This is a genomic window from Coleofasciculus sp. H7-2 (genome assembly GCF_042747725.1).
Lineage (GTDB): Bacteria > Cyanobacteriota > Cyanobacteriia > Cyanobacteriales > FACHB-T130 > FACHB-T130.
The window spans coordinates 57,672-171,802 of record NZ_JBHZGO010000048.1 but is presented as its reverse complement, the minus strand read 5'-3'; the positions used below and the strand labels follow the sequence as shown (position 1 = coordinate 171,802).

General features: G+C 47.3%; 115 protein-coding genes, 1 tRNA gene and 1 pseudogene (2 of these 117 cut by a window edge). 51 read left to right on the top strand and 66 right to left on the bottom strand.

Translation table 11 applies throughout. The features are described from left to right. Both ACFW2W_RS12080 and ACFW2W_RS12075 read right to left on the bottom strand, forming a co-directional pair. Positions 1-1,998, bottom strand: the start of a protein-coding gene (locus ACFW2W_RS12080) for an ATP-binding protein (protein WP_378177914.1). The gene continues 2,817 nt to the left of window position 1, outside the view; the window shows 1,998 of its 4,815 coding nt (coding positions 1-1,998); the start codon lies at positions 1,996-1,998; its stop codon lies off the left edge, out of view. A 51-nt stretch (positions 1,999-2,049) separates the two neighbouring features. After that, a complete protein-coding gene (locus tag ACFW2W_RS12075; protein WP_378177911.1) occupies positions 2,050-2,199 on the bottom strand; it encodes a hypothetical protein in 150 nt (49 codons plus the stop codon). Between the two features lie 188 nt (positions 2,200-2,387). On the opposite strand from ACFW2W_RS12075, the gene ACFW2W_RS12070 reads away from it, so the two are divergent. Next, the gene (locus ACFW2W_RS12070; protein WP_378177908.1) at positions 2,388-3,074 is read left to right on the top strand and encodes a ComF family protein; all 687 of its coding nucleotides are present in this window, start codon (positions 2,388-2,390) and stop codon (positions 3,072-3,074) included. A 261-nt stretch (positions 3,075-3,335) separates the two neighbouring features. Here the strand turns inward: ACFW2W_RS12070 and ACFW2W_RS12065 are convergent, their stop codons facing one another. Then, a complete protein-coding gene (locus ACFW2W_RS12065; protein ID WP_378177905.1) occupies positions 3,336-3,704 on the bottom strand; it encodes an EamA family transporter in 369 nt (122 codons plus the stop codon). A 116-nt stretch (positions 3,705-3,820) separates the two neighbouring features. On the opposite strand from ACFW2W_RS12065, the gene ACFW2W_RS12060 reads away from it, so the two are divergent. After that, positions 3,821-4,507: a Mo-dependent nitrogenase C-terminal domain-containing protein gene (locus ACFW2W_RS12060; protein WP_378177902.1), complete on the top strand. Its 687-nt coding sequence runs from the start codon at positions 3,821-3,823 to the stop codon at positions 4,505-4,507. A 103-nt stretch (positions 4,508-4,610) separates the two neighbouring features. Beyond that, positions 4,611-5,630, top strand: coding sequence for a GTPase ObgE (gene obgE, locus ACFW2W_RS12055; protein WP_378177899.1), 1,020 nt, complete (start codon positions 4,611-4,613; stop codon positions 5,628-5,630). A 175-nt stretch (positions 5,631-5,805) separates the two neighbouring features. On the opposite strand, the gene ACFW2W_RS12050 is transcribed toward obgE, so the two are convergent. The 4 genes from ACFW2W_RS12050 to ACFW2W_RS12035 form a co-directional block, all read right to left on the bottom strand. Further along, a complete protein-coding gene (locus ACFW2W_RS12050; protein WP_378177896.1) occupies positions 5,806-6,600 on the bottom strand; it encodes a class I SAM-dependent methyltransferase in 795 nt (264 codons plus the stop codon). Positions 6,601-6,694: 94 nt separating this feature from the next. Continuing rightward, on the bottom strand, positions 6,695-8,305 hold the full coding sequence (locus tag ACFW2W_RS12045) for a 2-isopropylmalate synthase (protein ID WP_378177893.1): 1,611 nt from the start codon (positions 8,303-8,305) through the stop codon (positions 6,695-6,697). A gap of 96 nt (positions 8,306-8,401) precedes the next feature. Further along, complete coding sequence (locus ACFW2W_RS12040; protein WP_378177890.1) at positions 8,402-8,923, bottom strand: NYN domain-containing protein; 522 nt, start codon at positions 8,921-8,923, stop codon at positions 8,402-8,404. A 314-nt stretch (positions 8,924-9,237) separates the two neighbouring features. Continuing rightward, positions 9,238-10,083, bottom strand: coding sequence for a sulfurtransferase (locus ACFW2W_RS12035; protein WP_378177887.1), 846 nt, complete (start codon positions 10,081-10,083; stop codon positions 9,238-9,240). A 468-nt stretch (positions 10,084-10,551) separates the two neighbouring features. Between ACFW2W_RS12035 and ACFW2W_RS12030 the strand changes: the two genes are divergently transcribed. From ACFW2W_RS12030 to ACFW2W_RS12015, 4 genes are all read left to right on the top strand, one after another. Next, the gene (locus ACFW2W_RS12030) at positions 10,552-11,439 is read left to right on the top strand and encodes a tRNA (5-methylaminomethyl-2-thiouridine)(34)-methyltransferase MnmD (RefSeq protein ID WP_378177996.1); all 888 of its coding nucleotides are present in this window, start codon (positions 10,552-10,554) and stop codon (positions 11,437-11,439) included. 365 nt (positions 11,440-11,804) lie between these two features. Continuing rightward, on the top strand, positions 11,805-12,845 hold the full coding sequence (locus tag ACFW2W_RS12025; RefSeq protein WP_378177884.1) for an HD domain-containing phosphohydrolase: 1,041 nt from the start codon (positions 11,805-11,807) through the stop codon (positions 12,843-12,845). A 197-nt stretch (positions 12,846-13,042) separates the two neighbouring features. After that, the gene (gene glmU / locus ACFW2W_RS12020) at positions 13,043-14,422 is read left to right on the top strand and encodes a bifunctional UDP-N-acetylglucosamine diphosphorylase/glucosamine-1-phosphate N-acetyltransferase GlmU (protein WP_378177881.1); all 1,380 of its coding nucleotides are present in this window, start codon (positions 13,043-13,045) and stop codon (positions 14,420-14,422) included. Positions 14,423-14,425: 3 nt separating this feature from the next. Next, positions 14,426-14,755 (top strand): YnfA family protein, encoded by a 330-nt coding sequence (locus ACFW2W_RS12015; protein WP_378177879.1) that lies wholly within the window; start codon positions 14,426-14,428, stop codon positions 14,753-14,755. Between the two features lie 158 nt (positions 14,756-14,913). On the opposite strand, the gene ACFW2W_RS12010 is transcribed toward ACFW2W_RS12015, so the two are convergent. Both ACFW2W_RS12010 and ACFW2W_RS12005 read right to left on the bottom strand, forming a co-directional pair. Continuing rightward, entirely contained in the window at positions 14,914-15,873 is a 960-nt protein-coding gene (locus ACFW2W_RS12010; protein WP_378177876.1) for an isoaspartyl peptidase/L-asparaginase, read from the bottom strand. Positions 15,874-15,980: 107 nt separating this feature from the next. Beyond that, positions 15,981-16,133 (bottom strand): DUF2256 domain-containing protein, encoded by a 153-nt coding sequence (locus tag ACFW2W_RS12005; protein ID WP_378177993.1) that lies wholly within the window; start codon positions 16,131-16,133, stop codon positions 15,981-15,983. Between the two features lie 113 nt (positions 16,134-16,246). Between ACFW2W_RS12005 and ACFW2W_RS12000 the strand changes: the two genes are divergently transcribed. Both ACFW2W_RS12000 and ACFW2W_RS11995 read left to right on the top strand, forming a co-directional pair. Then, positions 16,247-17,080: an RNA methyltransferase gene (locus tag ACFW2W_RS12000; RefSeq protein ID WP_378177873.1), complete on the top strand. Its 834-nt coding sequence runs from the start codon at positions 16,247-16,249 to the stop codon at positions 17,078-17,080. A gap of 182 nt (positions 17,081-17,262) precedes the next feature. Further along, positions 17,263-19,059: a serine hydrolase gene (locus ACFW2W_RS11995; RefSeq protein WP_378177870.1), complete on the top strand. Its 1,797-nt coding sequence runs from the start codon at positions 17,263-17,265 to the stop codon at positions 19,057-19,059. Between the two features lie 169 nt (positions 19,060-19,228). On the opposite strand, the gene ACFW2W_RS11990 is transcribed toward ACFW2W_RS11995, so the two are convergent. Beyond that, a complete protein-coding gene (locus tag ACFW2W_RS11990; protein ID WP_378177867.1) occupies positions 19,229-19,540 on the bottom strand; it encodes a Ycf66 family protein in 312 nt (103 codons plus the stop codon). 15 nt (positions 19,541-19,555) lie between these two features. After that, entirely contained in the window at positions 19,556-19,861 is a 306-nt protein-coding gene (locus tag ACFW2W_RS11985) for a Ycf66 family protein (protein ID WP_378177864.1), read from the bottom strand. 116 nt (positions 19,862-19,977) lie between these two features. Between ACFW2W_RS11985 and ACFW2W_RS11980 the strand changes: the two genes are divergently transcribed. Continuing rightward, a complete protein-coding gene (locus tag ACFW2W_RS11980) occupies positions 19,978-21,435 on the top strand; it encodes a RecQ family ATP-dependent DNA helicase (RefSeq protein ID WP_378177990.1) in 1,458 nt (485 codons plus the stop codon). 79 nt (positions 21,436-21,514) lie between these two features. After that, positions 21,515-22,060, top strand: a complete 546-nt coding sequence (locus ACFW2W_RS11975; protein ID WP_378177861.1) for a GNAT family N-acetyltransferase — start codon at positions 21,515-21,517, stop codon at positions 22,058-22,060. 140 nt (positions 22,061-22,200) lie between these two features. Here the strand turns inward: ACFW2W_RS11975 and ACFW2W_RS11970 are convergent, their stop codons facing one another. Further along, positions 22,201-22,368, bottom strand: a complete 168-nt coding sequence (locus tag ACFW2W_RS11970) for a hypothetical protein (RefSeq protein WP_378177858.1) — start codon at positions 22,366-22,368, stop codon at positions 22,201-22,203. 7 nt (positions 22,369-22,375) lie between these two features. Beyond that, positions 22,376-22,465 (bottom strand): cytochrome b6-f complex subunit PetN, encoded by a 90-nt coding sequence (petN, locus tag ACFW2W_RS11965; protein ID WP_190414712.1) that lies wholly within the window; start codon positions 22,463-22,465, stop codon positions 22,376-22,378. Positions 22,466-22,614: 149 nt separating this feature from the next. Here petN and ACFW2W_RS11960 point away from each other — a divergent pair, with 149 nt between their 5' ends. Then, positions 22,615-23,058: a hypothetical protein gene (locus tag ACFW2W_RS11960; RefSeq protein ID WP_378177855.1), complete on the top strand. Its 444-nt coding sequence runs from the start codon at positions 22,615-22,617 to the stop codon at positions 23,056-23,058. A gap of 38 nt (positions 23,059-23,096) precedes the next feature. On the opposite strand, the gene ACFW2W_RS11955 is transcribed toward ACFW2W_RS11960, so the two are convergent. Next, positions 23,097-23,726, bottom strand: a complete 630-nt coding sequence (locus tag ACFW2W_RS11955; RefSeq protein ID WP_378177851.1) for a class I SAM-dependent methyltransferase — start codon at positions 23,724-23,726, stop codon at positions 23,097-23,099. 82 nt (positions 23,727-23,808) lie between these two features. Between ACFW2W_RS11955 and ACFW2W_RS11950 the strand changes: the two genes are divergently transcribed. Beyond that, complete coding sequence (locus ACFW2W_RS11950) at positions 23,809-24,510, top strand: class I SAM-dependent methyltransferase (protein WP_378177848.1); 702 nt, start codon at positions 23,809-23,811, stop codon at positions 24,508-24,510. Between the two features lie 158 nt (positions 24,511-24,668). Here ACFW2W_RS11950 and ACFW2W_RS11945 read toward each other — a convergent pair whose 3' ends face one another. Further along, positions 24,669-25,778: an acyltransferase family protein gene (locus tag ACFW2W_RS11945; protein WP_378177845.1), complete on the bottom strand. Its 1,110-nt coding sequence runs from the start codon at positions 25,776-25,778 to the stop codon at positions 24,669-24,671. Positions 25,779-26,081: 303 nt separating this feature from the next. On the opposite strand from ACFW2W_RS11945, the gene ACFW2W_RS11940 reads away from it, so the two are divergent. Further along, a complete protein-coding gene (locus ACFW2W_RS11940) occupies positions 26,082-26,339 on the top strand; it encodes a hypothetical protein (RefSeq protein WP_378177842.1) in 258 nt (85 codons plus the stop codon). On the opposite strand, the gene ACFW2W_RS11935 is transcribed toward ACFW2W_RS11940, so the two are convergent. Next, positions 26,324-27,298, bottom strand: coding sequence for a cobalamin-binding protein (locus tag ACFW2W_RS11935; protein WP_378177839.1), 975 nt, complete (start codon positions 27,296-27,298; stop codon positions 26,324-26,326). The genes ACFW2W_RS11940 and ACFW2W_RS11935 overlap by 16 nt on opposite strands. A 169-nt stretch (positions 27,299-27,467) precedes the next feature. Here ACFW2W_RS11935 and ACFW2W_RS11930 point away from each other — a divergent pair. Both ACFW2W_RS11930 and rpsD read left to right on the top strand, forming a co-directional pair. Further along, positions 27,468-27,575, top strand: a pseudogene (locus ACFW2W_RS11930) (response regulator); the annotation flags it as partial. A gap of 107 nt (positions 27,576-27,682) precedes the next feature. Next, positions 27,683-28,291 (top strand): 30S ribosomal protein S4, encoded by a 609-nt coding sequence (rpsD, locus tag ACFW2W_RS11925; RefSeq protein ID WP_378177836.1) that lies wholly within the window; start codon positions 27,683-27,685, stop codon positions 28,289-28,291. A 54-nt stretch (positions 28,292-28,345) separates the two neighbouring features. Here rpsD and moaA read toward each other — a convergent pair whose 3' ends face one another. After that, complete coding sequence (gene moaA, locus ACFW2W_RS11920; protein ID WP_378177833.1) at positions 28,346-29,332, bottom strand: GTP 3',8-cyclase MoaA; 987 nt, start codon at positions 29,330-29,332, stop codon at positions 28,346-28,348. 45 nt (positions 29,333-29,377) lie between these two features. Beyond that, positions 29,378-30,841 carry an MFS transporter gene (locus ACFW2W_RS11915; RefSeq protein ID WP_378177830.1) on the bottom strand — a complete coding sequence of 488 codons (1,464 nt, stop codon included), beginning with the start codon at positions 30,839-30,841 and terminating at the stop codon, positions 29,378-29,380. Between the two features lie 755 nt (positions 30,842-31,596). On the opposite strand from ACFW2W_RS11915, the gene ACFW2W_RS11910 reads away from it, so the two are divergent. The 4 genes from ACFW2W_RS11910 (at position 31,597) to ACFW2W_RS11895 (ending at position 34,972) form a co-directional block, all read left to right on the top strand. After that, the gene (locus ACFW2W_RS11910; protein ID WP_378177827.1) at positions 31,597-32,802 is read left to right on the top strand and encodes a pentapeptide repeat-containing protein; all 1,206 of its coding nucleotides are present in this window, start codon (positions 31,597-31,599) and stop codon (positions 32,800-32,802) included. A gap of 44 nt (positions 32,803-32,846) precedes the next feature. Beyond that, positions 32,847-32,969, top strand: coding sequence for a hypothetical protein (locus tag ACFW2W_RS11905; protein ID WP_378177824.1), 123 nt, complete (start codon positions 32,847-32,849; stop codon positions 32,967-32,969). 137 nt (positions 32,970-33,106) lie between these two features. Beyond that, positions 33,107-33,322 carry a hypothetical protein gene (locus ACFW2W_RS11900; RefSeq protein ID WP_378177821.1) on the top strand — a complete coding sequence of 72 codons (216 nt, stop codon included), beginning with the start codon at positions 33,107-33,109 and terminating at the stop codon, positions 33,320-33,322. 435 nt (positions 33,323-33,757) lie between these two features. Next, positions 33,758-34,972, top strand: a complete 1,215-nt coding sequence (locus ACFW2W_RS11895) for a pentapeptide repeat-containing protein (protein ID WP_378177818.1) — start codon at positions 33,758-33,760, stop codon at positions 34,970-34,972. A gap of 307 nt (positions 34,973-35,279) precedes the next feature. Here ACFW2W_RS11895 and ACFW2W_RS11890 read toward each other — a convergent pair whose 3' ends face one another. The 3 genes from ACFW2W_RS11890 to ACFW2W_RS11880 all read right to left on the bottom strand — a co-directional run bounded on the left by ACFW2W_RS11890 (position 35,280) and on the right by ACFW2W_RS11880 (position 37,780). After that, entirely contained in the window at positions 35,280-35,501 is a 222-nt protein-coding gene (locus tag ACFW2W_RS11890; RefSeq protein WP_378177815.1) for a hypothetical protein, read from the bottom strand. 94 nt (positions 35,502-35,595) lie between these two features. After that, positions 35,596-37,089, bottom strand: coding sequence for a DUF4157 domain-containing protein (locus ACFW2W_RS11885; protein ID WP_378177812.1), 1,494 nt, complete (start codon positions 37,087-37,089; stop codon positions 35,596-35,598). A gap of 358 nt (positions 37,090-37,447) precedes the next feature. Then, positions 37,448-37,780: an STAS domain-containing protein gene (locus ACFW2W_RS11880; RefSeq protein WP_378177809.1), complete on the bottom strand. Its 333-nt coding sequence runs from the start codon at positions 37,778-37,780 to the stop codon at positions 37,448-37,450. Positions 37,781-37,905: 125 nt separating this feature from the next. On the opposite strand from ACFW2W_RS11880, the gene cbiD reads away from it, so the two are divergent. Continuing rightward, positions 37,906-39,066 (top strand): cobalt-precorrin-5B (C(1))-methyltransferase CbiD, encoded by a 1,161-nt coding sequence (cbiD, locus tag ACFW2W_RS11875; RefSeq protein ID WP_378177806.1) that lies wholly within the window; start codon positions 37,906-37,908, stop codon positions 39,064-39,066. Positions 39,067-39,251: 185 nt separating this feature from the next. Next, positions 39,252-40,856, top strand: a complete 1,605-nt coding sequence (gene guaA, locus ACFW2W_RS11870) for a glutamine-hydrolyzing GMP synthase (RefSeq protein WP_378177803.1) — start codon at positions 39,252-39,254, stop codon at positions 40,854-40,856. Positions 40,857-41,067: 211 nt separating this feature from the next. On the opposite strand, the gene ACFW2W_RS11865 is transcribed toward guaA, so the two are convergent. Further along, positions 41,068-42,000, bottom strand: a complete 933-nt coding sequence (locus ACFW2W_RS11865; RefSeq protein ID WP_378177800.1) for a cation diffusion facilitator family transporter — start codon at positions 41,998-42,000, stop codon at positions 41,068-41,070. Positions 42,001-42,152: 152 nt separating this feature from the next. On the opposite strand from ACFW2W_RS11865, the gene ACFW2W_RS11860 reads away from it, so the two are divergent. Continuing rightward, on the top strand, positions 42,153-42,494 hold the full coding sequence (locus ACFW2W_RS11860) for a hypothetical protein (RefSeq protein ID WP_378177797.1): 342 nt from the start codon (positions 42,153-42,155) through the stop codon (positions 42,492-42,494). A gap of 247 nt (positions 42,495-42,741) precedes the next feature. Continuing rightward, positions 42,742-43,134 carry a hypothetical protein gene (locus ACFW2W_RS11855; protein WP_378177794.1) on the top strand — a complete coding sequence of 131 codons (393 nt, stop codon included), beginning with the start codon at positions 42,742-42,744 and terminating at the stop codon, positions 43,132-43,134. A 419-nt stretch (positions 43,135-43,553) separates the two neighbouring features. On the opposite strand, the gene ACFW2W_RS11850 is transcribed toward ACFW2W_RS11855, so the two are convergent. The 4 genes from ACFW2W_RS11850 to ACFW2W_RS11835 all read right to left on the bottom strand — a co-directional run bounded on the left by ACFW2W_RS11850 (position 43,554) and on the right by ACFW2W_RS11835 (position 46,416). Beyond that, entirely contained in the window at positions 43,554-43,796 is a 243-nt protein-coding gene (locus tag ACFW2W_RS11850) for a DUF4327 family protein (protein WP_378177791.1), read from the bottom strand. A 287-nt stretch (positions 43,797-44,083) separates the two neighbouring features. Then, the gene (locus ACFW2W_RS11845; protein ID WP_378177789.1) at positions 44,084-45,763 is read right to left on the bottom strand and encodes a glycoside hydrolase family 3 N-terminal domain-containing protein; all 1,680 of its coding nucleotides are present in this window, start codon (positions 45,761-45,763) and stop codon (positions 44,084-44,086) included. Beyond that, positions 45,760-46,158 (bottom strand): 30S ribosome-binding factor RbfA, encoded by a 399-nt coding sequence (rbfA, locus tag ACFW2W_RS11840; RefSeq protein WP_378177786.1) that lies wholly within the window; start codon positions 46,156-46,158, stop codon positions 45,760-45,762. The genes ACFW2W_RS11845 and rbfA overlap by 4 nt, the downstream gene beginning before the upstream one ends. Before the next feature lie 51 nt (positions 46,159-46,209). Beyond that, positions 46,210-46,416: a DUF751 family protein gene (locus tag ACFW2W_RS11835; protein ID WP_378177986.1), complete on the bottom strand. Its 207-nt coding sequence runs from the start codon at positions 46,414-46,416 to the stop codon at positions 46,210-46,212. Between the two features lie 309 nt (positions 46,417-46,725). Here ACFW2W_RS11835 and ACFW2W_RS11830 point away from each other — a divergent pair, with 309 nt between their 5' ends. The 3 genes from ACFW2W_RS11830 (at position 46,726) to ACFW2W_RS11820 (ending at position 49,674) form a co-directional block, all read left to right on the top strand. After that, entirely contained in the window at positions 46,726-47,553 is an 828-nt protein-coding gene (locus tag ACFW2W_RS11830) for a DNA adenine methylase (RefSeq protein ID WP_378177783.1), read from the top strand. Between the two features lie 176 nt (positions 47,554-47,729). Further along, the gene (locus tag ACFW2W_RS11825) at positions 47,730-48,398 is read left to right on the top strand and encodes an SOS response-associated peptidase (protein ID WP_378177780.1); all 669 of its coding nucleotides are present in this window, start codon (positions 47,730-47,732) and stop codon (positions 48,396-48,398) included. A gap of 196 nt (positions 48,399-48,594) precedes the next feature. Further along, positions 48,595-49,674, top strand: a complete 1,080-nt coding sequence (locus tag ACFW2W_RS11820) for a DUF3616 domain-containing protein (protein WP_378177777.1) — start codon at positions 48,595-48,597, stop codon at positions 49,672-49,674. A 139-nt stretch (positions 49,675-49,813) separates the two neighbouring features. Here ACFW2W_RS11820 and ACFW2W_RS11815 read toward each other — a convergent pair whose 3' ends face one another. Beyond that, entirely contained in the window at positions 49,814-50,806 is a 993-nt protein-coding gene (locus ACFW2W_RS11815) for an SGNH/GDSL hydrolase family protein (protein WP_378177774.1), read from the bottom strand. A gap of 389 nt (positions 50,807-51,195) precedes the next feature. Here ACFW2W_RS11815 and ACFW2W_RS11810 point away from each other — a divergent pair, with 389 nt between their 5' ends. Continuing rightward, the gene (locus tag ACFW2W_RS11810) at positions 51,196-51,393 is read left to right on the top strand and encodes a hypothetical protein (protein ID WP_378177772.1); all 198 of its coding nucleotides are present in this window, start codon (positions 51,196-51,198) and stop codon (positions 51,391-51,393) included. A gap of 108 nt (positions 51,394-51,501) precedes the next feature. Here ACFW2W_RS11810 and ACFW2W_RS11805 read toward each other — a convergent pair whose 3' ends face one another. From ACFW2W_RS11805 to ACFW2W_RS11790, 4 genes are all read right to left on the bottom strand, one after another. Beyond that, positions 51,502-52,191 carry a tetratricopeptide repeat protein gene (locus ACFW2W_RS11805; protein ID WP_378177769.1) on the bottom strand — a complete coding sequence of 230 codons (690 nt, stop codon included), beginning with the start codon at positions 52,189-52,191 and terminating at the stop codon, positions 51,502-51,504. A 104-nt stretch (positions 52,192-52,295) separates the two neighbouring features. Then, positions 52,296-53,630 carry an Nramp family divalent metal transporter gene (locus ACFW2W_RS11800; protein WP_378177767.1) on the bottom strand — a complete coding sequence of 445 codons (1,335 nt, stop codon included), beginning with the start codon at positions 53,628-53,630 and terminating at the stop codon, positions 52,296-52,298. Between the two features lie 112 nt (positions 53,631-53,742). Then, positions 53,743-54,660 (bottom strand): cation diffusion facilitator family transporter, encoded by a 918-nt coding sequence (locus tag ACFW2W_RS11795; protein ID WP_378177764.1) that lies wholly within the window; start codon positions 54,658-54,660, stop codon positions 53,743-53,745. Between the two features lie 99 nt (positions 54,661-54,759). Continuing rightward, a complete protein-coding gene (locus ACFW2W_RS11790; RefSeq protein WP_378177761.1) occupies positions 54,760-56,148 on the bottom strand; it encodes a cytochrome P450 in 1,389 nt (462 codons plus the stop codon). Between the two features lie 221 nt (positions 56,149-56,369). Here ACFW2W_RS11790 and ACFW2W_RS11785 point away from each other — a divergent pair, with 221 nt between their 5' ends. Continuing rightward, on the top strand, positions 56,370-57,002 hold the full coding sequence (locus tag ACFW2W_RS11785; RefSeq protein ID WP_378177983.1) for a ParA family protein: 633 nt from the start codon (positions 56,370-56,372) through the stop codon (positions 57,000-57,002). Positions 57,003-57,007: 5 nt separating this feature from the next. Then, positions 57,008-57,676, top strand: a complete 669-nt coding sequence (locus ACFW2W_RS11780; protein ID WP_378177759.1) for a hypothetical protein — start codon at positions 57,008-57,010, stop codon at positions 57,674-57,676. A gap of 234 nt (positions 57,677-57,910) precedes the next feature. On the opposite strand, the gene ACFW2W_RS11775 is transcribed toward ACFW2W_RS11780, so the two are convergent. Next, positions 57,911-59,032 (bottom strand): site-2 protease family protein, encoded by a 1,122-nt coding sequence (locus ACFW2W_RS11775; RefSeq protein ID WP_378177756.1) that lies wholly within the window; start codon positions 59,030-59,032, stop codon positions 57,911-57,913. 271 nt (positions 59,033-59,303) lie between these two features. Between ACFW2W_RS11775 and ACFW2W_RS11770 the strand changes: the two genes are divergently transcribed. From ACFW2W_RS11770 to ACFW2W_RS11750, 5 genes are all read left to right on the top strand, one after another. Beyond that, a complete protein-coding gene (locus tag ACFW2W_RS11770) occupies positions 59,304-59,801 on the top strand; it encodes a 2TM domain-containing protein (RefSeq protein WP_378177753.1) in 498 nt (165 codons plus the stop codon). A gap of 519 nt (positions 59,802-60,320) precedes the next feature. Continuing rightward, positions 60,321-60,800, top strand: coding sequence for a hypothetical protein (locus ACFW2W_RS11765; protein WP_378177750.1), 480 nt, complete (start codon positions 60,321-60,323; stop codon positions 60,798-60,800). A gap of 130 nt (positions 60,801-60,930) precedes the next feature. Continuing rightward, entirely contained in the window at positions 60,931-61,362 is a 432-nt protein-coding gene (locus ACFW2W_RS11760; RefSeq protein WP_378177749.1) for a hypothetical protein, read from the top strand. Positions 61,363-61,630: 268 nt separating this feature from the next. Beyond that, complete coding sequence (locus ACFW2W_RS11755) at positions 61,631-62,011, top strand: hypothetical protein (RefSeq protein ID WP_378177746.1); 381 nt, start codon at positions 61,631-61,633, stop codon at positions 62,009-62,011. 24 nt (positions 62,012-62,035) lie between these two features. Beyond that, entirely contained in the window at positions 62,036-62,440 is a 405-nt protein-coding gene (locus ACFW2W_RS11750) for an HNH endonuclease (protein WP_378177743.1), read from the top strand. A gap of 137 nt (positions 62,441-62,577) precedes the next feature. Here the strand turns inward: ACFW2W_RS11750 and ACFW2W_RS11745 are convergent, their stop codons facing one another. Both ACFW2W_RS11745 and ACFW2W_RS11740 read right to left on the bottom strand, forming a co-directional pair. Continuing rightward, positions 62,578-62,979: a DoxX family protein gene (locus tag ACFW2W_RS11745; protein WP_378177741.1), complete on the bottom strand. Its 402-nt coding sequence runs from the start codon at positions 62,977-62,979 to the stop codon at positions 62,578-62,580. A 154-nt stretch (positions 62,980-63,133) separates the two neighbouring features. Then, entirely contained in the window at positions 63,134-64,342 is a 1,209-nt protein-coding gene (locus ACFW2W_RS11740) for a NupC/NupG family nucleoside CNT transporter (protein WP_378177739.1), read from the bottom strand. A 157-nt stretch (positions 64,343-64,499) separates the two neighbouring features. Between ACFW2W_RS11740 and ACFW2W_RS11735 the strand changes: the two genes are divergently transcribed. Together ACFW2W_RS11735 and ACFW2W_RS11730 are read left to right on the top strand one after the other, a co-directional pair. Continuing rightward, positions 64,500-65,330, top strand: a complete 831-nt coding sequence (locus tag ACFW2W_RS11735) for an N-acetylmuramoyl-L-alanine amidase (protein WP_378177736.1) — start codon at positions 64,500-64,502, stop codon at positions 65,328-65,330. A gap of 11 nt (positions 65,331-65,341) precedes the next feature. Continuing rightward, positions 65,342-66,031, top strand: coding sequence for a molybdenum cofactor guanylyltransferase (locus ACFW2W_RS11730; protein ID WP_378177733.1), 690 nt, complete (start codon positions 65,342-65,344; stop codon positions 66,029-66,031). Positions 66,032-66,069: 38 nt separating this feature from the next. Here ACFW2W_RS11730 and ACFW2W_RS11725 read toward each other — a convergent pair whose 3' ends face one another. After that, positions 66,070-66,705, bottom strand: a complete 636-nt coding sequence (locus ACFW2W_RS11725; protein WP_378177730.1) for a hypothetical protein — start codon at positions 66,703-66,705, stop codon at positions 66,070-66,072. Between the two features lie 76 nt (positions 66,706-66,781). Here ACFW2W_RS11725 and ACFW2W_RS11720 point away from each other — a divergent pair, with 76 nt between their 5' ends. Next, positions 66,782-66,937 (top strand): hypothetical protein, encoded by a 156-nt coding sequence (locus tag ACFW2W_RS11720; RefSeq protein WP_378177727.1) that lies wholly within the window; start codon positions 66,782-66,784, stop codon positions 66,935-66,937. Positions 66,938-66,956: 19 nt separating this feature from the next. Here the strand turns inward: ACFW2W_RS11720 and moeB are convergent, their stop codons facing one another. The 9 genes from moeB to ACFW2W_RS11675 form a co-directional block, all read right to left on the bottom strand. After that, a complete protein-coding gene (moeB, locus tag ACFW2W_RS11715) occupies positions 66,957-68,129 on the bottom strand; it encodes a molybdopterin-synthase adenylyltransferase MoeB (RefSeq protein ID WP_378177724.1) in 1,173 nt (390 codons plus the stop codon). A gap of 98 nt (positions 68,130-68,227) precedes the next feature. After that, positions 68,228-68,722 (bottom strand): Mov34/MPN/PAD-1 family protein, encoded by a 495-nt coding sequence (locus ACFW2W_RS11710; protein WP_378177721.1) that lies wholly within the window; start codon positions 68,720-68,722, stop codon positions 68,228-68,230. Between the two features lie 405 nt (positions 68,723-69,127). Continuing rightward, on the bottom strand, positions 69,128-69,856 hold the full coding sequence (locus tag ACFW2W_RS11705) for an ABC transporter ATP-binding protein (RefSeq protein ID WP_378177718.1): 729 nt from the start codon (positions 69,854-69,856) through the stop codon (positions 69,128-69,130). A 76-nt stretch (positions 69,857-69,932) separates the two neighbouring features. Next, positions 69,933-70,157 carry an indolepyruvate ferredoxin oxidoreductase subunit alpha gene (locus ACFW2W_RS11700; RefSeq protein ID WP_378177980.1) on the bottom strand — a complete coding sequence of 75 codons (225 nt, stop codon included), beginning with the start codon at positions 70,155-70,157 and terminating at the stop codon, positions 69,933-69,935. A gap of 187 nt (positions 70,158-70,344) precedes the next feature. Further along, entirely contained in the window at positions 70,345-71,568 is a 1,224-nt protein-coding gene (locus tag ACFW2W_RS11695; protein WP_378177715.1) for an ATP phosphoribosyltransferase regulatory subunit, read from the bottom strand. A 140-nt stretch (positions 71,569-71,708) separates the two neighbouring features. Further along, on the bottom strand, positions 71,709-72,680 hold the full coding sequence (locus ACFW2W_RS11690; protein WP_378177712.1) for a DnaJ domain-containing protein: 972 nt from the start codon (positions 72,678-72,680) through the stop codon (positions 71,709-71,711). 87 nt (positions 72,681-72,767) lie between these two features. Continuing rightward, positions 72,768-73,604, bottom strand: coding sequence for an inositol monophosphatase family protein (locus tag ACFW2W_RS11685; protein WP_378177709.1), 837 nt, complete (start codon positions 73,602-73,604; stop codon positions 72,768-72,770). A 60-nt stretch (positions 73,605-73,664) separates the two neighbouring features. Next, on the bottom strand, positions 73,665-74,222 hold the full coding sequence (locus tag ACFW2W_RS11680) for a thermonuclease family protein (RefSeq protein ID WP_378177706.1): 558 nt from the start codon (positions 74,220-74,222) through the stop codon (positions 73,665-73,667). Then, the gene (locus tag ACFW2W_RS11675) at positions 74,212-74,580 is read right to left on the bottom strand and encodes a 2Fe-2S iron-sulfur cluster-binding protein (protein WP_378177703.1); all 369 of its coding nucleotides are present in this window, start codon (positions 74,578-74,580) and stop codon (positions 74,212-74,214) included. The genes ACFW2W_RS11680 and ACFW2W_RS11675 overlap by 11 nt, the downstream gene beginning before the upstream one ends. A gap of 63 nt (positions 74,581-74,643) precedes the next feature. Here ACFW2W_RS11675 and ACFW2W_RS11670 point away from each other — a divergent pair. From ACFW2W_RS11670 to ACFW2W_RS11635, 8 genes are all read left to right on the top strand, one after another. Next, positions 74,644-74,730 (top strand) — tRNA-Ser (locus ACFW2W_RS11670). Then, positions 74,731-74,862, top strand: a complete 132-nt coding sequence (locus ACFW2W_RS11665) for a hypothetical protein (protein WP_378177700.1) — start codon at positions 74,731-74,733, stop codon at positions 74,860-74,862. It abuts the tRNA gene before it with no gap. Positions 74,863-74,910: 48 nt separating this feature from the next. After that, positions 74,911-75,228, top strand: a complete 318-nt coding sequence (locus ACFW2W_RS11660; protein WP_378177697.1) for a hypothetical protein — start codon at positions 74,911-74,913, stop codon at positions 75,226-75,228. Beyond that, a complete protein-coding gene (locus ACFW2W_RS11655) occupies positions 75,225-75,590 on the top strand; it encodes an aspartyl protease (RefSeq protein WP_378177694.1) in 366 nt (121 codons plus the stop codon). The genes ACFW2W_RS11660 and ACFW2W_RS11655 overlap by 4 nt, the downstream gene beginning before the upstream one ends. 108 nt (positions 75,591-75,698) lie before the next feature. After that, positions 75,699-76,016 (top strand): hypothetical protein, encoded by a 318-nt coding sequence (locus ACFW2W_RS11650; RefSeq protein WP_378177691.1) that lies wholly within the window; start codon positions 75,699-75,701, stop codon positions 76,014-76,016. Next, positions 76,013-76,381, top strand: a complete 369-nt coding sequence (locus ACFW2W_RS11645; protein ID WP_378177688.1) for an aspartyl protease — start codon at positions 76,013-76,015, stop codon at positions 76,379-76,381. Before ACFW2W_RS11650 ends, ACFW2W_RS11645 begins: the two co-directional genes overlap by 4 nt. Before the next feature lie 108 nt (positions 76,382-76,489). Next, positions 76,490-76,807, top strand: a complete 318-nt coding sequence (locus ACFW2W_RS11640; protein ID WP_378177685.1) for a hypothetical protein — start codon at positions 76,490-76,492, stop codon at positions 76,805-76,807. Continuing rightward, the gene (locus tag ACFW2W_RS11635) at positions 76,804-77,115 is read left to right on the top strand and encodes a hypothetical protein (RefSeq protein ID WP_378177683.1); all 312 of its coding nucleotides are present in this window, start codon (positions 76,804-76,806) and stop codon (positions 77,113-77,115) included. Before ACFW2W_RS11640 ends, ACFW2W_RS11635 begins: the two co-directional genes overlap by 4 nt. A 92-nt stretch (positions 77,116-77,207) precedes the next feature. On the opposite strand, the gene ACFW2W_RS11630 is transcribed toward ACFW2W_RS11635, so the two are convergent. Together ACFW2W_RS11630 and ACFW2W_RS11625 are read right to left on the bottom strand one after the other, a co-directional pair. Further along, the gene (locus tag ACFW2W_RS11630) at positions 77,208-78,959 is read right to left on the bottom strand and encodes an EamA family transporter (RefSeq protein WP_378177680.1); all 1,752 of its coding nucleotides are present in this window, start codon (positions 78,957-78,959) and stop codon (positions 77,208-77,210) included. 652 nt (positions 78,960-79,611) lie between these two features. Continuing rightward, the gene (locus tag ACFW2W_RS11625) at positions 79,612-80,955 is read right to left on the bottom strand and encodes an inorganic phosphate transporter (protein WP_378177678.1); all 1,344 of its coding nucleotides are present in this window, start codon (positions 80,953-80,955) and stop codon (positions 79,612-79,614) included. Positions 80,956-81,196: 241 nt separating this feature from the next. On the opposite strand from ACFW2W_RS11625, the gene ACFW2W_RS11620 reads away from it, so the two are divergent. From ACFW2W_RS11620 to ACFW2W_RS11610, 3 genes are read left to right on the top strand one after another with little or no spacing between them, the layout of a single operon-like run. Continuing rightward, on the top strand, positions 81,197-82,597 hold the full coding sequence (locus ACFW2W_RS11620; protein ID WP_378177675.1) for a hypothetical protein: 1,401 nt from the start codon (positions 81,197-81,199) through the stop codon (positions 82,595-82,597). Between the two features lie 15 nt (positions 82,598-82,612). Next, a complete protein-coding gene (locus ACFW2W_RS11615; RefSeq protein WP_378177672.1) occupies positions 82,613-83,017 on the top strand; it encodes a hypothetical protein in 405 nt (134 codons plus the stop codon). 54 nt (positions 83,018-83,071) lie between these two features. Continuing rightward, positions 83,072-83,713 (top strand): hypothetical protein, encoded by a 642-nt coding sequence (locus ACFW2W_RS11610; RefSeq protein WP_378177669.1) that lies wholly within the window; start codon positions 83,072-83,074, stop codon positions 83,711-83,713. A 154-nt stretch (positions 83,714-83,867) separates the two neighbouring features. Here the strand turns inward: ACFW2W_RS11610 and ACFW2W_RS11605 are convergent, their stop codons facing one another. The 11 genes from ACFW2W_RS11605 to ACFW2W_RS11555 form a co-directional block, all read right to left on the bottom strand. Further along, a complete protein-coding gene (locus ACFW2W_RS11605) occupies positions 83,868-84,341 on the bottom strand; it encodes an SMI1/KNR4 family protein (RefSeq protein WP_378177666.1) in 474 nt (157 codons plus the stop codon). A gap of 162 nt (positions 84,342-84,503) precedes the next feature. Next, the gene (locus tag ACFW2W_RS11600) at positions 84,504-84,914 is read right to left on the bottom strand and encodes a deaminase domain-containing protein (RefSeq protein ID WP_378177662.1); all 411 of its coding nucleotides are present in this window, start codon (positions 84,912-84,914) and stop codon (positions 84,504-84,506) included. A gap of 492 nt (positions 84,915-85,406) precedes the next feature. Next, positions 85,407-86,282 carry a Uma2 family endonuclease gene (locus tag ACFW2W_RS11595; RefSeq protein WP_378177659.1) on the bottom strand — a complete coding sequence of 292 codons (876 nt, stop codon included), beginning with the start codon at positions 86,280-86,282 and terminating at the stop codon, positions 85,407-85,409. Positions 86,283-86,458: 176 nt separating this feature from the next. Continuing rightward, complete coding sequence (locus ACFW2W_RS11590; RefSeq protein WP_378177656.1) at positions 86,459-87,019, bottom strand: chemotaxis protein CheW; 561 nt, start codon at positions 87,017-87,019, stop codon at positions 86,459-86,461. 108 nt (positions 87,020-87,127) lie between these two features. After that, positions 87,128-90,778, bottom strand: a complete 3,651-nt coding sequence (locus tag ACFW2W_RS11585) for a response regulator (RefSeq protein ID WP_378177653.1) — start codon at positions 90,776-90,778, stop codon at positions 87,128-87,130. A gap of 211 nt (positions 90,779-90,989) precedes the next feature. Beyond that, positions 90,990-96,416 carry a GAF domain-containing protein gene (locus ACFW2W_RS11580; protein WP_378177650.1) on the bottom strand — a complete coding sequence of 1,809 codons (5,427 nt, stop codon included), beginning with the start codon at positions 96,414-96,416 and terminating at the stop codon, positions 90,990-90,992. A 119-nt stretch (positions 96,417-96,535) separates the two neighbouring features. Next, positions 96,536-97,120, bottom strand: coding sequence for a chemotaxis protein CheW (locus ACFW2W_RS11575; RefSeq protein WP_378177647.1), 585 nt, complete (start codon positions 97,118-97,120; stop codon positions 96,536-96,538). 35 nt (positions 97,121-97,155) lie between these two features. Further along, complete coding sequence (locus ACFW2W_RS11570; protein WP_378177644.1) at positions 97,156-97,521, bottom strand: response regulator transcription factor; 366 nt, start codon at positions 97,519-97,521, stop codon at positions 97,156-97,158. 28 nt (positions 97,522-97,549) lie between these two features. Next, positions 97,550-98,767 (bottom strand): response regulator, encoded by a 1,218-nt coding sequence (locus ACFW2W_RS11565; RefSeq protein WP_378177641.1) that lies wholly within the window; start codon positions 98,765-98,767, stop codon positions 97,550-97,552. A gap of 352 nt (positions 98,768-99,119) precedes the next feature. Beyond that, the gene (speY, locus tag ACFW2W_RS11560) at positions 99,120-100,310 is read right to left on the bottom strand and encodes a deoxyhypusine synthase (RefSeq protein WP_378177638.1); all 1,191 of its coding nucleotides are present in this window, start codon (positions 100,308-100,310) and stop codon (positions 99,120-99,122) included. 272 nt (positions 100,311-100,582) lie between these two features. Continuing rightward, positions 100,583-101,101, bottom strand: a complete 519-nt coding sequence (locus ACFW2W_RS11555; RefSeq protein WP_378177635.1) for an O-acetyl-ADP-ribose deacetylase — start codon at positions 101,099-101,101, stop codon at positions 100,583-100,585. Positions 101,102-101,260: 159 nt separating this feature from the next. On the opposite strand from ACFW2W_RS11555, the gene ACFW2W_RS11550 reads away from it, so the two are divergent. Continuing rightward, a complete protein-coding gene (locus ACFW2W_RS11550; RefSeq protein WP_378177633.1) occupies positions 101,261-101,614 on the top strand; it encodes a hypothetical protein in 354 nt (117 codons plus the stop codon). 356 nt (positions 101,615-101,970) lie between these two features. Here ACFW2W_RS11550 and ACFW2W_RS11545 read toward each other — a convergent pair whose 3' ends face one another. Both ACFW2W_RS11545 and ACFW2W_RS11540 read right to left on the bottom strand, forming a co-directional pair. Further along, on the bottom strand, positions 101,971-103,062 hold the full coding sequence (locus tag ACFW2W_RS11545; RefSeq protein ID WP_378177631.1) for a response regulator: 1,092 nt from the start codon (positions 103,060-103,062) through the stop codon (positions 101,971-101,973). Between the two features lie 219 nt (positions 103,063-103,281). Continuing rightward, entirely contained in the window at positions 103,282-104,886 is a 1,605-nt protein-coding gene (locus ACFW2W_RS11540; RefSeq protein ID WP_378177629.1) for an ATP-binding protein, read from the bottom strand. A 208-nt stretch (positions 104,887-105,094) separates the two neighbouring features. On the opposite strand from ACFW2W_RS11540, the gene cobO reads away from it, so the two are divergent. After that, positions 105,095-105,769 (top strand): cob(I)yrinic acid a,c-diamide adenosyltransferase, encoded by a 675-nt coding sequence (cobO, locus tag ACFW2W_RS11535; protein WP_378177627.1) that lies wholly within the window; start codon positions 105,095-105,097, stop codon positions 105,767-105,769. A 253-nt stretch (positions 105,770-106,022) separates the two neighbouring features. On the opposite strand, the gene ACFW2W_RS11530 is transcribed toward cobO, so the two are convergent. From ACFW2W_RS11530 to ACFW2W_RS11500, 7 genes are all read right to left on the bottom strand, one after another. Further along, positions 106,023-106,493, bottom strand: a complete 471-nt coding sequence (locus ACFW2W_RS11530; protein WP_378177625.1) for a hypothetical protein — start codon at positions 106,491-106,493, stop codon at positions 106,023-106,025. A gap of 605 nt (positions 106,494-107,098) precedes the next feature. After that, positions 107,099-108,088, bottom strand: a complete 990-nt coding sequence (locus tag ACFW2W_RS11525; protein WP_378177623.1) for an RNA polymerase sigma factor, RpoD/SigA family — start codon at positions 108,086-108,088, stop codon at positions 107,099-107,101. A gap of 549 nt (positions 108,089-108,637) precedes the next feature. Beyond that, positions 108,638-110,368: a helicase HerA domain-containing protein gene (locus ACFW2W_RS11520; protein WP_378177621.1), complete on the bottom strand. Its 1,731-nt coding sequence runs from the start codon at positions 110,366-110,368 to the stop codon at positions 108,638-108,640. 146 nt (positions 110,369-110,514) lie between these two features. Beyond that, positions 110,515-111,315 carry a glutathione S-transferase family protein gene (locus ACFW2W_RS11515; protein WP_378177619.1) on the bottom strand — a complete coding sequence of 267 codons (801 nt, stop codon included), beginning with the start codon at positions 111,313-111,315 and terminating at the stop codon, positions 110,515-110,517. Positions 111,316-111,662: 347 nt separating this feature from the next. After that, on the bottom strand, positions 111,663-111,932 hold the full coding sequence (locus ACFW2W_RS11510; RefSeq protein ID WP_378177616.1) for a GlsB/YeaQ/YmgE family stress response membrane protein: 270 nt from the start codon (positions 111,930-111,932) through the stop codon (positions 111,663-111,665). A gap of 524 nt (positions 111,933-112,456) precedes the next feature. Beyond that, positions 112,457-113,545 carry an RNA-guided endonuclease InsQ/TnpB family protein gene (locus ACFW2W_RS11505; RefSeq protein ID WP_378177613.1) on the bottom strand — a complete coding sequence of 363 codons (1,089 nt, stop codon included), beginning with the start codon at positions 113,543-113,545 and terminating at the stop codon, positions 112,457-112,459. Continuing rightward, on the bottom strand, positions 113,545-114,131 hold the 3' portion of the coding sequence (locus tag ACFW2W_RS11500; protein WP_378177609.1) for an IS607 family transposase. The gene runs 55 nt beyond the window's last position; only the last 587 of its 642 coding nucleotides appear in the window; its start codon lies off the right edge, out of view — the gene reads right to left on this strand; the stop codon is at positions 113,545-113,547. Before ACFW2W_RS11500 ends, ACFW2W_RS11505 begins: the two co-directional genes overlap by 1 nt.

Genomic DNA, 114,131 nt, shown 5'->3' with positions numbered 1-114,131 from the left:
TACCTGTAGCTCGTCGTCAGCTTTAGCGGTGAGCAGAACAATTGGGATAATATCGAGTTCCCTGATGGCTCTAACTTGCCGCACTAGCTGGTCGCCGGTCATTTGAGGCATCATCACATCAGTGAGGATTAAGTCGGGACGCAGGGCGATCGCTTTATCCAATCCTTCCTGTCCATTCCGGGCGGTCACGACCCGATTCTCTGGTGCTAAGCTCTCGGTGATGAACTGATTCATTTCCGGATTGTCCTCAACTACCAGCACCAGTGGGGATTGAGAATTGGGAATTGCACATTGAGGATTTTGACAAGACTGGTCTGATTGAAAAATGGCTTTGGAGTGGTAATTAAATCCCGATTCTAAATCGTTGGGCTGATACCGCAGTTCTGCCATTACAGAAAGGGCAATTTCCTGGTAATTTGTGGATGTTTCGCTGTAGAGCGATGGCGTCGAACGGGAGTGAAGATTTGTCGGAGTCAGCTTGTCTGGAAGGTCTGTATGATCTGCCAAATGCGCGATCGCAATGGTATCCCCACCCACAGTCTGGAAAAGATCGCCATTCCTACCTGCTAAATCTGACAACCCTTCTGCATGGCTGTCAATCGGCACGGGCGAGCGACTAACGCCTGAGGGTGCTGCTTGCGGCATCCAGGTCGTGAAAACTGCCCCGCCTTTTGGAGCCTGGTTAACTTCTATGCAGCCGCCGTGCAATTCGACGAACTCCTTGACAATGGCTAGCCCTAGACCAGTACCGCCAAATCCTTGCTCTTGCACGAATTCTTCTTGGCGGTACGGCTCGAAAATGACTTCCCGGAGTTCCGGTGGCACGCCTGGGCCAGTATCTTCAATGGTGAGGGTGAAGGATGAAGACGAGAGGGAGTCAAGGGGGAAGATTTGCTCCTCTCGGTCCCTGGGTTTCTGCGACTGAGGGCTGACTTCCGAAAGGATGCAGCGGATACTACCTCCGATAGGCGTAAATTTGAAGGCGTTGGAAAGTAAGTTGAAGCAGATGCGCTGCCACTTATCCGGATCGACACTCGCCCTAAGGGATGGAGGAGTTTCGACAACGAAGGATATCTGACGGTCTTCTGCGAAGGTTTCAAAGTTGGCAGCAATGAGCCGCACCAGCTCAGCCACGTCACTGAGTGCGTAGTTCACTTCCATTTTGCCTGCCTCCAGCTTGGAGACATCCAGCAAATCGTTGACTCGCTTGAGCAGGATACGGGCGTTACGCTCCACCAATTCTATGTCGTGACGCTGCTCTTGGTTGGTCAGACTCTGGGCCAGCAGTTTCTCCGTTGGTCCCAAGATCAATGCGAGTGGCGTCCGCAGGTCGTGGCTAACGTTGGCAAAAAATTGGGTTTTTAATTGGTCGAGTTCCTTGAGCTTTTGGTAGAGCGTTTCTAACTCAACGTTTGCCGTTTCTAGTTGCAGTTTACGCTCTTCAGAGGTCTTTGCAGAGGCAATCAGCGTCAGGACTTGAGGAACTAATGGCGGTAGTGCCAAGGCTGTCGTCACAGAAGCGATCGCTGTAATTAATTTAATCGTTCCCGATAGCCAATAAACGGGCATCCACAGTGTCCACACTTCTATAAAATGGGTGGCACTACAGGCAATAATGAAGACTCCAAAGGCTATAAATACCGAATGAAAGGGAATGTCTCGACGAGCTTTGTGGACTAAATAAACTAGCGTGACTGAAATCGAAACATAAGCCAATCCGATCAACGTATCTGTGGCAACATGAAGTGACACCAGCCCTGGTTTCCACAAGTAACAATGTCCGTGCGGGATAAAACCATTCGCGGCGAAAAGATTATTTAATAATTCAGGCCATAGCCACAGCCCTAGCAAAGTACAAATAGATACTGCCAGCCCGTAGCCGAGATCGGCCCAAGGTATGATGTGCATAAATTGATTTTTCCCTCCTGATACTATTTTGAGGGTTAAATCCCGACTTGTGGGATCGCGCCGCTCTAGTTCTTTGAGCCAATTGGACAAGCAGTGCGTCGTCTAGCACAGATGCTGGCGCGATAGCGAAGCGCTGACTTGTCAGTTCGCCTGCTGGCTATCTGCCTGACTGGCATACGCGGTGAGTGCTAGTGCTGGCAGCCGTCTCACTCTTTGTGTCGAATGGTTCCTGACTTTGGCAATCAGCGAATAGCCATCCTCCACCGGCATTCCGATGTCTTTTTCTGACATGATTAGAGTCAGCCATTATCCTGGAACTTTAGCTAATTTTTCGGTGTAATTCGGTGTGGAAAAAAACTCTGATTCTTAAAGTTAGATTCCTTAATTTTTCACAAAATTAAGCTGGGCGTCACTGGCGCGATCGCTCAAAAACCTATTCGTATTTTAAAGAAATCTCCCCCAAGGAGGAGGTACTGAAGATGAGGCATTGGAGTCGGACGGTAAAAGGTTTGCTAAATCTATTTTTGAAGTCCAACTGCCCACTGTGCCAGCGCCCGACTTCTAGAGAATTTTGTGAAGACTGTCAGCGGCAACTGCAACGCTGTCAGATTTCCAATCCTAACCAATTTTGGCAAGGGCAACTACCAGTATTTGCTTGGGGCGGATATGAAGGGGCAATCAAGAGAGCGATCGCTGCCCTAAAATATGAAAACCATCCCCAACTGGCTCGTCCGTTAGGTCATTGGCTTGCTCAAGCATGGCTGAATTCTTCGGTATCCGCTGAGAGCAAATTAACCGTAGTGCCCATCCCTATGCACCCCTCCAAGCTAAGTCAGCGAGGCTACAATCAGGCAGATTTATTAGCTCAAAGCTTTTGCAATTTTACCGGCTACCCAATGCGATCGCTGGGTTTGGAACGGGTACGGGCGACGGAGGCTCAGTTTAGCTTATCTGGCACCGAGCGAGAAAAAAACTTAGCTGGAGCTTTCTCACTAGGAAAAGAATTCCTTCGTAGCCGTCCATCTACATCAGTGCTGTTATTAGATGACATTTATACCACGGGAGCGACGGCTCAATCTGCTGCTCAAACGCTTGCCCAGCATGGCATTCAAGTCTATGGTTTGGTTGCAGTCGCCACTCCTAAAAGGATGAAAGATGAGAGATGATGGTTGCTACTATAGCGGTTCTCACTTTTATACGGTACAGTGCATGACCTCTGGAGGAGGAATCGGATAGAGGCTTTGAAATTAGCCCCCTTCCCAAGTAGGGAAGGGGCTTCAAGGGTTAGGTCTGACTGTACTAAACTCAACCCTTGAAGGCCTATAACCAATTACCAATTACTAATTACTGCCATGTGCAAGTTTGTGTATTTTTCCCCCGATAAATTGGGGGCTAAGAAAAAGTGGCACATGGCGTAATCACTAAATTTAATTTTTCCAAATCACCAACACCACGCCGCTGACAATCAGACCCAAACCTACCACACGGCTCAAGGGAATCGCTTCTCGGAAAATAAAATAACCCAGCAGCACAGAGAATACATAAGTCAGACTCACCGCAGGACCAGCGATGCTGAGATTCACCCGCGTCAGTAGCAAGATGTAAACAAACGCCCCTAAACCATAGCAAGCCAGACCCGCTAGAAGTTCTGGTGTACTGAGAATGCTTAAAAGATGACTGTTCCAATTAACTGCATTGACTCTGCCTAACTTCAAAGCTCCAGCTTTGAGCAAAAATTGCCCTGCAACGCTCGCTAGGATCGAAATCAGGAATAATCCAAATTCTGGTGAATTCACAGAAATATCAATAAAGTGAGGAGATCCGTCTCTAAGTTTACAGCCATCCGAGGCAGAGCCAGAGCTAGAATCGACTCAAAGCGATCGCAACGTAAATTCAAGCAAATCAGAGTGTTATGACGAGCGTACTTAAATCTCCCTACACCAGCGAGCAAATGGCGGTTTGGATACGCGGCTTGCTAATGGTTGCCTGGGCAGACGGCAATTTTGACGCCGAAGAACAAAAATTAATTTCATCGCTGACTCAGAACGAAGTAGCGCCCAAAACAGATTTGGGATCGCTCGAACCGATTACTGCCGATGAATTAGCAGCGGCTTTTAAGCAAGACGCCAGAGGCGCAGAAGATTTCCTGCGTACCGCTGTTATGGTGGCAGTAGCAGATGGCGTTTATTCCTCCAGCGAAGATGAATTGCTATTCCAATTTTGTCAGGCATTGGGACAGCAGCCAAAGGCGCTTTTATTGCTGCGGCAAACGCTTATTCCTACCCCAGAAAGCGAGATTTCTTCTGACTCGGATAAAGGAGTAGCGGCTCGCATTCGGCAGCGGGATGTGCTGCGACCAGTACGGGTATGGCTAGATGGGTTAGAAATTCACGATCCGCGATTAGCAAGATTCTTGTGCAAAATGATTCCTTCCCAGTGCCCGTTTGAGCGCGATGTCAAGCTATTTGGTCACAAAATTGTCCACATCCCACCGCTATGTAAGCTCAATCCCATCTACGAGCAATTAGTGGGTTTGCGCTTCCGAGCTTTGTCCTATTTGGCGGATGATTGTGGTGAAGATGTGTCACCGTATTGTTAATGGAAGACTGGCTAATGGCTAATGGTTCATGATTCATGGTTCATGGTTCATGGCATCCCGGAGCAAACTATCAGTAACAATTAGCAATTAGCAAAGGAAATTTATGCAATTTATCGATCAGGTAGAAGTTGAAGTTGAGGCTGGGAAAGGCGGCGATGGAATTGTCGCTTTTCGACGGGAAAAATATGTGCCAGCTGGGGGACCATCCGGGGGAAATGGCGGTCGCGGTGGTTCGCTGATTCTAGAGGTGGTTGAGAATTTGCAAACCTTGCTGGACTTCAAGTATACCCATCGTTTCAAGGCTGAAGATGGTTCGCGCGGAGGGCCAAATAATCGCACGGGTGCAGCGGGGCGCGATCGCGTGATTCATATTCCCCGTGGCACGATGGTTTATGATGCCGAAACGGATGAGTTGTTGGGCGATTTGGTCGAGACAGGGCAAACTTTCTGTGTGGCTCAGGGTGGCAAGGGAGGGCTGGGAAATCAGCACTTCCTGAGCAACCGGAATCGAGCGCCGGATTATGCTTTAGACGGGTTGCCAGGTGAAAAACGGCAGTTGCGTTTGGAATTGAAGCTCTTAGCTGAGGTGGGGATTATTGGTTTACCCAATGCCGGTAAGTCTACGCTGATTTCGGCGATTTCAGCGGCACGACCGAAGGTAGCAGATTATCCTTTTACAACGTTGGTGCCGAATTTGGGTGTGGTACGCAAACCCAGCGGCGACGGCACTGTATTTGCTGATATTCCTGGTTTAATTGAGGGTGCCCATACGGGTGCCGGGTTGGGACACGACTTTTTGCGTCATATCGAGCGCACCCGATTACTGCTGCACTTGATTGATGCGACCAGCGAAGATCCCATCGGCGCGTATCAAACCATACAGCAAGAGTTGCACTCTTACGGTCGGGGACTGGCAGATCGTCCGCAAATTGTGGCACTGAGCAAGGTGGATGCGATCGATCCAGATAATGATGTGGAAGCGATCGCGCAACAGCTTCGTCAGTTAAGTCATGCACCAGTTTTCCTGATTTCAGCAGTTGCTCGGATTGGACTAGACCCAATGTTACAGGAAGTTTGGCAAACCCTCGCTCAACTGGATGAACTAGCAACCATTAATAATTAGAAAGTAAAAATGTCCGACGACTCGCATTCGCGGCTAAACAAACAAAGCCTGCCGAAGGCAGGCTTTGTTTGTTTAGCCCCAGGCTAGAAGCCTGTGGGCGTATATTTGCTGTCATCGGGATGCTCCCCCTACAAGATTAATTAATCCCACCTTTCGTTTACCTTAGAAGTGCAGATCATTTCGTTGCGACTACAGCAAGATTCCAGGCAAAACGCTTCATTAAAGGAATCTTTTTCAAACCTGCATCCATCTTCTCTAACCGTTGATAATTAGGTGCTAATCTTTCATGTTCAATAATAATTTTCTTCCAGTAACGCTCCTGATTTGGATCGATTTTTTCAATCAAATAGAAGCGTAAAAAAATCCACAGCGTCGCCAACCAAAACGTATCGTAAGACGTTTCTGAAAACTGGGATTTTACAAAATTTACAATATTAATATCCAGCGGCGTTTCATCTTCAGTTCGCACTTTCGTAGCAATCCGCCGGTACACATTAATGACTGGATTGTGTTTCAGGGGGTCCCAAAAACAAGCTTTTCCACCTGGTTTAAGAACCCGGTGCATTTCCCGAATTGCGAGTTTCGGGTTTGGCAAATGGTGCAACAAATTCGAGGCGTAGACGATATCGAAGCTATTATCAGGACAGTCGAGAGCGATCGCATTCATGGTTCGCCCCTCAATCTCGACGCCGTTCCTCACTGCCAGTTGCAGCGCTACTTCCACCATGCCAGGAGAGTAGTCAGATGCCACGCACAGCGCCCCTTTTTTGGCAAAGTAAACGCTATTTTCTCCAGCACCACACCCTAAATCGAGAAGCCTTTTGCCTCTGATATCTCCCAGTTTTCTGAGGATGAAACGGTTTTCAGGGGCAGTACAAGCTTCAAAATAATCTTTAACTTTGATTCCATCTACATCAATGGTGGATGCCCATTGATCGTGGAATTTTTTCTCTTTGTCAAAAATATCCATGATTAAGAATTAAACGCTCTCGGTACGCAAAGGTAAGCACTCTCGGTACGCAAAGGATAATCTCACTTTGCGTACCTCTGTTGCTGTTTGCGTTTTATACTTTTTGAGAAATTACGGCTGAGCGCGTCTCTTCTTTTTCCAAGGCAGCATACAACCGATTCAGGGCGTTGACATAGGCTTGGGCGGAGGCGACGATGATATCGGTGTTGGCAGCATGACCGGAGAATACTCGATCGTGGTGCCGTAGGCGAATCGTGACTTCTCCGATGGCGTCAATTCCAGCGGTTACAGATTGAACGGAAAATTCAATCAGTTGGTTGGGGACGTTGACGACGCGATTGATTGCTTTATAAACGGCATCTACGGGTCCCGTACCAATAGCGGCGTCTGTGAGTTCAACTCCGGCAGGAGTGCGAAGTGTTACGGTTGCGGTAGGCTGGGAGTTGCTACCGCAAGATACTTGCACCAATTCTAAGCGGAAAAGTTCTGGGGCTTGTTGGATTTCATCGTTAGCGATCGCTTCCAAATCCCAATCGGTGATTTCTTTCTTTTTATCCGCTAAGTCTTTGAACTTCAGAAAGGCTTTATTTAACTCGCTTTCTGATAGTTCAAATCCCAATTCTTTCAGTCGAGCGCTAAAGGCATGGCGACCGGAATGTTTGCCCAGTACAATCTGATTATCGGTTAAGCCGATAGATTGGGCATCCATTATTTCGTAGGTGAGCTTGTTTTTCAGCACCCCATCTTGGTGAATGCCAGACTCGTGTGCAAAGGCATTTGCGCCCACAATTGCTTTATTTGGCTGCACCAACATCCCTGTTAAGTTAGAAACTAACCGGGATGTTTTGTAAATCTGCTTTGTATCAATATTCGTGAGGGGTTCTTCTGAGTCTGCTGGGCGTCCTAAAAATGGATTGTAATACTGACGCCGGACGTGGAGTGCCATCACCAATTCTTCCAGCGACGCATTCCCCGCTCTTTCGCCAATGCCGTTGATGGTGCATTCTAGCTGTAGTGCGCCATTTTTCACGGCTTCCAAGAAGTTGGCAACCGCCAAGCCTAAGTCATTATGACCGTGTACGGAAATGATTGCTTGGTCAATATTCGGCACGTTCTCTTTAATTCCCTTAATTAAGTCACCAAACTCACTGGGAGTCATGTAACCAACTGTATCGGGAATATTGACGGTTTTGGCACCCGCTGCAATCGTCCGCTCTAAAACTTGGTAGAGGAAATCTGGATCGGAGCGAGCGGCATCCATTGGGGAGAATTCTACATCATCCATGAAGGATTTAGCGTAGGCGACCATTTCTTCTGCGATCGCTAACACTTCAGCCCTTGTCTTTCTTAGCTGATATTCTAAGTGAATATCAGATGTCGATATAAATGTGTGAATCCTACCCTTTACCGCCGGTTTTAGCGATTCTGCGGCGGCTTCAATATCTGCTTTGATCGCTCTTGCCAAACTACAGATAACGGGACCCTCTTGTGTCCCTACTGTCTTCGCAATTTTCTGAATTGCCTCGAAATCTCCTGGGCTAGCATAAGCGAAACCCGCTTCAATCACATCCACGCCCAAACGAGCCAATTGTCGCGCAATACTCAGCTTTTCGTCTACATTCAGAGTCGCGCCTGGACACTGTTCCCCATCTCGAAGGGTCGTATCGAAAATAATAATCCGGTCTTGGTTAGGTTGAACTTTCATAGGTCAAAAAAAACACATCTTTCAACTTTGATTCATTAGCCGTTAGTCATTAGTTCTTGCTAATTAGTTATAGCCAAAAAAACTAAGGTTTGAGGGCTAATATTCAGTTTTTTCAATAAATTCCCGAATTTCGTTCAGGTCTATGTAGCGGTCTGTTGCATTTCTCAGCTCTCTAGCTATCATTCCTTCAGTAGACACTACTGTAATATGTGTATTTTTAGAACGTAACAATTCGATGGCTCGTTCAAAATCCCCATCTCCACTGAATAAAATTACCCGGTCGTACTGCTCTACTGTATTAAACATATCGACAACAATTTCAATATCTAAGTTTGCCTTTTGCGAATAGCGCCCGGAAGTGTCATCGTAATATTCTTTAAGAATTTTCGTGCGGACGGTGTATCCCAGGCTAATTAGTGCGTCTCGAAATCCCCGCTGATCCTGTGGATCTTTTAGCCCGGTGTACCAGAAGGCATTGATCAGATTTGTATCTGGCTGTTCCTTTCTGAAGTACTCCAATACTCGTCTAGGATCGAAAAACCAACCATTTTTTTGTTGAGCGTAGAACATATTGTTCCCGTCTACAAAAATAGAAAGACGGTTCATTAAGCAAGCCATAGAAACTAAGACCTAAAATTTGTAGGAAAGAATTTAAGCGGAATGATTTATTCTAGCAATTTGTTACGAATAGTTATTCATAAGTACTTTAGTGCAATCCCAATTCTTTTTTATCTTTCCGTACCCAAACCACACTGGCATTCAGGGGGTTTTCAGGGCAAAATCGGCGATTAAAGTCTAAAAAGGGGAACAGCACTGATAAAGTCAAACATAACTTCTTCTTTAAACTCTACCTTAGTTGAGGACTCTGTTACTGTCCTAGTGGGCACTATCTTATAGTTAGGGCAAGCATTTAGGCACTGCCTTTATAGTATTTACAGGTAGGAACACCAATCACTCCAACTACCAGCATATAGCTTGCCAGTCTGAAGTCCGGCTATTTCCAAAGACAATAGATTAACGCAGGCGGTGACGCCAGAACCGCAGTAGACTAAAACCTCCTCAGCTTGTTCTAAGCCTACCCATCGTTCGCGTTGTTCCGTCATCGGTCGTAGGTAAGATTGGCTACTCGATACTTCCTGCCAAGAATAGTTTACGGCTCCGGGGATATGACCGGCGATCGGGTCAATGGGTTCTCGTTCGCCTCGATAGCGATCGCCTTCCCGCGAATCTACCAGTACCACCCCAGGCAAGTCTTTTCTGGCTTTGACGGTTTCAATATCTACCACCCAGTCTTGTCGCACCTGAGGCACAAACTTGCCCATCTGAGGCGTTGTACGGGTGTCTGTAACGGGATATTCCTCTCTCTGCCATCCCGAAAAGCCGCCGTCTAACAAAGCCACGCGATCGTGCCCCAGGTAGCGCAGCAGCCACCAGAGACGTGCAGCAAAGGCAAACCGGGAATCATCGTAGGCGACAACCAAGGTTTCCTGACAATTCACCCCAATCGCTGCTAACTTATTCGCTAACTCATCTGGATTGGGCAAGGGATGTCTTCCCCCATGCTGTCCTACGGGTGCAGAAAGGTCTTTGTTGAGATCCAGATAGTGGGCACCGGGAATGTGACTGGTGAGATACTGCTGGTGTCCCAATTCCGGATCGGCAAGGGAAAAGCGACAATCCACTACTACAACTTGCAAAAGCTCCGCAAGAGCCGCTGCGCTAACGTTCAGGTGTTCGGAAAGCCACTGGGCGGAAACGACAAAAGGGGTATCGGTCATTGACTTGACTCTCTGCAATCAAAAACAGTGTACAAGTCTTCAGGGAGCGATCGCATCTGTAGTTGCCGATACCGAGTGGGGCAGTATGCTCAATTTACTCTCCTTCCTGGCTAAAATATATCTTTTATGTAGTTAGACACACCTTCACTACCCTCCCCATTTTTTTTAATGAATTCATCTGTTATACCATTTTGTTTTTTGTTTGCAACGTATAAGACTTCTTAGCCCCCTTTTTAAGCCCTGTTGGGGAATCGTTTCTGTAGCGCCTCATCACCCAAATGGTATTACCCGCTCACAACAAGCATCAATTTTTCCAGAAAAACAGTATGACGATTTTTTCGGCTAAATTACGCAGGATTTCCAACAACTGGAAACGGCGCTCGGATAGAAAGTTAGAAAATTTACGCCCAATTAATCTATAAGGTAAATCTCTAAACTAGGAAACAAACTATGGGTTTTATCTGCCAAATGCAAGACATAGGTATCTTTACACCCCAACTAACCGCTGATGGCTCATTCACCTTCTTTTCAGAAGAGTTTGGCGAAACTTTTCATAGTCAGCAGGGTGCGAAGAAGGAAGCCGAACTTAAGTTTGTCGAACCCACTCAACTCAGGCAGAAAGCACAGCAACCAATATTACATTTGTTGGATATTTGTTACGGTCTTGGTTACAACACGGCAGCGGCTTTGGAAACAATTTGGGCAGTGAATCCGAATTGTCGGGTGGAGTGGGTGGGGCTAGAATTAGATGTAGCGGTGCCAAAAGCAGCGATCGCGCACCATCTCCTGAACCACTGGAGCCCAGAACACGCCCCAATTTTCCACCAGCTAGCCACTTCTGGCAAAGTTCAGACCGAACGCCTCAATGCTCAGCTAATCGTGGGAGATGCCAGAGCAACGATTCAGCAGGTATATCACTCAAACTTCCGGGCAGATGCGATTTTTCTCGATCCTTTTTCACCCCCCCGATGTCCGCAACTGTGGACGGTGGAGTTTCTTGGCTGGGTTGCCAAGTGCTTAAAACCCGATGGCAGACTTGCCACTTATTCTTGTGCGGCGGCGGTGCGGACTGCCCTGATGGCAGCAGGGTTACAAATTGGCGCAACAGTACCCGTGGGAAGGCGATCGCCTGGAACGGTCGCCAGTTTCACAACCCTAGATTTAGCGGCACTTTCAGTACAAGAACAAGAGCATTTGCATTCGCAAGCTGCCATTCCCTACCGCGATCCTCATCTGTGTGACCCCGCTGATGCGATCTTGCAGCGTCGTCAAATCGATCGACAAGCCAGTGCTTTAGAGCCAACCTCTCATTGGAAAAAGCGTTGGTTATTTCCATCCCGGCTCGGAATTCAATAGCTCCACAAGAATCGTGCTTTAGAGGAAACCTCTGCTTGCAAACAGTGCTGGCTATTTCAGTCCCCGATTGGGATTCAATGCGATCGCCCACTTTGTCGGCTTCCAAACTGCGGTGTATAATCGTAGCATTCTTTGCAACCGCTCAAGTGAAATATTATTAACTTTTTAGAAGGGCTTGACAGACCCCGGACATCCAGAAAATCCCTAAAATTTTGTAGGCGATCGGAAGATTAAATCTACACTTTCATGTTTGAAGAGTGAAGCTGCAATCAAGATTTCGCATGGGTACTGTGAATATCCGTGAAAAACCCGATTTCAGGATTAAGCTATTCGCTCATACTAAAAACAAATTTATGTTGTAAATCATGCTCAATTTATCAACCGCTGCTTCTCAAACAAGGTTTTCTTCAGTGAACTTTCTAGATTCGGAGTTGCCCAAAATTCTGGTTGTTGACGATCATCCCTCCAGCCGCATGACGGCGGTAGCACTGCTGTCGGTGGAAGGCTACGAAGTTTTGGAGGCAGAAAGTGGGCCAGATGCATTGAAGCGTGTGGTCGAGTGCAACCCAGATTTAATTCTACTGGATGTAATGATGCCGGGGATGGATGGGTTTGAGGTGTGTCGGAAGTTAAAACAAGACGAACAAACCCGCCTGACCCCGGTAGTTTTCATCACGGCGCTAAATGACAGGCGATCGCGCATTCTGGGCATTGAAGCGGGTGGAGATGATTTTCTGACCAAACCCTTCGATCGCTTAGAACTCTCTGCCAGAGTCCGATCTCTCGTCCAGCAAAAGCGCTTGAATGAAGACCTGGATCACGCCGAACAAGTCCTGTTCTCGATCGCCCGCAGCGTCGAAAGCCGCGATCCCGTGACTGGCGATCACTGCGGACGACTGGTGGACATGGGTAAAGCCTTTGGTGAATTTCTGAATCTTTCTCGCAACCAAGTTCGGGATTTGATGTGGGGAGGTTATCTCCATGACATTGGTAAAGTGGGCATTCCCGACGCCGTGCTGCTCAAGACAGGGAAACTCAACGACGAAGAATGGGTAATTATGAAGCAGCACGTCGTGATTGGTGAGAGAATTTGTAAGCCACTGCGAACCATGCGGGGCGTCATTCCAATTATTCGCCATCACCACGAACGCTGGGATGGAACGGGTTATCCCGATGGTTTGGCTAAAGAGGAGATTCCCTATCTGGCGCAGGTTTTTCAAATTATTGATATCTATGATGCCCTGAGAAGCGAACGTCCCTACAAACGGGCGTTTACATCGACAGAAGCCTTAGAAATTTTTGCAGAAGAAACGGCAAAAGGTTGGAGAAATCCTCAATTAGTAGAGAAGTTTACTGAGTTTATTCAATCGGCTCACCTCGCTGAGGCGCTGCCAGAAGCCGTGTAGGGGCGAACCGACTTGTCGGCGCGCGCGCGAACTGACTTTTTCTGCGCTTCGCTATCACCTTGACTCAAAAATTAGTCGGATGCTGGCGTCGGCTGATTGTGCCAATGTTTCACCCAGAAAGAACCACGAACGCTCTTTCCGGGTTCAAGCTTCAACCTTTATTCTTGTAGCTGGTCTGATAACGCGAAAAGCTGAATATGGTAGCAGTAGCAATTCTTGCAGCAGGACGTGGAACGCGGATGAAATCGGATCTGCCCAAGGTCTTACATTCCTTGGGAGGGCGATCGCTTGTCGAACGGGTTCTCCATAGTCTGTCTGAAGTCGAACCATCGCGGTGCCTCGTCATCGTTGGGTATCAAGGCGATCGCATCCAAGACGCCTTGGTAGAGGTGATCGATCGATTGCCCCCACTTCCCGATTTGGAGTTTGTCGAACAAACCCAGCAGTTGGGCACGGGTCATGCCGTCCAGCAATTACTCCCCCATTTAGAAGGCTTCACCGGCGATTTGCTGGTTTTAAATGGGGATGTTCCTTTGTTGCGATCGCAAACCCTCAAAAATCTGCTGGAAACTCACCAAGAGCATCAGAACGCCGCCACCCTTCTCACCGCCCAAATGCCAAATCCCAAAGGCTATGGGCGGGTTTTTTGTAATGGTCAAAATCTAGTTAAAGAGATTGTAGAAGACCGGGACTGCACGCCTGCTCAAAAGCAAAATCGCCGGATTAACGCCGGTGTTTACTGCTTCAATTGGCCGCAACTGGAAAAAGTATTGCCGCAACTGGTGGCGAACAATGACCAGCAGGAATACTATCTGACCGATGCGGTTAAATTCATGGAGCCGGTGATGGCTGTGGATGTGGAGGATTACCAGGAAATTCTGGGAATTAACGACCGCAAACAACTTAGCCATGCTTACGAGATTTTACAAGAGCGAGTCAAGGATGCTTGGATGGCGGCAGGTGTGACTCTAGTCAGTCCAGACACGATCGCAATTGATGATACGGTACAGTTGCAACCGGATGTCACGATCGAACCGCAAACTCATCTGCGGGGAAATACCGCGATCGCGTCCGGGAGTCGCATTGGCCCTGGTAGCTTGATTGAAAATAGCCAGATTGGGGAAAATGTGACGGTGCTTTATTCCGTGGTGACTGACAGTGTGGTTAAAAATGGCACCCGGATTGGTCCCTACGCCCATTTGCGCGGTCATGTAGAAGTCGGGGAATCTTGCCGCATCGGAAATTTTGTGGAACTGAAAAATAGCACCTTGGGCGATCGCACTAATGCTGCCCATCTGTCCTATTTAGGCGATGCCACTTTAGGGAATCAAGTGAACATTGGGGCGGGTACAATTACTGCCAATTATGACGGCGTGAAGAAGCATCGTACCAAAATAGGCGATCGCACGAAAACCGGCTCCAACAGCGTTCTGGTTGCGCCGGTGACACTGGGAGAAGACGTAACGGTTGCCGCCGGTTCTGTGGTCACAAGAGACGTTCCAGATGATTCTTTGGTGATTGCCCGTGCCCGTCAAATTGTCAGAAAGGGCTGGCGGTTAAAACCCCAGCAGGAGTAAATAGTGGCAATTATCAAGTCTGTATTCTATTTCGTCTTAGCCGGGTTATGCGAAATAGGTGGAGGATATCTGATATGGCTTTGGCTGCGGGAAAATCAGAGTATTTGGTTTGCTTTCTTAGGAGCGATCGCGCTGATTCTCTATGGAATCATTCCGACGCTGCAACAAGCCAATTTTGGGCGAGTTTATGCAGCTTATGGAGGTGTCTTCATTGTTCTTTCTATTCTTTGGGGATGGCAAGTTGATAAGATAGCTCCAGACAAATTTGACCTGTTAGGAGGTTGGATGGCTCTACTTGGCGTGTTGATAGTTATGTATGCACCGAGAAGTTAATCCAGAATTCAGAACACACAATTCAGGAGTCAGAATACTCCACCCATAAATTCTGGGAGTGTTTTTTTGAACCCATAAGACACCAAGATAGAGAACTTCGTGTTTCCTTGGTGTCTATAGCGAAGAGAGCGCATGGCTACGCTAGAGTGACTTGGTGGTTAAGAAATAAAGCCGGATAGGGTGTCACCCGTCCATTCCAGGGTGTCGCCCATCTGTTCGCCAGTGTGAAAAGCGGCGAGGAGGACTTCGCTAGTTTTCCCAAACGCGATCGCTCCGGTTGCATCAATCCCAATCGCCCCAAAATCCCGCTGACGCCCACGCGCTTCGGTAAAGGAGCGCTCAAACGCATCTGCAAGGGACAAACCATCCGTCACCCGCACCACAATCCGCGCCGCCAGACATTCATCAATAATGTCTTCTCCAATCCCGGTACAGCTAATCGCCGCTTCAGCGGTCGCGTAGTTCCCCGCAGGCATTGCCGAATCGCTGACTCGACCAATCCGCTCAAAACCCTTGCCTCCCGTCGAAGTGCCTGCGGCTAAATTTCCCTGAGTGTCCAGAACCACGACTCCAATCGTGCCGCGTCCAGCCTCTGGGTCATCCACCAGCTCTTTTTCAGCCACAACCCCAGCAGCTTCTTTAATAAAATTCTCGCTCCGCTCTTGCAGCCACTCCTGCAAGCGAATCTCGATCATCGGATTGTAAATCGGAACCTGCAATTCCCGCACGAGTTCTGCCGACCCGTAATCTGATAGCACGCGATCGGGAGAAGCTTGTAAAGCTTGGGCCAGATCAATGGGATGTTGGACGCGCGATACATTAATCACGCCGCTCAATCGCTGAGTTGTCCCATCCATCAACGAGGCACTCATGCGAATTTGACCATCTGATTGCAGTACCGAACCTGTTCCCGCATTAAAGCGAGGATCGTCCTCCATCAAGTGACAACCATGCACCACTGCTGCTTGGGCAGTTGCTCCTGCCAACAGCAGGGTATAAACTTCTTCCACTACTTTGTAGAGTGACTTGCGGACTGCGTCAGCCCCCTCTTGACTTTTGAGGGCGCTACCGGCACCACCGTGAATAATCACCTTGGGTTGCACCTGATTCACTGACATATTTCAATCCTTTGTAATTTTTAATAAATACCAGTACTCAGCCTTGATTTCAGATTGGCGATGTTTTCAATCCAGGCATCCAAAATCTAAACTTGGGGTGCCGAGTGCTAATTGGCTTGGGTGCGGCGACGGCGACAGCGCTCCGAACAGTATTTCACATCATCCCAACAATCTGCCCATTTTTTACGCCAGGTGAAGGGACGTTGACATACCGGGCAAATTTTGCTGGGTAAGTCGGACTTGGAGCGATCGCGCTTCATGTTAATTTGACGATACATTGCCAATATTCAATTTTACGAAATAGATCGGAAATATGGTAATTATGTCCGCCCATAGAGAGATGCGCTTTTAGACTATTTTATTAATTTCAGTCATGGATGAGATTAGATTAGCTAGGGTGCGGATTGTATTGGTAGAGCCAGCAGGTCCGCTGAATGTAGGTTCTGTGGCTCGCGCGATGAAAAATATGGGATTGCGGCAGTTGGTGCTGGTGAATCCCCAATGCGATCGCCTCTCGAAAGAAGCAACGGATATGGCAGTTCATGCCTTAGACTTACTGGAATCGGCTCAGGTAGTAGCGACGATCCCAGAGGCATTACAAGGGTGCGTGAAAGCGATCGCCACCACTACCCGCCCCCGAACGTTAGAAACGCCGCTGGAAAATCCCAGAATCGCTTTACCTTGGTTGCTGGAAGAACCGCTACCATCAGCCTTGATCTTTGGCCCAGAAGATCGAGGGTTAAGTAATGTGGAATTAAACTATGCTCAGCGATTTGTACGCATTACCACCAATCCGGAGTATCCTTCTTTAAATCTGGCTCAAGCAGTTGGCATTTGTTGTTACGAGCTTTACCAAAATTGGTCAGCACTCAGCAGTCAGCCGCAAATCACTGCCAATCAACTGTACGGGCACGGAACTGCCATGCCCGTACCAACTGACAACCCACAACTGACAATTGACCCTGCCCCATTAGAAGTCTTGGATGGATATTATCAACAGATGGAAGCCGTGTTATTAAAAATGGGTTATCTCTATCCCCACACCGCCAGCAGCCGTATGGAAAAATTCCGGCGTCTGTTCAACCGAGCCAATCCCACCAAAGCAGAAGTGGCAATGCTCCGAGGCATTTTCAGCCAGATGGACTGGGCGCTACAATTTCTGCCACATTCTGTTGCTAATGAACCAGAACAGCAAGACGCACCATAAAATAAGCAAAAGTTGGTAGGAACGGTAGCGTTAGCGGTGTTGCTATACGCAAAAGCATTCGTTCCCTGATGCAAGTGATAGACCCTGGAAAAGTAAAGCCAAGGCTGAGCCAATACAGTGGTTAGTCACTCTTTATTAACAGCTAACAATTAACAATAACCATAGTGGTGGAGGAGTTAGGAGTGACTCAGCAGTCTGAAACTCAGTCAGTTGTGTCAGCGGTATCAGGAGGAAGTACGTTTAAAGATAATGGGCAAAGCCCAAACAATTCGTCCTCACCGAACCAACACAATCGTTCTGACATCCGCGAACGTCGACGGGGGCAACAAAAAAGACAACCCGCGTCGCAGAATCGACGCGAGGCACTCAAAACTACGCCCTTGAGCGTGAGCCGTGAAGCGACTGCGACGCCGCGAGGAAAGGGTCAAAGTTCAGCAAGGACGGGTTTCGGTTTGAGAAATGCGCCCCTGAAGACAGAACAAAAGAAATCTTCCCCGTCGCTACGCACTCGAAAGTCCTCCGGTGCCAGTCTGTCGCCGCGAGTGCAGTCAAATTCCGCTCCCAATCGTTCCTTGAGATCCACCACGCCAACTAGGACACCCTCGCAGTTCGGTTCCGATGTGAATCGTGGAAGACAGCGGATAGAAGCACCACTGCCCCAAACAAGCCGTCGCGATCGCTCGCGTCAAGGCGGTTCGATACTCAATCTAAGTCTGGGCGAGGCAGCGCGCCCTTACCCAGTCCCGTCACAGGGGAATGTGAGACGCTTTCAGAAACGCCCTCCTTCCCAGCCCGCAGGCACCCATAAGGGCGGGGGAACTTCACCTCAGCGCCGGACGCGATCGCCTGGACGCCCGGTTTCTCCTTGGCTGTACGGTGCCCGTCTGCTCATCTTGGGGGTGGGAATTGGCGCGATCGCTGGAACTGTTTTATCCGCTTGGGACCCGGCTACCCGCCAGATGGCAGGCGCTGCTAACAAGGAGTCAGTCCTCCTTCAGCAGTCAGCAGTTGGGGCGATTGGTAAAGCGCCAGGACAAAAATCACCTGCCCAATCTGACACGGCGATGGGTACGGCGGCGGGTACTTCCGTCCTGACGCTGAATCAAGAAATCCCATCGTTGAAAGCACAGGTACAGGCGCTGGTGACGCAAAATTCCAAATTAAATCCAGGAGTCTTTTTAGTAGAGTTGGATACAGGTGCCTATCTCGACTGGTCTGGTAACGAAACCTTCCCAGCCGCTAGCACAATTAAGGTGCCAATTCTCGTCGCCTTTTTCCAAGATGTGGATGCTGGAAAAATTCGTCTGGATGAACCGTTAACGCTAGAGAAAAATCTGATTGGTTCTGGTTCTGGCGATTTGCAGTACAAAAAACTAGGGACGAAGTACACCGCCCTAGAGGTGGCAACCAAGATGATTGCGATCAGTGACAACACCGCTACGAATATGCTGATTCATCGTCTGGGCGGTGTTGAGGCGCTGAATCAGCGGTTCCAATCTTGGGGATTGACGACAACCGTCATCCACAACGCCCTGCCCGACTTGGAAGGAACGAACACCACCAGTCCTAAAGAGTTGGCGACGGTGATGGCAATGGTCAATCAAGGGAATGTGGTGTCGGTGCCATCGCGCGATCGCATCTTGCATATCATGCAACAAACGGTGACAGATTCGTTGCTGCCACGAGGACTGGGGAAAGGTGCTAGCATCGCCCACAAAACCGGCGATATCGGCTCTGCGATCGCTGACGTTGGTTTAATTGATATGCCCACTGGCAAGCGCTACATTGCCGCTGTGATGGTGCAACGCCCCCACAATGACGGTAGCGCCTCAGAGTTGATTCGCCAGATATCTCGTGCAGCTTACCAACACTTCAGTCAACCGGCAACACCACCCAGTTCGACGGTAGCGCCTTCAGGAATCTCCAGCCCAATTCCTAAGTCTGTTACGGCTGAAAATCCTACCACTTTTGCTAATTAGTAATTAGTAAAAATGTCCGACGACTAAAGTCGCGGCTAAACAAACAAAGCCTGCCTTCGCAGGCTAATATAAAGCCTGCGAAGGCAGGCTTCGTTCTTCTAGCCCCAGGCTTCTAGCCTGTGGGCGTATATTTGCTATTAGCACTCTTTCACCGGACGATCTCGTTAATTTATCTGCGTCGCTCTATCCGCTCAATTACCATATCTTTCATCATCATATAAAGGATTAATAGAAATAAAAGAAATTGCCCAAATTGTAAAATTGGGTCTAAACGCCAACCTTGCAAAATTAAAATTATTCCGGAAACGATCAGCGAAGGCTCTATAATTGCCGATAGAACTTTATGTAATTTTAAAGCTGAAGCACTCAAGTTATTTGTTCGTCTGGATACTGCACCTCTAATTAAAATCAGGTGGCTTATAGCCAGAATAATATAAAACAAACCTAAAAAAGATGCTGAATTTAAACCAAAGTTGATCATTTCATAAACCTTTTTCTAATTTTCAATAAGATCGCTAGAAATATCTTTGATAATCATGCAAATAATCACCACAGTTAAAAGAAATTGTTCAAATTGAAGGATTGGGTCTAAACGCCAACCTTGAAATAATAAAATAAAGCCATACAAGAACATTAATATTGGTAAAAGTACGATTTGAACAACATAAAGAATTACGAACAAAGCACTCATCTGCCTTGAACGTTTAATTATTAAAATAATAGTGATAATCGGGTAAATTAAACCGATAATCCAATACATTAAACCGAGTAACGAGCCTAAATTTAAACCGTAATTTACCATTAATCGCACTCCTTCTAAAAGAAAAGTTAAAATAGACTACGCCGTATTGTGCTAGAGCTTAACATATCTTATTGCCAAGAGCAGACACTAGAAGCGATCGCATCTACATACTAATGATGAATAATTCTGAAACAACATCCTGGCAAGAAGTCCGCGACGCCTTTAAAAAAATCTGGGGATACGATGATTTTAGACCTCCACAGGGAGAAATTATTCGCAGCTTGTTGCAAAAGAAAGATGCCCTAATTGTGATGCCAACTGGCGGGGGAAAGTCGATTTGTTTTCAACTTCCAGCGCTACTGCAAACGGGACTCACGCTAGTGATTTCGCCCCTGGTGGCGCTGATGGAAAATCAAGTGCAAGAGTTGCGCGATCGCAATTTACCCGCTGCCTTGTTGCATAGCGAAGTACCGACTCACCAGCGACGGCAAACGCTGCAAACTCTAGAACATTTGAGATTATTGTACTTATCCCCAGAAACGCTGCTGAGTGCCCAAGTTTGGGAAAAGTTGTGTCAACCAAAACTAAAAATTAACGGGTTAATTCTAGATGAAGCGCATTGCTTAGTGCAGTGGGGAGAGACATTTCGACCAACTTATCGACGACTGGGCGCGATACGACCGGCGCTGCTAAAATTAAAGCCAGCTGGGACAAAAATAGCGATCGCAGCCTTCACCGCCACCGCCGATCCCTCAGCGCAGCAAACCATCCAACAAGTCTTACAACTCCAACAGCCAGCGGTTTTCAAAAATAGCCCATATCGGCAAAATCTACACCTCAAAGTGCAAACTATTTGGACACCCAGAGGACGCCGCCAAGGGTTATTCAAGTTTATTCAGGAAAGACCAAAACAAGCAGGGTTAGTCTACGTCCGCACCAGGCGAGATAGCGAACAATTAACTCAGTTGCTTAGCGATCGCGGTTATGCAACAGCAGCTTATCACGCGGGGCTGAGTCCAGAGGAACGCCGCTCGATTGAAGCGAATTGGCTGAGTGATAAAATGCCTTTTGTTGTGTGTACCTGCGCCTTCGGCATGGGGATTAACAAGTCTAATGTCAGGTGGGTAGTTCACTTCCACTCGCCTTTGCTGCTTTCCGAGTACGTGCAGGAAGTGGGGAGAGCCGGACGAGATGGTAAATTATCTGAAGCACTAACCTTGGTGAGCGAACCGACGGGGTGGCTGAACCCGGAGGATAAGCAAAGACGGGAATTTTTTGCCGGAAAGATGCGATCGCAATACCGAGACGCCCAGCAACTTGCATCCAAACTCCCGCCACAGGGGGAAGTAGCCGCCATAGCGAAGCAGTTTCGAGACGGGGAAGTAGCTCTCGCCCTCCTCCACAGTGCCGGACAATTGGAGTGGCAAGATCCCTTCCATTATGTTCGGCGTTCGGTCGGGAAATCTCGCTCTTTTGGCGAACTCAGTACCCAGCAGCAGCAAGTGCAGTCTCAGATGGCTCAATACCTGAACACGCGACAGTGTCGCTGGCAGTTTTTGTTACAGGCTTTTGGCTTCACCCAAGAGGCAGCTGGCTGGCGATGCGGACACTGCGATAATTGCGCTCGACGCTAATCTTAGGAATCTGTATCAGTCGTTAACCCCCTGTGAGTAACGTTGAAGATGAAGTTGGTTTTAACTTCGGAATTGAGTCATGCTTGTTCAAACTCATCGTCTGCTGCTGCGCGAATTTACGGAAGCCGACTGGTCTGCCGTTTTAGCATATCAATCCACCGCAGCATATCAACGCTTTTATCCAGAGGTCGGACGCACTGAGGCAGACGCTCGTGCCTTCGTTAATCGCTTCCTCCTGTGGCAGCAGGAAAAGCCCCGATGGAGGTATCAGTGGGCAGTCGCTCTACGGAGACAGGACGGACTGATTGGTAATTGCGGTATCCGCAAAAGCGATCGCGATGCCCCAGAAGCAGAGATTGGGTGTGAATTGGCTCCCGAACACTGGGGCCGAAATTATCCCGCTGAAATGGGTCGCCTGCTACTACACTTTGGCTTTACAGAGCTTGGTCTGCATCGCATTTACGCACACTGTATCGCTGAAAATAGAGGGGCGGTATCATTGGCCCAGAAGCTTGGTATGAGCCAAGAAGGTCGGTTGCGAGAGCATGTCAGCATCCGAGGACGGTGGCATGACACGCTCGTATACGGCATCTTGAAGCAGGAATGGGAGGCGATAGTTGAATAACACCGGGCTAATATCAAATGTGTATAATTGCCCATCATAAAAGAACTTCACCCCCAACCCCTTGCCGCTTGCGGGTAGGCAGCAAAAAGCAAAAGGCAAAAGGCAAAAGAAACAATTTTTACTTTTGCCTTTTCTAGACCCTAAACTTTAGTTGAGCGACGACGAGAGGGCTTATTCTCTCGCTTCTCCCGATCTTGACGACGGCGATCGCGCCATTCTATCGCTGTCAGATAGACGATACCCCCAGAAACCACCATCAACAGGGCGAAGGTAGAAAAAGCTAGAACAGTCAGGACAGAAATTTCCACGATGCTTTTAGAAACCGTTACGACCCCAAATGACCATTGAAATCGACCAAGTAAACAGAACCAAAACTGAAACCCAACCCAGCGTCAAAATATCCATAGTTGTATGTAAAGATAAATGCCCACGCATCACTCCAGCGCCTATCATAATTCAATTTGAGGCATCTATGGCAGACCTCGGCTAATGACGAGTGTGCCAAGAAAACCTTTAACTGAACTAGGAGCGATTTTCACAGGATATTGCACGAGATGGTCGATCGGCTTGAGCGAATAGAATCTATCAAGGCAGGAACTGTTGCTGCTTTGTCTTTTTTCCTGGGTTATGGCATTGCTACTCTGAGCAATATTCTCGTGCTGTCGGAGCAGTTTGAGACACTTGCCAATCTGAAAGTCACCAATGGCGTTCACTTTCTGGTGAGTGTGGCGATCGCTGCTTTGAGTGGCTTTCTCTTTGGCGTCACTTACCGCTATATTATTCGGGAAGACCGCAACCCGCACCTCAAGACTGGCGCAGTGTTTGCCTTTGGGTTGGTGCGGGGATTAGGGCAAGTGGAGGTTGGGTTGAATTTTCCCGATGCCTTCTGGTCGTTTGGGATTCTGGGAGGAGAGAGTATTTTGCTGTTTGCGATCGCTCGTCTCCTCCTCGACTGGACAATTCAGCTAGGCTGGGTAAAACCATTTAAGTCAAGCTAAATTCCTCAAACTCTGGTTGCCCATACATCATATTTCGGTCAACCGCTGATTTGAATTTTTAATTTCTTCCTCGCCACCATCACCAGCCAAGATTGAGCTTCACAGGGCAATCCTGGGGGACGATAGTAGTGGTGGAGAATCTCAAAATCAGCTTGTTCTAGACAGGGTGCCAAAGTTTCATATTCCCACCCAGAAACAAAGCGATAGCCGGTTGGACGAACGCTATAGCCCTCGCTATCTCCACGACAAATAGAGATAATAATTGCACCGCCAGGAACCAGCGCTTGATGCAAATCCTTCAGCACCTTCACCATTTGGGCATGAGGAACGTGAAGTAGCGATGCATTCGCAAAAATCCCATCAAATGTTTCTGGCGGCAGGTCAAGATTGAAAAACGACTGCTGCCAAACCTCACAACCCCACGTTCGTGCCATTTCCACAAACGCAGGCGTTGCATCCAAGCCAATTGCAGTATGCCCCTGACGTTTGAATGCCAGCAAGTCGCGTCCGGGACCACAGCCTAGATCGAGGATTTTACCTGGATTTCTAGGCATCGCCGCTACCAAGGCATCCCGATTTTGGGAAACATCGTGATCCCAAGTTCCCTCCCGGAAAGCTTCCGCCGCCGCTTGGTACTCGGCAATTGTCAGTTGCTCGTGTTCCTGCACAATCCTTCGCCTTGCTCAAAGCTAATAGAATCTTAGTATTCTCTATTTCCTGCGTGTTCTCTGTACCTCTGTGGTTTAAATTATGTTTCCTGGAGAAGTATTCGCCAACACCGCTGATTTTGACACTGGGATTCGCCAGCTGTTGCCACGCTATGACGAAATGCTGGATGCGATCGCCCGTTGTCTACCCTCTACAACCAAAACTATCCTAGAACTCGGCTGCGGCACCGGCGAACTCAGTTTAAAGATACTCAAGCGCTGCCCTGATGCCCAACTGGTTGCCGTAGATTACTCTCCTCGGATGATCCAGTTTGCACAAAAAAAACTCCACGCAGCAGGCTATGCAGAGTGGACGGGAATTGAAGCCGACTTCGGGGACTGGGCGAATCATGCGCTGGAGCTGGGAGAAAGCTTTGATGCCTGTATCTCATCCCTGGCAATTCACCATCTCACTCACGAAATGAAGTTGAAATTATTTCAGCGGATTCGTGAAAGCCTCAACCCAGGCGGTGTCTTTTGGAACGCAGATCCCATCCTACCGGAATCACCGGCGATGCAGGAAATTTACCAAACGGCGCGAGAAGAATGGACATTGCAGCAAGGAACAACGCTGGCAGAAATTCGCGACAAAATTGGTAAGAGTAATCCTCAAGGTTACTCCGGTCAAGATCAATTAGCGACTCTAACCTCCCACCTGGAAATGCTGACAATTGCTGGGTTTGGTACAGTGGCTGTTCCTTGGAAGTATTACGGTTTAGCCGTGTTTGGCGGTTTTGTAGGATAAGCTTTCAATCCCAATACGGTTCGGTTAAAGCTAGTAGGTTGGGTTGAGGTACGAAACCCAACCTACAATTATTGTTAATTATAAGGGAAAGTTTATAGCTCCTATCCGGCGAGGGAAGAGGTTAACAATCATAAGTATCGAGGTGGGCATTGCTCATCTTACTGCTGTAATGCTTGAGTGCGTTTATATGCCAAAATTGCTGAGGATAGGGCTGAACGTTTACTCAGGGAAAATAGGTAAGGAAATTTTATCTTTTTTGTTAGTTCGTATAACAGGATTGGTAATATCAAACTGAAAAAAGTTAGCAGAATGATATGTAAAACCACATGATTGATGTGAAGACCTTTTTGTAGGAAGATTCTAGTTGCTCCCATTGCTAACATATGAGCTAAATAGATGGGCATCGATAAAAAACCTAGGTAGCGAAGAATATCTAATTTTTTTATTTCCGCCAAGTAGAAGGACATTCCTAAGATAAATATGATTCCTCCAGATGCCATGAAAAATCTAGTTCCTGGTTGTTCGCTTAAACCAAAGTGCAAAATGGTCATTTGAAAAATTACAAATATCAGCGCGATCGCGCCGATTTGCTGCTTGTTCAATTTAAGCAAGGTACTCGGAATATTTCTCAAGTCATTCTGCAACCAGCGTGCCACAATTGCCCCAATGACGAAAAACACAAACATACTCATAAATTTAGTGAGAATTTCGCTGGGCGCATAAGGATTCAGCAAGTAAATTAAAATAGAGAAAGAAAGCAAAATATATATATTGATAAATTTTTGAGCAACCACAAAGACTATATAAGCAGCAAATAAAGCATATAAAAACCAAAGGGTAATCAGAGGAATGGGGTTAAAAGCAATGTAAAATGGTAAATCTTTAAACTGCAATTTGATGGGATTATTAGTATAAGCTGACATCAAAACCAAAATACTACCTTGGATAACAGACCAAAGTAAGTAGGGATAAACAATTGTATTAAATTTATCCCACCAAAATTTTTTCTTACCTTTCAATAAGCTTTTTTCTACAAATAAACCGGAAAGAAAAAAGAAAAGTGGCATATGAAAGCTAGAAATAAAATTAAAAGAGTAATCATGAAATAAATCATGCATTCCCATTCCAGCATTTTTGAGGTTTGTTAAAACATGGACATAGACAACTAAAATGATGCCGATGCCTTTGGCATAATCAATCCAGTCAAGTCTACTGCTTGATAATTCCGGCTTAGTTGGTAAAATTTGTAATTCTTCGACAGGCTTCATAATCTTGGTAGTTCCCCTTAATTGCAGTGCTGCATGATTAATGGAACCAGCGATGCCTGTTTTATCAAGTGAAGGATATGGCTTCCGTAAAGACTACAGAAACGCGATATTTCGGCTGCTACGTGCAACTTCTTTGCAAGTTCCGCAGCGAGTCAGACAAAAAAATCAACCTTCAGCTAGATGTAGACAGACACATCTTTAGGTATCAGCACTCTTAAACTACTATCTTCCTCTGGATAGTAGACCGAGGTCAGCCCAAAGATAGATTTTTTTGTGAAGAAAGTATGACGCCTATAACGTGGAATGTGGAATGACCCAATAAGCACTCCCATCCAGTACCCTCTCAGCCCTCAGACCTCAGTCCTCAGCCCTCAGCCCTCAGCCCTCAGCCCTCAGCCCTCAGCCCTCAGTCCTCAGTCCTCACTCCTCACTCCTCACTCCTCAGTCCTCAGCCCTCACTCCTCAGTCCTCACTCCTCACTCCTCAGTCCTCAGTCCTCACTCCTCACTCCTCACTCCTCAGCCCTCAGCCCTCAGTCCTCAGTCCTATAACGGGGAATGACCCAATAAGCACTCCCAGCCAGTACCCTCGTATCCAAAGTGGAAGCTTTCGGGATGCAGAATTTCGGCTAAAATTTCCAGGGAATCTACCAAGCGGGGACCGGGACGGTTGAAGTAGGCGTTGCCATCGGTGATGTAAACTCTGCCGGTTTGTATGGCTTGCAAGCTTTGCCATTCGGGACGTTGGAGTAGCGGCATTGCTTCAGAGCGAGTGCGGTTTAAATCGAAGCCACAGGGCATGAAGATGATGACAGTGGGGTCAGAGGATGCGATCGCTTCCCACTTCAACCAAGGAGAATGTTCACCCTCAACGCCGAATAGAGATAGACCTCCAGCCATTTTGACTAATTCGGGAATCCAATTTCCCGCTGCCATCAGAGGATCGATCCACTCGATACAGGCAACAGTAGGACGATCCCCCCCTAGCCCCCCCTTAGTAAGGGGAGGATGAGAGGTAAGTGCTGGCGTCTTTTGCACGCAAGCGTCGATGCGAGACTGTAAACTAGCCAGCACGGGTGGCGCTGCGACACCCAAGGCGTCGGCGACTCGTTGAATATCTGCCCAGACATCGCTTAAAAAATTAGGCTGTAAGGAAATAATCTGCGGCTGACTGCGCGTAAGCGTAGCAACCGCTTGCTCGACTTCTGAGAGGCTGACGGCACAGACTTCACACTGAGCCTGAGTCAAAATGTGGGTGGGTTGCAGCTGTTCCAGAACGTCGGTTTTGACTTGATAAACACTGAGAGCAGATTGCAACAAATCCGTAACGCGATCGTGAATTTCCGGACTGGTGCCTTCGGGGTTAAATTTGGGCTGGGTGCAGACGGGCAAATTTTGGATTTCTTTTGGATAGTCGCATTCATGCGATCGCCCGACAATCGCATCAGTTAGCCCCAAGATCGCTAAAATTTCGGTAGCACTGGGAATTAGAGACACAATTTTTAGGTTTGAATGAGTCACTTATCCAACTCCACAACAACTTTTCTCTAGAACTCATCATCAATTCTTTCTATCAAACAGTTCCAGAACGGCACTTACGCTGTATAGAAAACAGCTTTATTGGTTAGGGCTAAACCACGAATATGCCTCAATCTCATTCTCGTCTACTTTACTTTCCTACAAATAGCGTCTCCATGCCAATTTCATCAATAAGCCGATTGACCTGGATCGGTTCCTGCGTGTGGTGCAGTCAATCGAGGACTTCTGGCTCACCATCGTCAAACTTCCCCCAAAGTAGAAAAAGCGAAAGGACAAATATTTTTCTTTTCACTTTTAATTTCTCCTAGATTGGGCTTACAATGATAGTTTTGGTTAAAGTTTGAAGGGTACACAAGAGGAAGCTATATGTCCCGATATCGAGGCCCACGCCTCAGAATTGTGCGTCGTTTGGGCGATCTGCCCGGTTTAACTCGCAAGTCAGCCCGCCGTGCATATCCACCTGGACAGCATGGTCAAGCCCGGAAGAAGCGCTCTGAGTATGCTATCCGACTAGAGGAAAAGCAGAAACTCCGCTTCAATTATGGCTTGAGTGAAAAGCAGCTGCTGCGTTACGTGCGGAAAGCACGTCGCGCCACGGGTTCCACGGGTCAAGCATTGCTGCAACAGTTGGAAATGCGTCTGGATAACACCGTTTTCCGGATGGGGATGGCTCCCACGATTCCTGGGGCGCGTCAGCTGGTGAATCACTGTCATGTGATGGTGAATGGTCGCACGGTCAATATTCCCAGCTATCAGTGCCGTCCGGGAGAGGTGATTAGTGTCCGCGATAATGAGCGATCGCGCCGGTTAGTGCAACAGAACCTAGAATATCCAGGTTTGGCAAATATGCCCAGCCATCTAGAGTTTGACAAAACCAAGATGACTGGCAAAGTCAACGGCGTGATTGAGCGCGAATGGATCGCGCTGCAAATCAACGAACTGCTGGTGGTTGAGTACTACTCACGCCAAGCTTAAGAGAATTTTGAGTTTTGAATGAGTCATTAATTATTCAAAACTCAAAATTATTTGTTAGCCTCCAATTTGCGACATGGTGCGGGTATACGCACCAGTCGTGCCAGAATCTCGCTGCTTATAGTTAATCTCTGGTTTCATTAACAGCAATTGCTGCACTTTATTCCGTAGTTCGGCTGTATCAACACCGGCGCGGAGGGCGGTTTTTAGGTCAATTTGACCCGTCTCATTCAGCAGACAAGGACGCAATATGCCATCAGCAGATAGCCGCATCCGGTTACAGCGATCGCAAAAACACTCGGACATCTGACTGATAAATCCCAGCGTCCCTTTGGCTCCGGGAATCTGGAAGACATCGGCAGGACCGTTACCACGAACATAAGATTCTGTCAAGCCAAAAGTGTCGCGGATGCGTTGTCGCAAATCGGCGGATGCCACCCATCCATTGCCGACAAATAACCGATCGTTGCCAATTGGCATAAACTCAATAAACCGGACGTGCCATTGCCGGTCAATTGTCAAGGCAGCCAGATCCAGCACTTCTTGGTCGTTGACATCGGGAATGACCACCACATTCAGCTTCAGGGGATCGAACCCGACGCGATGGGCGGCTTGAATTCCGTCCCAGACTTTCTGCCACTGAGAACGACCGCGATTGCCAATAATTTTGTCAAAGGTTTCGGGATTGAGCGAATCCAGACTGATATTTAGGCGTCGCAACCCGGCGTCGTAGAGTTGTTGCGCCATCGGGGCGAGTAAAAATCCGTTGGTGGTCATTGAGAGGTCTTGAGTTTCGGGCAGGGAAGCGATCGCCCTCACCAACTCCACCACCCCCGGACGCAGTAGCGGTTCGCCCCCAGTCAGACGAAACCGAGTAAATCCTACCGGGATAAACACCTCTTCGATCAGGGTGAGCAATTCCTCATGAGTTAACAGCTGTTGCTGCAAAATGTAGTCAAGCTCAGCACCCTCCGGCATACAGTACTGACACCGGAAATTGCAGCGGTCAATTAAGCTAATCCGAAGGTAGTCTACCTGATTCATGTTTTTTTTGGGGTTGATGAGAACACCAACCCCTAACCCTTACCCTTATTCTGATCGATTTGTCAGTGGATCTACAGAAATCGGGACTGAAAGCGGTACAAGTTGGGGTTTCGTCGGAAAGAGCGATCGCCAAACCTTCCGAATCGGATGACTGCGATGCTCCTTGACAAATACTAAAGGCAGGATAGCCACAAGTCGTAAAACAGCGGACAGAGCAAACACGGTTGGCAAGCCACCGAAATTGTCCAACTCAGCCAGAAAGCCCCCTACAGTAGTTCCCAGTGCGCCACTGACACCCGCAACCGCCGCAGCGATCGCAAAGTAGGCAGATTGATGGCGTCCCGCTGCCACTGCCATTTGCAAATTGTTGGTACACAAGTCAATCGCTGCCCAGGTGCCACCCATAAACAGGTGTAAAAGCGGGAACCAAACCCAAACTGAAACTGGGTCAGCCCCAAGTCCCAGCCAGAGTAAAGGCGTCAGTGCGACCAACACCCCCACAAATACCAGAAGCGGACGATTCCCAATTCGGTCTGCCAGCTTCCCCCATACCACCATCATCACCAAGGTAGCCGCAGCCGTTAAACTGCTATAGAGCGTTACCCAGCTAACATCGATATTTAGGTTGTCCAGCAGGTAGAGACTGAAGAAAGGAGTGCAGATATTAACAGCAAATGCCCAAAAGCTAAAGTAAAACAGAAACCTTAAAAAATTGCCATTTTTGAGGAGAGCGATCGCACTTCCCCAACCCTCAGTTTCCCCTGCGTCGTCAGCAGTGCCGTGCTGCGTCAGCGGGTTCACATCCACCATAAAGAACTGACAGCCCAAACTAATTAACCCAATGATGACTCCCAAGCACAAGACCACACCGTAACCCTGAAGCGCCCCACCAGGCCAAGCCGACACGGCTAAACCGAGCAGCGGCACAGAGAGCAGAGTGGTCAAGCTGATAGCACTATTGCGAACGCCAAAATATCGCCCCCGCAACTGCTCCGGAACCAACGCCGCCATCCAACTGAGCCAGTTAGCACTGCCCAAGCTGCCAATGACATTGGTTGCCAAGACGATGGCTAATGTCCAGATGACCAGGCTGTGCGAATCGGTTTGGTGCCAACAATTCCAACCAATTCCCGCCACTAAAATCAGCCACAGCAGCCGCGACGGGCCGTAAATCCAGACATTAAACCAGTGGCGACTGGTGGTTCGTTCTGACAGATAAGCTCCCAGTGGTTGCAGCAAATTCACCAGCATGGGAACGGACGACAGCATCCCAATCTCCATTGGACTTGCACCCAATTGGAGCAAGAAATTACTGAGCAGGACGCCACCCGTAATGCCGCCAAACATGACAGCAAAGACAGCATCCCACGTAGACGCCTTCAGGCTAGACCGAATTTCCTGTTTGGAAAGTTTGGAGGGTGGATTGGAAGAAACTACCACTGGGGAAGCGGCGGTAGTTTCTAAAACCTCCAAAACTGGAAGAGATACGGTTTCAACTGGGACTTGCAACGGTAAACTCCTCGACTGATTTAGATACGCTGGAATCGGGAACCACTGACTTTCTCTCTACTAAACAGACCTCTTGCCGACAGCACGGACGACAGTCCTGTCTGTCTTGGCTCGAAGATGGACGTTTTAGAACGATAGACTGAGAAGTCTCCGTTGGGCAGCTTCCCGCAGTCAGATAACTTTCTCAATCCTTTGAAACAAACATTCAAAATAATAAAATCTCTCTGCCGCTAGTTAATAAATGGTAACAATCGTGACTTTGACCAGTGGACGTAAAACCAATACATCTTCGGTTAACATTTCCCCTTGGAAAGGGTGATTCGGTGGTTTCCCCTGCCCTTGTAAGGAAGGGTTAGGGGGAAAGGGAGTGTCTTTTCGGGAAAAGGATTCAGCGCCAGACTTTCCTCCCTTAAACATCTCTTTCCCACTTTTTCTACCCAAAGACTGACTGGTGACAGCACTTGGAATCTCGGCTCTCGTCGTCAGAGTAGAGTCGCTATCCCTTTTAGGGTTCCCAGGAAACCTCAGTAAATATCTACAAGCCGCTTAGTGAATCGATCGAACTGCCTTTGCCCAAATCCTTTTCTTTCAGAAAACGGGGATTTCAGCAGTTTTTTGAGAATTTGCTACCAGTATCATCTCTATATCAGGGCGCAGGAGAACCGATTTGAACCGCCAAGACATCGTCGGGTACCCTTTGTGGGTGCCTAACCAACAATCATCGCATCTGCCAAAAGAGAGGGGAGCTGAAGTGCATGGCAAACAAGCAACAGTGGGCTTTACTCAAGCAAGGAGTAGAAGCCTGGAATAAGTGGCGTAAATTGAGTCCTGGAATCTCGCCAAATCTAATTGGAGCCGATTTACGCCAGGAAGATTTGGGTGGAGTCAACCTGATGGGGGCGTCTCTGTGCAGTGCTGACCTGAGTGGAGTCAATCTGATGCAGGCATCTCTGCATCAAACAGACCTTCGGGGTGCGGATTTACGGGGAGCATACCTGAGTAAAGCGGACTTGTCAGAGGCAGATATCACTGAAGCTAATCTCAGCGAAGCCTACCTCTTTGAGGCGAACCTGAGCCGGGTAAACCTCGAAGGCGCAGATATGCACTGGGTCTACCTTGGTAAAGCCGATTTGTCTGGGGCGAATTTGATGGGGGCGAACCTCACAGAGGTAGATATGCGGGGAGCCAATCTAATCGGGGCGAACCTCCGCGAGGCGGATTTGTTCAAAGCGAACCTGATTGGGGCGGATTTACAAGGAGCCGATCTGCGCGGGACGAATTTAGGTGGGGCAAACTTGATGGGGGCAAGGTTGTTCAAGACTAACTTTGAGAATGCGAACCTGGAGGGTTGCTTAGTTTATGGGATTTCGTCTTGGGGGTTAAAGCTGGAAGGAGCCAACCAGTCAAATTTGGTGATTACTCCGCCAGGGGAACCGGCGATCGCGCTGGATAATCTGGAAGTAGCGACGTTTATTTACTTGTTGCTGAATCACCAGAAAATCCGCGAGGTTTTCCCCTCGGTTGCCTCCAATATCGTGCCGATCTTGGGCAGCTTCAAAGCAGATGGGCGGAAAGATTTGCTGGAGGGGATTCGGAATGCCCTTCGCCAACATGACTATTTGCCTTTGTCGGTGGAGTTAGAAAAAGCAGCTACGCCGGAACTCATAGAGGCAATCTCCACCGTAGCTGGGATGGCGAAGTTTATGATTGTGGATTTCACGGACGCCAGCAGCATCCCCCAAGAATTACTAAAAATTCTCCAGGGTATCCCTTTGGTGCCGGTGCAACCGTTAGTGCAAGTGAATAGCAAAGAGGCGGCTGTGTCGGAGGAGTTTCAGGAATATCCCTACGCTCAATCCATTTACCAGTATCAGAGCCTTGAAGATGCGATCGCTTCTGTAGAAGAAAAAATTATCGCCCCCGCTGAGGCGAGGGCGAAAGATTTACTGGGCGGAAGTTAGCAAAACTACCCAACGCTCAGGACACAGACGAACTCAATGGACGGGTGAAACGATTTTTAGCTGAGGGAGTCACACCCGCTTGGGTTGAAGGCGTTAGGACTTCCAAAGAATCAATCGTCTTAACAACGGCTTTCGGCACGGCAATCCCGTACCTCTACAATGGCTGACGCTGATTTTTTGCTGAAATAGCCATCTTGCTTAGGGTGTCTTCTGCAACTACGGAAGCAGGATTTGTATTTTAAGCTACAAAGTTCTGTCGGAATTGGCGTGGCACACCCGGTAAATTTTTCCAGAATTCGCGGGCGTGAGTCGAGAAAAATGTGGCAAGACTCTTGACAAAGCTCTGCCGACTTCTGCGGAAACTGGCTTTCAATTTTACCGGGTGGTTTTTCTAGAATTGCGTACCGATCGCATGAGTAAGTGCGAAGCCGATAACGAAGCTATAAAACCGACGACGGTTTTTTCAACTTACCCAAAAGCGGTTGAACGGCATTTAGTTTATGCTTTTCAGGCTAAATAAAACCCTTAGCACTATCGCTATCTGGCGATCGCTTTTACCCTCTTCTTCCGGAGTGCCCCCGTAATCTCACGTAGTTCAACACAAGAGAAGGCATCTGCCCTGATACATATTATGTCATTTTTGTCTGTACTCTTAGTAACATTTCCTGCAACATTTACCTTTAAGCTCAGTAAATATACTACTTATTTAAAGATTCTGTAAATACGCACTCTTAACTGTAGCCATATTCAAATCGTATTCCTTAAGATATAGATCACCAAATTAAACTATTTACGTGCAATTACGTACTTACTTAATTTGTTGAATCCAAACTTACAAGAATTAGTTGCCTGCAAAAGCGTGAAGTCGCTAGTCGCAATAACTTGAAGTATGCTTGGATATCTGAGTTCAAGTACTGAATGTTTCTGAATTTAGAGAGGATTTATGGAAAGCTATATGGCAAAAAACAACCTAGATTTTAAAACAAACCCTACAGTAATTGAGATTGTAACCGGGTTAAAAAATAGGACAAACAAGCAACAATTAGATTTGCTCAGACAAGGAGTGGAAGCCTGGAATGAGGAAAGACAACAGAATCCTCAAATCCAACCAGACCTAAAGATGGCTAACCTCAGAGGAGCGAACCTCAGCACAGCCAATCTCAGCGGGGCTGACCTCTCCTTAGTCAACTTCAGCGGGGCTAATCTGACCTCGGCTAACCTGAGCGGAGCCAACCTCAGCAGAGCCAACCTCAGCGGGGCAGACTTGAGATGGGCAAACTTGAGCGGCGCACTCCTAGACGGGGCTGACCTCAACGGCGCATTCCTGAACGCTGCCAATCTCAGCAAGGTAAAATTCAACAAAACCAACTTAAAACGGGCAGTCCTCAGCGGCACCAACTTGAGCAATTCACAAATCAGTGAAGCCAACTTCAGTGGGGCAGACCTGAGATGGGCAAACCTGAGACGAGCCGTTGTCAGCGTGGCAGACTTCCGCAAGGCAGACCTGAGATGGGCAAACTTGAGCGAGGCTCAGGTGGTGCGGACAAATTTAGAGAAAGCCAACCTTGAGGGGTGTTCAATATATGGGATTTCCACTTTGGGATTAAAACTGAAGGGAGCCAATCAGTTGAGTTTAGTCATCACTGCTTTTGGCGAACCCGCGATCGCGGTGGACAATCTGGAAGTTGCCGAGTTTATCAGTCTGCTGCTCAACAATCAAAAAATCCCCGATTTCAATAACACTATCTGTTCTAAAGTCATACTGGTTCTGGGTCGCTGCACGCAGGAGCGCCAGCCCATCTTGGATGCGCTTCGCAAATATAATTATTTGCCGGTGGTTATAGACTGCGAGACATCGACGAGTAAAGACCTGACGCAAACCATCTCGACGCTGGCTCAGATTTCGCGGTTCATCATTGCCGACCTCACCGATCCTAGAAGTATTCCTCAAGAATTGCACGCCATTATTCCCAATCTGCAATCGGTGCCGGTGCAGCCATTGCTGCACACTTCAGCCCATAAGGAATACGCGATGTTTGAAGATTTCCAGCGCTATCCTTGGGTGTTGGAAACTTACTGGTATAACGCTTTTGAGGAAGCGATCGCCTCTCTCAAGGACAAAGTTATTGCCCCTGCTGAAGCGAAGGCAAGGGCTTTATTGGGTGGTTGATTTGGATTAGCGGCAACCTGAGATAACCATCATTTGATCGATCATCATCCCCTCTCCGATACCTGAGCAGGGGATGATGATTGTATTCCTTCTCCGTTAACTTGTCTTTAACCGCTCTGGTCAATAAAAACACTTCCTTGTCTTGCCCCACAAACAGTCGTTTGTGAGAGTAAAACCAACATCCTCTAAGTTGATTTGGATTACTTAGAATAATCAGAACGAATCTACTAGCTGCCAGTTGCGATCGCTCTAATGACCAATGACCAATTGCCTTACCCCTACACGATGAGTGAAGGGGTTTTGCTGCCTATGATGCTTGTTGACGCAGTTTTGCGACATACTGCTCAAACTCTTTCTCAGAAAGATAATCTATTTCCCCGTCTCCCAAAGTAATCTTTGAAAGATACTGCATTGCACGCTTAAACTCGCCAGTATCCCACTCGTAGGCAAGAACATCCATGCCCCCGTCTTCCGTCTCGATTGCCTTAACGGGTCGATCTCCTACAATGCAGTAGAGTGGTAAGTCCATAATATGATGATCCGCTAGTTAACTTGATTCGCTGCTTGTACCGATTCTATTGAGTGCATACTGACATTACTCTGAGTTATCCAGTCAATGTCAATCATCCACCCGCGTTAGCTAAAGCCTGATCGTAAAGTGCTTTTGCTTCTGCATTAAGCTGCTCAATTTTTGCTCTTTCTTCTGAGTTCAAAGCCCGATCGGCTGTTTGAGCTGCTGCCTCTATTTTCCGAACCTCTTCATATATTTTATGCCCTGCACCTGACTTAACCTCTAGAATTTGGGTTAGATGAAGTTGCAATTCCGCAATATGACTATTTGATAGCTGAACGTTTAGAAGAATATCGCGATAGCCAGCCGGAGTGGGTTGTGCAAAGCGATTCTTTTCTCGCACCAGCGTTAAATTTCTATTGCATATATCTAGCCCACCCATTAAGTCAGCAAATGACTTGTAAACAATAGAACCGCGTGCAATATCTACTAATTTAGAAACATCCCCTTTGTAATCAGCCATTGTTTTCTCCATCGCTCGTTCTCGCCCTTTTAAGGCTTGAGGTAGCTTTGCCACCCCAGATGTCTCATTGGCAATTTGAGTGACTTTTTCGTACAGTTCCGGTTGAGCTTCTTCTGCTTGTTTGTAGAGTTTGTCTAAATCTCCTGCCACATCTCCACTAAATCCTGCTGTTGGCTGTGCCGGACTTTGATCGCCCTGGCGCTGAATAACGGACTTTTGCTGCGGTTGCAGCGATCGCTGCACTGCACTACCATTCTGCTGAACAACGTGAGTAAGTTCATGGGCAATCAACTCTTGCCCGCCCCGGCTTCCCGGCTCATACGCTCCCTGCCGGAAGAAAATATCCTGCCCAGTCGTAAATGCCTTCGCCTGGATTGAGTGATTCAACTGGTTAGATTGAGCATCCGTATGAATCTTCACCCCGCTGAAGTCAGCCCCAAACGCCTGCTCCATCGGTTCGCGGATACTCTGCGCCAGTGGCTGTCCGCTTCCTCGTGCCTGTTGGATGGTTGCTTCAAGATCCGGTGTAGCAGACATTCCACCCTCCCCAGACTGGCGCTGGAGCGTCGGCTTCATCTGGAGTTCTTTGTCCTCTTCTGGCATCACTTCGCGTTGGAGGGCGGATACATCCAACTTTCTCATCAAATTGTTTTCACGATTCGGCATTCCCTGTTGATGAATAGAGTTGGAGTTTTGCACCATGCTAGTTTTTATTGTTTGAGCCAACTTACTTTCGGGCTGGCTAATATCCCTTCCATAACTAGGCATCGGTGCATGAAGCCGCTGCACCACTTCTGCTGCTGTCTTGTCTGCCTCCTGTTCGTACTTATCCCCTGGCTCTCCAATCGTGAGCTTCCGTTGAATCGGTGGCGGTGTTGGTATTGGTATGTCAGGACTTTGGATTGAAATATTGGCGAAATTGTGACCAAAGCGCTGGGCACTTTCCAGTTGTGCCTGTAGGTCTGGTGTTTCGTGATGGGGTTTCGCCTGAACTGCGAAAGGGCGCGGCTGAAACTGACTATTGACTGGTAGGAAAGTAGAATTCTGCGGAGCTTTTTGAGGGTCGTGCGATCGCGTTGCCATAGTCAGACATAACCTCTTCTATTCAGTTCAGTTTAAAAATAAATTGAGAGCCATCAGGCTCATAGATAAAACCTAAGCGAGAACTCACGGTATAAGTAGAGTATATTTACGGATTTTCTAGTTTGGAAGAGCTAAATATAGATAGCAGCACAATTTAATAAATCGACTGTTGAAGAAGAAATCTATACCACCCGAAAGTTGAGTCGAGAACCGTTTTTCCTAGTCAATCCGTTAAGGCGATCGCTATGACCAATGCTGACGGGGTGACAACCTCGTCAGGTTCAATACACTTCACGGTAGGTTATTACAGCTAGCTCTGTGCTAACCTACCGATGTATCTCACGCTGATTGACAACTGCTATAACGCAAAGTTGTTCCGAGCTGATTCCAGAACTGTTTGCGTCGCCACATCCAGAAATTCAATCGAAAGATTCTTGCCTAGTGCTACGGCTCGCTTCATTCCCGCCAGTAAGCACTTGACGCCGTCCCTTTTCACGGCGTTGACTGACAGCAGATCCACTACAACGGTGTCAGTTGCCCATTCCAAGGCTTGCTCTAGAGACTTGCTGAAGGCGGGGCTGGTGACACTATCTAGACAACCGCTGGGTCTTAGCACTACTGTGCTGGGACGAATTTCTTGGCAGATGAATTGAGTGCGAGGCTTGGTGACTGAGTTCATAATGGCTTTCATGGGATTTTCTAAACTGTGTCGTCAATCGAGGAACACTAACCTATCTACAGACACATTCCAATAAAATCCCGAAGCTTCTGATGTCAAATGTCACTGTTGTCAGTGTTTGCGATCGCTATTAAACAATGATCTTCTCCCAACCTCGGTCTGGATATACATTGCCCGTGTTTGCCTGTGCCGCCGCTGTTGCCGCCCTGCGCTGGTTGCGGCAAGGTGAGCCACCGCTGGACGCCGTACCAGTGGATTTAATTGAACCCGCCGAAACGGTGTTGATTCCTATTGAGCAGGTTGCCGGTATCGGTGAGGGGATGGCGTTAGCGATCGCTCGCAGCGATCCCGGCGATAACCTTGACCTTACCCGCAACACGCCAGTCTGGGCGCTGGTAGAAATTAAAAATGAAACCTTAAACATTAAAAATGAACAAAAAGAGTTTTTAGATCCTCACTCCTCAGTCCTGATCAAAGGCGGTGAAGGGATTGGGCGTTTGGTGAGTGCTGATGACCAACCTGCTATTTATAGTTATGCTCAGCGGCTGATCCGAGAAAATTTGGGGCGGATGCTGGAACCTGACGAGAAAATCCAGGTGACGATTATTTTGCCAGAAGGGCGTCAACTCGCTCAACGCACCTCAAATGAAGCCTTTGGGGTTGTGGAAGGACTCTCCTTACTCGGAACAAGCGGCATTTCCCAACCGCTGAGTGCCCCCGGACAACTGGAGGCTTTCCGCGAGGAACTGCAACAGAAGGCTAGCTGTTTCGATTGTTTGGTGTTTTGTATCGGGGAAAATGGCTTAGATTTAGCCCAGCGGTTGGGGATTAACCCTGACAGAATGATTAAGACAGCGAACTGGCTGGGGCCATTGCTTGCATCATCAGGAGTGCAAAAAGTCAAGAATATTTTATTATTTGGCTACCACGGAAAATTGATGAAACTTGCGGGTGGGATTTTTCACACCCATCATCACTTGGCAGATGGACGCCAGGAAATTTTGACCGCTCATTGTGCGAATCTAGGTTTGCCGACGCCGGTATTGCAGGCAGTTTTGAAGAGTGCCACTGCTGAAGACGCCTTGAAATACCTGCGCCAATTGGATGCAGCAGGTAGCACCGATTGGGTGGAGCGAGTTTATGGCGCGATCGCTTATCAAATTGACAAGCGATCGCACGATTACATCCGTACTCACAGCGAACAACTCGTTACGGTTGGTTCCGTCCTGTTTGACCGCGATCGCCAAATTATCGTTAAAAGTAAAACAGGTACCTCGTTACTGTATCAAGTGTGTTAATTTTATATGAATACACATCAACTTAATAAATAGCAATAAAGAAGTTTTTTATCTGCCGCTGTTGTCAGTGGCTAATGGAATCACGCAAGTATGGCTAATAGCAATAAACAATTAGCCATACTTCCAGTCTTCAATCCACTAAAGACTATCTGTACATCCATACTCTACCTACTCAGGATAAGCCGGTGATCCAGACTGAAACACCGCCTCAAATCGAGTATTTGGGGCAACTAAATCGCCAAATTATTGTGATTCTTGACTTCGGCTCTCAGTATTCTGAACTGATTGCCCGTCGAATTCGGGAAACACAAGTTTACTCGGAAGTTCTTTCCTATCGCACCACTGCCGAACAGCTACGACAGCTAAATCCCAAGGGCATTATCTTCTCCGGTGGCCCAAGTTCAGTATATGACACGGGTGCCCCCCAGTGCGATCCGGAAATATGGAACCTGGGGATTCCCGTCCTGGGAGTCTGTTACGGGATGCAGATAATGGTGCAGCAATTGGGTGGAGAAGTCACCCGTGCTGACCGGGGCGAGTATGGCAAGGCGTCTCTATTGATTGACGATCCCACGGATTTGCTCACCAATGTGGAAGATGGCACTACCATGTGGATGAGCCACGGGGACTCTGTAACCAAGATGGCGTCTGGGTTTGAAGTGCTGGCACACACGATGAATACGCCAGCAGCCGCGATCGCTCACCACGAGAAAAAGCTGTACGGAGTTCAGTTCCATCCCGAAGTCGTCCACTCGATTGGGGGGATTGCCCTGATCCGCAACTTTGTCTATCACATCTGCGACTGCGAACCCACCTGGACGACAGCGGCATTTGTTGAGGAGACGATTCGAGAGATTCGGGCAAAAGTCGGCGACAAGCGGGTGTTGCTGGCGCTTTCTGGCGGGGTTGATTCTTCCACGCTTGCCTTTTTGCTGCACAAGGCAATTGGCGATCGGCTGACGTGCGTATTTATCGACCAAGGCTTCATGCGTAAGTATGAACCAGAACGATTGGTGAAGCTGTTCCACGAGCAATTTCACATTTCTGTCGAGTATGTGCAAGCACGCGATCGCTTCCTCAATCAAATTGAAGGAATCACCGATCCTGAAGAAAAGCGCCGCCGCATCGGGCACGAATTTATCCGCGTATTTGAAGAAGAATCTCGACGCCTCGGCCCCTTTGACTACCTTGCCCAAGGCACTCTCTACCCCGACGTGATTGAATCAGCTGACACGAACGTCGATCCCAAAAGTGGCGAACGGGTGGCAGTGAAAATTAAGAGTCATCACAACGTCGGCGGCTTGCCCAAAGACTTGCGCTTCAAGTTGATCGAACCTTTGCGAAAATTGTTCAAAGATGAAGTGCGAAAAGTCGGTCGCTCAATTGGATTGCCAGAGGAAATTGTACAACGGCAACCCTTCCCCGGCCCCGGACTGGCGATTCGCATCTTGGGCGAAGTCACAGCAGAACGGTTAAATATTCTCCGGGATGCTGACTTAATTGTTCGTCAGGAAATTAATCGCCAGGGGATGTACCACGACTTCTGGCAAGCTTTTGCTGTGTTGCTGCCCATCCGCAGCGTGGGCGTGATGGGCGATCAGCGTACCTACGCTTACCCGATTGTCTTGCGTTTTGTTTCCAGCGAAGATGGCATGACTGCAGATTGGTCGCGTGTTCCCTACGATTTGTTGGAAACGATTTCCACCCGAATTGTGAATGAAGTTCGGGGTGTGAATCGCGTGGTTTACGATATTACTTCTAAGCCACCTGGAACTATCGAGTGGGAATAAAAAGTTGTAGGGTGGGCAATGCCTACCCTGGTAAATTTGTAAGGATTTTTAACGCTCTCGGTACGCAAAGTTTAAGAGATGGCGCTAAAGCTCCGTCTCTTTTTGGCGTGACAGGAGCGTTTCAAATTTATTTTTAGATAAATTATGTTTTCTTTAACTTTTGTGGAAAACTCGTAAAATTCTGTGGAAAAGTCCCCTCGTCTGTGGAAAACTACCTAGATTTTGATTCTGCTTCGTAGGTAATTTGATCGGATTGGTAAGCAGGTGGCTCGATGTGAATCAAAATTCGGACTGGGCTAAATCTTTCTTTTAGGCGGTTCTCGACTTCTTCTGTAATTTGGTGGGCAGTTTCTACATCGGTGGCGTCTACAATCAAGTGCATTTCTATAAATGCCTGACGCCCGACAACGCCTCTAGAAGCAATTTCGTGACAGTTAATGACTCCTGGTACTTGGATGACGATCTCATGGATTGCTTCTGGCGCGATCGCTATCTCATCTACTAGCCAGGGCAAATTATCTTTGATAACCTTCCAACCACTGCGAAACACCAACAAGGCAACGGGAAAGGATAGAAAGATATCCAACCACTGAAGTTGTGGCAGATTGAATACCTGTCCTTGCCAGACGCCAATCAACCCCGCCAAAACAGCGATCGTTACCCAAACATCACTCATGGTGTGCTGGGCATCTGCAATCAAAATGGGGCTGCCCACCTGCTGCCCAACATGGCGCTCGTAGAAGGTGACAAAAATATTTACGCCTAGCACAATCAGCAGCAACCACAGCTGTGAGGGCGAAATTATGACGGGTTTACCGCCGCCGCTGAGGATTCGTTCAATTGCCCCTTGCAGAATTTCAAAGCAGGCAATCCCTAAGAAGGCGGCAATTCCCAGCGCTCCCACGGCTTCAAATTTCTGGTGTCCGTAGGGATGATCCCGATCGGGTTGGGGGGAAGAAAATCGGCTAGCAATTAATCCCAAAATGTTGTTGGCGCTATCGGTGACGCTATGCAATGCATCCGCTAGCAAGCTGAGCGACCCCGTCCACGACCCCAGCACTGCCTTCAACGCCATTACGAACAGATTGAGCAGTAGGGTAATGATTAAAACCTTACGCACTGCCGAGCGGTTATCTGCTACCACAGAATTTTCCTCACTCGTCATCTATAGTTCTATGGCATTCAGTCTAAAGCTTATGGCTTCACGTTGCATCTATCCCCTTGTAAATGCTGTCAGTTCTGAGTTATGAGTGATAAGTTAATTCAAAACTCAAAATTCAAAACTATTGATTGCTCATGTCTCCTTCACAACTCATCCTTAACTTGGTTGAAGGTTCTGTTTCCTTCAGCTTCACGCCCCAGGCAGCGCGGGATTTACAAGGCGCGATCGCTCAGTTGATGCAGAGTCTCAAGGTGATTGCTGGTGGCGGCGGCAAAACCAATCCTCAAAAACCAATGGAATATCGATACACCGGGGATGTCTTTCTAGAGATTTTCTGCAATCCCAATATCTGGCCCACTCCCTTTGCCGCTAAAGTTCTGATCGTCCTCCGAGATGACCGCATTCGCCTGACCACTGAGGCAGAACTCACTCGCTTAATTGAGGATGTTAATCAGTATTTGGAACAGATGGGTTAAAACTGGGCGGGCAAATGGTTTCTTTAGGTTCTTCCTTAGGAGGGATGCTACTACCCTAATAAGTAAGCAAAATGTCCCCTTGTGTGTGCTAAATGGTAGCATTAAAATTCCAGATCCGGCGCTTGTTTACTCACTTGGCGGTCAGCCGAAAGCTAGCAACTTAAAAGTGAGTTGTGCCGATCGGTTATCTATTCTTAGCGATCGCCAAGGGCTGTCTAACCTTTATTCAATCTGACTGATTTATCTAATGAACTCTAATAATCTTCTGGAGTTAGTACAAAAAGGTTTTCGCGTTACTTTGGGTGCAACCGCTTCTCTGGTTGAGAGCGTACAAGACACTCAAAAGCGAGAACAAAATCTTGAGCTGCTAAAGTCTGACGTAAATCTGGTGGTTCAGCAGTTAGCAGAAAAAGGAGAGATTACGGAGCAAGAAGCCCGCAGTTTCCTGAATTCTCTAATGGCGCAAGCCAATGATGCAGGCAGCACACAATCTTATGGAACCCCCAGCACCCCTGCCACAACGCCGGTGACAACTGTTGTCCAGCCAGATGTGCAGCTAGAGCTAGAGGAGCTAACTGCACAAATTGCTGCGATGCGAACTGAGTTAGAAAAGCTGCGCGATCCCAACTCAGGAATTTAGTCAGGGATTGCCAGCAGCTTTATCAAAACAGTTGTCGGGCTTGCTCTTAGAGGAGATCCGAAAGTTTGTGCAAAGCAAAACGAAGAGTTGAAGCGTAGTCTAGCATCTCGGTTTGAGCAGAGATCCTGCAAAGAGATCGGCGCGATCGCAGCGCAATTGTTTATGACAGCACTTACGTTAACGCTCCACGGCGTTCCGCTCAGAATGACATTTTTACTTTTCGGATAGGTCTAAGAGACGAGCTTAATTATTCGCACTTGAAAGAATCAGAATATTCACCAAACCAGTCTAAGTAAGAATCGACAGGTGAGGGAGTAAAAGCAGTCTTTCCTTAAGCTCGGACAAGCGTAGAATCAAGCTTGTCCTGAGTTTCACTGTTTCCAGTGGAACTGTAGGATTGTCTTAAAGGTAAAAAAATATCAATCGTTTTCCCATTCTTCTTGCCCCATCAGATCGCCGATGCGATCGCGGAGTAAGATATTGCATCTTTCTAATTCACACTCAACGCAAACCCACTCCCGCGCAGGGATGTACTGACACAGAACGTAGATAGGTTGCTGACGAGTCACAATTCCCTTTCCCACCAAGTGACGGGCTTCTTCTTGAAGAACGTCGATGGAGTATTGCACAGATGATTTAGGCGGCATTGTATCAACAGTCATGGTCTCAGCCTCGAAACTAACGAGCTACGACTATAACTTAATATAATCCAATACTGCTTAGCGCGGAAATAATTTTTGAACAGTATATCAAGTTACAAATAAATTTATTCGTTTAATCACAATTGCAAAAGTCAGGAAACTTTGACATAAAAATACGTCCTTATGCTGATGAAATTGTCGAAGAACGGCTTTATTTATAATTAAGGCTAGTATTTGCAAATTTAAGACACAGTAAATAATCGGTTATGACATTGATTAACCAATGTTAATCAATGTGCTGCTGAGTGCTAAATGCTTAGGGTTGGGGAACCGAACAAAACTTCAAGGGCGATCGCCTGAGCCGCTGGCATCTGCCCGTAAGAAAATACACAGGGGATATTTGGGGGCAGATGTGGGAGAAACTGTTCTAGAAGATAAGGACTGCCGTAAATTACTAGCGCTTGAAGTTCGGCGTTTCCTAATAGTTTTTTAAACAAGTCCTGAGCCAACGGCGTCAAGCCAGCACTGCCTCGGAAAGGATTCCCACGGATGAATAGCTGGAGTAGGGTAGGTTGGACATCTAGACCTGATTTATGATAAAATACCCAGCCAGGAATTAAGGTGGTGTTGGGGTCGAGCAGTTGGAGTTGATAGCCGTGCTGTTTTGGCAGAACCACAGCCGGTGCCTGTTTATCGAGAAAATCACAATTCAGGGCGTCATCCACCACGATTAAGTTGCGTAAGTTGCCCTGACTTGGAAGCAAAGGGATTTCGCCATGAACGACTAGCGCCTCTCGTACGATGTTGGCAGCTGTGGCGAGGGCGTGTGGTTGAGCCAGTTGGAGGAGATGGGGCAAGAATGGGGAACGCCCTTGCTTTTGTACTCCAGACGCGATCGCCCTTGTCTCTACAAGCGGCTGTGCTGTGCCTTGTTGGACTCGGCGCTTGGCTGTCCAGATGCGCTCGACAGAGGCACGAATTCGCGCCTCTGAAATGCGTCCCTGTGCCACCGCATCGCACACCGCTTGGATAGCACCAGTAGGATCGACTGGCATCAGCAAAATATCCGCACCAGCTTCGACGGCTAAGACTGGGGCTTCATTGGCTCCATAGCGGTTGGCGATCGCTCCCATCACCAATGCATCGGTAACAATTAATCCTTCAAATCCCAGTTGTTGCCGCAACAGTTGAGTCAAAATCGGGTGGGAAAGCGTGGCGGGGCGTTCGGCATCCCAAGCCGGGATCAGGAGATGGGCACTCATCACGGCGTCCACACCGGAGGCAGGTCTTATCGCTTCTTGAAAGGGCAGCAACTCAATCTCAGCCAGCCGCGCCGGGGAATGGGGCAAGACAGGCAAATCTAGATGGGAATCTACCGCTGTATCGCCATGTCCGGGAAAATGCTTGGCAGTCGTTAACACCGGATAAGCTTTCGCCCCCCGGATGAAAGCAGACGCCAGTTGACTCACTTCCTCTGGGGTTTCGCCAAACGCCCGGACGTTAATCACTGGATTACTGGGATTGTTATTCACATCCACAACTGGCGCAAGCACCCAGTTGATGCCAATCGCTAGCGCTTCCGAGGCGATGATGCCTCCCATTTGTTCGGCGTATTCTAAGGCTTTACAGGCATCTTTCCGGAACACTGCCCCGATTGCCATCGGTGGCGGAAACCAAGTTGCCCCAGAAAATCGTTGCCCGACGCCTTCTTCAATATCAGCCGCGATCAGCAATGGGATTTTTGCCCAAGCTTGGAGTTGTTGCGATCGCAGCGCTAATTCTCCAGCACTGCCTCCCAACAAAATTACACCCCCGACGCCCAAATCCTGCAACCAGTGTTGCAGAACTGCCGCCGGTGGTTCCCAAGCTGGATACTGAATTTGGTGGTCGAACAGGTAGCCTGACGCCCGTACCACGACCATTTGCGCTACCTGTTCTGCCAGGGAGAGAGATTCCCACTCAGGCAGCAACCCTGCCACAGATTTCAATCTTCTGCCTCAACGATGTCTTCTTCCACACTCTCAGCCGGACGCCCTTGATTGAGCTGATTCAGCAAAGACAAAATGCGATCCCCCCTTTCCAGAGAACGATCTTCCTGAAACATTAACTCTGGCGTCCGACGCAGCCGCAACCGTTGACCGAGTTCGCTGCGGACAAAGCCAGTTGCTGCTTTTAACCCAGCCATCGTTTCTTCCCTTGCTTCCTCGGTGCCATAGATGCTGACGAAGATTTTAGCGTGTTGCAGGTCGCCTGACACATCCACATCGGTGACGCTGACCATGCCAGCACCCACCCGATCATCTTTGATTTCGGTTAGCAGCATTTGGCTGATTTCGCGTTTAATCAGTGCGGCAACGCGAGAAACGCGGCGACTTGTAGCCATAATCATCTGCTGCCTTTAAGACAGTGTGAGCAATGCTTTTACTCATCCTACCTAAATCGGACTCACTCCCAGCATCGCCCGTAGGGTTAGGGTAATAAAAGTTAAGGCTGCCACCAAAAAGCCAATCAAAGCGATCGCGCTGGTTCGATTCTTGAGCAGCGGTCTCAACCACCCAAAGGTATAAAAGAATATGCCCAGGATGATGGTGACAAAGTAGCGGGGGTAGCGAGAGATATTTTCCCAAAAGCCATCAAACATATTATTTAAAGCAGCCGACACAAAAAGCGGCTATAAGTTACTGCATCTTAACTGGTAACATTTGTCTGCGAGTTCGACAAGCTCGGTATCGCCCCTAAACGGGATTTCGTTGACAGACTGTTTGTTCACGCGTCCGGTGGTAGCAGGCTACCACCCGCTATACTTGTGCCACCCCGACATTGACCCATAAGCGCGATGTCATTTTTTTCCCCTTGCCGACCCCGTTGGAAATTTTAAATTCAATTATATCCCCCCAATTCCACAACAACTGTTACAAACACTTTTGATTTTTTAGATAGCTAGAAGGCAATGTCAACTCAGGCGACACAACAAAAAATAGCGCGTCCCTTTCTAAAATGGGCTGGTGGAAAAAATCGGCTAATTCAGCAATATATTCCCTATTTCCCCCCAGAATTTACAACTTACTATGAGCCATTTTTGGGCGGCGGCGCTCTCTTCTTTCATTTGCTGCCCAAAACATCTATTTTAACGGATATTAATGCCGAGTTAGTAAATGCTTTCCGAGAAGTGAGGGATGAAGTCGAGCCGCTAATTGCATTCTTGCACAAGCATCAAATGAATCACAGTAAGGAGTATTATTACTGCATGCGCTTGATGCATATTAGCACCCCTCTAGAAAGAGCTGCTCGATTTATTTACCTCAACAAAACTTGCTTTAACGGGTTATATCGAGAAAACTCAAAAGGGGAATTTAATGTTCCTATCGGTAAATACAAAAATCCAAAAATTTGTAATGCAGCTTTACTCAGGTCAGTTTCCGCTGCACTTCAGAGTGCCCAGATTGATGTTAGACCTTTTGAAGCTGTCTTGGAATCTGCTTGGACTTGTCAAGATTTTGTTTTCTTTGACCCACCTTATCATCCTCTAAGCCCTACCAGTAACTTTACCGCCTATAGCCGTAATTCTTTTAATGAAGCTGACCAAATTCGACTCAGGGATGTCTTTGTAGAACTTGCGCGTCGTGGAGTTAAAGTTATGCTTTCTAATTCTGACTGTCTGTTTATCAGAAACATTTACGGCGATTTCAAGATTCACGAAATATCAGCTTCTAGAATGATTAACTCTAATGCTAAAAAACGGGGCAAAATATCTGAGTTATTAATTACTTCCTACTAAAAATAACTATTTTACCCCTAAAAAAGTAGATGAAAAAGCAAAATATTCGTCCTGCAATTTTCCTATTTTATTGGTCTTTGTTATAATTGTATGTATGTACCATTCGACCGTTAAAGTGGTAATCGTTCGATTGAAATAGGCTTGCCACTTCGTAATTTACCGCATGGGATAGAAGTATGTGTGGAAGATTTACCCAAAGTAAGTCCGCTGAGACAATCGCCCAAGCATTCCAGGTAAATAATGTTCCTCTCCTGATGCCTCGTTATAACATTGCGCCCACCCAGCCAGTACAGACAGTTTTACAAAATACAGAACAGTCTCAACGACAGTTCAAAATGTTGCATTGGGGGCTGATTCCCCGTTGGGCAAAAGATCCAAAAATGGGAGCAAAACTGATTAATGCACGGGCGGAAACGGTAACGGAAAAACCTGCTTTTCGGGCAGCTTTTAAACAACGGCGTTGCTTAGTAGTGGCGGATGGTTTTTATGAATGGAAGCAGCAGGACGGGAAAAAGCAGCCATTTTATTGTCGCGTGAACGATGGACAACCTTTCGCCTTTGCTGGTTTGTGGGAGCATTGGGAAGGAGAGGATGGTGAGGCAATAGATTCTTGCACGATTTTGACCACAGAACCTAATGAGATAATGCGCCCTATTCACAACCGAATGCCAGTCATTCTCGATCCAAAAGATTATGATTTGTGGTTGGATTCAAAGGTGCAAAAGCCGGAGTTATTGCAGCCTTTGTTGCGCCCATATTCAGCAGAAGAAATGGCGGCTTATCCAGTCAGCACAAAGGTAAATAAGCCAGTGAATGACAGTTCGGAGTTGATCAATAGCCTTTAAGCGATCGCACTATCATGACTCTCATGATAGTAGGATGGGTATTGACCGCCTTACTTGTGTATGATTCGGTGCGCGATCGCCTCCTTAAATACTTACAAAAATTATGTCTTCCGGTAGAGGGCAAACAACAGTCATGCGTGAGCTATGCTGGCAGTGACTTCTATCGATCCCCAACCCTTTTAGGAAAGCAGCAGTTATGCCCGAAAGTTTTTTGCTCAGTCGCGTACTAATTCGCTTCAACGGCAAAGCTGATGAACCTCTTAGTGCAGATTTATCGGCGGTTGCTGTGACACCTGATGGCAGCTTGTGGGTAGGTTCTGATGAAACAAGAACGATTGAGCGCTTATCCCCTGTCGAGCCATGTATTTTCGGCAAACATCAGCAATTTTTTGTTAAAGATTTCATCGATTTATTCGATCCGGAAGGCGAAATCGATATTGAGGGAATGGATTATACAAACCATTATCTTTGGTTCATCGGTTCCCACAGTACAAAGCGGAAAAAAATGAAGGGCAAAGACCTTGAGAAGGATCTTGATAAACTAGCAACCATAAAGTTTGAGGCAAACCGTTATTTACTCGCCCGTATTCCTGTAGTAGACGGTGAATTATCTAAATCCGCCTCGCACCCAGAACAGCCCGATAAAAAACTGACAGCAGCCTGTCTGCAAAAGATAGAAAATAGTAACGTTCTGATAGAAGCACTCAAACAAGATCGGCACTTAGGGCCATTTCTAACAAATTCTATTCCCTCTAAAGAAAATGGATTTGATATCGAAGGTTTAGCCATTCGGGGAGACCGGGTTTTTATCGGCTTGCGAGGCCCTGTACTGAGAGGCTGGGCAATTATTTTAGAGGTGGAAGTTGCAGAAACAGCGCCAGGAATTTTAACGCTGAAGAAAATAGGAAAAGATGGGCAGCAATACAAAAAACATTTTGTAGAGTTGAATGGGTTAGGTGTGCGGGAACTGTGTCTGGATGGTGAAGACTTGATTGTTCTAGCGGGACCCACGATGGATCTAGAAGGTTCGCTGAGAGTCTTCCGCCTAAAAGATGCCTTAGAGCGTGATGAAAACAGCGTATCTTGGCAGAAAGAGGGAGAGTTAGAAGTTTTGTTTGACCTGCCTTTCAGATTTGGTTCAGACCATGCGGAAGGGTTGGCACTGTTTCCCTGTTTAGGGCAACCAAATTCTCTTTTGGTGGTTTATGATTCACCTGATGAGAATAGAGTTTTGAAGCCGAATGGTATTTTCGCAGATGTCTTCAGATTGAAGTGATATTAATTTAGCTGCTAATGGCTAATTGCATTGCGGATTATTAGCCATTAGTAAAACAGAAAAATGCGAACTGACTTTTTGGAGCGCTTCGCGATCGCGTCCTTTGCATACCAGCCACTCAGGAAAAAGCGATCGCTTCTTAGGATTTGTTTTTCATCCCCTGAATGCGCTTCACGATTAACCCACCACCGACAGCACCCAAGATAATCCCGCCTAGGGCGATGGGTTCAACAGTGGTTTGAGAGCTAGAAACTGCGCGAGGTTCGGGCGTAGATTTTAGTGCTGGAAAGGCTAATTCTACAAATAATTTGTGGGCGGCAGTGGTTGGATGAATGCTATCCCAAAATAAATATTCCTTTGGATTGTTACATATTTTGGCTCTGCTGAGGCAGGCGTTGGTTACATTCGTGAAACCGAATTTTTTTGGATTGTTGGTGACTTGATGAAAGAGAGAATTGACATCAAGATAGGTGATTTTGATATCGGAGGTGAGTTGCTGACGTAAACCCTTGAGGGATGCGGCTAATCCAGAGTTATGCTTCTTCGTTAAAACGTTGAGAGAGTCGGAACGTTGAGTTGTGCGCGTGCTGGGAAGCTTTCCTAAATCTGGCAAGTTAACGACTACGATATTTTTTGCGCCAGCTGCGGATAAGGACTTCACCGCGATCGCTACATTGTTAATTGGCGCGGTAGAGTCGGTAGCACCTTTGAGGTAATCATTAGCACCAGCCCATACAATATACAGAGCCTTCGGGTTAGCAGAGGAATGGGTTGCTTTAAAGCTCTGGATTTGTGTCAGCAATCCGGGGGGAATTTGCCTAGAATTGCCTGTGGTAGCACCTCCGTAGGCGAAGTTAGTCTCTGTACTCGGTTTTAATTTCAGCTTAGAGGCGAGATAATCTGCCCAAATAGGGCCATTGGAAAAGCGTCCTCGAAAGTAAGGTGGGTTTGGCGGATATTCCCCGTTGGTAGCTTTGTACACATTGCCAACATCGGAGAGGCTATCCCCAAAAACATAAATCTGATTAAAATTCTGTGCCGAAACCGCATTCGGAAATCCCAAAACGCTGAAGAGCGTGAGAAGCGCCAGGACGCGCCTAGGCAATGCGATCGCACCTGCAACAGTAGCCATCCACAACTTTTTCATCAAATCCCTACAAACTCCGATTAGAGCTATCACCAGTCGCTTTCTCCTTGTAGCAAAGTTTCTGGAAGATGGCTGAGCGTAAGGGTAGCGATCGCTCTACGTAACTAATACTCGAAGAAGCGCAACTCGCTATGACGACGACAGACTATGGTTGTCATCTGCAACCCATGCATGAGCGCGAACTGACTTTTTGGAGCGCTTCCCTATCGCGATAGCGAAGCGCTGACTTGTCAGTTCGCGCTCAGGGACTTTTAAGGCTTTACTCTAACTCATGTTTTAAAAATGTAACTTTAGCTACTTTTTATTTAAAATGTCATTAAAATATGACTTATACGGTCTTACCCCGCACCCGTCCTATCAGCTGAGGTTTCCTTATGCCAGAACTTATCTGTACTGTTCCCGTTCCCAGAACCCCGCAAGAATTGGAACAGGCCGTTAAGCAATACATAGCCAGCGATATAAGGGGTACCGAACTCCTTTGTCAGTGGCAAGCCATCCGCGATGCATCCCTAGATCAAGACTTATACGTGCCTGCTGATAGCGACCAAGTTGCAGGCGAAGACAGCTATTAAGTTACATTTATTGACACAGACTGGGTGCTTAAGGTACCCAGTCCAGACATTTATTAATACTTTTTTCGATCGGTCTCTTAAAGCTTGGTAGACATCGGCGATCGCGCGTCAGATGTGGTCTGCCGCCTCAATACTTCTAATGAAATTCATGGTTTCTTGATAGCCAACCGCATTCCCTTGGTCTGAAAAGAGTTGTGCCGCCTTCTGTAAGTCTGCGATCGCTTTCGGCTTGTTTCCCAAGCGGTAATGCACTAATCCTCGGTTGCCATAGGCTTCAGCCAGGGTAGGATTGAGCAGAATTCCCCGATTGTAATCCGCGATCGCACCCCTTAAGTTTCCTTGCTCAGAGCGGGCTAGCCCCCGGTTGTAGTAAGCCTCGACAGAATTTGGATCGAGCCGCACAGCGATCTCAAAATCCGCCATCGCTGTTTTGAGATCGCCTAGTTCTGCATGAACATTTCCCCGTTTGTTATAGGCATCGGCATGATCGGGATCGATTTGCAGTGCTTGGTTAAAATCTGCTATTGCAGCCTGATAGTCTCCGAGTCCAACACGGGCAAGACCACGGTTGCAGTAGGCTTCCATCAACTTGGGATTTATCTCTAGGGCTTGGTTAAAGTCCTCAATCGCTCCCTGGTAGTCTCCTCTTTCAACCTTGTCTCCTCCCCGATGGAAAAAGTCCTCGGCATTCATCCGGATTACTGGTGTTTGCGGTGGTTGAGCTTGGACAGCAAAAGTTGTTCCCCCCAGTAGAGTGGCTAACGCTAAAATAGCAACATTTTTGTAAATGAAGTTCATCGTTTTACTGGCTCCACAGCAGCGAAATCGTGTTGAAATGGCAGCGAATCCCGACTCTCTAATAGTAATTTCTATTAGAACCAATCAATTACCGGAAAAACACATTACGGACTGGGAGACAACCAGCCTAAAAAAGTTTGCAAGAGCAGCCAAAGATTTAAGCCGACAATGATCGTGGTAACTAACCAACCTAAAGACTTCAACCAAAAAGGATTCACAAAATCACCCATTAAGCGGCGATCGCTCGTAAACATCACCAATGGAATCACCGCAAACGATAACTGTAAGCTTAAAACTACTTGGCTCAAAATGAGTAAACTGCCTGTACTTTTCTCACCAAAAAAAATAATTACAATCAAAGCCGGAACAATGGCAATTAACCTAGTGGCTAAACGACGTAACAATGGAGGAAGACGCAGCTGCAAAAAACCTTCCATCACAATCTGCCCAGCCAAAGTGGCAGTCAGCGTTGAACTTTGTCCTGAAGCAAGTAAGGCGATGCCAAAGATGGCACTAGCAGCACTCACTCCTAACAAGGGTGAAAGTAATTTATAGGCATCTTGAATTTCTGCCACATCCTGATTACCAGAAAAATGAAACGTGGCAGCAGATACAATTAAAATCGCTGAATTAATAAACAATGCCAAAGACAAAGCCACAGTCGAATCAATCGTGCCAAACTTAATCGCTTCCCACCTTTTTTCAGCCGTTGGCTGCCAATCGCGAGTTTGCACAATTGAGGAATGTAAATATAAGTTATGCGGCATCACCGTTGCACCTAAAATGCCTATAGCGATGTAGAGCATTTCGGGGTTTTGTAAAATCTCGGTTTTGGGCATATACCCAAGTAAAATTCCCCCAGCATCAGGTCGGGAGAAAATAATTTCTGCGGCAAAACAAACGCCTACTGTTGCTACTAGGGTAATCACCAAAGCTTCCACATAGCGAAAACCTTTACCTTGCAGGAATAGCAATACGAGTACGTCCAGTGCGGTGATGCACACCCCCCACACTAGGGGAATCCCAAATAAGAGCTGCAGAGCGATCGCGCTGCCTAGGAGTTCTGCTAAATCACAAGCAGCGATCGCAATTTCACAAAGTACCCATAAACAAAAGTTCACACGCGGGCTGAAATAGTCCCGACAAGCCTGCGCCAAATCTCGCCCAGTTGCAACGCCCAAACGCACACACAGCGATTGCAGCAAGATAGCCATCATGTTCGACAGCAGGATGACTGTCAATAATGCATAGCCAAACCTAGACCCCCCAGCGATGTCTGTTGCCCAGTTACCAGGGTCCATGTATCCCACTGAAACCAGATACCCTGGTCCCGAATAGGCAAGCATCCTGCGCCAGAAGCTTTTGACATTGGGAACGGAGATGCTGCGATGGACTTCAGGAAGGCTTGGTTTCCTTGCAGAATTCTCAGAAAAGGGCATTTATTTTAGATAACTAGCTTTTCATATTGTTTTCATAATTGTAGAGCTAGTCGTCAAGGCATCATCACTCTAAAGAAATATAAAGTGAACGACTTATGGCTGCCCTTCAAACTTAGTGGTCTGGGGCTAACGTACAGGGATGATTGGGGTCGCCAGTCTCGACTTGAAGGGTAGCGTGTTCGATGCCGAAATGGTCGTGGAGCTGCTTGCAAGTTTGGGTCAAAAAAGCATCGCCAGGGAACCCTGTTGGCATCACAAGGTGAGCTGTGAGCGCTGTTTGGGTCGTACTCATCGCCCAGATGTGGAGGTCGTGGACTTGGGCTACACCGGGAAGTTCAGCCAGATAAGTTCGCACCAGGGACGGTTCAATCCCCTCCGGCACAGCATCAAGCGCCAGGTTAATGGAGTCTTTCAGTAATTGCCAAGTACCGACAACGACGACTGCAACAATGATCAAGCTCACTACTGGATCGAACCAAAGCCAACCAGTGGCAATAATGGCGATGCCAGCCAAGACAACACCCACAGAAACCAGAGCATCAGCAGCCATGTGCAAAAAAGCCCCTCGAATATTTAAGTCTTTCTTGCGACCTGACAAGAACATTAGGGCGGTTGCGGTGTTAATAATGATTCCGACAACCGCAACTCCGATAACTGTCTCCCCTGCTACCGGACTAGAATCGCTAAAGCGTCGAATCGCTTCCCAAGTAATGCCGCCCATCGCCACGAGGAGGATAATCGCGTTTAACAGAGCAATCAAAATAGAGGAACGACGCAGCCCGTAAGTATAGCGTTGGGATGCCCGACGACGGGTCAAAATGCTTGCTCCCCAAGCTAGCACCAGACCCAGGACATCGCTTAAGTTGTGACTCGAATCGGCAAGAAGCGCCAGAGAATGAGCAAGAACCCCATAAACTGCCTCAACAATTACGAAACCCAGATTCAGAATTATGCCAATCGCAAAGGCTCGATTGTAATTGGCGACACCATGCTCGTGCCCGTGATGTCCGTGTTCGTGGCTGTGTGCCATCAGTTTATACTCACTATTTGGCAGAACGTAGCACATAGATAGCATTCTGCATTTTAGTACATACTTTTTTAACCTATGAACATAGGTTCAGATATTGCCTTAACTCAAATGAGAGCCAACGGTTGTATTCGCACGCTTAAGGCGAGGAGTTGCAACCATCTTCATGCCTTCCGGTGCTGCTAAAGTCAAACCCCGACGCACCGGAATAACCGGACGCTTATTAACTAGCGACACTTGAAAACGCGACAGAATTGTTGCCAGCACCAATTTCATTTCATACATCGCAAATGCCATCCCAATACAGCGACGATTCCCGCCACCAAAGGGCAAATATTCATAAGGAGAAAATTGCCGTTCCAAAAAGCGCTCTGGCTTGAATTGCTTCGGCTGTGGGAAAGTTTCCTGCCGATGGTGGGCTAAATAGATACTGGGGACGATTACTGTTCCTGGCTCTAATTTGTAGCCTGTTATCTCGATTGGCGATCGCACAACCCGAATAAAGGTATTGGCAGCAATTGGGTAAATGCGAAGCGTTTCAGAGCAAACCGCCGTTAGATAGGGTAGTTTGGCAATGACACTCGGATCTGGATCGGCATCAAGAGAGTCTAACTCTTGGAGCAGTTTGTCGCACACCTGCGGTAATTGGTCAACCCAGTACAAAGCCCACGTCAGCGCAGAAGCCGTGGTTTCATGTCCGGCGACTAGCAGAGTCATTAACTCATCGCGTAACTCTACATCCGTCATCGGTTGACCCGCTTCATCACGAGCAGACATCATTAAGCTGAGGATATCTTGCCGATTCGGGTTAGCTTCCGCCCGACGTTCCCCGATCTGAGCATAAATCAGTTCGTCAATTTGTTTGAGTTGGCGCAGCATTCGACCCCAAGGACTCCAAGCGCCTAAATCTTGTTGGAGAAACTCAAAAAAGAAGGCGCTGGAGTTGAAGCGGGAACTCATCAAGTCCAGCGTTGAACCGACTAAGCGGCGTAGTTTTTCCAAACGCAGTCCCTCATCCAGTCCAAACACCACCCGTAAGATGACGCGCAGGGTGATTTCTTGCATCGACGCACGGACGTTGAAGGATTTGCCCATCGTCCACTGATTCATCACCTGCTCGGCGATTTCAGAGATAATCTGACCGTAAGCCCGCATTCGATCCCCGTGAAAGGGAGGGGTTAAAAGTTGTCGTTGGCGCTGATGGCGATCGCCATCCAGTAGTAGCAGAGAATTTTCTCCCAATAAAAACTCTAAACCGCTGTTCCCCCTCCCGGCGTCTAAGTGAGTAGAATCGGCAGTGAAAATCGTTTGCAGTGCTTGTGGTTGGCTGAAATACACAATGGGAGTACCTTTGCTTCCCTGGATGGTGAAGGTGTCACCATAGGCTTTGGCATAATCATCCAGGTACTTTATGGGCTGAAAAATAAATTTCATTAACCGCAGCGATCGCGGAGTGTTTGGCCCTTTAGGTAGGCTGTTAGTGAGTTCCATTGAGGCGTTTCGGGTTCAGAGCTATTCGATTCTATTGTGGCGAGTTTAGAGGGCGGAGTGTTGGCTCAGTTCAACGCCATGTCCTCAGAGGGCGATCGTTCGCTTCGCACGCCAAGCGGTTGACAAAGGTAGCGCCAGTCAAGCCCTATGCTAACGCACAAAAAACTCCTCTCGATCCCATTAAGCGGTATATTCGGTGGAGTCAGCATCACAAGCGAGCAGTGCCAAGAATAATTGCTATTCTCAACGGTAAGGGAGGAGTCGGTAAAACCACTACAGCAGTCAATCTGGCTGCAACCTTCTCCGAAGAAAAACGGGTTCTTCTGGTCGATGCAGATATTCAGGGTTCGGCAACTTGGTGGGTTGAGCGTAGCGAGAAAGGAATGGGCTTCGATCTCGTTCAAGAGACAGATCCAAAACTTTTAGGTCGTTTACGTAAGATAGAAGGCTACGATTTAGTAGTGGTGGATACGCCTCCAGCATTGCGATCGGAAGCATTAGCGGCGGTAGTAGCGATCGCTGATTATCTGGTTTTACCCACGCCCTGTGCGCCGATGGATCTGGCTGTACTCATTGAGACAGTAAGGGAAGCCGTCATGCCAGTTGGAATCGCCCATCGGGTACTTCTGACGAAGGTGGATGCGCGAAGTTTGGGGGAAGCACTGGAGGCTCAAAACACACTTCAAGAGCTAGGAATTCCGGCTTGCCATAGCTTTGTCCGTGCCTACAAAGCCCACGAACGAGCGGCTCTTGAGGGGGTGCCGATTCATCAATGGACGGGGAAAAAGGCACGGGAGGCGGAAGCAGACTACCGCCGCGTGGCTAATGAAATACAGCGTGATTGGAGGAACTAAAAATAATGGCTAAAAAACGTCTTTCAGACTTACTACACGAAGAAGCACAAAAATCGCCAGATTCAGAAGCTGAACCTGTTCTAGAGGCGACCGTTGAGGAAATTATAGAAGTGGAGGCGGAACTCGTAGATGAATCATCAACAGATACGCCCGATAAAACTCCTGCGAAACACTCAAATTCAACGAAGACTGACTTAGAAGCAACTGTGACAGAGTTAAAAACAACTTTGGAGCAAGCACGCCAAAGGGAGGAATCTCTACAGCAGCAAATCACCGATTTGCAATCCAATTTGGATGAGCAAAAATCACTTGTTACCGAGTTGAAAGGTGTTTTGAAGGAAACACGCAAAGTGGAAGCCTCTCTACACCAGCAAATTGCCAATTTGCAGGCAGATTTGGATGAACAAAAAAAACTGCTAAATAAGCACCAAAAAGCTCAAGATCAAGCCAAACAGATGAAGACAGAGCTGGAGCAAACCAAAAAAGCAGCCATGCAACTTGCAGAAGCGAACTCTAAGCTGATTGAAGAAGCCAATGCTCTACACAAAGAGCAGGAATCTCAAGCACCGAAGCACAAAACATCTGAGCGGACATCTAACAACTTCCCTCAACCTCAGCCTCAACCTCAAACCGATGAGCCTGCTGATTTTGCCGCAAAAAGTTGGTTGTTGTAAATACACTCAGTCTGACAATCAAAAGATACGGTTGGTTAATTCGTGAGGGAACTGACCTCTCCCCGACTGTATTCCAGACGCGATATATCGCGTCTGGAACGTTTTCTTTTTACTCGTAATTAAGCTAAGGTCAGCAGCCTTAGTTTGTATAGAAGTAGGGGCAGGTTATCAACCCGCCCCTACTTCTAAGCACACTTGTTATGTTAGTTAGCTGAATTCAAAATCCGAAATTGATTAAGCAGGATTTGCTTGCGCTTTTCTCTGGAGTAAGTTGAGAATCGAAGCTTTTTCCAGAAGTCCGACTAGCACGCCGTTTTCACGAATGACGGTAAGCTGAGTAAGCTTTTCTTGTTCTAGCAGTGTCACCACTTCTAGTAAGGATTGATCGGATTTGACGGTTGTGGAGAATTCGACGGGTTTGGTTAGCTGTGCGACCGATATTTCAGTCCACTGAGAGGTCGGAACGGCTTTGAGATCGTCAACTGCGATCGCGCCCACTAATTGTCCCTCTTCATTGGTGACTAAGAACCGCGACGCTTCGCTTTTGCCAATGATGTACTCGTTAACAAACTCTCTCAGGGAAAGCGACTCAGAAACAATTGGGCTATCGGTCATGACTGCATCTTCTGCGGTCAAAGCGGCTAGTTGTTCTTGCACTCTAGCAGCCTGGGTGGCTCGACCAGCGTTTTGCAGCAAGAACCAACCGATTAACAAGTTCCAGAAGTTAAGACCGCCGCCAAATAGTAGAGGAATCAGACCAGAAGCGATCGCTATCCAACCAATGATTTGACCGGCGCGACCCGCAAACACAACACCTTTATAAGGATTGCCGGTGATCTTCCAAACCAACGCTTTGAGGATATTACCACCATCCAGGGGCAAGCCAGGAATCAGGTTAAATAGCGCCAGCACTAAGTTGACGTAAGCCAGCACTCCGAGAATCGCTGCAAACGGCCCGGAAATGCCCGTGGTAAAGCCAATCGCGCTAATTAGACCAAACAGCGCCAAACTGACTAAAGGTCCGGCGATCGCCAGCCAGAATGCTCCTGCGGGGGTTTTTGATTCTTTTTCTAGGCTGGCTAGACCACCAAACAGAAACAAGTTGATAGATTTAACTTCAATTCCCTGTTTGATAGCGACAAAACTGTGTCCGAGTTCGTGCGCCAAGACGGATGCAAACAACAGCAGCGCCGCAATTAATCCCAGTAGCCAGGGTAATCCCCCGCCTAGTCCGGGAAATTGAGCCGCTAGTCCACTGCCATAGCTCACCGTCACCCAAGCCAGGACAAAGAACCAGGACGGATGTACGTTGAAGGGAATTCCGAATAAATTGCCGACGCGAATCGTGCCGTTCATTACGCCACCTCTGATTTAACATCTGAGAGGCTTAAATTGAACCTCTCTTTCTTGCACCTCTTTATCGTAATGAAATGTAACGAGCATTTTAATCTTTCAGCTACCGTACTATCCGTCCATTAAGGTTCGGTTTTGGAATAGCCTGGTGTGAGGCATTCTGACTATTGCCTCGGCATAATAGAATCAGTACTGCTCTTGAAAGGCTGACTTCTGCATCACGTCCTTGGGGCAGAAAAGCTCTCCCAACCTCGATGACCGCAGGTGCCTCCCTATGCCCGTCTCCGAAACTCAAATCACCCGCTCCTATAATCAAGAAGAGATCCAGCAAATTCTCCAGATAGCGATCGCCCGTCAAACTGACGACACAGAATTTACCCGCGAACAGCTACTAGAAATCGCATCTGAATTAGAAATCTCCCCAGAGTGCCTTCAGGTGGCAGAACAGCAGTGGCTAGCCAAACAGGGAGAAATCCAAAAGCGACAGGATTTTAATCTCTACCGGCGCAGCAAATTACAGAAACAAGCGGGCAAATATACGATCGTCAATTCGTTTTTGATGCTGCTGAATATAGTAAATGTCGGTGAGCTTTCTTGGTCTTTATATATTGCCTTATTCTGGGGATTAGGGCTGGGGCTTAATGCTTGGAATACCTTTCAATCTGGAGGCGAAGATTACGAAAAAGCCTTTCAGAGATGGTATCGTCAGCACCAATTGAAACAATCACTTACTACTGTTTGGGATAAGGTTCTCAAAGCTTGGCAGACCTAAAGCATATCCAGGGCTATTTCATTCTCCTGAAACCCGCCCGTGGACTTAAGTCCACTGCCTAAAAGCCCAAGTCGTCTAAAGACGACTCAAATACTAATGTACAGTCGTCTTTAGACGACTTTAGCTATGAGACAGGGGTTTCAACCCCTGGCAGATTATAGGTTTGAGAGAATGAAACAGCCCTGAAAGCATATCTCTCTAGCGAAGAGGAAGTTGTGGCTACGCAAAGGAAGTGGGTTGAAAATCAGTTTTTATGAGCGAGAATTTTGTGTAGAAACTATGCAACGTCTCTAGATTCGCTAACGCTGATCTTGGCAGATCTGCCAAAGGCGCGATAGCGAAGCGCTGACTTGTCAGTTCGCGAAGCGCTCCAAAAAGTCAGTTCGCATTTTTTCCCCAGTCAGCACATCTCCCACAGGAACAGCTTTCGTTTGCCTTAAAATAATCCTGTCGGCTTGGTTCAACTAACCAGACCATTACGGCTAGACAAGTTCTCTCTGCATTCTTCCTGCATTAGATATGGTTCAGTACACTCTCGCACAAAGCCCAGAAGTCATCTTGACTGTTCCAGGCAAAGATTCAAAAAAAGCCCGTGAGAAAGCGATGGAGCAGCTCATGGAACTCATGGATGCAGACAAGCTACCCACAGAGCTTGAAGATGGATTTAGTCCGCAACAACTGATTGAAGTCAAAGAGCTGGAAGCGGATGGGACTAGCGATGAAGACGCCGTAACCCAAGCTGTACAAGTTCTGAGCAACCTTGCCACACTAAAGCTGAAGGTACAGGAGTCACGCGCCGAGGCGCTCAAGGTTCGCGCTCAAGTAGATATTCTGTTTTCAGAAAAGTCGGTGAGTGAAGAGGAAATCGCTCAACTCAAAGACGGTTTTAAAGTTCTCAAAACCTTTGCACAAGTGAATCTGCGCTATCACGAGGCTCGATCGAAAGCAGAGCAAGCTCGTAGCGTGCTAGATCAAGCTTTAAAATCTCCTGAGAGCTAATTTCTCTGCTAAGGCGCATCTGAGGACAGCGATCGCTTCTGAGAATCCAGACTTGATAAGCGATCGCGCTAGGAGTTTTTCTCTGATTCGCAGCGCCAAATGCATCTGTAACCACCCAAGAAGATAAGCAATGATTCAATTTGGTAAAACTCCTTCTGATTCCGGAGAAAAGAACTGGCGAAACCAGCTCGCTCAATTTGTCAAAGCCAATCAGCAAGAATTGGCAGCATTATCTTGGGGATTGTGGTTAGAAAATGGAGATACTCAGGGGAGTTTGGGGATCGATGTGAAACCGAAGCCGCATTTCGTCTATTGTCCAAAAGAGGCAATAGAAACACTCAATAGTAAAGTCGAAAATCAGCTTCAGGAAATGTTAGGAGTTGTGGATGCTCATAACCCTGAAGTGGAGGTTCTCGTCATTGGAATTGGTGAGGGACAGATAAAGCTGATTCAGTTTCAACCCGAACCTCCACCTCCCGCTTGCTTTGAGCAAGTCGCCGCAGATGTCAATACATTGCTAGAGCGATTAGAGCAGCAGATGGGCGAAGAGATACAAGGCTAAATCCAGAAAGCGATCGCGCATTTCGTATGCACTCTTAGTGCTGTTCGCACGCTTGCTAGTGAGGGGAAACGCGAGCGCACTGGCTACCATCCAAACTCACTGAATGTGAGTAGAAATATCCGTTAGGATGAATTTGTGCCAATATCTACGCCATCAAGCTTTGTAGCCTTTAACTTCGCCATACCATTTAGGTAATTTAATAATTTGCAAACGATCGAACGGGAGTGGAATTAAAATCAGAGAATGGTGAGCTAGTGAAAGATAAGCTATGACAACCATCGAGATTGTTTCAGAAGCCAGCGCCGAGCAAACAATTTATCGGGCAATCTGTGGAGTACAACAGGCTACTGGTGCAACACCCGGTCAGGCACTGGATATGCTTGAGAAGGAACTAGCAACACAAGGGTTTAGAGAGAGTGGTAACACAGTAATCATCGTGCAGCGTTTTCGTCCCGATAATTTCTTTACCGCAGACCAGCAATTACGGCTTGGGGAACTGATGGATCGATTTCACCAAACTAGCGTTGTCGGGGAGGCATTTGCTCCCGCCGAAAAGCAAGAATTGGAGAGATTAGTTGAGGCTGAATGGAACGCTGCGATAGAAAGAGCTAAAGAAATTCTCAAGGGAACTCAAAGTGAAAAACAGTAGCCTTGTATATTTCTTTGAGACGCTGTGAATCCTAACTATCTCCTCGTAGCACAACGGGCCAAACATCAGTGTGAATACTGTCATGCACCAGAAGTTATCTTCAACGTTGCTTTTGAGGTGGATCACATTATTCCTATCTCCAAAGGTGGCTTGGATGAATCCCCAAACTGGGCGCTTGCCTGCCGTGTTTGTAATCTCCGCAAGTTAGATTATGTAGATGGGTTTGACCCAGTTAACCAACAACAGGTACGTTTGTTTAACCCTCGAACCGATAGTTGGTACGAATACTTTGCAGTGCAAGGAGAAGCACCTTTCCTACTAGAAAGCACAACATCTATTGGTCGTGCTACTTTGGATCGGTTACAGATGAATGCACCGTTGCAACTCAGAGCTAGAGCGCAATGGATAACATTAGGAATTTTTGGATAATATTACTATCTCACCAGCTTTTAGGGCTGGGATTCCTGTATAAGCGATCGCGCATTTCGTATGCACTCTTAGTGCTGCTCGCACGCTTGCTAGTGAGGGGAAACGCGATCGCATCTTTCATCAACTAAGCTCGTTAGTTAATCAGAACGCCTAGATGCCATCTGCTCGTCCAAACTCACTGGCCCAGAGCCAACATAGTACACCATGAGCAATCCCCCGATAATGGCTAAGTTCTTCATGAACGCAATCACCTGCATGGAATCATCAAAATTGCTGTGAAAAATTAGCGTAGTCGGAATCATGAAGATAATTAACGCGATCGCTCCCCAACGGGCTTTGTAACCTAGCAATACGGATAATCCGCCAGCCAGTTCAATAATAATTGCCGCGACTAGCAACAGCCCCGTCAGCGCTTCCGGGATGCCCTTGCTTGCCATAAACTGTTGCGTGCCACTGAAGCCGGGAATTTTATCAAAGCCGGACTTCAAAAAAATGGCGGCTAAGAAAGCTCGTGCTATGAGGGGGATGTATTTTTCCATATTGACACCTGCGATCGCTTCGCCTTTAACTTACAACAACATCCGGTGGTAAGCAAAGTAATGGTATAAGCGATCGCTACCGTCACCGCCGATGACATCCTTAGCTTCGACTACCCGAACCTTTAGCCCTGGCGGATTAACAACAGTGCCTTGCTTATAACAACATTCCCGCGATCGCAGCTGTCATAAAACCCGCAAACAAACCGCCTATCATCGCCCTGACACCCATTCTCGCTAAATCTTTCTGACGGTTCGGTGCCATCCCGCCAATCCCACCAATTGTGATGCCAATCGAGCCAATATTGGCAAAGTTGCACAAAGCGTAGGTGGCGATAATTACAGCCCGTTCGGATATCGCCTTCTGCTCAATCAGCGTCTTCAGATCCACATAGGCGATAAAATCATTCAAAATCGTCTTTTTGCCTAACAACACCCCCACCTGGGCGCAGTCAGCCCAAGGCACTCCGAGCAGCCACGCAACGGGGGCCATTAAAAAAGATAACATCCACTCCAACGACAACAAAGGCACGCCGAAAAGTCCCCCCAACCATCCCAGGAGGGCATTGACAAAAGCCAATAACCCCAAAAAGGCAATAATCATCGCCGCTACATTAACTGCCAGTTTCGTCCCTTCAATCGCTCCCCCAGCCGCTGCATCAATCGCATTCACAAAGGTACTCTCCACATCTATCTGTGCCTTGCCAACCGTCTTGGGAACTTCCGTTTCCGGATAAAGCAATTTTGAGGCAACCAGGGAAGTCGGGGCAGTCATGAAGAAAGCGGCAATCAGGTGTGCTGGTGGAATCCCAAAGGAGAGATATGCCCCTAATACGCCACCGGCAATTGTGGCAAAGCCCCCCGTCATCACCGCATGAAGTTCTGATTGCGTCATCGTCGCCACATAAGGCTTAACCAGCAGCGGTGCCTCAGTTGGTCCTAAAAAGATGTTGGCAGCACACGATAAAGACTCAGCCCCCGATGTTCCCATCGTCTTCATCATTACCCACGCCATCACATTCACCACTCGCTGTACAATGCCGTAGTGGTATAGCACCGTGATGAACGAAGAAAAAAAGATAATCGTGGGCAGCACTTTAAAAGCAAAGAAATGATCGACAAATTTATCTCCAAAGACAAATTTGGCACCAACATCAGAGAATTCTAAAAAGCGGCTAACGACATCGCCGAGAAACTTAAATACAGCTAAACCGCCGGGAGTTTTCAGAATCAGCAGTGCAAAAATAAACTCTAACCCTAGCCCCCAGAATACCGGACGCCAACGCACAGCACGCCGGTTCACTGAGAAGGCATAAGATAATCCCACAAAAACAGCCAATCCCAGTGCTGAAATCACCCGCTCCATCGACTCTCTCAGGGCTAAGTTACAATACGGCGTATCATAGCCTGGATGTGTGGGCAAGAAAGTATCGGTTGAGCCTCCGGATTCTATCTTTGTGGGGATGGATCGGAATGAATCACTACAACATTCAAGGCGATTAGAATTCTGGGGAGATTGTAAAATGGTACGGATTTTTCTTTCCGCTGGACATGGTGCTGGCGATCCGGGCGCACAAGCTGGAGGTACTACAGAAGACAGAGAAATGAGGCTTACCCGCGATGCGGCGGTGCAGGAAATGCGATCGCGCGGTTTAGAGGTTTCCTCTGTTCCCGATACGCTGAGTTTGAAGGAAACGATTGCTTGGATCAACGCCTACTCCCGCCGTGGCGATGTCGCTTTAGAAATCCATGCCGATTCTGTCGGAAACACCAGTATCCGGGGTGCCAGCGCCTTCTATACTGACGGCAACGAGCAACGCGAAGCCGATGCCCAGTTGGTGCTGCAATCCTTACTTAAAGCGGTTTCAGGATTGCCGTCTCGTGGAGTTAAATCGGATACCGCTACGGGTGTCGGTAGTTTGGGTTTCTGCCGTCAAGTGGATATTCCCTCGATGCTGATGGAGTTGGGGTTTGTCACGAATCCAGGCGATCGCTCTTTACTTCAAACTAAGCGTCAAGACTTTGCCCGTGGATTGGCTGACGGTCTAGAAGCTTGGAGTCGCAAGGAAGCTCAGAGGCAGGGCTTAACGCCTCCCCCTCCTCCTAGCTACCCAGTTATCAGTGTGAAAATCAACGACCAGATATATAAAAATCAGGGAATTTTGGTCAATGGGAATGCTTCTATTCCTATTGTTTTCCTAAAGTCGTTAGGAATCGATCCAAGTAAAGTCGCTGACTTCCGCACCCTTACTCACCGTAATCTCGAATATATCAAAGCGGTGGATTTACAGCCATTTAGAGTATCCGTTAAATGGGACAATCCAAGCCGGACGGTCATTTTAACCACCCAGTAATTTGCTTTCAAATGAATGCATCCTCGGCTGTATCGGTGACAGCAATTGTTTTGGCAGGTGGACAAAGTTCTCGCATGGGACGCGATAAAGCCTTAATTTCTGTTAACGGCGTTCCCCTGATTCGGCAGGTTTGTGAAGTTGCCCAAGCCTGTGCTTCAAAAGTGTATGTGGTAACGCCGTGGAGCGAACGATACCAAGATATTCTACCTAGCCGTTGCTCTCTGGTTCGAGAAGTTCCTTTTCAAAAGCATGAACCCGAAAAGATGAATGAAGAATTAATTCATCCTAACCTTGGGGAAAGGGAAGTGCCTGCATCCTTCATTCCTCATCCTTCCCACGGGCCACTCATTGGCTTTGCCCAAGGACTCGCGCCAGTACAAACAGAATGGGTGTTGTTACTTGCCTGCGATTTGCCCAATTTGAAAGAGGAAATTTTGCTCAATTGGGTACAGCATTTACCAGAGGTGCCAGAAGATTGTATTGCCTTTCTCCCCCGACACCCCAAAGGCTGGGAACCGCTATGCGGTTTTTATCGCCGCCGCTGTTTGCCTAGCTTGACTGAATTTATTAATAAAGGGGGCAGATCCTTTCAGCAATGGTTGTCTCAACATCCCGTACAAGAACTGCCCCTAACCGAGCGATCGCTCTTATTTAATTGCAACACACCGGCTGACTTGGAAGAATTAAAAATGCAAAATTAAAAATTAAAAAAAGACTCTTAATTTTTAATTTTTAATTTTTAATTTTTAATTTCTTTGGGTTCTGCTTCCAAATTTGGCAAAGGTGCCAACTGAGGGAGAGGTGTCAGTGGCGGCGTAAAGTCAGGCGTCGGCTTCGGGGGTGGCGGTGGCGCAAAGGTGGGGGATAAGTTGCGGGGCAAATCATCTGCCGAAATGCAGGTATCCAGCGCTTTGGCGGCAGAAATCTCCAACTGGCGATTCAAGCCGACAACGCATTCAGCAAAGCGGACTGGTAAAAGGCTACGACGACAGGATTCGAGTACCTCCAGCAGCGGCGGGTTTTTGGCATCTTGGGAAATATTAATCACGCACCTGCCTAACTCGATGGGACGTCGCACCCGGAGACAGGCAGCCAGAGCGTCTCGTGAGGCAATCTGAGTTTCTCGGTTAATATTAAACACGCAAGCTGATAAATCTGTGGGTTTGAGGGCATCCGAACAGGTAGAGGCAGCGAGTTCTGTGGAGATACCAACCGCCCTTAACTCAGCAGCGCAGTATTGAAAGGGGCTGAAATGGGTGGCGGTGGCAGGAACGGTCTCAACAGCGATCGCAAATAATCCTGCGGTAAGGGCTAGCCCAGTAGTGGATAATCGTCGGGAACGAGACAAGGCACGTTCGCTACTTTTGTTTTGCATGATAGTTCTACATAAGTAGGTCACAAGCTATCCTACTTGGACATTGGTAGCAGTTTGCACCTTTGTACTCAGTGCAATGCTATCGGCTGCGACTAAAAATGCGATTGGGGACGCGATCGCTTTTCCAAAAGCTAAAATTATCGAACCCCACATCCGCAACCAAGAAGTTAGCAAGTTGAAATCTAGACAAATAGAGACGTTCCCACAGAACGCCTCTATCGAAGGTTACTAAATTCAAAGCTGCAACCTTTTTAGTATTCAGGCACCGAAGGGTCAATTTCTCGACTCCAAGCGGTAATTCCGCCTTTGACGTTGGTGCCTTCAATTCCAGCTTCTTTCAGAATCCCCAGCGCCTTCGCAGAACGTCCACCCAGCTTGCAGTGGGCAATCAAGCGATGACCGTTGAGCAATTCTTTCACTTGGGCAACACCCGCACCGTTTTCAATATCTGGTAACGGCACCAAAACGGCACCCGGAATTCTAGCAATTTCGTACTCGTTAGGATTGCGAACATCAAGCAGTACAAAATCATCTGCACCGCTATCTAGCAATTCCTTCAATTCCCGAACCGTCATTTCTGACATTTCCATCTGCTGTTTCGCCTCTTCTGCTTTTGCTTGTGGGATACCGCAGAATTCTTCATAATCAATTAACTTTTCAATGACTGGTCTTTCTGGGTTCGGACGCAGTTTCAGTTCCCGGAACTTCATTTGCAAGGCATCATACAGCAACAACCGCCCGCTGAGAGTTTGACCTTGACCGATAATAATTTTGACCGTTTCTGTTGCTTGGATAACGCCAATAATTCCTGGCAAAATTCCCAAAACGCCGCCTTCAGCACAGGAAGGAACCATTCCGGGTGGTGGGGGTTCCGGATAAAGGTCGCGGTAATTTGGGCCATTTTGGTAGTTAAATACCGTCGCTTGCCCTTCAAACCGATAAATGGAACCGTAGACGTTAGGCTTATTTAACAACACGCAAGCATCGTTAACTAGATAGCGCGTAGGGAAGTTATCGGTGCCATCTACTACGATGTCGTAGGGTTCGAGAATTTGTAAGGCATTTTCGGCACTTAGGCGTGTTTCGTACAAGTCAACTTGGCAATAGGGATTTATTTCTAAAATCCTATTTTTTGCCGACTCAATTTTCGGTTTACCTACCCAAGAGGTGCCGTGAATGACTTGGCGTTGCAAGTTGGAATTATCGACGACATCAAAATCAACAATACCAATTCGTCCGATACCAGCAGCGGCGAGATACAGCAGTAGAGGCGAACCCAGTCCACCTGTACCAACACACAGGACGCTTGCTGCTTTGAGGCGTTTTTGCCCTTCCAGTCCTATTTCTGGCAGGATCAGGTGGCGAGAGTAGCGTTCGTATTCTTCTTTGGAAAGCTGGATTTGATCCAGATTGGGATTGAGCATGACCTTTTAGTGAGGGCAGACAGAGTTAACAGCCTATCAAAGATACAATAGTCTTTGGATCTTTGGGTCTTAATCGTTTTTAAAGTTAAGTTCTTAATCTAGGTTATTTCAACAATTATCATTTCTTCAGGCTGAAACTGGTGGGCGTCGTCGAGACTCCAGTTGCGGAGATCGCCAGCTTTGCCTTGTTGAACTGACACAATAATATACGAGTATACTGACCACGCACACGCTCGATCGAATTCAGAAGGAATTGCTGGATGGTCGGGATGGGAGTGGTAGATTCCAATGATATCAAGTTGGCTGGGCGAAGCACTCTCGCGTCCCTGCTTTTGTACTTTAAGCATATCTTCGGGAGCGATCGCGTATCTGTCTCGCTTATCCGAACCCAGTTTCGCGGAACCTTCAATCTCTGGGAACGCTTCTACTGCTTGTGCATCCCAACTGTTCTCGGTTGGCATTACTTCCACCACAGTTTTGCCATCTTCCGCCAATTTACCTAGCAGCAAGCCGCAGCACTCTTCGGGATAGGTGCTTTCGGCATGGGTGCGGATGGCTTGCAAATGCTGAGGGCGGAGTTTTAAAACTGCCACGATGCCAATCATCCTGAGTGAGACGTGGAACTATTGTATGCCACTGAAGTCTCTCATTCTTCTTGTCTGACTATTTTGGTTTTCCTGCACAATAGCATTGCTTCTACAGTAATTTTGAAGAAAATATTTTCTTTTGTAGCTGCTGCCTTTCCTGTCAATTCGTTGAGATTGAAGCCATAGATTTTATAGCGAATTAAATCAAAAATATTTTCAATTTCAGGGGGGTTGGTGTAAGATTTAATAAAGTTAATTGTATTATTGTTGTTTAAAGCAATCTATCTGACAGCACAGATTTCCATTATAAAAGTATAGTACCGGAGCGAACCGGATTTGTCTAGTCCCAATTTCTTTAATTTTTAACAGCGTCAGAGCGATCGCAAAGAGTCAAGGCGTCCGCTCAATGCGTCAGTGGGCTTTACCTGCACCCAGATAGAGTTCTCCCACCTTGGGGTCATTCAAGAGTTCGGAGCCGGGACCTGAGAAGCGATCGCGTCCTGTATCCAGCACATAACCACGGTGTGCCATTCCCAAAGCTTTCCGGGCATTTTGCTCCACCAGCACAATTGCCGTACCCGTTTGATTAATTGCTTGAATCTGCTCAAAAACGTTATTGACCAACAGGGGAGACAGCGCCGCCGAAGGTTCATCCAGCAGCAACAGAGTGGGTTCCAACATCAAAGCCTTTCCCATTGCCAGCATCTGCCGTTCTCCCCCTGACAGAGTTCCAGCCCGCTGATGCCGCCGTTGAGCCAGAACCGGAAACGTGGCAAAGATACGATCCTTGAGCGGTTGCAAAGGGACATTGCGAATAAACGCGCCCATCTCCAGATTCTCTTCCACCGTCAGCGATGGGAACACATTAGAGATTTGCGGCACGTAGCACATCCCCCGCCGAACAATTTGATCCGACTTTAAGCCAGCAATATTCTCGCCTTTGAAAGTAATTTTGCCTTGATGAGAACTTAAGAGTCCAAAGATAGCCTTTGCCAATGTTGATTTCCCGGCACCATTGGGGCCAATTACGGCAACTAATTCACCGGGATATATCTTGAAATTAACACCTTGCAGGATATCCAAATCTTTGACATATCCAGCCCAAACATCTTCAACTTCTAATAAAGGTTCATTAGTCATTCGTTATTAGTTATTAGTTATGGCTCATGATTTATGGCAATTCCTGCATCAACCATGAACCATGAATAATCAACAATTAGGGTGTCTTTTGCAAATCCGGGCGTTCTTCGGGGACAATTGCCCCTTCCACAGGGCAGACTTGTAGGCAGATGCCACAGTCAATACAAGTGGCAAAATCAATCCAGTACCAGCCAGTCCCCTTAACATTCTTACCGGGACCTTCGTGAATACAGGCAACAGGACAAGCATCGACACAATCAGCGACGCCTTCGCAGGTATTGGTAACAATCGTATGCGGCACAGTGTTCTCTCTCTTGGGATTGGCAGACATCTGCTTCTCTAGACTACCAAAGTCTTCCGACTGATAGCTGAAACGAGACATTTTAAATGTAAAAGTACGCAAACTTAAGGTAAAATTTTGCCCAAAAAAGCACCTCTCCTTTGCGTACCTCTGCGCTTCCCTTTGCGTACCTTTGCGTTAAAAAAATCTAACTCAGCATCTCAATTTTAGTAGCACCCTCAGCTTCCACCCAGGCAAGGCGACGGATGTGACGGCTACGGGCATATTCTCGCACATCTTCAGGCGATCGCTCCCCTAAATCCATCTCCACCCGCACCAGATGAATAGAATCTCGCAGGGTTTGGGCGTAGGCAAAAGCTGCCATATAGGCTTGGGGGGATGAAGGAACGACTAACCAATCACTAGCAGGCGTTTCGCGGGGCATCCCAGCCTTCGAGAGCAAGACTTGGTATAAGTCTTCAATGTTAAGAGCAAAGCCAATACTGGGGTAAGTTTGCCCTTGGGGATGATAGAGTCCCAGCAATTGGTCATAGCGTCCCCCCTGAGCTAAAACCCGTGCTTGGGTGTCTGTATCGCTAACGACTTCAAACACAATGCCGGTGTAATAGTTAAAGGTTTGGATCAAGCTAAGATCCAGAGTCACGGGGAAGGTTTGCTGATGGGAGAAGCCTTCGTTTAGAAGATCGATGAGCGATTTCAGATTACTGACTGTTTTGCGCTCAGATTCTGCTAAATCTAGAGTAGAAACTCGTTGCAGCACATCAGCAGGGTGTCCCCGCAGCTCAAATAGAAATAAAGCCCGTTCTCGCAATTCGGGCGAAAGGGGCAGAGTTTCCAAAGTGATACGATCGAGATGCGCGATCGCGCGTCGCACTTTTTCTTGCAGATGAACTGGAAACGGGGAAAAAAGCGATCGCGTTAACCCCGCTTCTCCCAAAATTACCTGCCACTGGCTTAACCCCAGACACTTCAGGCAGTCTCCCAGCAGCAACAGCACCTCTGCATCTGCCAAGACACCACCCGCACCCAACAGCTCTACCCCTGCCTGGTAAAATTCCTGCTGACGCCCGTAATTGCTTCCCTGCGAACGGCGGAATACATTTGCGTTGTAGTAGAGGCGTTGCGGATAAGTAACACCAGCCATGCGCGTCACAGATGCACGGGCGATCGAAGCCGTCAGTTCTGGGCGGAGTCCCAGCGTCCCCTCCTCAGCATCCTGTATTTGAATCACTGTCGAGCGCTGGATTGCTCCGCCTGCCATCAAAGTATCCAACCGCTCTAGAGTGGAGGTGATAATCCGGTGATAGCCCCAGCGGTGATACACCTGCTGCAACCGATCTTCAATCCAGCTTTTTTGAGCGACATCGAGAGGCAGTAAATCCCTCGCGCCTGCCGGGGGTTGATAAACCATTCAGTCGTTGTTTTTTGTTAGTTGACAAGCGATTAGCAAGCGAAGTATTCGCGATTAGCGAGTTGACGGATTGACTCTAGCTCTCACCGACAACTGCCAAACATCTAATAGCCCAGTTGCTAACCGAAGAAATCGCTTTCTTATTTCTTCTTACCAAACATACCAAATAAACCGCCTCCAGACTTATCCTCCGGCTTGCCCTGCCCTGGCTTGCCCTGCCCTGACTTAGGCGGCGTCGTTGTCTTGCCACCCGCAACTTTTTGTGCCAGCTTGTCAAGTGCCTGTTTGCCCTCTAGCCCGATCGGGTCTTGAGGGTTTAATTTCAAAGCTTGGGTTATGTGTACCTTCGCCATTGTCACCTTAGGCGGAGTTTGCTTCAAATAAACCATCCCCAATAAGCTATGGCAATGGCTATTGTTCGGCTCCATTTTCAGGGCTTCCCGCAACTCTATCTCCGCCTTAGCAAACTGGTTCTTCGTTATCAACTCATCAGCGCGACGGAAATATGGCTCCGCGACTGATGTCTGAGCCGGTGACGATGGTGGCGGCGGTGGTGGCGGCGATGATGCATTGGGGCCAGCAGCCCCCGTGACAGGACGTTTATCTGACATCATTGAGGTTGCTACCCCAGAACTCCCCTTCCGCCGCAGGTAAACCATATTCAGTTCGCTGATTTGAGCCGTCACTTCCAGGACTTGGCTCAAAGATTCATACTGCGTTTGTGCTAGCTTTTGCAGTGCCGTTTTATAGGAATGCTCTAAATCGCCGCCAGCCTGAGCTAATTGTTTCGCGGTTTCACCTTGGGGTTGAACGTTCGCCGCTTCCCCAGCCAAGCGCTTACCCATGCGCCCGATCATAACGACGTATTCTGCCCGCGTGCGATCCTGAGATAGTTGTTCGTAGGCAGGATTTACCAATTTTGACAACATCTGGCTGGCACGCTGTTTTTCTGCTTCGTTTTCAGCCTTGCAACTATCCGGATGCAATCTCCGGGCGATTTTGAGATACCGTTTGCGGATGTCATTGACTCCTGCATCTACTGGCACCCCTAAAATTGCGTGGTGGTCTGTGAAATCAAACTTGAACAGTCCACGGTCGATCCGAAATGACATAGCCCGCTGTCCCACCATCAGAGCCGAGTATTGTTTCTAATATACTTCCCTTGCGAAAGCTATGTGTGACCTTGCTTACAGAGAAGCCTAATTTTCAGCACTTTGCCATCTACTTAGAGGTGTAATTTGCAAAAGTTCTTGACTGAGTTGTGAGTGCAGATAACCATTTGTCGCCAAAATCCGACCGGAATGAATCGCTAAAGGACTCCCATCGTAGGCGCTGACTTTGCCCCCGGCTTCCTCTACGATTACCACTCCGGCTGCCAGATCCCAAGGTTGTAAACCCCGTTCCCAGTAGCCATCCAGGCGTCCGCAGGCAACATGAACGAGATCGATGGATGCGGAACCGCTGCGCCTGACGCCCTGGGTGAGATGGGTAAGGTGACAAAATTCAGCGTAGTTATTGTCCGCTGTTTCGCGTCGATCGTAAGCAAAGCCGGTGACGAGCAAGCTTTTGCTCAACTCGGCTGTTTTGGAAACCCGGATACTCCGCCGGTTGCAAGTGGCTCCTAAGCCTTTGGCAGCGCGAAACAACTCATGATGAAATGGATCGTAAACGACACCGACTTGGGGAACTCCGTCAATCAGTAACCCGATTGAGGCGGAGAAAAAGGGATACTGATGAGCATAATTCGTGGTGCCATCCAGGGGATCGATTGCCCAGAGGTATTCGCTATTAGTATCTCCCAGTTGCCCGGATTCTTCTGCCAGGATTTGATGGTGGGGAAAATGGCGATTGATGACTGAAAGAATTGTGGCTTCGGCGGCTTTATCTGCTTCGGTTACGAGGTCGCCTGGGCGTCCTTTTTCTTCAACGGCTTCTAATTTGCCCCAGTAGCTTTGCAAGATGGCACCAGCAGCTAGCGCCGCCTCGGTGGCAATATCTAGAAAAATTTGCAGTTGGTCGGGGGTATGGCGAGTCATATTTTTAGCTAATGGCTAATGGCATTGAACAATGAACAATTAGCCATTCGCAATCAGCTGTTAACGATTTTGACGCCGAAACTCCGCTGGAGTCAAGCGCATGGGTTTTTCTGGGTTCCAAATGCCTTTGCCCATAATTCGAGCATATTCTTGAGCGGTGGTGAGCCGTTGGTCATATTTGTTGTTGAGCGATCGCGGCACAAACACATACCCTTCTACCACCATCTGCTCGTTCAGCAATACCCCATCTTTCCACACATAAGCTAACCGGCGCTCAAACTGGTCTTTGCTTGACCCATCCGACTCTAACAAAACGGATTGCCCACCAATCAACTGCTTGAGCCGCTCTTGAGCCGCCGCTCCCCAAGGCTGCTGTTTCATATCTGGTGCTTCGATTCCCAGCAGCCGCACTCGCTCTACCAAAGCCGATTGCTTGCTGGTATCCAGCACTTCCAGGGTTTGTCCGGTGACAACCCGCTCCACCTTTACGGTTGCGCCTGTCGGAACTTCTTTAGCTTGGCAACCCACCAAGAAAAGGCAAAAGGCAAAAGGCAAAAGGCAAAAGAGAAAATTCTTTTGCCTTTTTATTTTGCGCGATCGCCTTTCGTTAGTCTTCATCCAGAGGTAAACCGAAACGGACTTTGCCTTTGCCAAAATAGCGACCGAACTGGAGTTCGTAAACTTCATCCTCATCCTGAGTTTCCACTTCCAAGTCGGAGCGGGGATAGCTCACGCATAATAGAGCATAGCCTTTGTCGCGCAGTTGTGGAGAAAGCCCCATTGCTTCTGGCTGATGGATTTCCCCTGAGAGGACGCGCACGGCACAGGTGGTACAAGCGCCATTGCGACAGGAAAAAGGCAACTCGACGCTCTGATGCTCGACGCTAGATAGGATATAGCGATCGCTTGGCACCTGAAGGTCGTGATGAGTACCTGTATGGCGATTGTGTATGCGAATGGTGTAGTAATCAGTCATAAAAATAGTGTATTATTAAAAATCGCAGCTTTGAGTTGCACATTTCAAAATAAATAAGCCTCTGGAGAGGTGGCCGAGTGGTTGAAGGCGCAGCACTGGAAATGCTGTTTGGGGGCAACCTCAACGTGGGTTCGAATCCCACCCTCTCCGTTGAAAATCAAGACTACACAATGCTTTGAGACTAATCGCCCCAGAAGAATCTTCTGGGGCGATGGTTATTTTTGGCGATCGCCTGACTATCAGCGAGTGAATACACAGCGCGATCGCCTCGCCATCAAATAAACTTACAATCAAAAGTAAACTATTACTATTAAACAAGAAGAATATCGCATGACCCAACTATCTAATAATTGCACTCCCCGTCTTGGAAGGGTATTTCCAGAACGCCAACTATCTCCAGACGAAAAAGCCAAACTCAGGTCTGAAGACGAAGCCTTTTCTAAGCGTTGTCGCGAAATTTTTGACCGAGTGCAACCAGAGTTAATTAAGGAGCATTACGATTGGTTTATCATCATTGAGCCAGTCAGTGGGGACTATTTCATCGATCCCGATAAAACAGTTGCCAGGGCAAAGGCTCGTGAGAAGCATCCTGATAAAAAGCGCCTTATCATGTGCCTAAACGAAACGGGAACCTGTGGCAGAATATGATTTCAGGCGAGTTTAACAGTAGGGGCGAGTTATTCTTTGAAACCGGTTTAATGGCTGCTGATGGTGATATTATTCCAGTCAAGGCATTATTAGATACAGGATTCACTGGTTGGCTGGCAATTGATAACCAAGATGCCCTTAGTCTAGGGTGGGATCAAGAAGATGAGCCGCAGGAGATGCAGACGGCACAGGGGGACGCGCAGTTTAATCTATATGAAGGAACTGTGCTTCTGGATGGACAGGAGTTCGCAATTGAAGTATTGGGTGGAAATGGACTGGAAAATATTCTCTTAGGTGTACGTTGGCTTCAGACAAAGCGATTGTTAGTTGATTTTGCGGCGGGAGTATTGACGTTGGGGTAAGAGCGATCGCATCTGCAATTGACTAGAGGAGAAAGACGCGATCGCCTAGTTATTGAATACGCTTATAATAAAAAACAAACCATTAATATTAAACAGATATAAAATCATATGACTCAACTATCTAACAACCGCACACCGCGTCGGGGCAGAATATTTCCAGAACGCCAATTACCACCCGAAGAAAAAGCCAGACGTAAAGCTCTTGATGAAGCATTTTATCAGCGTTGTCGGGCGATTTTTGAACGAGTTCAACCAGAACTAATCAAAGATCACTACGACTGGTTTATCGTAATTGAGCCAGACAGCGGGGATTATGTCATCGATCCAGATGAAAAGGTTGCAAGGAAAAAAGCTCGCGAGAAACATCCTAATAAGATGCGCCTCATTGCCTGTATTAATGAAACTGGAACTTGCGGCAGAATATGATTTCAGGCGAGTTTAATCGTAGGGGCGAGTTATTCTTTGAAATTGGATTGATTGCATCTGATGGAGATGTGATTACAGTTAAGGCGCTCTTAGATACAGGTTTCACGGGTTGGCTGGCAGTTGACAACCAAGATGCCGAAAGTTTGGGCTGGGATATTGACAGTAATGAGCGCCGTGATATGCAGACTGCACGGGGAGTAGCACGGTTTAATCTTTATGATGGTAGCGTGCTTTTGGATGGACAAGAGTTCACAGTTGAAGTTTTGGGAGGGGATGAACTGGAAAACATTCTCTTGGGTGTACGTTGGCTTCAGACAAAGCGATTGTTAGTTGATTTTGCGGCGGGAGTGCTGACGTTGGGGTAAGAGCGATCGCGCTGCAATTTGACTATAGGAGAAAGACGCGATCGCCTAGTTATTGAATACGCTTATAATAAAAAACAAACCATTAATATTAAACAGATATAAAATCATATGACTCAACTATCTAACAACCGCACACCGCGTCGGGGCAGAATATTTCCAGAACGCCAACTATCTGAGGAAGAAAAAGCCAGACGTAAAGCTCTTGATGAAGCATTTTATCAGCGTTGTCGGGCGATTTTTGAACGAGTCCGCCCTGAATTTATCGAAAATTACTACGGCTGGTTTATAGTTATTGAGCCAAACAGCGAGGATTATATTATTGATCCTGATAGAGATGCTGCTTTGATAAAATCTCGTCAAAAATTTCCCCAAGGAAGACTGATTATCTTCTGTTTGAATGAGACAGGAGTCTGCGGCAGTATATGATTCAAGGCGAGTTTGGCAGCAAGGGTCAGCTACTAGTTGCGATTGATTTGATTGATGTTGAAGGAGAGCCTATTCAGGTCGATGCACTACTAGATACAGGATTTACCGAGTGGGTGGCAATTAATAACCAAGATATAGAATCATTCGTCCACAAATTTTACGGTTTATACGGATGGACGAGGCTCTACCATCCTCTGTGTCTTTGTTCTAGTGTTTGTACATTCTTATACTACTGGGAGAGTGACAAAACAGGGTTAAAGGCGATCGCATCTATATTTCACCGATTTGTATCTAAATTTTATATCTAGCGATCGCGCCTTTTGCATAAATTAGAACTCTCCATAAAAAATAGGGTGAGCATTGCCCACCCTACGACGAATAAATTAACTAAAAGGAGCGTTTATTTTGCGGGTTGCGCCTTGTTTTGAACCAGCAGGCGCTCAAAACTTAGGGAAAATACTCCCAACGTCACCAGTACGATGCCGAAAATTGATATGGGCTGTAAAGCATTCTGAGCGCTGGGAATAATCAAAAATGCCAAAACTGCTGTTAACACAGGACCACTAGAGGCGATGATCGAGGCTCGTGCGGCACCCAAGAAGCGAACGCCAAAGTTATTTAACAAATAGCCCGCTAGAGTCAATATTCCCAAGACAACGCCGCTGATAATCAAACCCAGCCGCTTATCGGGGATGACCTGAACAGCTAAGTTTTCTGGTAGTGGCAACATCAGACTGATGCTAGCCAGGACAAAGATGGTTGTAAACTGAACCAAGCTGACGGGGACGGGGTGAAGCTTTTGAAAGCCAAGCTGCATAAAAATCAGGTAGAAGGCAAACGCGATTCCTGAGGCGGCGGCGGTGCCAACTCCCACCCCGGAAATGCTCGCCATCCCACTATTAACCGCTGGGAAGATTTTAGGCCAAGCCGCGAGGATAACACCCAAGGAAATCGCGCACATCACTCCAACGCGCAGGAAGGTGGGGCGATCGCCAAAGAACAGCCACGCCAGCGGGACTGTAATAATTGGATACATAAACAGAATTGTCACTGCAACCCCTGGGCCAATTTGCGGGATGGCGATATAAATCAGCACTTGCGACAAAAACAGAAAGAAGCCACTCCCGACTACAGTCAAAAGCCCGCGCCTGTCTGGATCTAATAAAAACTTCTTGATGTCCCTCCATACGTTGGGATAGAGAATGATGGCGAGTAATGCCATCAAAGGCAGCACCACCATCATGCGGAACCACAAAATTAACAGCGAGTTGCCCAAACCCAGCTTGATGAATCCTCCCAAGGGAAACAAGTTAAAGATTTGGCTTTCTCTGCCGATGATCTGGACAACAACGTTGTGAACCGACAGCGCCACTGTGGAAATTAGAATCAACAATAAACCTAACTGACCTTGGGAGCTTGGTTTAGCTTGGCTTGGTAGAGGTAGCGGTGCAGCCGGAACCGCGAACGGGATCTCATTCGCTTCTGGCGGCTGTTTGCGATCGCTATAAGCTTGTCCTCCAACCTCTGATGATGGCTCTACTAATGGCAGCGCACCGCTTTCTGCTTGCAGTTGTTCGTGCAGGCGATTGACAAGAGTTTCTAAAATTGCTTCTCCTTGTTGCTCCAAGCTGTGCATCCGCGACAGCTGCTGGGAGAACGAACTTTGATAGCTGCTAATGTCTTGTTGCAGTGTTTTGAAAGTCGTTCTCAGGGTTGTATCCAAGGAAGAGAGAATTCGGTAGGCACTGTCGTTGTAGTCATTTGCCGAGGGTGGCAAATTGGCACTGCTAGTGCCACTCAGCGGGCGATAGGAGTTGCCTGGTTGCTGGGACAGTCGCTGCATCAGCAGGTCTTGCAGGTGTTCGGCGATCGCTTGGGTGAGTTGCCCGACTAAATATTGCTGCTGATCGATTTGTTCTTGAGGCAGAGGGCTTTGGGACGAGGGTAATTGCTGACGCTGAGCTTGTAAATTGTTGATCTCATCGACCAACCGGGATTTTTCAGCCTGGAGCCGCTCAACGTCTTGATTCAACTGGACGATGAGATTTTGCTTCAGGTTCTCAAGTTCCTGCGTCATCGCCCTCAAAAGAGCCTCTGCTGCCGTAGCATTTCCGGTGTTGTGGTTTTCCGGTAGATTGTCCAGTTGCCCCATTAGCGTATAACCTCGGTGCGATTGGCTATAACGAAGTGTGATTGTAACTTAGTCTACTTAAGCCTTGTTAGTATTTCTGATATTTTGGCAGATCCACTTCAGCAATGGATGTGATTTGGCTCAAATGGGTATTGTTTCTCAGATGAATGATCGGGTTTGATTTTTTGGCATTAATCCTGACAGATTATTCCAAAATTCTGGTGATTTTTAAGAGATTTTTCTGGTGAATTTAATTTTGTTCTAGAGCTGTTGAATCTTGCAGTCACTGCAAGAACAGCCACTTTGACACCATCCTCCAGCAACACATTGAAGAACCAAGAGGCAGTTTCTTCTTCCCCGCAAACTAGAGACTTTATGGGGGGTTTAGACAACTTTTGCCAGAAGTCTAGTGTTTTGATCCCCAAATCTCCGACAAAAGAGGGCAAAAAAGCTCGCGCCACGTTTATAAGCAGAGGTTCGAGCGCGTGCAACACGCGGATGAAACAGCGCCGTGTCCCCCTGCCAGAAAGCCAATTGATCGCTGGCATTTAGGATCGAGTTTTTGGACGCAAACGCATTTTCCGCAACTGGGCAGCAGATGCCGCCTAGAAACTCCTTCCAGAAAGAGTGTATCCCAATCGGGCAACTGGAGAGGGGATGTAAAGTTTTAAATTTAACCAATCAAGTGGAAAATTCCGAATTGTCCCCCTAGCTGACGGGTAACTAGAAAGATAATTGCCCCCAAACCCGCACTAATGGGAAGGGTAATTAGCCAAGCCAGTCCAATCGATTGCAGGGTTTGGAAGCGGATGGATTTCCAGTCTTTAACTGCACCAACGCCAACCACAGCACCGACAAGGGCGTGGGAGGTGGAGACAGGCAAGCCCAGCCGGGAAGCAAGCAAGATGGTAGTGGCGGTTGCGAGTTCGGCGCAGAAGCCACCGCTCGGCTGGAGGGCAATAATGCCTTCTCCAATCGTCGCAATGACTTTTTTGCCCCAGACGGCAAGACCGGCAACGATACCGGCACCGCCCAATACTAGAATCCAGAGGGGAATGCTAAAGCCAGTGATGGGAACGGAACCTGTACGATTAATATAGACGATCGCAGCTAAGGGAGCGATCGCGTTGCCAACATCATTGGAACCGTGGGCAAAGGCAACGAAGCAGGCACTTAATAGCTGAAACCGTGCTAGCTGGCGCTCAATGGGATTTTGGATTTTAGATTTGGAATTTGGGATTTCGCTGTCCTGCTGATTGGCTCCAGCGATAAGCCTTGTGTCTACAAGCTGCTCCTCTGCTTCCTCCTGGGCTAATTGTCGCCAGATGAACCAGGTGAGGGCAACAGAGGCGATCGCGCCAATCAAGAGGGGGATATCGTGGGCAGGGAGGTTGATGCCGAAACTATCTGTCAGCCAAGTGTCTATTGGTTGACTCACAGAGGGTAGAACAATCACCCCAAAGACGCCCAACAACGTCGCACTCAACCAGGGAATCCACTCGCGCAGTTGAAAAAGTGGATTGGGTTGATCGAGAATCCAACGCTTGACAACGCTGTAGAATAACGCGGCAATCGTGCCACTGATTACCGGCGTTATCACCCAGGCGAAGCTGATTAGACCAATTAATGACCAATCGATGGCACCGACACCCGCAGCCACCCAACTAAAACCGGCGATCGCGCCGACTACCGCATGAGATGATGCGACTGGCAAGCCTTTACTTGTGGCAATTTGCAGCCAGACGCCACAGGCTATCAGCACCGAAACCATGCCAATCAGTAGCATCTGAGGTGCGGCAGCGAACAGTTCTGGATTGACAACCCCGGTTGCCAGCGTCTCCGATACGGAACGACCAAACACCACCGCACCTGTAAATTCTAAAACCCCGGCAATGACCAATGCCTGCCGCAGGGTGACAGCCTTCGATCCCACCGACGTTCCCATCGAGTTAGCAACGTCGTTTGCGCCCAGATTCCAGGCAACGTAGAAAGCTAGCAGGGCGACAAAAACAATCATGTCGTAAATATAGATATCGACACGGCTAGTTTAGCCGGTGAAGGATCGCTGAAAACAGGCAACGCTTCAGGTTGTGGATAGTAGATCGGAATTTGAAGCGACAATTTTTACTCTGATCGAGGCAAAATTTGTGTCATTATCGCTGCGGATAAACGCGCCCAACTCTGTATAAGTATCTATTCAACTATTTGGGAAGACCGACTTCTCGATTCGAGCGGTGTGAGTTTAGTAGGGCTAATTTATGCGTTTTCCTAGTGTTGCTGTTTGTACTTTAGCTGCTTTTGTGGCTGGAGGGATGACAGCCCAAGCAAGTGAAAGTCCGAGTTCCGAAGGTTCTCCCCAGGAAGCCGTGACCGATGATGGGAGTGTTGGCACCCCGATGGTGACTCCCAGGAGTATGGCAGCGATCGCGGCACCAGAAATACAACAAGAACCACTATTGATATCCAGGCAGGAAGTTCTGCGATCGCCTTCTCAGAATGCCCCAGGATTAGCTGCAAGGCAACTTCCGGCATTGACAGCCGCCCCCCAAACCGATTTGGCAGAAATCCCAGAAGCTGCGGCGCTTCCCCCAAATAACATCCTCACAGAGTTATCAACAGCTTCTGATGTTAACCAGCCTGCATCCGATGAGTCCGCGAGGAAAGCTTCTGACTTAGCTTCCTTCCGAAATGGGGAAACCGTTAACGAAGTGGCTGTGAATGAACGAACGATACCCAGTGGAGATGCATTCACATTCAAGGCTGAAGCACTCCGCCCAGATCCGGCGATCGCTCACTCGTCAACGGCTACAACCAGCCAGTTAATCGCAAAGACGGAACCGAAAGCCGGAAATACCTGTGCCTCGCAAAGAAACAAGAACGTTAAATCCTTAGATGATGCAACTTATCAGGTTGCACAAGAAGTAACCACACCGGCTACAGAACGCTGTCCGAGTCCGGAACCTGTTGCGCCGCTAGCGTTGCCAGCACCCATCGAGGAATTTGAATCTTCGCCAGCCCTGAGCATTTATATCCCAGTTGGCTATGGTGCAGATAGAAACACCGCCTTTATCAGTGGCACCTATCAACCCACCGTGCGAGAAGATAGCGGTTCTGTGGGCGCTGCGGGGATAGGCATCGGGTTAGGCAATGCCGATAAAGCCGTGGGCGTAGAACTATCCTACGCCTTAGCGACAAATGACAGCTTCGGCGAAGGTGGCTTTAATGGCAAGCTGCATCGTCGATTTGGGGGAGATGTATCCGCAGCATTAGGCTGGAATGGCTTTTTAAATATTGGTCGCAACGACTTTGAACAATCCAAATATGGAGTTGTTACCAAAGTATTCCGAACGCGAGAATCTCTCAATGATGCTTTCAGTCGCGTTGCTTTTACGGTTGGTGTCGGCGATGGACAGTTCCGTTCCGACGGTGCGGTTGATGCTGGTGAAAACAATATCAACGTGTTTGGAAATTTGGCAGTTCGAGTTGTTCGACCTGTTAGTTTGATTGCGGAATGGACAGGACAGGACTTAGCATTAGGTCTTTCCATTGCTCCCTTCAAAAACTTTCCTTTTGTGATTACTCCAGCCTTACGCGACGTTGCGGGTGCGGGTGACGGCTCTCGATTTGTATTAGGTGTTGGGACAGCATTGAAGTTTTAAGGAGGAGTACCCCAAATGCACACCATAAAATCTCTGGGTTGGGTTGTTGGTTTATCAATTGTGGCGCTGGGTATTGCTGCGCCTGCTAGAGCCGACCGTAGTTATTCTGACATCACGGGAACTAATATCTGGAACAACACGGCACCCGTCTTTGATACTGATGACAAGTTAGATCCGGAACTAACTGCAAATATTACTCGGCTCAACCAAGAGTCAGAAGCAGCTTTTCAAGCCTGCGGGGCAGCCCTGACGGAGCAAACTCCCTCTGTCCGCCGGTTTACTCGACAGCCTCAAACACCACCCCCGGTTCCCCAGGCGTGTCAGCGGCTAGAGGAGTTAAGGACAGAAGTAGAAAATTTGAGAACTACTTTGCAGCAAAAAGACATTTCCAGAGCCAACTCCGGTTTGCGGACTTGGTAGAGGTTCGGTTGTCAGTTGCACAGTCATTCTAGTGTGAGCAGGAGCAAGAATACGATGAGGCAGATGAAGCGTAAAAACGGTAGAACCGCCAGGTTCAAGTGGCTACTGGGAGCGATCGCCGCTGGGTTTGTGGGTGCTTTGGCAACGCCCGTTCACGCTGAAGATGTGTTTGGAGAAGCTGTCCAGTTCCCGGTGGATACGACGATTGAATTTGAATTCAAAGAGTCCCACGGAGCTTATCGATCAACGCTTGGCGTTGTCAATTTAGATACGGGTGAACAGACAGTGCTGTTTCAGGAAGTCAAACCCTATGACGGCTTCGGAAGCGAACAGCCTCAGCCTTCCTCGCCCGGTCAAAATAATATTGGCACGGCAATCGATTTTCTGGGGACAGTTGATGGGGGAGCCGTAGAAAACCGACTCAGCGAATATACTTTTAAGGCGAATACCCGGTATGCTTTCTACCTGGAATCTGTTAGCCCTACGGGTCAAACTCGACGCAGCGTCAGATCCACTAGCAACTTGGCAGCTGCGTTTAATGGCAGTTTGGATGGTGGCACGAACGAAGAAATTACTGGCGTTCGCATCGCTTGGGATGATACAGGACTACCCCAACCTGGAAAAGATGAGGATTTCGATGACTTCGTGATTGAGGCGGGAGGGTTCCCACCTGTTCCCTGTCCGCCAATCCGCTAATCGCAATTTCATTATTTTGATCCCCCAGCCCCCCTGAAAAAGAGGGGTAACAGTTGGGGGATTTTGTTTTGAGTAGATTATCAATTAACGAGAGCGATAGCGAAGCGCCGACCTGTCGGTTCGCGCTTTTATAGAGATGGGGATGCGATCGCTCTTATCTATTAACAGATGAATAGAGATACCGAGCGTGAATTTCCGCCTCTGTAGCCAGAAAGTCACTAAATCTTTCATGGCTTCTAATGAAAGAAGTTTGATTTGTTCCTTCGCAGTAGGAGTAAGTCGGCGGATTGTCTCCTTCCGAAAGTCTGAAAAAGCTGAACTGATACCCCTGGTGCATTGAGAAAACAAAGGTATCTTCTGGCAGAGATTCGCAAAAGTTATTTTCCTCTAATAACTCAATTGCCCACTTTTGCAGGTAGGGCAGATGTTCAAAGAAACAGTCCGAACCCCGTAAAAATTTACCTGCACCATACCCCATAGATAAGAGAAATTCCCGATAGGCTTTTGGTAGGGAAATCCCCAACTGCCGCTCAAGCTCAATTACTTCATCTTGGGTACAGCCCACCTGTTCATCTGGCGATGCGATTTTTAGTTCTATCAGTTGTTTTTTTACCTTATCTAGGTACATGGCTATTAACTCTTTGAAGCCTCGCATTTATAATATTAATATCTTTTACTGTTAATCACTCATTACTAAAATTGGGGAAGTAGGAAGGTGGTGCGGGGACATCAAGCCATTACCCCCTCCCCCGTCCCCCTAATAATAAGTGTTCAACCGGAAACGATATAATTAACCATAGTTAACCGTCAGGATAATGTTTGGGAACCGCCTGCGAAATTGCTGAATAACATTGCTACAGGAATCACAGGGCGGTCGTTCTGTGAACAGATTGATAATGCCTTCAACTTCTGGAGTCTGAGCATATCGGGATGCCAGTTCCTCAAGAAGTTTGTATTCACTATCATAGCCTCGTGAATGTCCAGGCGGGACTTCAAAAGTTTCAAATAAAGGCTCCTGAAGTAAACCAACGGTTCCTGAACGATTAGATTGACCGCTAATAGCTATCAGTTCGCCACTGTCACCGTCAATCTGGAAGTCAGCAAAGGCAATATTTTTGAACGGCGACACCTTTAACTGTTGCCGAACTTGATCAACTCGATTGAGTGATTCTGCCGGATTGGCATTATCACTGTCTTCCATATCTTTAAACGGCTCTCTAAATTGAATAGCAGAGCTTTTATGGCTTAGGTTTCCCATTATTATTTCTAGGTAATTAATATAGTAAATAAAAATATATATAGCAGTCCTAAATGATTCGTGAAGGCAAGATCCCCGACTTATTAGAGAAGTCGGGGATCTGAACCGCTGGCATCTCACAATTCAAATAGGATTACTATATATATATTATCTTTTAAAGTTAAAATTGTCAACCTATTTATAAAATTTCAGTCGCGCTCGCATAGGAGAATGTCAGGTGGTAAGTGAAATCGCGCCCAAAAGCCTTGCCAATTAACGATTTGCCCTAAAGTCGTGGCGGCGATTGCCTTCACTTCACCATTCAATAATGATGGTTTTTGTCAAGCGCGATCGCGCTCATTCTGCTAATAGATTGATAGATGTATTTATCTGAATTAAAAAAGCGATCGCATCTCCTATTTCCGCCTCAATTGAAGCGCGATCTCTAACTGCTACCTATTCCAACTGATCTGGATCGATATTCAACTCGCGTAGTTTTGCTGCTAGCCGTTCAGCGCGTTGCTGGGCGGCGGCGGCTTCCGCTTGGGCGGCGGCGACTTCCGCTTGGGCGGCGGCGACTTCCGCTTGGGCGGCGGCGACTTCCTGCTGGACAGCTACAACTTCCTGCTGGGCGACGGCGGCTTGTTGCTGGGCTTCTTCACCCGGAGTTAGAATTAACTCTGCGGATGCTGTAAACCACCTTAACCAAGTTCGTTCAATATTTTCATAACTACCTTGCCACAAACCTAAACTTAGCTCTAACTGAGGAATTAACAAACGTCCATCAGTCAATTCTGTTCGTTCGTAAGCACCAGCCACCAGACGAAATGCTTGCATCTCATTTGTATAGCCGCTGAAAACAATGTAGTAAGGAACCCTCAGAATCTGCTCGTAAACTTGCCATTTAGTGGGTGGTTTTCCTCTCTCGGAAACAGTGCGCCCTAAGTCTTCATCCTCAGTGCTTGGTGACAATAACTCAACGACAACAAACGGACTGGCTTGTTCTTGCCATAGAACATAGCTTAAGCGCAATTTGTCACCATCGTAGAGTCTGGGAACTCCCAAAACGGCAAACCAATCTGGGCGTTTATACCAATTGGGATGGCGAAGCTCGTAATAAATATTCAGATCGGCACCGATGAAAATTTCCTCTGGAGTAAAGTTAGCTGGCTTGAAAGTTTGTCGTAACAGCGACGGCTGATATCCGTGATATTCGTCTGGCAAACCAGGTTCCTCTGGATCTTCGCTAGGTAAATCGTACATCGTCGGCAATGTCAGCCTGGGTGAAAGAGGCGGATCGGTTTGAGGGGGTAGGCGACTTGTGTTAGTCATGGTTCTCTCTTGGGCATATAACTTTAACTTAAATATGCCACAAAGCTAATATTTTTACCCTTAATTTGGGGCGCGATCGCTCTCATCTTCTAATTGATAAGTAGATATATTTAGCTGAATTCCCAAAGCGATCCAGATGAGCTAGCGATCGCCTTTATAGGATAATAAACATAGTATTATTGATGTTGCCGATCTGTCTCCTCGTCCGTACCAGGTGGCAGGGCGAAATTGCCCCAATAAAGTTTCGTTGTCGTATCAATATCTAGCAGAAATAAGGTTAGAGAAGTTTCTGGTTGAGAAATGACAGCAACGTGACTGGCTATCCCCAGCGTGTTAGCGTGACGAAAGGATTCGGGTAAGACTCGGATAGTGGATAAGGGTACATCTATCAAAGCGGGAACGGTTTCTACGGAGATACCATACAATTCGCTTTCTGTATTTTGAATAACGATCAGGTAGGCTCCCTGAAGGTTTTCGTGGGTTGGATTGGATGGAAATAACCGCTGCTGTAGATCCAAAACGGTTACTTCGCGATCGCCTACATGAGCAATTCCTACCCCATTCAGTCCGCTTCCATAAATCTGGGTAGAATTCAACACTTTGTAGATAGATTCAATCCGCAAACCCAAGTTTAAGCTACCAATGCTAAAGACAAGCACTTTGATAGCGGGTACAGCAGCGGAAACATCTAACCGATCAAAATCCGGGGGAGTTGAGTTGATTAAAGTACTGTTCATGCCTTTTTTTCATGGGAAAGTAAGATTCATCCCTCCCCATTCACGGAGAGGGTTGAGGTGGGGTTCTGAACTGAAATTGATGTTTTTAAAAACATTGAGATGCTCCCATTATGATGAGCCAAGAACGGCAGTTGCTCCTAAAGATTCACTTTTGTCAAAGAGGGCTTTGAGTGCTGCTAAAAATTCTTGCTCTAAGTAAGGTTTGCTAAAGTAAGCACTGGCTCCCAAGTGAGTTGCTAATTGTCGATGTTTTTCACTACTGCGGGAAGTAAGCATCGCTACGGGTATTTTCGATAGCTGCGGATCTTGACGACGATGGTTGAGAAATTCAAAGCCATTTAGGTTAGGCATTTCCACATCGCAAACCACCATTTGAATGTTGGAATTTTGCTGTAACTGTTCGATGGCTTCCCGCCCATCTCTTGCTTGTAAGACGCGGTATCCTGCTTTTTGTAGTGTTAAAGCTAAAGTTTGTCGTAGGGTGATCGAGTCATCTACGATTAATATTAAAGGCGATTTGGCAGCGATCGCTAATACTTTAGTTTTGTCAATTAATGCAGTTTTGATGGGAGAAGCAGTTGGCAGATCGGTGAAAGTAGTTGTAGCGATCGCGTTCTTACTTTGCCCCATCATCTGGCTGAGAAGCATTGCACCATCAATCACCGGAATCAGGCTCCCATCTCCTAAAATAGTGCAACCGTAAATATAACTTGGCGGCGCGATCGCAGCACCAAAGGGTTTAATCACCAATTCTTGCTCTGTGACCAAGCGATCGATTTCTAAGGCAAGAATTTGGTTATCTCGGCGGATTAGCAGCATCGGCGGTGCCCAATCTTCGGGAGTAGGAACGGCGACTAAAGCTTGGCTGGGAATTGATTCGGGCAACGGACAACTATAGTCTAGTAATTCTGATAAGTGATAGACAGGAACGATTCGCTTGCGCCAGTGCAAGAATCTCTGTTTTCCAGAGTGCTTCATCTGGTCAGCTTTCGGAATTACGATTTCTTCAATGCTGTCAGCGGGGAAGGCATAAGCGGCGGAACCGACCAAGCAGACGAGTAATTTGGCAATCGTCAACGTCAGCGGGATGCGTAACGTAAAGGTGGTACCTCGTCCGGGAGTGGTGGTGACGGTGATGGTGCCTTTGAGCGATCGCAACTGCGATCGCGCCACATCTAATCCCACACCTCGACCAGACAGTTCGCTGACTTGAGCCGCAGTAGAAAATCCTGGCTCAAATAGCAAATCTAAAAGTCGAGTTGTTGGAGTTGTAGCCACTTGTTCTGGTGAAATCAACCCTAACTCTAGCGCTTTCAAACGGATGCGTTCTAAGTTGGCTCCTTGACCGTCATCCCGCACTTCAATAATCGTGTGACTTCCCTGATGATAAGCCTGAATTTCAATCTGACCTCGCTCCGGTTTCCCTTGCTGACGGCGTATTTCTGGTGGCTCAATGCCATGATCGAAGGCATTTCGGAGCAAGTGCAGTAAAGGGTCGTTGAGTTTTTCTAAAGCTGCTTTATCAACTAAAACTCCCGTCCCACTTAATTTCAGATCGACTGGCTTTTTGTATTTTGTGGAAAGGTCGCGCAATACTCTAGGAAAACGACTCAACACTTCGCGCAGGGGAAGCATCCGCGCCCACATCAAATCATCCCGCAAGTGGGCGATCATTTGACGTTGACCTTCTAGAGTTTGGCTTGACTGTCCAGCTAAGTGTGCCACATCCCCGACGATTTCTTCGAGTTGCACCATTTCTTCAAGACTTTCTTGCAGCATTGAGTGTAATTCTCCATAGCTGTCCATCTCTAGGGAGTCAAAAGAAGAAATTAGGGGTGTATAGTTACTGGAAGAAAGGGTATTTGGCTCTACATTTTCTCCGATTCCAGACGCGGTGAATCGCCTTTCTACACCCGGTTTTCCTGCTCTTTGAGATGCGATTTGTAAGTCTGGCGAAGTAGAATGGCGTTCTGGAGCCACTATCATTTGGTCTGATAAATCGCGCAGATGATTGGCGATTTCCTGAAATTTAGCAAACCGCCGCAGCAGTTCTTGCACAGTTGCTTGCAGTTGTTCGTTTTGTAGGGAAAGACCATTTCGGTTAATGGCAAGTTCCCCCACCAAATTATTCATTCGTTCCAGTCGATCTAGGTCAACTCGAACAGAAAGTTGGGGAGTAGAATTGGTAGTAGCTATGGTTTCTTTTTTGTCTTTGGCAACAGGCGATTTAGCTAGTCTGGAGGCTTTAGACGCTGGTTTTTCGCTTTCACTCTGAATTATCTGAGGCGAATTTTCTTTGTTTCTTATATTGACAGGAAGCTCGGTTACGGAAGGCAAACTGTCAAATACTTGCTCAATTTTCTGAACGATTTCTTGAATATTCTCTGGCGATTTTGTTTCAATTAATTCTGAATGCTGTTTTGGAGTTAGCGGTAAAAATTCTTCAGAAACTAGCTCTAATTCAGGAATTTCCTGAATGATTCCAATCGGCTCCGATACCTCAAAAGAGGATAAGTTTTCAATTTCTAAAGCTGGCGATGAGACAAAGCTACCAAAAATATCATCTAGAGAAGGAGTGGTAGTTAGTATCTCTTCTTGATTCAATAACTCAATTTGTGGATCTTCCTTGGCTGCGGGTAGTGCCGGAAGTTTGAGTCCATCAAAAGAGGAAAAGTTAGCAATTTCTGTTGTTTTCTGATTTGAGTTAGAATCAGGAAAAATTTCATCCAGACAAGAAATTGAAGTGAGTTCCTCTTCTTGGTAAATTAACTTAGTTTCAGGAATTTCTTCAGCTGCGAATAGTGCCGAAACGTCTAGGAAATCTTCATTTATTTCAGATGTGAGGACAGAGCTACCAAAAATATCATCAATAGAAGAAAAGGAGAACGCTGATTCCTCTTCATCTTCAGTCAGTAGCTCTAATTCGGAAGCCGGTTCTATGACTGTAACTGCTGCTACGGGCGTTTGAACCGAAGAAGGAGCGGCAAGTTTTGTTAAAGCGGGGGATGTCGATCCGCCAAGCGAGCGATCGCCTGCGAGTACGCCTTTCCTCCCTGCCAGAAAATCAACTAATGCCAGTTTAGCAATCTGCAAGGCTTGTTCGGGATGAGCATCAAGAGCCACCAAAGTAGTTTGAGCGATCGCTCCAAATCCTGGCAAATTTAATAATTCTGCGATGCCAATAAATACATCGGCGAGTGCCCGCAATTCTCCGGCTACTTGATTGCTTTCAGGATGGGCTAAAACATTGGTGAGACGCTCTAGTTCCTGCGCCACGTCCACTTCAAATATCGATAAGGTTATATCGATTCCCAATTCTACCGAGTTGGGTAAAACTTCCTCTCCGGTGAGGAAATCTCCTAATTGCGCCTCAATTTTAGCAAACACGGGTTCTGCGATCGCCATTGCCTGTTCTGCGTTGAAATGACCCGCCATAATCTGCTCCATTAAAGGGAGGCGAAGACAATCATAAGCTTGCAGCAACAAGCTTTCTAGTTCGGCATCAATCTCTAACTCTTTGTTGTGGAGCGCCTTAAAGATATCTTCGAGGCGGTGAGCGATCATTTTGATCGTTTCCAGTCCCACGCAAGCAGATCCCCCTTTAATCGAGTGAGCCGCACGCATGAGACTGTGAACTTTAGCGGTAGTCCGCTCTGTCTTAAGCGTCAGCAGTTCCGATTCGATGACCTGCAACAGCTCTGGAGCTTCTTGAATGAAGAACTGATAGGCTTGGTCGCGGATATCAGAGTCGAGCGCCATAATACTAAATTGGTAATTGGTAATTGGTAATTGATAATTGGGGAAAAGGCGTATGGGGATTGGTAATTGGTAATTGATAATTGGGGAAAAGGGGTTTGGTAATTGATAATTGGTTGGATTCTTACCCCTTCCCATTACCGATTACCCATTACCGATTACCCATTACCGATTACCCATTACCGATTACCCATTACCCATTACCGATTACCCATTAGCTGACTTTAAATTGCCCCACGTTTGCTTGCAGTTCTTGCGCCAACGCTAGCAATTCCTTAAAGGATGCCGATACATCAGTGGCTCCCGTTGAGGTTTTAGTGGCGATCGCTGCCACGTCGGTCATGGTTTTGGTGACTGCATCGGAAGCTTTGGATTGCACGACAGCCGCTTGGGCGATCGCTTCCACCAAGGCGCTGATCTGGGCGCTGGCAGTCGTAATTTTGTTCAGGCTTTGGCGGGTTTCATCCACCAGTTTCGTACCTGTGACGACCTGCTCGGTGCCTGCTTCCATCGCCGCTACCACCTCATTGGTTTCTGCTTGAATGCCTGCAACCAGCTTTTCGATTTCCGCCGTTGCTGCCGCCGATTGCCGCGCCAGCGATCGCACTTCATCCGCAACTACGGCGAAGCCTCGACCCTCTTCCCCAGCGCGTGCCGCCTCAATTGAAGCATTTAGCGCCAACAAGTTAGTTTGAGCAGCAAATGTGCCAATCAGGTTCACCACTTTGGAAATCTTTTGCGAAGATTCGCCCAAACGCTTGACTTTTTTGGAGGTTTCTGCAACCGTCTCCCGAATCGCTAGAATCCCGTCCACCGTGCGGTTCATGGCAGCATCACCCTCCTTCACAATCTGCGTCGCTTGTTGAACCGCAGCTTCCGCTTGTTCGGCATTGGCAGCAACCGCTCGAATCGAAGTGGACATTTCCTGAATTTGATCCAGCGCCGCTAAAATTTCCTCCGATTGCCGTAAAGCTTCTGCCGATAGCTCTTGGACAGAGACTTCATTGCTGCTGGTGGTTGCCGCCACTTGTTTGGCGGCAGTTTGCACCTGGCTGACAATTTTCCGCAAGCTACCGATCGTGGCATTGTAGGAGTCAGCAATCGTGCCGATTTCATCCTCAGTCACTTGCGCCCGAATGGTGAGGTCTCCTTTACTGACGGGATCGACTTCCAGCAGCAGTTCCAGCGCTCGTTTTTGGAGGGCTTCCTTGGCTGACCTTTGCTGTTCGGCATTTGCAGATTGTTGGCGGGTCGCTTCCTCTTGCGCTGCCAGCAAAGTTTGAATCTGTTCCAGCAGCGTCGCTTGGTTGAGGGCAATCCCCACTTGAGTTGCCAACTGGATGAATAAATCGATTTCACCCTTCTGCCAAATCCGAGTCCCCGAACATTGATGAGCAATCATCAAGCCGAATAGCTGGTTATCTACCACGATGGGCACGACCAAGTTGGCTTTGACTTGAAAGCGCTCCAACATCTTAATGTGACACTCGTTCAGACCCGCTTGATAAATATCGTCAATCGCACGAATGCGCCCTTTGTTGTAGCTTCCCCCTTGGGTCTCTTTCAAGCAGGTATCTTCGATTCTGACCCCTTGAGTTGGCATCCAACCCGTCGCCACAGATTCTGCAATTACCATCCCATCCCAGCTCGCATCGAAGCGATAGACGATCAAGCGATCCGTTTTAAATGCGCGTCGCACCTCTTGGACTGCTGTATTAAGAATGTCTTCCAGCTTCAGAGTTTCCCGGATGCGGAGGGTAATCATTGACAAAAGTTGCGATCTCGTGGCTTGAGCTTCTTTCTGTTCCAGATAGCTGATGCGGTCTATCGCCAAACCAACTTGATTGGACAACTGCGTGCAGATAGCGACTTCAGACTGCTGCCAAGTCCGAGGGGTTGAACACTGCTGGATACACATTAAGCCCAGTAATTTATCACCGCTGACAATCGGGGCGATGACATTGGCTTTGATTTTTAATCGCTCGTACAACTCAACGTGACAAGGGGCGAGATTCGCTTGATAGATGTCATCGATAACAAACACGCGACCTTTGCGGTACAACTCCACCCCCGCCTCTGAGTCGGTGAAATAGGTATCTGCCACTTTCATGTTCATGCAGGTCGGTAATCCGGGCGTCACCGCTTCCGCAACAACATCTCCACTCCAATCTGGGTTGAAGCGATACAAAAACACCCGTTCTGCATTTAGGATTTGTTGAGCGCCAACCACTGCTTTCTCGAAAACCTCTTTAACATCGAGAGATTCACGAGCGCTGTTGGCAATATCTGCAAACAGTTGTGTCAAATTGGCTTCGACTTCTCGCTGTTTTGTTTCCGCTTCCTTCTGTTTGAGGAAACTGATCCGGTCTAAAGCTAAGCCGACTTGAGTAGACAACTGCGAGCAAAAATCGACTTCATACTGCTGCCAAGTCCGAGGATTAGAACACTGCTGCGTACACATCAAACCCAGTAATCTGTCACCGCTGACAATCGGGGTAATCACATTGGCTTTGATTTTTAATCGCTCGTACAACTCAATGTGACAACCTGTAAGATTGGCTTGATAGATGTCATTAATGACAAATACGCGACCCTTACGATACTTTTCTACCCCCACATCCGAGTCGGTGAAGTAGGTATCGGTAACGGTCATTTTTAGGCACGAAGGCAAGCCTGCCGTCACCGCTTCCGCAACAACATCTCCACTCCAATCCGGGTTAAAGCGATACAAAAACACCCGTTCTGCATTCAGGATTTGTTGAGCGCCAACAACAGCTTTCTCAAATATTTCCTTGACATCTAGCGACTCACGAGCGCTAGTAGCAATATCGGCACACAACTGAATGCGTTTGGCTTCAACTTCTTGCTGTTTTGCTTCAGCTTCCTTCTGTTCTAAGAAACTTATTCTGTCTAGAGCTAAGCCGACTTGAGTAGACAACTGCGAGCAAAAATCGACTTCATACTGCTGCCAAGTCCGAGGATTTGAACACTGCTGCGTACACAGCAAGCCCAATAATTTATCACCGCTGACAATCGGGGTAATCACATTGGCTTTAATTTTTAATCGCTCATACAACTCAACGTGGCAATAAGTCAAACCAGCTTGGTAAATATCATTGATGACAAATACGCGACCATTGCGATATCGTTCTACCCCCACATTCGAGTCGGTGAAGTAAGTATCGGTAACGGTCATTTTTAGGCAGGAAGGCCAACCGGGTGCAACTGATTCGGCGACTACATCCCCACTCCAATCCGGGTTAAAGCGATACAAAAACACCCGTTCTGAATTCAGGATTTGTTGAGCGCCAACAACGGCTTTCTCAAATATTTCCTTGACATCTAGCGACTCACGAGCGCTAGTAGCAATATCGGCACACAACTGAATGCGTTTGGCTTCAACTTCTTGCTGTTTTGCTTCAGCTTCCTTCTGTTCTAAGAAACTTATTCTGTCTAGAGCTAAGCCGACTTGAGTAGACAACTGCGAGCAAAAATCGACTTCATACTGCTGCCAAGTCCGAGAATTTGAACACTGCTGCGTACACAGCAAACCCAGCAATCTGTCACCGCTGACAATCGGGGTAATCACATTGGCTTTGATTTTTAATCGTTCATACAACTCAATGTGACAACCCGTAAGATTGGCTTTGTAGATGTCATTGATGACAAACACGCGACCATTGCGGTATCGTTCTACCCCCGTTGGAGAGTCGGTGAAGTAGGTGTCCGTGACGGTCATTTTTAAGCAGGAAGGCCAACCTGGTGCAATTGATTCGGCGACTACATCTCCACTCCAATCTGGGTTGAAGCGATACAAAAACACCCGTTCAGCTTTGAGGATTTGTTGAGTTCCTTGAACTGCTTTCTCAAAAATTTCTTTGACATCTAACGATTCCCTGGCGCTGGTGGCAATATCGGCACACAACTGTAATCGCTTGGCTTCAACTTCTTGTTGTTTAGCTTCAACTTCCCGCTTTTGCAAATAGCCAATCCGGTCTATCGCTAGACCTAATTGAGTGGAAACTTGGGTGCAGAAATCGACTTCAGACTGCTGCCAAGTCCGGGGTGTTGAACACTGTTGCGTACACATCAAGCCGAGTAGTTTGTCGCCGCTAATCAGCGGGGTAATTACATTGGCTTTGATTTTTAATCGCTCATACAACTCAAGGTGACAAGGGGTGAGATTGGCTTTGTAGATGTCATCAATGACAAACACGCGACCCTTCCGATATAGTTCTACTCCCACCTTTGAAGATGTGAAGTAGGTATCAGCCACCTTGATTTTCATGCAGGTTGGCAATCCGGGCGCAACGGCTTCGGCAACAACATAGCCACTCCAGTCAGGGTTGAAGCGATAGATGAATACTCGTTCTGCGTTCAGGATTTGTTGAGTGCCTTGAACTGCTTTCTTGAATACTTCGTGAGTATCTAGAGATTCCCTGGCACTGGTAGCAATATCGGCACACAGTTGTAATCGCTTTCCTTCAACTTCTTGTTTGTTTAACAAGTCTTTAACTCGGGCCACCAAGTTATTAAAGCTGACAGCTAGAGTTTGGGTTTCAGTAGTACCGCGAGGTTCAACGTAGGCATCCAAATTTCCGGCAGCAACCTGCTCTGATGTACCCGTCAATTCTTTCAAAGGAGCGGACCAGCGGCGTGCTAAACTCACCACAATACCTGCACCTACGGCTCCCAAGGAAAGAAAAATTAGGATAAAAATTAGTCCATGCTCATTTCCGGCGGCAGCAATTTCAGAAAGGTCAATTGAGCTGACACTGACCAAATCGATGCCGGGAACTGCGGCAAGGCTATATTTTCTGCCGTCCCGATCGAAGGAGGTACTCAGAACTAATTGTCCCTGTTTGTGAACGTAAGGGATAATGGTGAGTCCCTGGAGCGAACCTGTAGTTGCAACGTAGCTTGGCTTTTTCCCTGGGGTGGGGTTTTCCCTAAAATTAGCCTTTTGTACTTCGAGTTCTGCTAATAGAGCCGTTGCTTTTTGTAAAATCGGATCGCCACCCAGCACTTCTGTCTGAGCGATCGCGCCATTAGATGTAATGGTACTAATAACGGCTTTGCTGACTGGAGCCAAAATCTGAATTTTTTCAGAGTTACTCAGTCCCACATGATCCAACGGCACCGCCAAATCGTCAAAGTTGGCAGCACGAGCAACATTAATAGTTAAGGGATTTTCTGCCAAAGACGACGAAACTCTTAAAGCATCCTTGACTTTTGTGCCAGCCAAATCGGAGGATAGCATCGCGTCATTCCATAATTTCGCCTCCGTGCGCCCAGCTGCTTGATAATTGGTAATCGCCCAGCTCACCATACCAGCGATCGCTAGCGGTGCTAGTACCACAGGTAAGATTGTTCTCAACAATTGGCTGCGGAGCGTGCGGCTTTTGGGTACATTCAGTTGTGGCGACGGCGGGTTAAGGTTGCCTTGCTCTGTTTGCTCTAGTTGACCTTTAACCTTGTTCTCTACCTTTTGCTCAAGATTTTGAGAGCCGTTTAAATCTTGTTGGTTAGGAATGAGCTTAAGAGGAGGGGGTTGATGGCTAACACTTGTCTTTCGACCCCTGAGGCGACGCTTAATATTGGCTTTTGTTGTATTGGATTGAGGATCGGAAGGTGTCTTCATAGCTTTAACTTTGCTAAAGGTAGATGAGTGTGGCGAGTTGAATTGATTAAGGGATATAGAGGTTAAAAAAAATGAAATTCCAGACTGAAAGAAAGAAATCTGGATATTCAAACAGCCATTCAAACTTCTGGCTTAGGCATTTCAGCCATGATGGATTCTCCCTCTAGAACCACCAGTATTTCACCATTTGATTTCAGCCAATATCCACGTAAAAATGGCACCAGTTCCGGGGTGACAAATGATTGTGGGGGAGATTGAATTAAATCTGGAGCGCAACTTTCGATGTCTTCCACTCGATTCACAACCAATCCCAGCATCTTTTTTCCTGTGATTTGGCTACCAGTTCGCTGTTTGCCAAGGATTTGCTGTTCCCCATGAATCACAATGACTGTGTAGGTTGCTCGGTTAATTGCCTGTAAGTATAAGGGAGTAAGCCCTACCAAATGACCGAGATCCGCTATCCATAAAATCTCACCGCGCCAGTTATAAACTCCCATCACCCAAGCTGGCATATGAGGAATGGGGACAATTTGACCAACTGGAATTGTCAGCACCTCTGTCATCTGATGCATGGGGAATAGTGCGGTAATGTCAGGAAAAAGATGAAACCGCAAAAATTGCTCTCCCACTACTGCTTTATGTTCTGCGGTTGGAGTTTCAAATTGTTCAATTAAAGTTTTTCCAGACACAAATTCAGATTCCATTGCTTATCTCTTGACGGTGCTGACGAAGATTTTCCCTAACCTTTAATTAATTGATTAACAGTACGCAGTAGTTCCTCTTGATCGACTGGCTTGGGAATGTAGGCATCTGCTCCTTGTTTCATGCCCCAAAATTTATCCAAATCAGTGCCTTTTGTGGAACACATCACGACTGGAATTTTGCTAGTTTCTGCATCTGCTTTGAGTTCGCGGCAGAGTTCAAAGCCGCTACGACCGGGCAATACAACGTCTAGAATGATTACATCAGGTTTATGATTACTGATTTTTTCTAAGGCTTCTTCTCCGGTATTTGCTGTTAAAACATTTAATCCACCTCGCCGCAAGCAGCTAGCAAAAGTTTCCCTTTCAGTTAAAGTATCTTCAACGATTAAAGCAGTATGCATTGTATTAACCTCCTAGGAAAAACAAAAATCAACTAACCACGAGGGAACTGTTTTTGAGGTGCTTGAGGTACTTGTTTGTTACCGCTAGTACCTTTTCTGCATTGACGGGTTTCCCCATGAAATCTGAAGCTCCGACAACCTTAGCCCGGACTCGGTCAATGATACCGTCATTTCCCGTCAAGATAATAATCGGGGTGTCTCGGAAAGCAGAAACTTTACGCAATTGGGTACAAATTTCATAGCCGTTAGTATTGGGCATTACCAAGTCTAAAAAGATGATGTGGGGTTTGCGGTTTAATAAAGTGGCGATCGCTCGCATCGAATCTGGTATTGCCAAAAATTGATACCCGGCTGACGTAAGGATCTTTTCCATGTTTTTGCAAACCAACGGACTGTCATCCACACAAGCAATCAGCGGTTTCCGAGTCGCCACTTGAGCGGGTGTTATGCCTGAAGAAGTCGGAGGATTTTTAACAGGTAATCCTGAAGAAGTCGGAGCCAGCGGATTTGCTAAATCAGAAATATCACTTAACTCTACTAATCCAGTTTCAATGTAAGGCAATAGGGAACGGGTTACTTCCGCAACATTGCGCTTAGTTTGAACTGCAATATCTCGCAAGGTTCTTTGCCCATCTAATAACAATGTCAGAGATTTATAAACGGTAGGCGATGTTTTTTGCTGGAGTTGTTCTGGTTGCTTGATCGACGGCGCTCGATTGGGAAGCACATCAGAAATTTTGGCGATTTTCCAGGCTTGCCAAATTTCTTGAGTTTTAGCGATCGCTTGTTCGGCATCAATCAATAATAATTGGGGAGCTAAGGGATTTTCTTGCTTGATTTGTAACGCTTTTGGTATCTCTTGAGTGATATCAAACAATACTTCAATAACGATACCTTGAATCATTTTTACAACTTGTTCGCGGGTAATTCGTTGTTGCTTTAACCATAAACACAACAAATAATATTCCCAAGAAGTCTTGCCAGCTTCAGAAGAAAATTTAGAAATATCAGCCGGTAAGTTTAGCTGATTCAGGCTAACATTAGAACAATGAATTCCTAAATGTCTTTGCCACCTTCTAACTGGATGAGTTCCTCCAGTCGCGTACAAAATCCGCCCCAGGTAGAAGTAAAGAGTCCACTCTTGCCCCAAAGTACCTTTCAGGAACAGCCGCCCACTAAAGCGAGCTTGCTTCAAAGCAGTCAGCTTGCTAGCAAAAGCAGTAATCGTCATAGGTTGGGCGGTCATAATTCTGATTCCTTCTTGCAAAAGTTCGCTTTACTTTAGCGAAAACTGGAGTTTACATTTATAAATAGTTTTTATAAAAAAGCCTATTAATTTAATTAATAACACTATATAGAAATAACAAGTCTCAGTATTTTCACTGAAATATTTTTAGAATTCTAGACGATCCGTAAATTTACTAAACCCCCTATTTCAATAACTTTTATTAAGATATTATTAAACAGTTGAATTCCCTTTAATAATGATAAATTAAGCCTTCTTTGAGCAAAAATCAAGTAGTTTACCGAGCGTAAAACGGAATAAAAAATCCCCCTGGTTGCATCAACTAGGGGGAGCTTGCTCCAAAAGCAGGCTGCTACTGGGTATTGGGAATTAGCCTGCCGCAGGGATAGGTTGCTACAGGTTGTTCAGAAGCATTTTCGACAACGGCGGGAATTTCATCGGAGGGTTGAGTTTTAGCTGCTTGATAGTCCGTCCGCAATTTTGAGAACATTTCTTCTCGACGATCGTACAGGCGCTTCAGGGGGCGGGGCTGACATTGGTTCATCACGTAGGCGGCGATGAGGGGCAGAGCTATTGTGCTGTCGGTGTAACAGACAATGGTGCTGGGTAACTCTTCGGGGTCAATCTTGCCCCAGCTAACGGCTTCGCTGGGTGTTGCACCAGAGAGTCCGCCGGTATCAGGACGAGCATCGGTGACTTGTACGAAGTAATCGTGACCTCGTTCCTCTAGTCCCAGCACTTCGTGAAGTTGCGGTTGGGTTTGCAGCAGGAAGTTTTTGGGACTGCCACCGCCAATAATCACGGCGGCGCTTTTGCCCTCTACGTCTGGGTTGCCGGTTTCACGAGCGCAGTAGGCGATCGCTGCTGTCTCATTCACATCGATGGCTGGATCTAGCACTAAGTTTGAGCCTTCCAGGGACAATGCCGCTACGTTCATCCCAATCGAACTATCCCCCGGAGAAGAAGTATAAATGGGGACACCGCATTCATAAGCTGTCGCTAACAAGCAGGAATTTTTCACTCCCAACTGCTTTTCCACTTCCCGGACATACTTGCCGAGCAGGTAGTGAAATTCAGCAGTTCCCATCCGTTTTTGGAACGGTTCTGCTTGCAAAATCTTTCGGATGAAGGCATCAGTTTCCAGCAGCACATCGTAGCCAAAGATAATGTCATAAATGCGAATGGTGCCTTCTTGGCGCAATTTCACATCATCTGCAAACGGATTCCCCGCGTAGAGGTCGAAACCTAACCCGAAATGCATATCGTGGTAAAGATTGGCACCCGTGCTGATCATCCAGTCAATAAAACCGTTGCGAATCAGGGGAGCCAAAATTCCCACACCCATTCCAGCTGGGGTCATCGCGCCTGATAGGCTGACTCCGACTGTGACGCCCTCGCGCATTACCTCACGGCTGAGCAAGTGACACATTTCCCGCAGACGAGCTGAGTTGTAGGCGCTGAAGTAACCATCAATCAGATCGACAACATTAATTGCCGTCGGCATCGGGGCGGGTGCGATTTTGTTACCGGGCAGTTGTGACATTTTTTACTTTTAAAAGAATGAACCGCATTGTCAACTATAACCAGCAAAAGCGAGCGAGAAATCCAACTGGAGCCGGAAAAATATAAGTGTGGGGAAAATATAAATGAGAGCTAGCGCTAGAGCACTCGTTGCATTCTCACGCAGATAATTTTGTAGGGTAAGCAGTGAGCGCGATCGCTCCATCCATTGTCTGACTCAATTCTACTTAGCATAGCCGGGGAGACCCCGTCCTTACAGCACTCAGGATTTTTTCAGGCGATCGCTACCTTGTCTTAAATAATTTCTTTCATCGCAGCCGAGTAAGAATTATAAGCACTATCCCCAAAGCAAACGAAAATCGCCTGCTCTACTGAGGTAGTGCGCTCCAGAAACTTCTTAACCTCAGTTACAGCAATTCTGGTGGCGCGTTCCATCGGGAACCCATAGACACCCGTGCTGATAGCTGGGAAGGCGATGCTGCGTATCTCAGATTGCTCCGCCAAAGCCAGACAGTTGCGATAACATCTGGCTAGCAGCTCATCTTCCTGGCGATCGCCCCCCCGCCAAATTGGGCCAACTGTGTGAATTACCCACGCGGCGGGGAGATTGTAACCTTTGGTAATCTTTGCTTCACCAGTAGCACAGCCCTTCAGATGGCGACATTCTGTCAACAATTCTGGTCCAGCGGCGCGGTGAATTGCCCCATCGACGCCGCCGCCACCCAGTAAGGAGGTATTCGCCGCGTTGACAATCGCATCTACCTTTTGCTGGGTAATATCACCTTGAATGATGGCAATTTTGCCTAAAATCATGGGATTTTTTCCTTTACCACTAAAGAACTGACGGTGGCGGGCTGAGATTTCATAATTGCCATCATACGGGTGTTGCGGAGATCCCTGCGAACATAGCAAAAGCGATCGCCACAATTCAATAAATCTAAAATTTTTGTAAACTGGAAAAAGGTCATTCTCATGGCTTTAATCCAGAGAAGGATTTTGTCTCAGTCCAGTCAATACGACAAGATGGCAAGCAATCTTTCCTCTCGCAATGCAGCTAGCGTTCAATCAGCATCTCAGCTCCAGCACCATAACCATTGGCCTACTTTTGAGGAAATGTTGCAACGGCTTCATGCAGAAGGTTTGTACATTCATCCCGATCATCTGGCAGAATTTATGCTAGCGCACGGTATACCTGTCAACCTCCGCTATGTACCCGAACATTTGAAGAGTAAAGCGATTTTCGTTAACGAGAACTACCAGGGGGATATGGCTCGTTTAGTTGAAGAACCCGACGCTGCTTCTAGTCAGTTTCCGTGGTTGAATTAAGACAAAATAATCGCTAATAGCTAATCGTTCATGGCTAATTGTTAAAAGTTATGAGCGATTAGCAATCAATTAGGTATGCAAAATCAAACATTAAATTTCTCCCCTAGCCCCTGCAAGGAGAGGGGCAGGGGGCAATACGGTTCGGTTAGAGCGAAAAAACACTAAAGTTCGCGTAGAGAAAGGTTGAATGTTGCCGTTTTTTTACCTCTACAGGACTTACGCAAAGCTTATACATATAGCGTTCTTGTCGGTTCAATCCCCCTGTGGTTGCCCTCAGATGTCGCGCAAGTTCCGTAAGTCCTGCTCTATTTACTGATAACAGTTCTGATATAAATTGCACATGGCGTTAAATTTATTCACATGGGCAGGGCAACACTCACAATGGTTTTTTGAGCGGAAATACTCTCAATTGATAATTCTCCAGCGTGTAGTTCGACTAGGCGTTTAACAATGAGCAATCCCAAACCAGAGCCTTGCTGTGAAGCGAGTTTGCGCTCAAATCGCATATAGGCTCCAATTGTCGCAATTTGCTCTGGTGTCATCCCCTGTCCGAAGTTGCTCACAGATAGTACAAAAGCGCTATTTTTACATCGAGTGGCAACGCGAATTGCGGTGTTGGGAGACGAAAATTTACAGGCATTGTCTATCAGTTCTTCCACAATTTTTCGCAATTTTGGCTCTGAAATGAAGACGGCAGCTTCTTGGAGGTCTAATTCCAAATCCATTTCCCGAAAAGCCTGCTTGGCTTTTTTAATTGCCGCTTCTGCGATCGCGCTCTTAGCTGAATCAGTTCGGCTGTTTTGTCGGAGATCCGCTATCTGAAGCGGATCGGTTACGATTACCTCTAATTGAGCGTAGAGTAAAAAATTCTGGACTAACTTAGATAAACGTTCGGCAGAGGTACGAATATCGACTGCCATTTCTAGAATTTCTTGCGGTTCTAAGGAGTCGGCTTCATCAATGAGCATTTGCGAAGAACACAAAATGCCATTGAGGGGAGTATGGAGTTCGTGAGGGAGGGAGAAGGAGATATTGCTGCGTAAATCATCGAGTTTTTTTTGCGAATGTCGCTCAATCGCTGCCTGTTTTTCCATCCGCGCCGCGATCGCTCCTAGTAATTCCGCTCTAGTAAACGGCTTGGTAAGGTAATCGTCTGCACCCAATTCCATCCCTTGACGCCGATCGGTTTTAGCCGCTTTGGCGGTGAGAAAGATGAAGGGAATCGTCGCGGTGACAGGGTTAGAGCGAAGTCCCTTCAGAACGCCATAACCGTCTAGTTCAGGCATTAGCGCATCACAGAGAATTAAATCGGGGATTTCTGTTTGAGCCAACTGCAACCCTATTTGACCATTTTCGGCTTCAATGGCGTCAAATCCCTCTGCTTCTAACAACTCCAGAATGTTCTCTCTGATAGAGACTTCATCTTCAATTACCAGAATCTTTGTCATATCAGCGATTGGCTAGCAGGTAAGCAATTAACAATTAAAAATTAAAAATGTAAGTTCCCAGGAGTGCGGACAAGATGTTCGCTAGGATTGTTCAATTTCAATGCACAACAGCTTATCAGCTTTAATGAGTTTTGAGTTTGTTAGGGGCACTTTCTTCAATACACCCAAACTTTCCTTTTAAATGAATACTTCGGACTTTCTCTTGCAAGAAAGCCTCACTTAGCACGGGCGGGAAGACCTCGCCCCTACAGCACTCTTCAGTGGTAGTCTTACTTTAAATTTGGTGCCTACACCTACTTTACTCTTAACGGTAATCTCACCCCCGTGAATATCCACACACTTCTTAACGATTGCCAACCCTAAACCTGTTCCAGGGATGTTGCCGACATTCGTCGCTCGATGGAATAATTCAAATAAGCACTGGCGATCTTGCAGAGGAATACCAATTCCCTTGTCTTCAATTTGGAAGACTATTGCATTTTTTTGCTGGGCGATTTCAAATCTAACCGGACTCCCTTCAGGTGAATATTTTATAGCGTTTGAAAGGAGATTGCTGAGGATATGTCGCAGCAATTTCTCATCTAGAAAAAATGAGATAGATTTGCAGTGATTAATTAAGTTTATCGGACGAGAATTGCCCTCATTCAGTTGCAATTCTTTCACTAATTCAATACAAAATTCTTCCAGATGCAGCGGTTCAGGTTTGAAGTCCGACCGTCCGGCTTCGGCTTCACCAATGACTAATACATCATCAAGCAGTCCAATCATGTGCTTAACAGCGATTTGAATGCGATGCAGGTGGATGAGTTTTTTCTCTTCAGACCAATTGTTGCTGTAGTGTTCCAATAATTCGGCAGAAGAGAGGATCGTACTCAGGGGAGTGCGGAATTCATGGGAAGTCATGGAGATAAAGCGAGATTTTAGGTTGCCGAGTTCTTTTTCTCGCTCAAGCGATGCTCGCAGTTTTTCTTCTAATCGCTTGCGTTTGGTAATATCAATTCCCACTGTGACAGCAGCTTGATCTTGATTGTATTTCTGCGCCACCATGAGATAATTTTTGATATTGCCGTCAACTTCTGCGGTCACTTCCTGAGAGGTTGTTTTAGTCGGGGAAGCAAAAAATTGCTCCACAAATTCACTAAAGTTGGAGCTACTGTCAAAACAGCTAAGTTCCTGACCGACAAATTCCTCTGAAGACAAGTTAAAGGATGCAGCTAAATGCTGGTTGACGCCCAGGTATTGTAAATCGGAACTAATCCAGGAGACAAATCCAGGCACGGCATCTAAGACGGCTAAAAGTTGGTTTTTTGCCTGTTGCAGCGCCAATCCCATTTGCTTATACGCTGCCATTGTAATTTCATGCACCTCTGACTGAGCCAGCAGAAGTTGATGCACGTCTAACAATTTATAAATTCCGGGTGCTGTTTGTACGATGATCGGTTCATAGATCAATTCAGGCGATCGCCTCAAAGACTCCCGTACCGCTGCGGTAATGGAAGTATAACTGGGAAAAACCAGAATTTCGGTATGGTTGAATTCATAGAGCGATCGCAAACTTCGTTTCGACAGTAACTCCAAGCTGTAACGACGGCTCAGATATTCAAAAAAACGCCGGCGACTGATCATCCCAACCAGTTGGTTTTTATCCATAAGGATCAAACCCGGTAGTAGCGGGTTTTCCTCGAAAAGCCTGAGAACTGCTGCGGCTGTGTGGTTGTATTCAATGCAAGCCTCATACAGGGTTAATCCCTGCAATGTGGACTCCAAATTAAGATTAAGTTGCTCTACACCTTGTTCAGAAGGCATTGATAAGGTTAAAGACATAGGTTTTAAATGAAGGTGAGTAAATTTATACTGAAATCAGTGTTGCTGAATTTATAGGCAAAATGGAAGGGGGGTTATGCCCTCCGATCTTGAAGTGATGACTGGGAACAATTCCCTCCAATGGGAATAAATTGCCGATGGCCGATCCTGATGCATATCCCTTTGGGGCTATTTTAATAGGTATGAAAGTTTTTTCTAGGCAGACTTGATGACAACTCCTACCCCGACCGATGTAAATAAAAATTTAGAATCTGCTGACTTACCTGAGACAGAGACATCATCACTAACTCCAGAACAATACCAGCGCAAGATGCAGCGGCGCAAGGAAGTTCAAGAGCAGCGGGTGGCAAAGGCATCTCAGGAGAAAGGCTTAATTATTGTTAATACAGGCAATGGCAAGGGAAAAACCACTGCTGCTTTGGGGATGGTATTGCGATCGCTTGGTCACGGCTATCGAGTCGGGATCGTACAATTCATCAAAGGAGCCTGGGAACCCGCTGAGAAAGCTGTCCTCGGTCGCTGGGAAGGTCAGCTAGAGTTCCACGCGATGGGAGAAGGCTTCACCTGGGAAACTCAAGACCAACAGCGAGATATCCAGAAAGCGCATCAGGCTTGGGAAACTGGACTAAGCTTTATCCGCAATCCTGAATTTAAGCTAGTGCTGTTGGATGAAATCAACGTAGCTTTGAAACTCGGCTATTTGAGCGTTGAGGAAGTGCTAGCTGGGTTGGAGGATAAGCCTGCGGATTCTCACGTTATTCTCACCGGTAGAGGTGCCCCAGCAGCCCTGATTGAGCGAGCTGACTTGGTAACGGAAATGACGCTCGTTAAGCATCCGTTCCGGGAACAGGGCGTCAAAGCGCAGCCAGGAATCGAGTTTTGAAGTTCAAAAAATCAAGAAACCCGTTTTCTTCAAGAAAACGGGTTTTTAGAGGAGTTAATTGTTTTTTGGTCATTGGTTAGTAGCAACAACAGGACTTACGCAAAGCTTATACATATAGCGTTTTTTCGGGTTCAATCCCCCTGTGGTTGCCCTCATAGATGTGGTGATGTGCGGCGAGTCCTGAACAAACTACTGACAATTACCAACCTTGAACAGAGTTACTTTGATTTCCACCGCCAAAGCTTACTTATTGTTAGAAGTTAGCTTGACAAGCTTTCAACATTTGCTGGTCGTTAGCGCTAATTTTGTTAATTGGGTGATATCCCTGGAGTTGTAAACTATCCTCAATTGGCAACCGGCTATCGACTGAGGCGACTGGGGGGGCTTCGCTGAGGGCAATTGAGTGAGAATAGGTTGTACTGTCGTAGGGATCTTGAACGGTTAGATTAATTTGCTGTGCCTCAACCTTGCCGGAAAAACAACTATATTCTGAGGAAGGCATATAAAACGCACCCCTTACTTTTCCCTGACGCGCCTCAAATACTAGATATTCTTGACCAATCTCTTCTGGCTTTTGGGAGCTACCATACACATAAATTCCGTCACCCACTGAGGTGTCTGATGCTGGCACTTGTGCAAGAGCAACGGAATTTGTGCCAACTATTCCCACTTTACTTAAGGATGTTGGTGCCTGCAAAGCAACTGTACTGGTTGCGAAGCTCATGGTTAGAAGTAATCCTAGGGCAGGTACTTCAAGCGGAAGCCGAGATATAAATTGCTGATATAACTTGTTAAGCACCGTAGTTTCCCCCTAGCAATTAAGAGCAGATACCCTCAAGCATCTAGTTAAAAAGTAGCTAATTTCTCAGGTGTAAAGCTTCACCCATTTGAATGAATCGTGGGTCATCCGAAAGGAGTTTTTTTGTTAAGACAAGCGACGCATTCATCTTTGATTCCCGGACATTAAATCGCCTTCTGGAATCAGAAGGCGTATTTATACTCACTTTATTCACCCGTTTTATTAGCTTTCCCAAATTGCGTCAGTGCGGGCTTGTCTCTTAACTGTGGATGACTTCACCCGCACCAGTTTGAGTTCCCGAAATGCTTTACGAAACTTTACAAAAATACAAAAAAGAGCGGTAACGGTTTTTAGACTACTGCAAAAAAATTTCAGCAGGTAGGTACATCTACTCGACAGTGACTCAAAAATGCGGGGATTGAAATGACTGAAAAACCCGCCCTTACTTAGTTGTAAGGACGGGTTTAGGAGCGATCGCTATGGGATGATGTGGGAGGCAGGAGCATAGCCGGTCAATCCCGCCTCTACAATTAACTAGCAGCAATATACTCGCGGACATTCGCCTGACGACGGCGCAGATGGGCGAGGGCTTGGTGTTCTAGCTGGCGTACCCGTTCGCGGCTGAGGCTCAGGCGTTCGCCGACTTTCGCCAGAGATAGCTCGTTGCCATCGTCCAAGCCAAAGCGCAGGGTTAGCACTTCCCGCTGCTGTGGGGTTAGTTCTGCCAGAAGATCGTCCAGGTCTTGCCGCAACGACTCCTGGGTCATATAATGGTCAGGGGTTGGTCCCTCATCTTCCAGAAGGTCTTGCAGTTCAGTATCCTGGTTATCGCCGACGCGCACATCCAGAGAAATCGGTTGACGGGCGATATTCAAGTACTCGCGGATCAACGCGGGTTCTAAATCCAACGCCTTAGCGATTTCACCGGGGGTAGCGCTGCGACCAAGCGTCTGGGCTAGTTCGCGTTGCACCCGCTTAATTTTGTTAAGCTTTTCGGTGATGTGGATGGGTAAACGAATCGCCCGTGCTTGCTGAGCGATCGCGCGAGTAATCGCTTGGCGAATCCACCAGTAGGCGTAGGTCGAAAACTTGTAACCGCGCATCGGGTCAAATTTCTCGACGCCGCGTTCCAAGCCTAGAGTACCTTCCTGAATCAAATCCAGGAATTCCATGTTACGCTTCTGGTACTTCTTGGCGATCGCTACCACTAGACGCAAGTTAGCTTCTATCATCTTGCGCTTCGCCCGCGTTCCCAGGTTGATTATCCGGTCGAGTTCGGGTTCACTCAAGCTAACATGGTCTGCCCACTCTTGATGAGTCGGTTCCCGCTGCAATGTCTCAGCCAAGGTCTCCTTCGCCTCCAGCAGCGCCATCATTTGCTGCACCTGCTTGCCGAAGACAATCTCTTGTTCGTGGGTCAGCAGGGGCACGCGCCCAATCTCATGCAGATAGGTGCGAACCATATCAGCCGTAAACGTGGGTTGTTTAGTCGTCTTTTTTTGGGTGTTGGCAGTGGGCATGAGTGAGTGGTGACTCCGTAAACAAGCAACAATTCTGTAGCAGGGATTGACCTTAGCGGGAGATTGCCAGCTCTTACAATAAGAGTAGCTAGGTCAATCGGTGGAACACATCCTGCAAAAGTTGTAAAGATAGCCTACCCAGTTGAATAGGCAAACATAACACACGAAAAGCGAATCGTCAAGATTTCGGCTGGGGGATGCCTCAAAGAGCTGGTATCGACCCCCATTTAGCCACTCCTGATAGGTAACAAAGGCTAAAAAGTCAAAGTCGGTATGAGTTTGCTTTACATTTCTATCGTATCACTAATGATAGACGACGCTCCAGGTTGAAAGGTTCATCCGATTGGGTTAAACTTGCTGCTCTGGCAAATTCCTGTTAACCCTTAAATGCCACCCGGAAAACCATTAGCTAAAAGCGTCCTATCTTTGCCCTATATATATAATCATCCACGGAAAACCCTTCAATGGGTACTCTAGCCGTTGTGGGATAACCGAACTATTTTTATCTAGAAGTCCGTAGTCAATAGTCATTTGATTATTGACTACGGATTAAAAACCAATATCAGCTTTAGCCGCTTCAGCCGCAGCGAACACTTCATCGTCTGGCATCTCTTCCCAGCAAGTATCGCCAATTTCTCTGTAAAACGTTTCATCGTAAGGACGAGTCCGCACCACGACCGGCATCGGAACCGCGTGACCCAAAATTAAAGCTTGTTGCTTAGAATCCAGCTTTGACAGAACGGAACGCAGACTCATCCCGCCAGAGACGCCGGTAAAAATGGCGTCGATGTCTTTGTCATCGTTTAGCAAAGCAGTGATGCGAGTACCAATCTGGGACATCACCTCATTATCAATTCCAGAGGGACGCTGATCTACCACCAGAAGGGTGACAAAATATTTTCGCATCTCGCGGGCAATCGTACCAAAAATGGTACTTTGCACAATGGCTGAGTCAAGGAAGCGGTGGGCTTCTTCTATAGTAATGACTAGCTGCTGAGGACGATCGATCGGGTTTTTGGTCTGCAAAAACAATTCAGATTTGTTCACATAAGCTTTGTGAATGCGGCGGGTGATCATATTCGTCACCAGCATATAGGAGAGCATATCTGACTGAGAACCAAACTCAATCACTACGTGCTGACCCGCATCAAGGCATTGCAAAATTTGATTGACGTAGTTGTGGGGACAGGTAGTTCGCAGATATTTGAGATTTTCCAGGCGCATCAGTTTGCGCTGCAACGCCATAATTGAACCCTTATGACCCTTCTTCTCCTCGCAGAACATCTGGATTTCCTCGTTGGTCATATTCAACAGTTGGATAATCCAGGAGTTGCCAAACTCGGCGTGGAGAATATTGGCATTGTCCAAAGCCGCTTCGGAAAGACCTAACTCATTCCGCACCAGCATGATGTCTTGGACTTCAATTTGGTCGTAGCTGAGGTAAAGTTCCTGGGAGTCACGCACACCCCGCCGCTTGGTAGATTGGGGGTCGAGGGTGTAAATTTGCACCTGTCCGGGGAATAGCTGCCGCAAGCCTTTGACAGTGCTGAAGTGTTTGCCTTCGCGGACGGCTTCCCAGCCATATTCCGAGTGCATATCAAAAATTAAATTGACCGCTGCCTGCCTGCGGATGATGCCAGACAAGAGTAGGCGGGTGAGAAAGGATTTGCCGGTGCCGGATTTCCCGAAGACGCCGTTGCTGCGTTCCACGAATCGGTGTAAATCCAGACATACGGGCACATCCATATCCAAGGGTTGACCGATGGCGAAGTTGCACCGAGTGGGGTCATCTTCCCAGCCAAAGACGGCGCGGAAATCGCGTTCTGTAGCATCATAAACCTGGCTGAAGTGACTGGGAATTGTCTTAACGGGCATCAACTCCATCTCAGCATCAGCGCTACTTTGCAGTTGAAAGGATGCGATTCCACCGTTGGATTTGGCGTTGGGATTTTCGGCACCCACCACATAAGCGCCTACTGACTTCGTTACTTCTCGTGTCAGCATTAACATCGGCGTCAGATTGATGGTGCCATAGGTGCCACTCCCGGCTAGAACCGCTTGCAAAAAAGTGTCCTCAGGACTGGGAGGATTGGCGACAATTCGCTGGCTGGAGGTGCCCAGCGAAACGTCGGTGAGCATACAGAAGAAGTCTGAACGGGCACCTTTGACTACCAGAAATTTGCCAACCCGCATATCTTCAACAGAAATATCGGGATGCAGTCTTACTTCCAGCCCCTGACTGAGGGAGCCTTGAATCACCGACCCTAATGGCATTTCCATAATTGCTTCTGGAGTCTTTTAGCTGTGTCGCTTCAGAACACTTAGGCATCCAAAGTTTACCCTAATTCTCGGAACCTAGCTATTTGTTCAATTTTAGATTTTGGATTTTTAAGCCAATCCAAAATCTAAAATCTAAAATGGATTGCCTAATCTATATCAATTGATGTCGGTGTTGAGCCAGTGGCTCCGGCGGTTGTGTTGGCACTCAGGGGTTTGCGATAATCGGCATAAAGGCGATCGCGCCAGTTGAAAAATGTCTCGTAGGCGACACGGTCAGCTAAACCAGGAATTCCTTTGCCTCTAAGGGTTTCGGGAAGGTCGAGATAGGGGCCAGAGGGGAATTTAATCAGCATACTCAGCCCAGCGACGGCAAAATCTGCCAAGGTTGGATAGTCGCCGACTAAGTAAGGGCTTTCCAGTAGTAGCAGGGATAGGCTCTCTAGGTCTTGCTGAAGATCCTCTGTCGCCGATTGTACGGCATCGGGGCCGTATCCGACACCAAGACCTAGAAGATTCAGCACTTCACCAGGCACTGCCCCCACGAGAGTCTTGACAGCATCTGGCGTGTTGCTGGGTAAAATCGAGGTGCGGAAGTTCTGATTTTGGCTGAGTGCCCCAAATAACACCTTACGACTTTTGAGACCGATAGATACATCTGCCCACGCTTCGATCAATAAGCACAGTCCCTTTTGTTTCGGATCAACTGGGATCAGCGGTCGGTCGGGATATTGCTTGTCGAGGTACTTAGCGATCGCTGTCGAATCAGCAATTACCGTATTGCCATCCTTCAGGACGGGTACCTGTCGTTGACCAGATATCCGGAACAGTTCCACCTGTCCCACTCCTGGTGTTACCTCAATTTTGCGGTATGGCAGACCTTTATAATCCAGCAGCAGTCGCACTTTTTCGGAGTAGTGGGATAGCTCAAATTGGTATAACTCCAGCATTTTTTATCTCCTTCTATTTTTAAGCAACACTGTTAATTTAACGCTTTTAGCCTACTGCCGTTACTATTTGCATCGGTGAAACTAAAAGCAAAAATTATGTTTTTGGCGATTATAATCAGTAAATTACTTATTTTTAGTGTTAATAACAATAACTTAGAAAAATCCCAACTTCTCCAATTATGAATTTGTTTAAAATGGCTTTATTTTTAATCAAAAATGATTAAATTGGCTCTATTGAACACAGTCAAATAACGACTGCTGTAACCAATAATAGACCAATAAAAATACCCCAGACTAAGCTGGGGGTGCTTCCTAAATACTAGATGGTAATTAAAAAGGAACCTTTACTAAGCGCTCTGCCGAGTTAACAAGCCCCACAGGAAGAGCAGAACCATTGCGCCCAGCACAGCAAAAGCAATACTAGGTACCGTCAACGGTGCCGAGGCTGCGCCTCCCGATATCCCCAGGAAAGTTTGTCCTAAATAGCCACCAACCAGGGCACCTAAAATACCTAACGCCATTGTAGCGAGAATACCGCCGCCTTGATGACCGGGATAAATGGCTTTAGCAATTGCACCCGCAATCAGACCTAAAACAATCCAAGCAATAATTCCCATTTTTTTGCTCCGTTCTTATTAATGTTTTTTGTTGATGTTGTTTATTTTTGTTGTTTCTAGAATAACAAGCTGGATTAAATGTCTACCTCTATCAGAGGGTATAATCAAAAGGCATAGATCCTGAAGGCATTGCTTAGGTTTGTTTATATATAAAGAAGTAGTGCCTAGGTGAATCCCAACCCCGAAATTTTCCAGTCAGACGTTTTCAGCAAGCCTCCCTACAATCGCTCGCGCAGCGCTCAGTCAACCCCAGGAACCCTGCCATCCCCGGCGAAGGCTCTAACCCGGCTGCCACAGAAGGGATGATGCCCACAAGTAGTAACTTGGTTGCGCTTGCTGCCCAAAATGGTTCATTCAAAATTCTGACTGCTGCCTTGGAAGCCGCAGGTTTGACAGAAACCGTTATATAATACCTATGCAAAACTATGCAGAGTTAGACAAATCTAAGCTAGGTAAGTTTTGCTGCTCACTTCCTGTTTCACTCTGGGGTGTCGGCACTTACCAGTCCACAGGCTATTCACTGTCTAACTGACAGCTACACACAAATTAATCGATGCGTTTAAGTCGCGATCAATCTCCAGACCACAGCATTCGCAATTGAACACTCTTTCACTCAGTGAGAGTGTTTCTTTCTTAGTGCCACAGCCAGAGCAGGTCTTGCTACTGGGGAACCATCTGTTAACTACGACTAACTCACTACCGTACAGTTCACACTTGTAAGTTAACTGACGGCGGAACTCAAAAAAGCTCATGTCTGCAATAGCTTTGGCTAGCTTGTGATTAGCTAACATTCCAGACACGTTTAAATCCTCAATCCCTATTGAGCCGTGGTTCTTGGCAAGATAGGATGTCAATTTGTGCAATGTGTCTTTGCGGATGTTGGCAATTTTCTGATGTAGCCTTGCTATCTTGCGCTGTGCCTTTTTCCAGTTGGATGAGTCGCGCTGCTTGTGTCGGCAGAGGTACTGCAAGCGTGAGAGTTTCTGCTCATATCTGCGGTAACTCTTGGCACCTTCAAACACTTCACCCGTCGATAGCGTAGCAAGTACCTTGATTCCTAGATCAACACCAACAACAGGGACTGGTTTAGACTCATTGGTTGGCTCAATCTCTATTTTCCAACTTACATACCATTTATCGGCAGTGCGGCTGATTGCGAAAGACTTAGGCTGATAATCCATCGGTAATCGCTCGTATGTTTTGAGCCAACCAATCACAGGTATCTTTACGCGGAAGTTGTCAACTTTGAGCGCACCGTCAACGGTAAAACTATCAGACTTGCCTCTTTTCTTGAATCTGGGTGGTTTTTTAACCTTCTTAAAGGCTTGCTTCCAGGCTTCTGCTAGTTGCCTGAGGGCATATTGAGGAGCGCATTTACTGACTTCGTAGTACCAAGGACACTCAGGCTTAACCATTGCAACTAACCACTTGTGCAAATCTACCGCAGTCGGAAATTTAACCTTGTCAGTAGGATTAGCTTTGTTGTGATCTAAGATATTTTTTGTCAAAGCCAGTCCCCAATTCCAGGCATGACGCGCAACACCACAGTGCTTGGCTAGTTGTGTCCTCTGATGATTGTTGAGTTTCAGTTCGGTCTTAAAGCCTAAAAGCATTACTGGACATCCTTTACGGCTTGAGTCATGCCGTCAAGCAACTTCTTATTTTTCTTAGAGCGGGAGCCGTACAAACGAGCTGAAAATACTGTAATTAGTTCAATCATGTCTTGCACCAACTCTTGCTCAAATGTCATTTCCTCATGAGATTTGTTGACGATAACCACTTCGGTTTCAAACTCTTCACACATCGCAAAAACTAACTCGGCTCCAAAGCGCAAAAGTCGGTCTTTATGAGTTAGAACTAGCCTGCCTACATCGCCTTGCATGATGCGCTTGAGTAGCTTTTGCAATCCTTTCTTGTTGTAATTCAGCCCACTTCCAAGGTCTTGAATGGTTTCATATTGCCAACCATTAGCAGCACTGAACGACTCTAAAACCTGTACCTGTCTCACTAAATCTTGCTTTTGGTCGTGACTGCTAACACGAGCGTAGTTGATGGTGATGCGCTCATCTAACTGCTTAAGTTCTCTTGGTGTCAGTCTTTTGATATCTCCTAGGTAAAATCTTCTGTGTCCGCTAGGAGCGCGAATACTTTTTAGCTTTTGGGCGTCCGCCCATCTCCGTATTGTGTCAACAGAGACGC

Coding starts and splice junctions, on each gene's coding strand:
- ACFW2W_RS12075 (WP_378177911.1), bottom strand. CDS start 2,199: ATGTCAGAAAAAGACATCGGAATGCCGGTGGAGGATGGCTATTCGCTG.
- ACFW2W_RS12070 (WP_378177908.1), top strand. CDS start 2,388: ATGAGGCATTGGAGTCGGACGGTAAAAGGTTTGCTAAATCTATTTTTG.
- ACFW2W_RS12060 (WP_378177902.1), top strand. CDS start 3,821: ATGACGAGCGTACTTAAATCTCCCTACACCAGCGAGCAAATGGCGGTT.
- obgE (WP_378177899.1), top strand. CDS start 4,611: ATGCAATTTATCGATCAGGTAGAAGTTGAAGTTGAGGCTGGGAAAGGC.
- ACFW2W_RS12050 (WP_378177896.1), bottom strand. CDS start 6,600: ATGGATATTTTTGACAAAGAGAAAAAATTCCACGATCAATGGGCATCC.
- ACFW2W_RS12045 (WP_378177893.1), bottom strand. CDS start 8,305: ATGAAAGTTCAACCTAACCAAGACCGGATTATTATTTTCGATACGACC.
- ACFW2W_RS12040 (WP_378177890.1), bottom strand. CDS start 8,923: ATGGCTTGCTTAATGAACCGTCTTTCTATTTTTGTAGACGGGAACAAT.
- ACFW2W_RS12035 (WP_378177887.1), bottom strand. CDS start 10,083: ATGACCGATACCCCTTTTGTCGTTTCCGCCCAGTGGCTTTCCGAACAC.
- ACFW2W_RS12030 (WP_378177996.1), top strand. CDS start 10,552: ATGCAAGACATAGGTATCTTTACACCCCAACTAACCGCTGATGGCTCA.
- ACFW2W_RS12025 (WP_378177884.1), top strand. CDS start 11,805: ATGCTCAATTTATCAACCGCTGCTTCTCAAACAAGGTTTTCTTCAGTG.
- glmU (WP_378177881.1), top strand. CDS start 13,043: ATGGTAGCAGTAGCAATTCTTGCAGCAGGACGTGGAACGCGGATGAAA.
- ACFW2W_RS12010 (WP_378177876.1), bottom strand. CDS start 15,873: ATGTCAGTGAATCAGGTGCAACCCAAGGTGATTATTCACGGTGGTGCC.
- ACFW2W_RS12005 (WP_378177993.1), bottom strand. CDS start 16,133: ATGAAGCGCGATCGCTCCAAGTCCGACTTACCCAGCAAAATTTGCCCG.
- ACFW2W_RS12000 (WP_378177873.1), top strand. CDS start 16,247: ATGGATGAGATTAGATTAGCTAGGGTGCGGATTGTATTGGTAGAGCCA.
- ACFW2W_RS11990 (WP_378177867.1), bottom strand. CDS start 19,540: ATGATCAACTTTGGTTTAAATTCAGCATCTTTTTTAGGTTTGTTTTAT.
- ACFW2W_RS11985 (WP_378177864.1), bottom strand. CDS start 19,861: ATGGTAAATTACGGTTTAAATTTAGGCTCGTTACTCGGTTTAATGTAT.
- ACFW2W_RS11980 (WP_378177990.1), top strand. CDS start 19,978: ATGAATAATTCTGAAACAACATCCTGGCAAGAAGTCCGCGACGCCTTT.
- ACFW2W_RS11975 (WP_378177861.1), top strand. CDS start 21,515: ATGCTTGTTCAAACTCATCGTCTGCTGCTGCGCGAATTTACGGAAGCC.
- petN (WP_190414712.1), bottom strand. CDS start 22,465: ATGGATATTTTGACGCTGGGTTGGGTTTCAGTTTTGGTTCTGTTTACT.
- ACFW2W_RS11960 (WP_378177855.1), top strand. CDS start 22,615: ATGGTCGATCGGCTTGAGCGAATAGAATCTATCAAGGCAGGAACTGTT.
- ACFW2W_RS11950 (WP_378177848.1), top strand. CDS start 23,809: ATGTTTCCTGGAGAAGTATTCGCCAACACCGCTGATTTTGACACTGGG.
- ACFW2W_RS11945 (WP_378177845.1), bottom strand. CDS start 25,778: ATGAAGCCTGTCGAAGAATTACAAATTTTACCAACTAAGCCGGAATTA.
- ACFW2W_RS11940 (WP_378177842.1), top strand. CDS start 26,082: ATGTGGAATGACCCAATAAGCACTCCCATCCAGTACCCTCTCAGCCCT.
- rpsD (WP_378177836.1), top strand. CDS start 27,683: ATGTCCCGATATCGAGGCCCACGCCTCAGAATTGTGCGTCGTTTGGGC.
- moaA (WP_378177833.1), bottom strand. CDS start 29,332: ATGAATCAGGTAGACTACCTTCGGATTAGCTTAATTGACCGCTGCAAT.
- ACFW2W_RS11910 (WP_378177827.1), top strand. CDS start 31,597: ATGGCAAACAAGCAACAGTGGGCTTTACTCAAGCAAGGAGTAGAAGCC.
- ACFW2W_RS11895 (WP_378177818.1), top strand. CDS start 33,758: ATGGCAAAAAACAACCTAGATTTTAAAACAAACCCTACAGTAATTGAG.
- ACFW2W_RS11890 (WP_378177815.1), bottom strand. CDS start 35,501: ATGGACTTACCACTCTACTGCATTGTAGGAGATCGACCCGTTAAGGCA.
- ACFW2W_RS11885 (WP_378177812.1), bottom strand. CDS start 37,089: ATGGCAACGCGATCGCACGACCCTCAAAAAGCTCCGCAGAATTCTACT.
- ACFW2W_RS11880 (WP_378177809.1), bottom strand. CDS start 37,780: ATGAAAGCCATTATGAACTCAGTCACCAAGCCTCGCACTCAATTCATC.
- cbiD (WP_378177806.1), top strand. CDS start 37,906: ATGATCTTCTCCCAACCTCGGTCTGGATATACATTGCCCGTGTTTGCC.
- ACFW2W_RS11860 (WP_378177797.1), top strand. CDS start 42,153: ATGTCTCCTTCACAACTCATCCTTAACTTGGTTGAAGGTTCTGTTTCC.
- ACFW2W_RS11855 (WP_378177794.1), top strand. CDS start 42,742: ATGAACTCTAATAATCTTCTGGAGTTAGTACAAAAAGGTTTTCGCGTT.
- ACFW2W_RS11850 (WP_378177791.1), bottom strand. CDS start 43,796: ATGACTGTTGATACAATGCCGCCTAAATCATCTGTGCAATACTCCATC.
- rbfA (WP_378177786.1), bottom strand. CDS start 46,158: ATGGCTACAAGTCGCCGCGTTTCTCGCGTTGCCGCACTGATTAAACGC.
- ACFW2W_RS11835 (WP_378177986.1), bottom strand. CDS start 46,416: ATGTTTGATGGCTTTTGGGAAAATATCTCTCGCTACCCCCGCTACTTT.
- ACFW2W_RS11830 (WP_378177783.1), top strand. CDS start 46,726: ATGTCAACTCAGGCGACACAACAAAAAATAGCGCGTCCCTTTCTAAAA.
- ACFW2W_RS11825 (WP_378177780.1), top strand. CDS start 47,730: ATGTGTGGAAGATTTACCCAAAGTAAGTCCGCTGAGACAATCGCCCAA.
- ACFW2W_RS11820 (WP_378177777.1), top strand. CDS start 48,595: ATGCCCGAAAGTTTTTTGCTCAGTCGCGTACTAATTCGCTTCAACGGC.
- ACFW2W_RS11815 (WP_378177774.1), bottom strand. CDS start 50,806: ATGGCTACTGTTGCAGGTGCGATCGCATTGCCTAGGCGCGTCCTGGCG.
- ACFW2W_RS11810 (WP_378177772.1), top strand. CDS start 51,196: ATGCCAGAACTTATCTGTACTGTTCCCGTTCCCAGAACCCCGCAAGAA.
- ACFW2W_RS11805 (WP_378177769.1), bottom strand. CDS start 52,191: ATGAACTTCATTTACAAAAATGTTGCTATTTTAGCGTTAGCCACTCTA.
- ACFW2W_RS11800 (WP_378177767.1), bottom strand. CDS start 53,630: ATGCCCTTTTCTGAGAATTCTGCAAGGAAACCAAGCCTTCCTGAAGTC.
- ACFW2W_RS11795 (WP_378177764.1), bottom strand. CDS start 54,660: ATGGCACACAGCCACGAACACGGACATCACGGGCACGAGCATGGTGTC.
- ACFW2W_RS11790 (WP_378177761.1), bottom strand. CDS start 56,148: ATGGAACTCACTAACAGCCTACCTAAAGGGCCAAACACTCCGCGATCG.
- ACFW2W_RS11780 (WP_378177759.1), top strand. CDS start 57,008: ATGGCTAAAAAACGTCTTTCAGACTTACTACACGAAGAAGCACAAAAA.
- ACFW2W_RS11775 (WP_378177756.1), bottom strand. CDS start 59,032: ATGAACGGCACGATTCGCGTCGGCAATTTATTCGGAATTCCCTTCAAC.
- ACFW2W_RS11770 (WP_378177753.1), top strand. CDS start 59,304: ATGCCCGTCTCCGAAACTCAAATCACCCGCTCCTATAATCAAGAAGAG.
- ACFW2W_RS11765 (WP_378177750.1), top strand. CDS start 60,321: ATGGTTCAGTACACTCTCGCACAAAGCCCAGAAGTCATCTTGACTGTT.
- ACFW2W_RS11760 (WP_378177749.1), top strand. CDS start 60,931: ATGATTCAATTTGGTAAAACTCCTTCTGATTCCGGAGAAAAGAACTGG.
- ACFW2W_RS11755 (WP_378177746.1), top strand. CDS start 61,631: ATGACAACCATCGAGATTGTTTCAGAAGCCAGCGCCGAGCAAACAATT.
- ACFW2W_RS11745 (WP_378177741.1), bottom strand. CDS start 62,979: ATGGAAAAATACATCCCCCTCATAGCACGAGCTTTCTTAGCCGCCATT.
- ACFW2W_RS11740 (WP_378177739.1), bottom strand. CDS start 64,342: ATGGAGCGGGTGATTTCAGCACTGGGATTGGCTGTTTTTGTGGGATTA.
- ACFW2W_RS11735 (WP_378177736.1), top strand. CDS start 64,500: ATGGTACGGATTTTTCTTTCCGCTGGACATGGTGCTGGCGATCCGGGC.
- ACFW2W_RS11730 (WP_378177733.1), top strand. CDS start 65,342: ATGAATGCATCCTCGGCTGTATCGGTGACAGCAATTGTTTTGGCAGGT.
- ACFW2W_RS11725 (WP_378177730.1), bottom strand. CDS start 66,705: ATGCAAAACAAAAGTAGCGAACGTGCCTTGTCTCGTTCCCGACGATTA.
- ACFW2W_RS11720 (WP_378177727.1), top strand. CDS start 66,782: ATGCTATCGGCTGCGACTAAAAATGCGATTGGGGACGCGATCGCTTTT.
- moeB (WP_378177724.1), bottom strand. CDS start 68,129: ATGCTCAATCCCAATCTGGATCAAATCCAGCTTTCCAAAGAAGAATAC.
- ACFW2W_RS11705 (WP_378177718.1), bottom strand. CDS start 69,856: ATGACTAATGAACCTTTATTAGAAGTTGAAGATGTTTGGGCTGGATAT.
- ACFW2W_RS11695 (WP_378177715.1), bottom strand. CDS start 71,568: ATGGTTTATCAACCCCCGGCAGGCGCGAGGGATTTACTGCCTCTCGAT.
- ACFW2W_RS11690 (WP_378177712.1), bottom strand. CDS start 72,680: ATGTCATTTCGGATCGACCGTGGACTGTTCAAGTTTGATTTCACAGAC.
- ACFW2W_RS11685 (WP_378177709.1), bottom strand. CDS start 73,604: ATGACTCGCCATACCCCCGACCAACTGCAAATTTTTCTAGATATTGCC.
- ACFW2W_RS11680 (WP_378177706.1), bottom strand. CDS start 74,222: ATGAAGACTAACGAAAGGCGATCGCGCAAAATAAAAAGGCAAAAGAAT.
- ACFW2W_RS11675 (WP_378177703.1), bottom strand. CDS start 74,580: ATGACTGATTACTACACCATTCGCATACACAATCGCCATACAGGTACT.
- ACFW2W_RS11660 (WP_378177697.1), top strand. CDS start 74,911: ATGACCCAACTATCTAATAATTGCACTCCCCGTCTTGGAAGGGTATTT.
- ACFW2W_RS11655 (WP_378177694.1), top strand. CDS start 75,225: ATGATTTCAGGCGAGTTTAACAGTAGGGGCGAGTTATTCTTTGAAACC.
- ACFW2W_RS11650 (WP_378177691.1), top strand. CDS start 75,699: ATGACTCAACTATCTAACAACCGCACACCGCGTCGGGGCAGAATATTT.
- ACFW2W_RS11645 (WP_378177688.1), top strand. CDS start 76,013: ATGATTTCAGGCGAGTTTAATCGTAGGGGCGAGTTATTCTTTGAAATT.
- ACFW2W_RS11640 (WP_378177685.1), top strand. CDS start 76,490: ATGACTCAACTATCTAACAACCGCACACCGCGTCGGGGCAGAATATTT.
- ACFW2W_RS11635 (WP_378177683.1), top strand. CDS start 76,804: ATGATTCAAGGCGAGTTTGGCAGCAAGGGTCAGCTACTAGTTGCGATT.
- ACFW2W_RS11630 (WP_378177680.1), bottom strand. CDS start 78,959: ATGGGGCAACTGGACAATCTACCGGAAAACCACAACACCGGAAATGCT.
- ACFW2W_RS11625 (WP_378177678.1), bottom strand. CDS start 80,955: ATGATTGTTTTTGTCGCCCTGCTAGCTTTCTACGTTGCCTGGAATCTG.
- ACFW2W_RS11620 (WP_378177675.1), top strand. CDS start 81,197: ATGCGTTTTCCTAGTGTTGCTGTTTGTACTTTAGCTGCTTTTGTGGCT.
- ACFW2W_RS11615 (WP_378177672.1), top strand. CDS start 82,613: ATGCACACCATAAAATCTCTGGGTTGGGTTGTTGGTTTATCAATTGTG.
- ACFW2W_RS11610 (WP_378177669.1), top strand. CDS start 83,072: ATGAGGCAGATGAAGCGTAAAAACGGTAGAACCGCCAGGTTCAAGTGG.
- ACFW2W_RS11605 (WP_378177666.1), bottom strand. CDS start 84,341: ATGTACCTAGATAAGGTAAAAAAACAACTGATAGAACTAAAAATCGCA.
- ACFW2W_RS11600 (WP_378177662.1), bottom strand. CDS start 84,914: ATGGAAGACAGTGATAATGCCAATCCGGCAGAATCACTCAATCGAGTT.
- ACFW2W_RS11595 (WP_378177659.1), bottom strand. CDS start 86,282: ATGACTAACACAAGTCGCCTACCCCCTCAAACCGATCCGCCTCTTTCA.
- ACFW2W_RS11590 (WP_378177656.1), bottom strand. CDS start 87,019: ATGAACAGTACTTTAATCAACTCAACTCCCCCGGATTTTGATCGGTTA.
- ACFW2W_RS11585 (WP_378177653.1), bottom strand. CDS start 90,778: ATGGCGCTCGACTCTGATATCCGCGACCAAGCCTATCAGTTCTTCATT.
- ACFW2W_RS11580 (WP_378177650.1), bottom strand. CDS start 96,416: ATGAAGACACCTTCCGATCCTCAATCCAATACAACAAAAGCCAATATT.
- ACFW2W_RS11575 (WP_378177647.1), bottom strand. CDS start 97,120: ATGGAATCTGAATTTGTGTCTGGAAAAACTTTAATTGAACAATTTGAA.
- ACFW2W_RS11570 (WP_378177644.1), bottom strand. CDS start 97,521: ATGCATACTGCTTTAATCGTTGAAGATACTTTAACTGAAAGGGAAACT.
- ACFW2W_RS11565 (WP_378177641.1), bottom strand. CDS start 98,767: ATGACCGCCCAACCTATGACGATTACTGCTTTTGCTAGCAAGCTGACT.
- speY (WP_378177638.1), bottom strand. CDS start 100,310: ATGTCACAACTGCCCGGTAACAAAATCGCACCCGCCCCGATGCCGACG.
- ACFW2W_RS11555 (WP_378177635.1), bottom strand. CDS start 101,101: ATGATTTTAGGCAAAATTGCCATCATTCAAGGTGATATTACCCAGCAA.
- ACFW2W_RS11550 (WP_378177633.1), top strand. CDS start 101,261: ATGGCTTTAATCCAGAGAAGGATTTTGTCTCAGTCCAGTCAATACGAC.
- ACFW2W_RS11545 (WP_378177631.1), bottom strand. CDS start 103,062: ATGACAAAGATTCTGGTAATTGAAGATGAAGTCTCTATCAGAGAGAAC.
- ACFW2W_RS11540 (WP_378177629.1), bottom strand. CDS start 104,886: ATGTCTTTAACCTTATCAATGCCTTCTGAACAAGGTGTAGAGCAACTT.
- cobO (WP_378177627.1), top strand. CDS start 105,095: ATGACAACTCCTACCCCGACCGATGTAAATAAAAATTTAGAATCTGCT.
- ACFW2W_RS11530 (WP_378177625.1), bottom strand. CDS start 106,493: ATGAGCTTCGCAACCAGTACAGTTGCTTTGCAGGCACCAACATCCTTA.
- ACFW2W_RS11525 (WP_378177623.1), bottom strand. CDS start 108,088: ATGCCCACTGCCAACACCCAAAAAAAGACGACTAAACAACCCACGTTT.
- ACFW2W_RS11520 (WP_378177621.1), bottom strand. CDS start 110,368: ATGGAAATGCCATTAGGGTCGGTGATTCAAGGCTCCCTCAGTCAGGGG.
- ACFW2W_RS11515 (WP_378177619.1), bottom strand. CDS start 111,315: ATGCTGGAGTTATACCAATTTGAGCTATCCCACTACTCCGAAAAAGTG.
- ACFW2W_RS11510 (WP_378177616.1), bottom strand. CDS start 111,932: ATGGGAATTATTGCTTGGATTGTTTTAGGTCTGATTGCGGGTGCAATT.
- ACFW2W_RS11505 (WP_378177613.1), bottom strand. CDS start 113,545: ATGCTTTTAGGCTTTAAGACCGAACTGAAACTCAACAATCATCAGAGG.